A 115,343-nucleotide genomic window follows, 5' to 3' on the forward strand; every position below is an offset into this window, starting at 1 on the left:
TTTATTATTCTTGATCCCTTGTAACACCATTTTGGCTATTTGATATGCCCCATACGTATTAAAATGCGTATTGTCTTGCATAGGTTCGGGTTGATCCGGAAACGTATTAGCCGCATAATGGACTAACGCCTGTTTCGATCCTTCTACACCTAGCGTCTCATAAAATGTACGGGTCATCTTGTTCAGATCAATCAAAGGAACATGCAATTCCTCCGCAACCTTACGCGCCGCATCGGGATATTCTCCCAATGTGTACTGTAGCTGTCCGTCAGTATCAAAAGAACGTCGCGCGGTAGAGGTCAGAATCACGGGGATACCTCCAACAGCGCGGAATGCTTCTACAAAATGGTACAGACGTTCCGTGTATCCATTATATGCGCCTGCTTTTTCTCCTTTTTCCTTTTGGTCGTTATGCCCGAATTCAATGAAGAGGTAATCGCCCGGCTTTGCTACGGATAGAATTTTCTCCAATCGCTTTGACGATAAAAATGAACTGAGTGCTAAACCTGACTCCGCATGGTTGGCAACGGCAATTTTAGCATCGAAAAATCGCGGAATCATCTGCCCCCATGATGCCCAAGGCTCATGCTCTTGATTCACGACTGTCGAATTTCCCGCCAGAAATATGGTCGGTATGTCATTAACTTGCTCTAGGCGTATGTAGGTTATATTATTAGTATGTTGAAATTCCAAGGTAAGTTTGTCGTCCCAATCTAATTTTTCCAGTTCCCGAGGTTTTTTCAGACTGACGTATTCCCCTTCGCGGATCATTGCATCTTTTCGGTTAACGATAAAACTCTTTTCTAAAGTCTTATTCTTCTTGATTTTCACCTGCTCCAAATGTAAGCGTCTGGATTCTGAACGAACAGTGCTTTTATATACGCTATCATTTAATCCTTGATATCCGATTGTTACCTTGTAATTGCCCTCGGGCACGCTGACAGAAAAATAGAACGGTTGTTCGCTGAATAGGGAATAGCTATCTTCTCGGATATTAACATGTTGTTCTGTACCATATTCGAAACCATACTGTCCGTTTGCATCGTAAGGTTCCACTGTTTTTAACACAATAGAACGGCTGTTATGCGGTTTGCCAAATGAAAATTCCATGTGCATGCTTTGGGCAAAAAGTATCTGGCCAGTTAGCAACAATATTAACGTTATGTTATAAAATTTTATCATATCAAATGTTATTAAGCTATATTTGGTACAGCCTAAATTATATAATTTGTTATTTGGGCGGCAACCTGTAATAGTCTGATTATTCCCCCAAATAATAAGACGGAACCGGCGCTTGTGGGTAACCCTGTGAGCGCTGAAGTATATAGCTCCTATAAATAGGATCCTGCATCAACGAAACTTTACGGTCTTTTGCCGGGATATCGGTATGGTAAATGCGAAGTTCGCCGGGCAAGGCGGTCACCACCTCTTCACGCCAATCACCAAACAGATCGGCGATCATAATGATATCGCCGTAGATACCATTTGCAATTTTATCACCTTTCCAGTAGCCTATGGACTGACCTCTTCCGCCTGACATCGATTCTGCTCCCCAACGGTTATCATCTCCAAAAAACAATTGGCGGATATTCCCCGAGTCCCACCAAATCCAATTCCGACAGGGGGGCACATCGGCATTGGAAGCGAGTTTTTTTCCGTCGGCACTTAGCATATATTTATCGGTAGAACCTCCCTTTTTATCCTCTGAGGCGAAGCATTCCAATCCGGGACTGCTGGGGTCTATGTCAGCAACCATACCATCTCCTACATGAAGTGTTTTATGTCCAATACCCCAGATTCGCTCTCCGGTACTTGCATCGACGGTACTCACACCGTAACCATTATCTATCCAGGGTTCGATAGCCAGGAACACTTCCATTCCCTCCCTATTTGGATCGATATCCGTCATATAAGCTTTATCCGAATGCCCGAGCCCCGTCGACCAACGTAACGTTCCATTACTATTTAGCATACACGAACCGAGCAGAATCTCATCCTTCCCGTCACCATCCACATCACCACAGACCATATTATGTGCGCCTTGGCTCCGTACAACTGGATTTTCTTCGTCGCCGTCCCATCTCCAGAGTTTCTCCAATTTACCATTGTTCAATTGCCATGCGTCGACTACCATAAGTCTATATGTACCTCGAGCCGCCAGAATACAAGGTGTTTTTCCATCTAAATAAGCCATACCGATTTGATTTCGGTTTTGACGGTTTACATCACCGTATCGATTGTTTCGCTCCGGCCAGTCTACGCGGACTATCTCCTCACCGGTCATACCATCCAATACCGATAAATATTCACTTCCCTCGTATATTCGTCCAGCATCATTCTTTAAATAATTGTCGCCCGCGGTCTTTAACGCCACTTCCGCTTTTCCATCACCATCAAAATCATACGCCATAAAGGGCGAATACCATACACCAGGTTCGATACCTAGACCTAAATCTTTCGTCCATAAATAGGTTCCATCATGCAAATAGGCTTCTATCTTATATGTCGTGCCGTCATCTGGTGTACGAACGCCAGGATCGACATTGCTATTCGGATGACGGATAATGTAATCATACTTGCCGTCACCATTTAGATCGGCCACCGCTACCCGACCAGCTGTCACATTAGGATCTTTCAGTTTTATACGATGATAATTCGCCTCTTCTTCGATATTTCGCGCTAACGCTATTTTTTCACTTTGTTTTTTTTCTTTACCGTTGATCGTTTCCACCCAATAATGTGCATTCGCGTCTTTGTTCGATGTATCTACAAAATCCGTTGTTGCTGTTATAGGCTTTTTATTCAGCTTCGTTTCTTTTTTATTCACCGAACGATATACATTAAATGCTGCCGTTTCATCATCGGTTTTCAACAAGCGCCAACTGATATGAATAGCACCGCTTTCTTTGATACGTGCCAGTGCTAATCCTCGATCTAGGTTTTCTTCCACTCTTGTTTGCGCAAAGCCTTCCACGTCCGGTTTCGGTTCGTGATTGGGTTTTAAAATCTCATACATATAGTTACGCTCCCTTGTGTCCTGTGAGAAAGCGGGAAGGGCCAACAGAAAAATCAGTGTGATGCTCCAAAGAATTTTTATATAGTTCATGACGGGCTTATTATTATAATTGAATCTATTTTATCGATTTACACCTGGTATTCACGAAGTTAATATTTTAGCGTTCGGATCGCAACCTGCACTATCCTGTGGAGAATTATAAAAAACAAGCAGACAAGGACAGCACAGGTTGCCCATCCAACCGAAAAAGCATAGTATTGTTATTCTATTTTATAAACCTTCTGCTATGAGACAAATAAAACATATCCTGCATATTCCGGCAAAACCGTTATCGTTCTTACTAAGTTTATTGGGACTTTGTATTCTCCACCTTTCGGTTGTGGGTACACCAACAAGCAGTGCCGTTTACAACGTTATGGACTACGGCGCTAACGCAGACGGTATACATTTGGATCATGTAGCGATAAATGGTGCTATTGATGCCGCCGCCGCAGCCGGAGGAGGAACGGTGGTTCTTCCGGCCGGCACGTACCTTTGTTTTTCTATACGTTTAAAAAGTTATATCACCCTGTATTTGAGTCCTGGAGCAACGATCGTAGCCGCCCACATGGATGAACATCCGGGACAATATGACGCTCCTGAGCCAAACCCTTGGGGTGATTTAAAATACCAAGACTTTGGACATAGCCATTTTCACAATAGCCTTATCTGGGGCGAAGACCTCGAAAATGTATCCATTATCGGCACCGGATTGATTTATGGTAAAGGTTTACAAAAGTGGGGCGATCCACGACCCGGCTTAGGCAATAAATCCATCGCGCTGAAACAATGCAAAAATGTTGTTCTAAGGGATTTCTCAATTCTTCAAGGTGGTCATTTCGGAATACTCGCAACCGGCGTAGACAATCTCACCATTAACAATTTAAAAGTAGATACTAATCGGGATGCCATTAATATCGATGGCTGTCGCCACGTCCGTGTTTCCGATTGCTTGCTCAACTCTCCTAACGATGATGCACTGGTACTTAAATCATCCTATGCTCTGGGGCGGCCTACTCCCACGGAGCATGTTACCATCCAAAACTGCTCCGTATTTGGGTATGATGAGGGTACATTCCTGGATGGTACTTTTCAAAAAACGCAAAAACAAGCTCCAGATAAAGGTGTCGTGACAGGACGTATAAAATTCGGAACCGAATCCAATGGTGCCTTCCGACATATCACGATTACCAACTGTACATTTGAACACTGCCGCGGATTGGCCCTCGAAACGGTAGATGGTGCAATACTGGAAAATATCACGGTATCCAATATTGTGATGAACGATATACTAAATGCCCCATTTTTCTTTCGTTTGGGCAGCCGTATGCGTGGTCCCGATGATACAACAATCGGAACCTTTAAACACATTTTGGTGGATAATGTCGTCATCAAAGCCAGCAACTCCATTTACGGCTCTATGCTGATGGGCATACCCGGACATGATGTTGAAGACATTCAATTTTCCAATATCTGGATACAGATCAAAGGTGGTGCCCCGATGGAGCAAGGAAAGATCGTTGTTCCCGAACTGGAAGACTCCTATCCAGATCCACAGGAATTCGGAGAATACCGGCGTATGGATTTTTTATCCGACATGCCAAGAATGTATATATGGACAATATTCGTCTTGAATTTGAAAATCCAGATTGGCGACCGGCATTCATCCTGGAAGATGTGAAAGGCGCGTTCTTTACTAACATGACAGTCCAAACGATGCCAGGAATACCTAAGTTCGTTCTGAAGGATGTGGAAGACTTTCATTTAAAAGAAAGTCATTCCAAGCGGCAGATACAGCTCAAAAAAGTGAAATCAAAATCCTTGTAAGTCCTGAATAAAAAACTACGGTGTGAGCCCTTCAAAAATATCTTCTGATACGGCAAACATGGTTCCGTGCCTTATGCCCTGTGGGAATGACACGGAATCCGAAACATCATCCCAATTTTTCATGTCCAGGGAACGCACTGCTCCATATTTACGGCTGGTATACATATCAAAGTATACGTAAACATAGTCGCCCACAACCAACGGTGCCGGTCCCTCTGCCCAATAGTCACCTGTGATCGGATCCGAAACAGTTGTGGGGAAATTAAACGGTCGGTCATTGGATGTTACGCGGATATTTTTCTCGGCAGGCGCTGAGTTCTCATTTTTTACAAAGAGGTAATAGGTATCGTCTTTTTGGAGTATTGCACCGTCTATCACGCTAAATCCCGGATCAAAAAATAGTTTGGTTTCGCTAAACGTCTTAAAATCTTTGGTCGTAACGTAATATTGACGGTGATTTAACCCCTTTTCACTTTCTGAAGTCGGCAGCTCGGGGAAAGCACCGGGAATAGTTGATGCCCAGAAAATATAAAATACTTTGTCTTTAACATTATAAAACACTTCCGGTGCCCAGGTATTTCTCGTCCCTTTAAATGTTTCCATTACTGGAATATTGCGTTGTTCGGACCAATTCTTAAGATCCTTAGAAGATGCATAACCAATGCCCTGATCCCACCAGCCGGTAGTCCAGACCATGTGAAACGTTCCTTCATCATCTTGGACAATACTCGGATCGCGCATTAATTTATCTTTTCCAATCTGTGGTTTCAAGACAACAGAATCATTAAATAACGCTTCCCACTGTAGTCCATCGCGGCTATAGGCTAGATGCAATCCATCGCCATTACCTTTAAAATATGACATCAGATACACGTCCCTGTTGTCTTCTACCTCGCTTTCCTTACCGGTATTTTGCGAGCAAGAACAAAAGCACCATACCATAATCCATATTAAGCCGAAAATTTTTTTCATGGTTATTATTTTTTTATTTTTTCAACTGTATGTATACGGGCTTATCGCGATCACAATCGATTACCCCGTTATTAAACTCCAGTTCAGCAACCTGGATAGAACTGCGTCGAACATTGTACGCTTCGTTTGCAGCACCAGCTCCACCGTCGTTTTCTACTGTTCTACCTGGGTGTGTAAAGTAAAAGATATACGCTTTGTCACCTTGCACAACGACATCCGCATGTAATCCCTTCGTTCCGTCATCCGGTCCTTTACCTGGTTCCCGCAAAATATTCTCTGGTTGGCGTTGCCATTCTTTCAAATTGGTGGAAGAATACACGCCTAGCCCATCCCAATGATCGATGATCATAAAGTAGCGATCATGCCAATAAAATACTTTCGGCCCTTCGCCCGCTTGACCATCGAAGGCTTTACCTAAATCCTCCCATTGGTATAAGTCTTTGCTCCGGGCAGAGTAGATAGATTTTCCATCCCGCTCATTATTGTAATACATATACCACCAATCATCATTCCCTTTGAATACACCGGCATCTATCACACGATCTGACGCCAGTGTCAAAACAGACTCCTGTTGCCAATCAATCAAATTATCACTCGTGAAGTGGACAATATCCCGCGGATGATTCCAATCAGAAAACGTACCGGGCACAACTGTCAAATACATATGATAACTTCCGTTGTCTTCAATCACATCGGGCGCCCAATAGGTATAATCTTCTCCTCCATAGCCGATATTCGCGTCGGCACGGTATCGCCAGGTCGCTCCCCCATCTGTGGATTCTGCAATTCCAATAGGTGTGCCGTGTACCCAATCAACTTCGTTGGCCACTTCTATGTTGGCTCGCCGATTGGTGTAAAACATAAACCACCGATTTTCTTCTTTATTCCATATGACAACCGGATCGGCAGCTCCATCATAAATAGTATCCCGATATAAGGGTTTGTCTGCCTGTTTAGCCGTATCTATTTTTCTATTATTGGTCATGCAGCCTGACAAGGTTAGGGATGCAAGCAGAAGAACTGCCCATTTTCTTATTGTGCTCAACTTACCAGATTTTTTTGTTTAACTATTTCTCCCAAGCTAACGTACACTTACCTAATCCATAAAATGTCTTTTCATTTTTCTTATACATGGCGGTGTAAACTACGGTAAACGTACCGTCTTCTTCCTCCACCGCGCCGAGTGGCGTACGGGTAGCATGATCACCGGGTTCTGCCCATAGGTTATCATCGGACTGAATCTTCAACCGTACCTCAGGTTGCCAATGGATGCCGTCCTGAGAAAGGCTATACGCGATTTCATGATCTCCCATAGAATCAAAGATTGCCAAATAGCCACCATTTTTCAGCTCCGTCACTTGTAGATTCTCGTTAAACTCCGGCGAGATCGGAACTGGATTATGCCCTTCGGGCATTCTTTCCCATGGTCCGCTTAACTTTTCAGCCGTTGCCATTCCCACCGGCCAATCACCACGTGGTGTATGCGTATGCCCATCGTAAAAGGCGTACCATTTATCTCCTACTTTATATGGATTAAAGGCTGCAACAGCCTGTTCACCCTCCCACGCTTGCGAGTTTTCGTCCGGTTGCATGATGACTCCCATCTCTGCATACGGACCGGCAATGCCGTCTTTCCCGGGAATGACCGATTTTGCTCGCCAAATCCGGCCAGCATAATCATTCCCTTCTATTTCTCCCTTTTCCTTATCTCCGGCACGATACGCAACATAAAAAATATTCCAGGCATTCTCTTCTTCGTTAAATTCAACGCCGGTCACCCAGACCTCAGATTTCGGATTAAAAGGAGATCGTCCCGGAATACTTTCCACCATAGTCGATTCGCGTTTCCAATTTTCGGCATCTACGCTCGTCCAATAGGCAATTCGCATATCTCTATGTGGACGATCAAACATCTCGTTAACGAACATGTGGTACACGCCGTCTATCTTAACCATTTGACCGGTTTCAAATCCGGATTTATTCTTACTTGCTATTACGTCAGCATGAAGATGATCTACAATAGGTCCTTGATGAATTTCCTTGACATATAATTGATGGGGGCTTTGCGCAAACTCTTTTTTATCTGTCCTAAAAGATAAAGCCGGTAATCCTTCGTTATTGAAAAAATTTGGGCGTGCGGCTTCGTTCCAAGCGAAACGTACATGCTGAGGTTTGTCTAGCTTTTCCGAAGATACGATAACTTTGTTCCCTTCTACAATGGCGGTAGCTGGTAGATATCCCCCATCATCTCCGGCTATTTCGAACCATGTCAAAGTCTCTCCGTCCTGTTTTAATCCACTACCAAGATGAGAAAATTCCAAGACAATCTTATTCTTATGAATCTTCTTTCGCTTCAACTGGGGTCCCGAATATACCAGATTCTTCTGACCATAGTCTTTCGCCAATGCCCAAAGTGCCAAACGTCTTCCCACCTCCCATTTGTAGGAAGGATGGATATCCGATAACTCATCGACCAAGTCTGTGACTACGGCCATACCACTGTAGGGAATATCCATACAACGGGTCTGGATTTCCCAAAACCAGGGAAGGATCTCGGGCGTATGCTGCATCTTGTCTTTTCGTTTGCTGTAATAATAAGGCGCTAACTGTACATAATAAAAAGGCATTTTAGCATCCTGCCATACTTCCCGCCAAGCTTCAATCAACAGTTTTTGTTTATCGTAATAACGGGCATCGTGAAACATCACATTGCTCTCGCCCTGATACCAGATAAAACCCCGCATCGGAAAAGGTGCCAATGGGCGGATCATCCCTTCGTACATCTCACCTACAGGCGAGTTATCGATTTTTGTTTCACCATCGCTTCCAGCTTCTTCCGAGAACAGGGGGGATTTACGGTATGCATACTCCGGTGTCCAAGGTTCAATACGGCTGCCTCCCCAGGAAGAGCTGATTAGCCCGATCGGTACATTCACTTTTTCCAGTAACTCTTTTCCAAAGAAATAGCCGGGAGCCGAAAAAGGAGCTAATGACGTAGCATCACAGATCTCCCAACCCTTTGTTCCCACATCTGCTGTTTGACCTTTCTTTCGTTCGACGAGAAATAGCCGGATATGGGGATTGGCGGGTTTCTTCAACTCTTCCGCAGCCAGATCGATTCCTCGACCGGGTTGCCGATAGTTGTCACGAAGTTTCATGTTATAATCCATATTGGATTGACCGGAACATAACCAAATCTCTCCTACCAGCACATTTTCCAGACGGATCATATTCTCCCCTTCTACGAGAATATCAAAAGCATCAAAACTTGCTTTTTGTGCGGGAAATTTTATTTTCCATTTGCCGGCATCATCTGCAACAGTTTGCTTTTCATTCCCTTTTAAACGCACCATCACCGCCTCTCCAGCTGTTGCTTGTCCCCATATCAAGATTGGTTTATCTTGCTGCAACACCATGTTTGAGCTAAAGATAGCCGGTAACTCTACCTCAGCAAAAACAAACGAGATGGAACAGGCCATCCAAATGAAAAACAAAATATATTTAGTCATGATATTTTATAAATTGCAAACGCTACTTCACCATCTTATACACCTCCGTTCCTGCCAGCAATATACAACCTAATCCGTAATCTTCAAAGTCCGGTACTTTGTCGACGGTTACCGGTTGCCCATCCTTAGGTTCTTTCCCCGTGGATTGGACGTATCCCAAAAAACCATTTGGCTGGATAGATTCACGGCTTATGGCCGTCCAGCCTTTTTCTACCACAGGTAAATATGTTGCTTTGTCCAAAATACCATTGTTCATACCCCAGGCTATGCCGTATACAAAAAGAGCCGTTCCCGATGTCTCTTTTCCTCCAAAATGATTCGGATCGTGCAAACTCACATTCCAAAAACCGTCTTCCCGTTGCAAAGGGACCAATGCCTCCGCCAGCTTTTTAAAATCATCTAAGTATTCCGTATAATGTGTATCTGTCTCTGGTAATTCCTGCAGAACCAACGCCAATGCAGCTAATACCCATCCGTTACCTCTGGACCAATAACAGTCCTCGCCATTGGGTTCGGTATAAGGGGGTATAAAATCCTTATCGCGCCACCATAATTGATCTTCCGGATTATATAACCCCTTACCGCCTTCTACATATTTTATATGATGGTACATTTTGTACATGTAATCGAAATACTTGGGGTCGTCGAGGGTCACGCCCAGCTTCACAAAAATCGGCATCGCCATCTGTATGGCGTCGATCCAGGTCCAATCATTATGGCGACCGCTATTGATTACCGAATCGATGTTCTTTTTGATCGCTTCGATGCGCACAGGTTGTGGATCAATGCGATAGAGATCAATATACGTCATCCCACAGTTTTGGTTATCAGCATGACGGGTGTACACTTCACCACGTACCGGTTTCCAATCATGTTTCTCTGCCCAGTCTACTGCATAATCGTAATATCTTTTTTCCGGATCGATCTTATAGAACGCCATCAAGCCTTCATAATACACCCCTCGCGTCCATATATTTCCACGGCGCTCTTTATTGGTGATGATCGTTTTACCTGGATCTGGCCATTTTTTCATAAAATAGTCATTGGCCAAACGTAGTTGCTGTACCACTTCTTTCTTCGTCGTGAAGTCTTGCGCTATGGAAGCAATACTTCCACAGCCCAATAACACAAATAACAATATCTTTTTCATATACTCGTTTTAAGGCATCTTTTTAAAACCTTCTTTTTTAATCTTCCAAGATCCGTCCTTTGGAAAACCCGGTAACTCACCTTCCGAAGCGTCCCAACCTTCCAGCATCATCGCCACAGCCGTAAGCGTCCCTCCGTTGCCCGGCAGATAGATACGCAACCTCCCGTCTTGATAGTTGTGTCCGTTCTTGAGATAGGTATTTGTTTGGATATCCATAAAGAGCGCATCCAACGCTTTCTCGGGTAAATTCAAGCGAGCTGCGTTCATTGCTGTCATCGGAAAATCCCAACCCCAAGTTTTTTCCCACGACCATTTAGCCCATACCGTATCCAACGTATTCTTCATAATGCTTTTATCCAATTTCGGAGACTCAGGAACCATTCCCAACGCACCAAGCACGGCAGGATGGTCTGTCATCCATTTGGGAAATGTATAGGAATCCGTCGCTGTTTCGGTTGCCAGATAAACGTCGCCTTGCACCGGCAATGCTGCGAGTTTGTTTATCACTTCGTCCCAAGCTTCTACACGTGGTTCGCCCAAACGTTCTTTCCATTCCTGCGCAACACGCAGTGCCCAATCCCAATAGGCTACTTCGTAAGTTGGATTGATTGTTTTCGCTGCTGGAAAAACTTCTTGTGCCGGGATAACCCCTAAACCAAGATTATAACGATCCTTCTCTTTATCGTAATGTGCATAATCCACCATAAATTCGGCTGTTGCAAACACGAGATCCTTATATTTTTCCAACACCTTTTTATCCTGTTTATCACGATAGGCCAGTTCTGTCATATAGATGATATGCGGTTGCTGCCAAATAAGGAATGCTGCCACCGAAGAAGGGCTTTCGTTCCCGTCGTTGTCAGACATCTTAATCCACCGCACTCCTTTATAGCCTTGACGTTCCGCTAGTGCTTTTGCTTTTTCGAATGTGTGGAAATAATAATTCAATGTTTTTTCCATAATTTCGGGGCGTCCCCAAAGTGCGAAATGAACGCCATGCCACCAGTGCATCTCCGTATGCGGTTTACCATACCAACTATTAAATGTCAAGCCCGTTTCCTGGGGAGGGTTGTCACCACCGCACTGTACTTTTGTAAGATACTGGGACAGGACCAAACGGCGTTCCAATTCATTTGCCCTCGGATCGGTACTACCGTCAAAATCTACAGCCGCACCACTTTCCCAGAAAGCTTGCCAGCTATCTTCGCTTTCCTGTGCTGTCTTCTCGTAATCGGATTCACTAGCTCCAAAGCCATTTTCTTCCGCGAAAGCAAAGGAAAATTCAAATGTTTCGAGGTCCGATGCCGGTTGATAGGCAAAATAATGTTTACCTGCCTCGGCGATTGTCCCCTTGGAATAGTTCAACCCTGTAAAATAAGTTGTTCCCGAAAGCGTATGTTCTAAAACGGCAGCATGCTCCCCCTCAGAAACAATACGGCTCTGATGCTTATCCTCTTCTCCATAATAAGCTGCTTCATCCAAAAACTGGCCTGACGGATACGGATAACGCACAAATACCTGTAGACGTTCGGCAGCAATCAATGGCGATGAAACTTTTACAGCAATTCTATCGGTAGATTGTCCTGCAGCGGTCCAAACTTCTACCGGTTCGTCCTCTATCATAAATTTGCTATGGATAAGACCGGTCCATAAGTCGAGCGTCTGTTCAGCCTGCTGAATATCGTCCACTGTAGCTTGCGCGCCGTTTTTTAACGTAAACGCCAATCCTACATTTCCGAGCTGCAGGCGATGCGGGTTCACCCGGTAATATTCTGTCGCTTCGGTATTTCTTCCCCCTTCTTTATGTTGGACGCTATACTTTGCATCCCGCCCTTCATTATTGAAATCATACGATTTCAAGGTTTCTTCAAATTTGTAGTCTCCATCATTTGGAAAGGTATTCCATCCCCATTCGGATTGTGTACCCAGCGATACCCCTTTCTTATAGTATTCCGGGAAGGACTGCATACCAGTGACATCAACCGTGTAGGCAAATACGCCATTTCCCACGGTCAATGAGGCAAGTGTATCCGCCGATTGGTTTACGATATTATGGCGCTGTACAACCGCTTTCCGGTCAATTTTATCACTTTCCTGCGTTTGGCAAGAGGCGAAGATTAGAAGTAATGCACCAAATCCCGTTATCAAATTTCTTCTCATATAATTATTTGTTTTATTTTTTCGAAATATGCTCACTTTGTGAATAAAGTAAGTGCGATAATCCCGACAACTACGTCATTGGTTTCGCTCACTAATTGTAACGATCTAAGTGTTTTGGAACTATCCAGAGGCAAATCCAATATCGTTGCGGCACCTCCATCCACAGCGCGGTTCGTATAACCTTTTATTTCTGTATATTTAGGCAATTCTCCACCTTTATACAGTTCTCCTGTTTTTAACTGAACACGGTAGGGGATCTCCTCGTCTGGAATTTCAAAGGCATAGTTATCATCCAGATAATCCTGCTCAATCGGCCACCAGTTGGTAGGATTCTTCAAGTTTAATATATCTTCCTCTCCATCTGTGTATGTCACTTTCACACGCGCGTTTACCATTTCAGATTGCATGGGGTTTGTTGATCCCGCCATTAACAAATAGGCTTTTTCCGCCTTGCCTTGCAAAGGTACCTCAACAGTCGTTGGGTAATTATCCCATTGGCTGGTAAATAATACATTTCTCTCATTGCCTTTAATCAGAAATGGAATACCTAAATAAGTCACGGATTGCTCTTTTCGAGCCGCCATCAAGCCACTGTCGTCGATGACTGCTTCAATAAGCGGATAGCACCAATTACCAATTCCTTGCCAAGGCAACTGCAATGTGGGTACATCAGTTCGAGGAGATAGATAACGTTGCTCAAAAATATCGTGGACACGCGCATTATAAAAAGTCGACAAATCTTGCTGTTGATATGTCCCTTGATTTTTTACATCCCAAACGATATAACGTGCGGTCCATTGATCTTGGCCTGTACGAATTCGAAGTTTATTCGTACCCATGGACAACCTGGTAGTTGGCAAGGTTATTTCCACCGATTCCGATGAAGAAAGCTTAATCTCCTTGTTAATCCCCATTCCGTCAATAGATACTGTCTTATTTTCTACTGTTCGGTTTTTTAGTATAAGATAGTGCTGCTTATCCCGCTGTTCAAAATCAGCGTGAATGGGTTGAATTAAATCCATGTTGATGGCCTGCCACCAGGTCATTTCTTCTTGACGGAGTTTCACGAAAAACGTACCTTTTTGTGTATGCTGAATAAAGGAAAATCGTTCATTATGCTGGTCACCAAGGATTTTTTGCGGATCATATACGTCCGTCATCTCCACACCCGCTGGAAGAGGAAGTTCGAGTTCTTCGGTATAGGGATGTTCCACAGGCTCTACCGACATGAATTCAAGTTGTTTTCCGCCGATAATCTCGACTTCAAATTCCTTTGCTGCCGGCGCATCAAATACTAAGATAGGTCTATTGATCGACGAAGGTTTTATAGACCACGATACGACATTGCCGTTTACTTTAACCGATTTTATCTGTGCATACGATACCGGAACTTCCATTTTCAGCTGGACGGCCTGTTCATATTGCGTACGGATATGGAAAGATAGGTTTCCTTGTTCCCGTTTATACGCATAACGCCATTCCGGCAATTCGATCTCGGCAAAGTCCCAGGCTTGTGGAAATCCCGGTTTTATCAGGATCTCTTCATCCATCAGTTTGGGGAAGAAACCAAAAAGTCCTTCCGTTAATGTACGGGAAGCCACACCAATCGGATCGGCAAAGTCTCTATACAGTTCTCCCCGGAACGCATCGTAATGGGATAACTGTTGGAAATTCCCGGGGCTGATTCCGTGATACATACTTTCTATTACGTTACTCTTCCACAAATGAAAAGCGTCATCTGGACGTCCGGATTGCCAATAGGCCAAGGCTCCCTGCAGATTTTCAGCTAGCGCCACATTATTTACCGACCACGTGTAAGGTTGCCAGGTCGTCGTTGCCAACGTATATAGCCCTTCGTGTTCCTTTCCTTCTACTTCAATGGGAATATGCGGTAAGTAATTATCAATATATCGGGTATTTTGATAGCTATCAAAATCATCTAATAAGTAAGCATCCGCAACATGGTAAATCGTCCATAAACCTGGTTTATCGTGCACCAGTTTGTTTCCCAAAGCATCTTGATACTCCGCAAAATATCCCTTATTTTCCAACCATAACCGTTCACGCATGGTCGCATCTATTTGCTTCGCTTCCTCTTCATAGATCGATGGATCCTTCCCCAGTAGCCTCGCCAGTTTTGCCGCTGCTATATTTGCCCGGTAATTATACGCCGAGGTATGGGCGACTCCTCCTCCCGAATATTGCAGACCATCGCTTGCCCAAATCGCACAGTAGGCATCATATAACCCATTTCTTTTAAAATTCCGGCGTTCCCAAGCCAAATGTCGTTCGATCGTAGGCCACATCTTCCGAAGATAAGTCGTATCCCCAGTATAATCGAAATGCGTAAACAACTGGTCGAAAAACACGAGGTTCATATCATAATGATGCGCCACGGTGTTATTATTCGGATGTCGGGATATATATCCGCTGGAAAACATCGCTGTGCCCATCTCTTCGATATGCCGGGCTAAATGTAAGGCCGTATCCATCACTACTTTTGCAGACTCCGGTTCCAGTACCTGCGAATTGGCGTAACTCGAAAAATGTTCTTTTGCCCGGTCATGCCAGCCCAAGGCATCGGCCGTATACGCCCCACGCCAAGCATTTAAGCGCATACGCCAGGCCACTGCGCCATGTAGAAAAGTCGGACTTTCCCAAACGCCATCGGCGGCAACTGCCAAGGCAGCTCCAAACGTGTTGATAAAGCGATCGGGTGTCTTTAACTTAACCCGCCCGGTCAATTGCAACCGTGCTTGTTCGGCGCGGTTATATCGGTCCTGAAGCATATCATCGCGATATACCTTTTTTTCCAACGGCCCTTTCGCTACCTGAATATATATCGGCGCTTTTTGTAACGTATAAGTCGCGTACACAATCGGACTTTCTGCTGCTCCTTTTCGACCAAGTTGTGCCAGATCATCCAATACCGTTGCATCGGAAAGCTGAAGTTGCGCCGTACTTGAAAATGTACCGTAAACAAATTCTTCGTTCTTTTTCCCGTCCGGATATATTAGCTCAAAGCTATTCTTCTCCAACTTATAACGATTGTCTTTCGCATATTCGGGCAATAGATAAAAACCCGATTCGGGGTCTGCACCGATGTCTCCACCACGACTGAATTTTCGTCCGCTTGCTCCTCCATATAAAGCATGCAACTTTACTTCGCGAGGTACGCCATGAGCTTCCAGCTTAACGATAAGCCCTTCTTCATCTGCCTGCGCCAGCACCACAATATCAAGATAACCGCTTCCAATCAACGGATCCTGCACCCGATACACCATCGATCCCGGTCGATATCGTGTTTCGATGTGCTCCGCTTCAATCATTTTTTTATATACCCCTCCCTTTTCCAAAACAAACTGCAGGTTGCCCGCCATACCGGGCATATACAAGGCAAATTCCGGCAAATCTCCGGCTTCTACACGCGAAGGCTTATGATTTCCATAAAGCGCACGATTAAATCGATACTTCCCGTTAACAAGCAGGAAATCACCCTGATCTTCAGTATAATGTAGACTACGCGGATTCTTTTGCCAATGCCTCGACTGTGCCAGGCCATCTAACCCTGTACTCCATACCAGCATCAGGGAAAGACATAAACTTGTCATGGTATACTTTATATCCTTTCTCATTCGCTTCATACTAATTGACGGTATGTAATTTCAGAATATCTGACGTGGCATCTTTTCTGATCTGAATCTGTTCTTCGGAATAATCACCATGAATGGCGATATCGGACGAGCGACGGCCAGACACATCAAATATAGCCGATGTAGCGTCCGTTTTTAATCCTTCGATATGGACATTTCGTACATTGCGCAATGTAAGTACTGGTCCTTCTTCGGGATAAATTGCCACATCTTTGAGGTTGATTTTCTCCGATTCCAGAAGTTCGCCCCCTACTTTAGAATGGACAACGAAGTTCTCTACATTGATATTTTCAATCATGTGCTCCGGCAGACCGTAAAAATACAACGCTCTTCTTGCGCTGGCGCAGACCACATTATTGATATAGATATTTTTAAATGTTGGCGTGGTTTCATCCACGGCCGGAATTTCTTCCACTATTGTAGCTTCATCTCCATCTTCTAACGTCTCAACAACCGACTTACCTCCATAGTATAGGTTGAAATGCAGCGGTTCGGTAGCGATGTCAAACATGTTAATATCGCGAATGAAGATATTCTCGACTACACCACCGCGTCCCCTGCGGCTTTTGAACCGCAGCCCGACGTCCGTACCCAAAAACTGACAATTGGATACCAAGATGTTCTTAACTCCGCCGGACATCTCGCTACCGATAACGAAACCACCGTGACCTTTAAACACCGTACAATTGTCGATAATGACATTTTCTGTCGCGCGGTTGCGCTTCCGACCGTCTTCGTCCTTACCGGATTTAATACATATCCCATCGTCGCCCACATCAAATGTGCTGTTGACGATAATTGCATTTTTACAGGACTCGAGATCTAATCCATCACCGTTCTGTGCATAGGATGGGTTTCTCACCTGCACCCCGTCCAAGATCACATTTTCGCACATCAGCGGATGAATATTCCATGCTGGTGAATTTTGGAAAATCACACCTTGTAAGAAAACGTTTCTACATTCGATAAAACTAACCATCACCGGACGTAGGAAATCTCTTACGGACATCCACTCCTCTTCCGTTTTTAGGTGACGCGGCACGTTCATATCGCTTATGGTATCGCCATGCAGGTACTGTGCAGAAGGCATCCAGTAGTTATCTCGTTTGAACGCCCCTCCAGCAGAAGTCGCCCGTTTCCAGAAGCTTTCCGAAACTTTTTCTTTTTTCAACGGACGCCAATAATGTCCGTTGCCGTCAATAGCACCATTACCGGTAATCGCTACGTTTTCCAGATTTCTTCCCGAAATGGGCGATTGACATCTACGCGTATCCAGACCTTCAAAAGAAGTTTCCACAATAGGATATAAATCTTTGTCGGGAGAAAACAAGATAATCGCCCGATCCTCCAAATGCAGATTAATGTTACTTTTAAAAACGATCGGACCGGTGAACCACACACCTGCCGGCACGCGCAATCGCCCGCCTCCTTTTTCTGACAGTGACTCCATGGCGTCGGCAAATGCTTCTGTGTTCAACGTCGTGCCGTCTCCCACGCCTCCGAAATCGGTGATCAGCACCTCATGGTTCGGAAATATGGGTTGTGAAAGGACGGGCATGTCAAACGGTAAGTCCTCATATAAATAACCGTAACCTGATGATTTCGTTTCTCGATTTGCGCAGGATAAACACCCCAAACAAACCAAAAACACCAGGAAACTATCTAATCGGCATATTATTTTTCTCATGATTGTATTCTTATTCATCTATTATCAATAAGCAATTTTTACCGGTCTAATCGAAGCCGAATTAGCACGGCTGTTCGCGCCGTTCAGTGTAACGCCTCCTCCATTTATGCTCATGTACCAGGCATTGGCGTTGACCGCGCCCGACACCGTACTGCTCCAGTAATACCCCGTAGAATTTGCATTGCTCAAGTTCCCATTGCTACGGCTTCGCCATCCTCCTACTGTATACCAGATCTCCACGTCGTTGTATGGCATACGATACCCCAGATTGGTCGCGTCCCACTCGGCATCGGCAAATATACTGGAAGCCTTGTCGTTCCCGGATATAGCCTTTAACCAGACATCCGCTGGTGCAATCATATAGCCTTCCGGCGATGGATCATAGATAGACTTACGTAATGTAGAAAATGCTGGGAAAGTAAACCCTTCGGGATTTCCCCATAAACCATCATCGGCATAATACAACCAATCGTGCGCATAGCGGAACGGCAACGAACCTGTACTGCTGCTGGTCTGCGAAGAGCGTATAAATCTTGTCGGGTTTTGGATGGCGTATTCAATTGTACCCGTTGTTCCTCCTCCAGCAACGACGGGCAGGCTCACCGTACCATGACGATTGTACATGGTCGCATTGCTATTTTGACCAACCGTGCCGGTACTGACAAACGGATCTTTACGCCCCCATTGATACAACATACCGATCGAACGCCAATCGCCCGCGATGGCCGATACAGCACCTAGATTGCGATCCAAAACGGTGTAGGTGTTTCCTTTGCCATTTGTGCCGAGCGGTATGTCGTTCGTCTCTGTCACCCAGAGATGAAAAGACCACAATATCTTCGCATCTGCTGCATCGGGATCTTCCTTATCATAAATAGCAATCACGGCATTTCCCGGCTGTCCGTTAAGTTGTGCTGTAAAAGACTTGCCATCTGCCGTGAGGGCGACGTCACGGACAAAATCGGGCGATACATCGTTCCATAACATCTTTGCCGAACGTGGTAATTTACCTTCATCCTCATTCGGATGATTTTCGTAAGTATATAGTAAACTGGTCGTGTAATAAGGCGTACAATCTACGGTAACGGATGTCGTGCCAGGCGCCACGATGACGCTGTTCGCTTTACCATAGTAATCTGTTTTCGCCAGCCAGTCTATATCCTCCAGTTCTACTGCCAATACCTTACCACTTTCTATGCCTTTTCCAGTCAGGTCGATCGTACAGGTTCCCATGCCTTTTAGCGTCGTGAATTTAACGTTCAGAACGTCACTAAACACAACTTGAGGTAGTGCGATGAACAGATTCTGACCTTCGGAAATATCTATTTCTCCGTCTAGAGTGACCTTCTTTGAAGCCTGTTCTTCGACAAATTCCAGTTGGCCATTCTCTCCATTGACCTGAACAATACCTGCCAGGACGTCTGTTTCGGAGGTTATGGATACCGAGGTAATAGCACTGAATTGATCATTAGCAGGTATCGTCAATTTTAACCCACCACAGATTGGATTCATCGTCATGCTATCCAATCCCTCGTTATCCGTTAAGCTATAAAGTGGATAGGCGGCCGGATCAATACCGCCGTTAACATATTTTTGCGTCTCCGGCAAGGTAAATTTCAGCTTGTTGTCTTCTGAGAATTCTGCATCCGAAGGGTAATAAATGAGGTATTGTGGTTTGACAGGTACGTCATACAGACTGACCAGACTGTTATAAAGTACCGGATATGCGGCGCCATTAATACCAATCTTGTCGTTGGCTTTAATAGCATAACGCAGCTCACTTGATTCGTTAATCGACAAAACAAAGGAATTAGGTTGCTCCACAATGATTTGCTGGATCCCGGTATCTTTTGAACAGTTGGCAAATAGGACAGTGATGACCAATATTTGCAGACTTTTTATCATAGATTTCATTGGAATATTTATTTAATGGCACCAATAGAAAATGCGTAGTTTTCAATATTCATATAGCCGTTACTGGCGAGCTTGGCGGCATCCGTCGGATCGTTTTTATCCAAGCCATATTTCTCTTCAAAATCATCCGGCATTCCGTCCCCGTCACTGTCCATCAGCTTCTCGCCTGTCTTGATTTCGCCTACACCTCCCAACGGAAATTGTCGGGTGTCTCGCTCGTTTTGAATGATCGTACCTTTCTTCCCCAGCGACGTCAGTTCTTCGATCAAGTAACTGTCTACTTGATCACGCGCCGGCAAGCTGGCTCCTCCATTCTCTACAATCCAAGCGTAGGCCTCCTCGGCATTGGTCTGTGTTGCAATGGCAGGGAATACATCCGGTCTGGACGAAAGAAATATTGGATTACCGGAGCAATATTCTTCCCAATTGGTTGCGGGTTTGATTTCCACGCCGTTGAGCGTTCCATCCTTATCATGGTCATAGAAGTTCCCGGTAAAGAACGCGCTAAAATTTTCATTCCCACCTGTAAATGGCCGGGCGGGATTTACGGGCACCAATTGCAATTCAATCGTGCCATCTTCCAATCTGACGTCCTGCCAATTCACGACAGGTCCTTTGACAAAATAATTATCTTCGATAGTGGTCAACGAAAGTCCTTCCGAACCTCCTCCCATATCATAGGCCGTGCCATTGCCCCAGTTGTATACCACATTATTAACAAACTGGTTTAAGCCTTTTACTTTCGGATTACGCGTTTTATTATCAATATACAGATTTCGGAACAATGTTATCCCGTTTTCCTCTGTCGTTTGCATAAGCCCTCCGCAGGAGTGGTTTTGCAGCCCCTGTCCAATAAAGGAGTTCTGTATGGTGATATTTCGTGCCGTATTGCTGTTGATGGAAAAGTTCTCGTCGCGTCCCCAAGTTGCTGATATATGATCAAAAATCATATTTTCGCCGGATGCTATCCCCATAGCATCCTTACCATCAGGCCCATTTTTGCCCATACGTACCCGAATATAGCGGCAGATGACGTTGGTAGCTCCCGATGCAGATATGCGATCACCATAGAGGACAACACCGTCGCCTGGTGCAGTTTGTCCAAGTATGGTGAGGTCAGAACTGAGCACCAAGGCGCTTTTCAAGTTTATAACACCCGCTACATCAAACACGATAATTCTACCGGATTGACTGACGGCGTCCCGCAATGATCCCTCACCGCTATCCTCGAGTGTGGTGACACGATACACATCGCCGCCACGGCCTCCAGTTGCATAACGTCCAAAACCTTCAGCTCCCGGAAACGCAACCACCTCTCCATAGTCCGGAAAGGGTCCCTCACTTGGTTTTGTATAGATACGTTCTTCTATCAGTTCTGCTTTGCTACAGCCCGAAGTCCCTAGTCCTGCAAGCAGCACCAAGGTTAACGTTTGTCTAAAAAAAGGATTATTCTTCATATCGAATAACTGTTTATAAGTGAATAGTCGTGTTTTTCAACACGGTCAAAAATAAGTCGTATGGCCCTGTTACACGTTTAAAAATTGGTACAATACATCTAAAAACTGATCAAATAGTGTTTATTACGCTATTTGCGGACAGGTTATGGCAGTTTATAGGATACGATCTCGAAGACAAAAGTGGTCGATGTTTCAGCCGGTCCACCTTGCGTCGCACCGAACAGATAACGCGGTGTCCCCAAGTCTTTGTCGAGCAGGAGCATAGGCCGTTCTAGACGTCCAAATCGTTTGAGATGCGCCGGCGGATCACTCTCCTGCACATAGCTTTTCATATCGAGATAGGAAATCTGTGGCTCAGACCAACGAATGCCATCCGTAGAAGACAATAATAACCCATACTCGTGGTTATAGAACCCCATATCTCGGGCAATCATATAATAGACTCCTCTTTCCTTCCATACAAAGGCATCTTCCAGTTGTGCATTATTCGGACGATCTGAAAAGTCGATAACAGGGTTATCCGAAACTTTTACATACGGCCCTTGTGGATGATCGGCCTTCGCCAAGCCATATTTCCGATTTCCACGAACCGCGCCTGAGGCACGCTGGTATTCAGCGGTATTCCATGATTTATAAAACAACCAATATTTGCCGTCATGGCCTTCTACGAAAGCAGGGTTTGTCGTACAATGGTCGTCCCATACACCTTCTGCTCCTGGCATTAACGCGGGGTTATCCGGCCTTTCCCAAGGTCCATCCAGACTTTTTGCAGTAGCGATACCGATGCGCTTGGTATCGGTTTTTCCATTCGAATTACCCATATAAAACAGGTAATAAGTATCTCCCACTTTCTGAATGAGCGGGTTATGACAGGTTGTGCTGTCCCAATATCCTTCCCTCGGACGCAGCACAACGCCATGATCCGTAAAGGGAGCATCGGGACGATCGGCCACCGCATAGGCAATTTCCGAACCTCGAATCCAGCCACTCATTCCTTTTTCTTTCTTCCAACGGGAATAAAAAAGATGTACTTTCCCGTCGTCATCCCAAATGGGGGAAGAACACCAAATGTAGTAGTCTTCTAAAATAAGCGATCGGCCTATAGGTTTTAGGGTAAAAGCGGGCGCATTTTCTGCCCCATTAAACGCTAAAAGAGATGGCGTAACCAGGACACCTGATAATAAAAAAAAGCCTGACTTCATAAAATCCCTCCTTGAATACCCTCCTATTTCTCCTGTCATTTTCGTCATGGTTTATAGTTTTGTTAGCGCATCATGCGCTGTCCTGTGCGAAGCTAATTATCGATTTAATTCCAATAATCCCATGATAAACGGACCGGTTGCCTTGGCATCATTCTCCCGGATGCGTTCGTTTACATAATAATCATAACTGCCATCGCGATAAGGGTGCCCACCTAAGCCTGCAACGGCATTACATTGTATGAGCGTGAGGGTGCCATCGGATTCGTTCCTCAAGAGTTTTTTTTGAATGCCTGTTAATGTCTTTTCGGCTACTGCTTTATAGGAATCGGCGATATACCCTTTATTGGCCGCCTTGGCGAAGCTGTACATGAACATAGCGTTTACAGAAGCCTCCTGATAATTTTTCTCTTCACCAATTTTATCCAGCACTTGCCACCATAAGCCTTCGTCATCCTGATACTTAGGCAATGTCTCCGCTAGTCCATTGATGATCGCCACAATTTCGTCTCTCTTCGGATAATCTGTCGGAATAAAATCGAGCACATCAACCAGCGCCATAAACCACCAGCCTATGCTACGCCCCCAAAAATTAGGCGATTGTCCGGTTATTTCGTTAGCCCATTGTTGCTTTTTACTTTCGTCCCAAGCATGGAAATAAAGTCCCGTCTTCTTATCATAAGTATGTTTAGCAGCTATCAAAATATGATTGATCACATCATCGTAATAGCTGCTGTCTTGTGTGAACTGTCCATATGCCGCAATAAACGGATCTGCCATATACACACCATCCAACCAAATTTGGTGCGGATAAATTAATTTATGCCAATACGCTCCTTCCAATGTAGGGGGATGCACTTTTAACTGTGCCATCAAATTTTCGATAGCCTGTTTATATTTTTCTTTTCCAGTCTTTTCATACAATGTAAACAGGATTTTACCCGGATTGATATAATCGAGATTATACGTATCCCGTTTGTACAGATGGATACTTCCGTATTCGTTGATGATCGTATCCGCCCAAGCTTCGACATAGTCGAAATATTTATGATCGCCGGTCTTCTCCCACATCTTCAGCATCGCTAAACAGCCGAGTCCTTGTCCATATCCGAAATACAGACGTTTACCGTGGTCAATCTGCCAAGCTTCTGGAAATCGTTTCATTTCAGATTCAGCAAATTGAACATATAGTTTTTGTGTTGGTGTCTGGGCTTTGGTATAGAAGCTCACAAAGCTTAAGAGGAGCACAAAAACCGGAATTGTTATTTTTTTCTTTACCATACGAATATGTTATTTAAACTCTTCATGCTAATATAGCGGATGTTGTTGACCCCGAAGTCCCGGATTGTTATCTATGGTGGATGTACTTAAAGGGAACAGTTCGACTTTGTTTTTCTCCAAACCACGGTAAATATTTCTTACCCACACCTCATTTGCCGTAAACTTATTGTTGAAGAAAGCTGCAGTGCTTCCATACATATCCAAAACAGTATATCCCTGTCTTTCCAGTTCTGTTCTTTCAGCTGGAGTAGGTTCATCCGTAAAGGGTATAAAATCTAAAGCAACGGTTGGATCGTTAAATGTCTTCGCATCTGTGATCTTATACGCTCTATAACGGGCAGCATCCGTATACTTTCCGGTATGGTTTGCTAAATCCAGGATTTCCTGTTTTGTTTCGGTTAGTTTCTCGTACAATATCCCCCAACGGATAAGATCCGTTTTTCGCCAACCCTCAAAACCAAGTTCCAATTTACGTTCCTGGATAATGGCGTTTCTAAAATCGGCATACGTTCCTGGTGTTTCTCCGATCTTTGAACGGTCGTTTTTGAATGCGCGCAACCGCACTTTTTCATACATTTCTTTTGCCACAGCCGTAGGCCCGTTATTCAATTCGTTTTCCGCCTCCGCATACATCAATAGTATATCTGCATACCGCAGGTGGATCCAGTTAATATCCCGCTGCGCTGCCGAAACACCTGCATCTGCCTTCCAATTTACGCGAAACTTACCGATGGTATGGTTAGCATAGGTATTCATTTGGTGCGTGCTGTCCCCTGCCAGTGCATAATTAGCAATCGTGACGTCCCGTCGGCTATCGCCCTCTTCAAACTCAAAATAATAGACAGGCAATGCGGCCATTGCAGGTTGTGATTTACCATAAAAAGAAGCGGTATGTGCAAATATCCCATTCGTATATCCCAGACGTACTTCATTACGATCAGCCCCTTTCTGTCCATATTCAAACATAGATTCTACGTTATATTTTCCGTTGACTAAATCCCTAAAAATCGTTTCATAATCTATCAAATCGTTTTCACCACGTTCTACCACGGCTTTACAGGCATCGCGAGCTATCGTATATAGTTCTGCAATACGCTGTTTATCTGCTCGCTGTGCCAATTCTACACTTCCTGGAGCATAACTGTCCAAATTCCAGCGTAGCGAGTATCCGGCAGCATATAATGCGGTACGTGCCAACAGGCCATAAGCCGTATTTTTGGATATCCGTTCGACGGGCATCCCTGATTCGCTTTTCCAGGGCAAAAGTTCGATCGCCTGCTGTAGATCACGTATACATCCATCGAATATGGTATCCCGGCTCACACGTGAAGAGGAGAAATCCGGCATTTCCACCACCGGAATGGTTGGATAAGGTACATCGCCAAAATAACGAACCACATGGAGCATATTCGCTGCCCGAATCGCATAGGCTTCTCCCAGCAGCATGTTTCGTTTTTCCTCCTGAGCTTCATCAATATTCGTGATTAAGGGGATATTTCTAATCAGTACATTCGCTTGTTCGACACCAGCGTACATAGCGGTATAAGTAGAGGTAGGACTTGTCGCTGGATTATATACATAGTTAGATACTTGATTCTTTGAATTGGTTTCTCCCTCGGTGGAAAAGCATTCATCGGTTCCCATTCCAAACTGATAGAACAGTTCAGCATTAAACGTGCTTGTATAAGCGCCTAGTACAGCCATCTCCACTTTTCCAACATCTTCGAATATCGTGGAACTATCGAAATCCTTTTCTGATGGCAGCTCTAAAAAGTCTTTACAGGATGTTGTACCTAATAGAAGTCCTGCAATAACGATATATATATTTCTCTTCATGATACTATGCTTTAAAACGTTAAATTAATTCCGGCTACAAAACTTTTTATGCGCGGATAGGCAGAATTATCCACGCCACGTGTTAGAATGGCGTCTGTAGCCGAAACCTCTGGGTCATATCCCGAATACTTCGTAAAGGTGTGCACATTATTTAGGGTAACATAGAATCTCAACCGTTGAATGAATGCTTTTTTAGAAACCTCTCCCGGTAGCGTATAACCTAATGTGATATTGTTTATACGCAAAAAGGACGCATCTTCCAAATAATAATCCAAAGGATCCGAAATGGCAATATTGTTACCGGAATTTAAACTCCACACCTGATTTGCATCGTGTTGATTAGGATTTAATGCCGCCAGTCGATCTAAGTCTGTCGTTTCCAAGCCCGTGATTGGGTCTATTAACGTGAAACGGTCAGCCATGTTTCCCAAAGAATTTTGATTCGGCAGATAAGGTCCCATAAACCGTTGCGTATTCATATTGAACACTTTGTTGCCATAGGCAAAATTTAGGAAGACACTCAGGTCAAAACCCTTATATATAAATTCGTTATTGACCCCCCCGAAAAACTTGGGTTCCGGATTGCCCAGTTCTGTACGATCGTCGGGCGACCAAACGGGGTTGCCGTTTTCATCTGTTTGACCGGTGACAGGCAGATATTTGACGTCACCTGGTTTTATGGACGAACGATTTTTTCCTTTTAACGAGGCGACTCCATCTTTTAATGTGTACGTGCCATCGCCGTTTTGAACGAAATCGTCGGTTGTATACACACCGTCGTATTTGTACCCGTAGAATGTACTCACCGGTCCGCCGACTTGCGTATAGAAATTAACCCGGGAATCATAACTTGTTATCATGTACTCATTGCCGGCGCTGCCAAAAAGACGTCCTACCCTCGAACGATTGAACGTTATATTAAAGGCAGACTTCCACTGAAAGTTATCGTTACGTATATTCAAACTATTCAACGACAATTCTACCCCACGATTTCGCAAAGTAGCAATATTCTGATACTGTTTACTGTATCCGGTAGAAGTTGGAATATCAGCTTCTAACAGCAGATTCTTCGACTCATTGTTATAGAAATCGGCCGTTAGGTTGATGCGGTTATTTAAAAAGGCAAGGTCCAATGCCAAATTTGCGGTTTGTGTTTTTTCCCAGACTAAATCCGGATTACCCAATACGTTACTTGGTCTCACCCCAATTACAGTCGTATTGTTAACCGCTACCACCGTCGATCCATACAATGTTGCATAGCGGGTACTTCCTATTTTATCATTCCCTGTTGTACCATATCCGAAACGCAATTTCAACTGGTCAAAAATCCCGTTATCTTCCATAAAACTTTCATTATGGATATTCCAGGCAGCGGACGCGGAAGGGAATGCGCCCCATTTATTACCCTGTCTAAAGGTCGATACCCCATCTGCCCGGACAGTTGCTGTCAATAAATAGCGGTCGTCGTAATTGTATATTCCGCGGAAGAAACCTGAAACGATTCCATAACGATTAGCTTTTGATTCTCCACGTTCTGTTCTACCCGCTAAGCTGACATCTTTCAAACCAAAATTACTGGGAGGAAATTCAAAATATTCGTGCTTGAGACCTTGGCTTTCTTCGTAGCGTACTTCATGACCAACCATCAGATTAAGGTGATGCTTGTCCATATCTTTCATCCACGACAGGGTATTCGTCCATTGCCATTCAAACCCCTCTGCATTGTCTATAGAGCCATAAGGCCCACGATTGTTACGGGCATTCATTGTTCTCCCGTCGTCCCAAAAATCATTACGTGTTTGGCCCCATTGGTAGGAACCTTGCGTACGGAACGTGAAATTATCTAAGAATCTAGCTGTCAATCCCACATTTACATTTGCCAGCCGTGAGGCCCGTTCTTGATTCCGTGCATCGTTCATGATAATCGGATTGAAAATATCATACTGGGAATCAATCGCTTGCAAATCCTCACCAATATCGGTATATAACATTTCTTCGTCTGTATAACGGACACCTCCGGTAACAGGTTGCAGGGCAGACATCTTTAACATGCCTCCCAAAGAGCCCCCTCCTTGCCTATTGGCATCCTGGAATAACGAATTAAAATCTACATTTACCCCCTCAAACAATTGGTGATCTACTTTCGCGCGAATGCTGTTTCTGCGAAACCCGGATTTCGCCAATATACCATCCTGATTGGTATTATTATAGGAGAGCATCAGTTTTGTTTTCTCATTTCCTCCAGAAATATTGACATTATGATTTTGAAGTATTCCATTCCCTCCAAAGACCTCTTCCTGCCAGTCAATACCCGCTCGCGAACCATAATCGTTATGAATCCGACTATAAGCACCCGATGCAAAGTCTGGTGCGTCCACATCTCCTCCATACATATTTGCGAAATTAGCCTGCCTACCTGCCAATGTCTGATATTCGTACTGGTATTTCACATATTCTTCTATCCCGAGTAAATCCAACTTTTGGCTCAACCGCTCGACACTCATATAGGCGTTATAATCTACGGAAGTACGACCGGATTTTGCTGATTTCGTGGTAATCAATACGACCCCATTTGCTCCACGAGCGCCATAGATTGCTGTTGCCGAAGCGTCTTTTAGGATATCAATGTTTTCAATATCATTGGCATCAATTTTCATTAAGGCATCTTCCATCACAAATCCGTCCACTACATACAACGGTGCAGTTGAGCCCGTAATGGACGTTCCACCACGTACCGTGATGTTGACATCCGCTCCGGGCGCGCCACTCTGCGTGACGACATTTACACCGGCGACTTTACCTGTCAGTGCCTGCGCGGCCGTCGTAACCGGAACTTGGCGGATGTCATCTCCTTTGACAGAACCGACAGCTCCGGTTAGATCTCTTTTTCGCGCTGTTCCATAACCGATAACCACGACTTCGTCGAGATCATTATTTGCCGTCGTTAACAGGACGGTAACCGGATTTCGATTAGTTACCGTCATCTCTTCGGGTATATATCCCACATAACTTACCTCCAACACATCACCGACTGTTAGCGAGAGTGAAAACGTACCATCTTCACCTGTTAACGTACTTACACTTTTTCCTTTAACCTGCACACTAGCTCCGTTTATCGGCTTGTTATTGGCGTCGGTGACTCTACCCGACAGGGAAAATTCCTGTGCCCAACCGGTAGACACCATCCCACAAAAAAATAGTAAAACAAACAACCTTTTAAGATCGCCGTTTCGAATTACGTTCCATTTTGACATTGTTACTGGCATATAATTATAATTAGCACTTAAACTTAACATCCGCATATGCCGCCTTAAAAATGCAGTTCTCTGACGTTTATATATTGGCGGTGATTAGCTACAAATTCTCGCTAAAACAATTGCAGATGTTATTTAACAATGTCAAAAGTAGAATAGAGTTATGTTTTTGACTTTTAAAAATTGACAGAATCCATTTAAAAATTGACACTTCCCGGAAAAATAGTAGGATGGCTTAGTGCAGAATATCTACTTTGACCAGTCCGACACGTCCAGTATGCACTTTAATTCCTAACTGTAAAGCTTAGATGCATTTTGCCATTTATAGAATGCGAAATGGCAATAAAATGAAAGCAGAAAACTTTTCATGTTACTGAAACACAGTCTTATTGATAAATTCCCGAGCCAACGCTTTTTTCTGATCCACGGTCAAGCCGTTGATTTCGATCGTGGCGGAAACAAAGTCCTGATTAGGTTGGGAAATGACATATATATATATACGATTTCGTTCTTTGCTAAAGAAAAAAGCCCCATGTACCGACGGATTTTTCATAATCTCCTTCGTATAATTATCTTCGTTATCATCTGCAATTAACGTAACATAATAAGCATCTAGAATTTCTTCAATAGTTGATTGCTGTCCCCCATTATTCAGACATCGTACGTTTACTAAACCCCATATCGTCGTACTAGCGCCAGAAGGTTGATAAGATATTTTATAATAAGCTGATTTTTCGCTAATGCGCGTTTGGGCATAAGAAGGAAGATTTTTCGAATCCCGATAACTGCTAAGTGCAGATACTGTATTCAACAGATTATTACTTTGGATGTAGTTGTTGCTGATAAAGTCCGCTGTATTTTGCTGTGCCAGCAAAAAAGTTGATGATAAACTCAACAATAGTGATAGGATTAAACTCGTTCTCATTGTAATATAATTTAACATGGTTTTTCTGATTTGACTTTTTTATCGTTATCTAGTTTAAGCACTTTGCTATTATTGGTTTCTCCTAATTGATGCTTGGTGATATGGATTTGATCTCCAAAAAGCTGTAATAATGCAGACTCGCCTGCTTGTTGTTTTTCAGATGTGGGTTCGCCGAAAAAAATGTATTAAAGTTAAAAGAATAGAGGGTGTCTCCTATATTTGTTCCAAGCAAATGTAGGAGACACCCTCTTTCACTGTTCCGCTAAACAAGGGTTCCTAATCGACACCCCTCACCTTGTTATACAGTGTTCTAATTTGGATAGTAGGTGGCAAAAAAACCTAGAAAATTACGTGTATTCGAAGATGTAATAACCTCAACAGCAAGACATAAATCCTCCGGATCACCTTGATCGAGGATTACGCTTCCAGATAATGGATCTCCATTGTACTCATCCCAAAACCAAGTTATTACTATTGGTCCGTGTATAGAGCCCTCACTATACCCATAATAATTGAGTTCTGTTATAGGATCACCAGGTAAGGGGGAAAGCTGTATATCATAATACAAAATATTATCGCCATTGCTGCTTACTAGCTCATATTCGATCTTTAACACACCATCCGCACTTTCGTAAGTTAACTTTGTATCATCAACAAACGTTACTCCAGGCTTTGACGCGAGGAAATCCCAACTGATGCTCTGCCCGAAGGCTGAGGTACAAATCCATAAAAACAGGACACTAAAAAGAAGCTTTTTCATACATTTTTGTTTTAAAGGGTTTTATAATAAAAAATAACAATTTATTCTAACTCATACTTTACAAACCAGTTTTTTTCATTCATCAGATCCCCCTTGACCTGTTCTTTTTGTCCGTCCGGATATTTCGCAGAGACGACATCCGCTAAGATCGATGGATCGTTCCATCGCTTGGCAATACGCATCAGTGCAAAATAAGCTTTTGCTTCACCGGCACTTTCCATCAAGGTTTCTTCAGCCACTAATTTGTCCAATGCCTTCATGTAAGCTTGTTTCTTTTCGTCGGTATCTAAATCGCCTTTCGATAAACCTTGCGGATAAACCGGCGCCAGACTGACCCTTCTGCGGATTCCCAGGTTAATTGCGAAATGCGAATTGATGATAGGATCGTCAAAAGGTTTTTCGAGATTCCCCGCATTGCGTGACAAATAAAGCTCCACGCCGTCATTGAGCAGTGCCTCTGCTGGTCCAAACCGCCCTAAATTATTCAACGCTTCGATCAAAAAGAAATGAACATCGGAATCTCGATAAATAGCAATATGAACATTGTTTTTATGGATCTCGGAAGCACTCTCTCGATCTCTGGAAAATTTACGGATGACCCATTGGCCATTTTGGAAATAATACGTATAATCTACACCCCGATACCGATCTCCGCGGGCATGACCATCGTATCGTAGCTGGGATTCGTATCGTTGCATAGCTACCTCTGTTGGTTTTAAATAATAAACCGACGGTTCCTCATTGGAGAAAAAGCGAATGAGACGATTGGTCTGATTTCTTTCAAAATCATAAGGTACGATATTAATCAATACACGTGTCCGTGTAATAGGATCTCTTGTAAATGCCTGTATCCACTCGCCATTCCAATCCTCATTGCTAATTTTATATCTTTTACCACCCCCGTCTGAAATAAACGGTATGCCGATAGACACGACTTTCTCGTATTCTTTATTCCAGAGGTACAATTCCATACGGAGAGGGGTCGGCGACGGGCATATCATATTCCACACCAAATCTTGTTGGTTGGCGGGTATACCAGGATACAATATATTTCCCCAATTGGTTTCGTATAGACCGTTTACACCATCCACGCCGCTTTCCATCAAGGCGATAAGCTTTGGGATCAACTCATCGAAACCGATTACTGGAATTTCACCGATTTTGTCCAGATTCAGATCGGGATCGTCGAAGTAGGCTACCTGTCCATACAACTTGCCCAATGTCAGATACGTCCACACTTTAAAACGTATAGCGCCCGAGATCAACGCTTGATAATGTGCCTCTTCTACGGCTGTGGGGCGTTCTTTCCTATACGAGATAATCTTATTCAGGTAGGCGTTTGCATTGACAATCAAATCGTAGTAAGGTCTTGGATTGGCGAAGCTATTACCCGGTTTTTCTTTGAAATTATATAAATCCCAAAGATCTTGCGGTGCATTCACTGTGGGTTCCAACAAATCCGTTCTTAAATCACTAAGGAACACGGTTTGATCGGCCAAAGCCTGCATCTTCGACGCTACCCCCATATAGCCGGAATACAGCTCGTTCGATTCCTTTACATAATCTTTATCTAGCAAGATATCGTTGGTATCCACTTCAAAATAGCGGGAACATCCACTCAAGGCAAGTGCAATAGTGGCTATCCCACAAACTAAAAAACTCCTTCTCATGCTCATATTCTTCATTACAGCTTAATGTTTACACCTAGTTTAAATGTACGTGGTAAGGGAATTTTACCATAATCTGCCCCCATATAGCTGATGGTGTTGCTATATGCCGTTACCGGATCCAAACCAAGATAGTCCGTCCAAGTAAATAGGTTTTCACCTACTATGTACCATTCTGAATTAGACAGCACATTTAGACGATGTTGCCCAAATTTATAGGATAAGGTGATATTTTCTAGTCGAAGGAAAGACGCATCTTCAATCCAGCGGTTTGAAAAACGCGCGTTCTCCATAGGATCACCGTACGTAGCCTGGGGGATATTGGTCAGCTGACCATCAGTTTGCCAGCGACGGAGTACAGCCTCCGACTGGTTGGCATAGCTATCCATGCTCTCCATGCTTCGGCGCAAGCCGTTATACATCTGATTTCCCTTACTAAAACTTAATAGTCCTTGTAAATGGATATTTTTGTAGCGGATACTAAGCGAGGTCCCACCAAAAAGATTTGGTAAACTGTTGCCGAGCAACACTTGATCTTCATTATCGATCACGCCGTCTTGATTGATATCGTCAAAATGCGCATCACCAGCAATAAAAGATCGGTTTTTATAGTCTTGCAGTCCTAACGAAGTAGCCTGTGCATCACTGGAGATGACCCCTAAGAAGTGCGCTCCATAAAAAGAAAAAGGAGATTCGCCGATACGGTTAATGCGCGTAACTCCATTTTCCTGCTGATACAGCATATCTGCTCCACCGACCAGATTTTTAACCTTACTATTTAAAGTAGACAGATTTCCTCTCCAAGTTAACGACCAATCCCGGTTATCAATGACTGCCACGTTCATCTCGACTTCTAATCCTTGATTATGTATTGCACCACCATTCATATAGATCCGATCGATTCCACCGATAGGTGATACCGGAAACGCATTCAATAGATTACTTGCCCGGTTAAAATAGTATCCCACGTTGACGTTCAAGCGTTGATTAATACCCGAGAATATCAAGTTTGCCTGCCAGTTTTCATTATCCTCCCAGCGAATGCCTTCGTTAGGTATATTCCCTACAATAATGCCTGCCAGCTGTCGGTACAGCTGGCTTCCGTAGTAGGCTTGTCCGATTTTCGATAAAAAACGGCTGTTTCCGGTTTTTGCATACCCAATTTTAAACACGAGGTTGTCTACGCTGTTGATATCTTTCAAAAGTGCTGTATTGGACAGTAGAAACGATAAGTCAGCCGCCGGGAAAAATCCGAAGCGGTTGGCATTCGCTCCCGATACCGAGGAACCATCTATACTCAAGTTGACATCCAATTTGGCTAAACTACGCCAGTTGTACTGCGTATAACCGTAAATGTTCATCCAATTCCACTGCTCATTATAACCCCAGAACAGGCGACCATCATTGTTCACATAATTGAGTGTGCGGTAGAAATCCGAACTGGTATTTCTTCCGCTTCCGGCATCATACTCCTGCGTAGTCAGCAACCCTTGTACACCTCCTCCAAAAAATGCGTCATCACGATCCCATTGTTTTTGATAAGTACCGTAGAGGTTCCACGAAATATTGGAAGCTTGTCCAGCACCCGCACGAGCGGTGTTCAATGCTATGCCTTCCTCAAGCGGTAGGATGGTACGACTGGACAACCCCGGAATAAAGCTGGATTGCCGGGTATAATTAGAAAAAAGCCCCAACATTGCATTTACGCGGAACCGATCTGAAGCTTGATACCCCAGGTTTGCCTGGACAAAAACATCATAAATATCGGATTTGAAATCAGCTGTTTGCAAGAGCGCTACTGGATTAGACACGCCAAACTGCCCTACGCCATCCAGTTCTGGAAGGATATTGTTCTCTACATCCTTTCGGTAGGGACTCAAAATCGGCGCACGGAACAAAGCAGCGAGCAGTGGATTGGTAGCATGCAAGATCCCTTGTTCCTGCATACGCGAGGTGCTATAGGTCAGGGCAGTGATGGCTTTCAAATCGAACTTACCTCCCAGGTTAATACTGGAATTCAATCGCGTGCTATATCGCGTAGATGTCGTCTGATCGAGTGTTCCCTGTTGGCTTAATACGCCCAGCGATAAGTCATATTTTGCCACCGCATCACCGCCTTTGATACGCAGGTGGTTGTCCGTTACAAAAGCATTTCTATAAATGACATCCTGCCAGTCCGTAGCATTATTGTATTGAAAATTGTAGTAATAGTTCGGATCGTCACGCAGAAAAGGGAAACGGGTCAATAAATCGCCCATGTCTTCATATTGGGTCATGCCCACCTCTCCCAACAAGCGTTTGTATTCACTCGTTCCTAGCATGGGTATCTTACTGTAGTTGTGCGCAATACCATAGTTGCCTCGAAATTCAACGACCGTCTCCAGATCGTCGGAAGAAGAGGTTTCTAAAAGGAGTACACCATTTGAACCCAACGAACCATATCGGGCTGTCTCCGCCCCTTTTAACAACCGGATGTGTTTAATATCGTTCAGGGCAAACGGAGCAAGCATCCCTCGGGAATAACCGCCTATAATAGGCGAATTTCCTAAGTCTGGCAGATACGGTACTCCGTCTACCACGATCAAAGGTGTATTCTCCGCATCAAAGGACCGTACGCCGCGGAAGTTCAACATTCCGCCTTCGGTAACCATACCACTTTTATTGAGTACGCGTAGGCCCGTCATTTCGCCCGTCAGCACCTGCTCGATATCTACAGCGCCATCACGGTAGTCGTTATTAGACAGGACACCGTTGTTGTTATCGGAAAACGTACCCTCTACAATATTAATATAGTTGGTTCGACCTTCTCCAATCAAGGTTATTTCAAAGGTGTTCCGTCCCAATATTTCCACATACGATTCATAATAGCCAGGACTCCATACCCGGATAGTGGTAGCACCATCCTCAACGTCGTTTAAGGTAAAAGATCCATCTTTCTTCGTACGCACGTTGGACGTCGTATTCAAGACAGTCACAACCGCATCCGATATGGGACTTTTATCATAGTTGCTCACTACTTTTCCTGTGATCGTCGTTTGTGCGAATGCCTGACCAACTCCACATACTAATACGGTAAGCAATAGCGAGCGCCACATCCCCCTCTTCTTTATATTCGTCATATATTCAGCTAATATTCGGTTCATTAATAATTATTTTCTGTTGGCACCAGTGTCCAGTGGTACGGAATTATACTTTCCACCTTCCCTTTACCCAATCCGGCGAACTCTACTTTTATTTTAAATGAGCGTACTTCGTCACCCTCGATCATCACGGGTGCGACCAAACCGCCCCACCCATTATATCTTGTTCCCGGTACTACATTCGTATTACGATCGTAATTCCATGGTGTTGCCGGCTCTACGTTCAGCTTCTGGGCCACAGGCTTATTATCCACATAGATATTTACAAAAGGGTGATTACTTGCATGAAAGCCCATGTAGAGATTATACTCTCCCGGGGGTACCTCCACCACTTTATATCCGGTCGAACCATCGGGATGCCGCTCCAACATTATTGGTGTAAACTCAATCGAGATCGGCTGTCCTTCAATGAGACCACCCTCGATACGTAACGTTCGATACGTCAACTCCACCCCTATTGTAGGGAACGTAACAGTTGTCTCGTCATGTGGCCGGATGCCGGTGACGTTATTTAAGGTAAATAAAGCCTCCTTCTCTGCATCCGGAACGAACTCCCAATAATGGAACAGTTGTTTGATCATGTCTATATGGATATTATTCGGAATTTTTAAGTGCGTAACCTCATATATACGTCCGTTGCTCATCCGCTTGAAATCACTGTCTACCAATTGTACGCTCGGCTTCCAAAGCCTTCCAAAAGCAGATGTAATATCTCCTTCGGTTACATCTTCTACTAATCTGTTGTAAAAGATTGCCTCTTTAATCCAGGTATATGCCTTTAGAGAATCTGTTTCTAAAAATTCTTTTCCGAATTGATCATACAAAACGCCCAGATTTTCAAAACAATCTTCAATTACCGCATTGCTAGGCAAAAACATGGTCACATTAGCAAATTCCGAACGGATATTGGCTTTTTCAAATACCGGATTGGTGATGACATATACCGAGTCATATACCGTATTGCCTGTCGGATCTACGCCAATCGGAATACTGTTTTCGAGATCAAAGATCGTATCGTTCATCGCTAGGATCGTATCTCGAATAATCGAATAATCATGGCCAAGACCTTCCAGATACTCGTATATACTCCAATCGGGAGACAACAACTGGTCTATTTCATGCACCACGCCATTTTTACAGAGTTGGTTTCCTTTGACCACTGTTGCATCACCCACGCGAACCATCGTTCCCTCTTTGTCTATCGTGAGATACTTCCCATTAAACGTCATCACACGTAGTCCGCTCTTCAGCTTCGTGTTATCATAGGTTAAGCTATTGATATGGTAACGCAAGATAAACTTGCTATCCTCTCCTAAGCTATTCAAAGCGGCCATTTTTTCGTTAGAAACCGCCCAAATCGTCAGGTTTTGATCTCTACTCAATTCCTCTGCCAAGCCATATTCTTCCAGTTTGGCAACAAAACTCGAATACTGGGGCTGCGATTTCAAATAATCCAAAAGGTTGAGTGAGGATACGGTAGCCTCTTCTTCTCCATAATGGGAATTCCAGCTCTTCTGGCAACTTGTCAATATCGTCAATAAACATACGGCCGTATAAATAATCTGTTTCATAACTATGAGGTTTTAATTACTCTACTGGGTCAAATTGCAGACGATCCATTGTGATTAAATGGCCATCTAATGATAGTATACGCAAGGTATGATCTGTTGTTTCCGTAAAGTCTACGGTTCCCAAAACCTGTGTTAGATTACGCTCTTCTCGAGAATTGGAAATTACTAACCGGGGATACAGCATCTCATTGTCAAGTACAAAAGCACAGATGCCCGTATTCGAGGAATGCTTCGGACTCGGCCATATAAATGATATTTTATATTTTCCTTTTACAATGGTGGGGCCTTTAAACTCGACCCATCCCGATTCACCCAATTCAGCACGGAGGTGATCGTGGTTTAACAGGTTGTACCAATTTCCTTCTGTTGGTCTGTTATTCCTATATGTCAATACGTTTTGTTTGTATTCAGGACGTGCCGACCAAATGATATTCGTGAGTTCGCTGGCTGTAAACGTTTTGTTGTACTGCGAACCTAAGTTGGTATTTCGATATTGGCTCACATTAGCTTCTATATCAGGATAATCTGTAAATTCCCAGATCACCTCAACCTGTTCTGGCGAAAATAATGGCATCCAATCATTTACTTCGTGGACAACACCATTTTTACAAGCGATATTCATTTCCAAAAAAGAAATCGATTCCTGCGTTTCTTCATTTTTATTGAGCACCAGCCCCGCACCGCTTTCCGAAACCTTGACCAGCTCATTTATCGCCATTGTCTGCAGGTTCATTTTAAATACGTTTTCCGGGAATTGTCCTAGATCGGCATACGAACGTTGTTGTGCCAACAGATGATACCCCACATATTTATTTAGCAGATTATTTGGATCAGTATAATCTCCTCCTGCCGATACCTCCAATTTATCCAATATATCCTGTAGGCTTTGTATTCCCGCTTTGGAATAGGTTTCGTTGCTGACCGCAAAAACCGTATATTTAAAACGTTGCTGGATGGGGTTGCCCATGGGGTCCGTGGTTTCCGTATAAACGGTCTCTAGCTTCTCCCGATATCCAGTCAGGTCGACCAACTCCCGAAACAGGCTCCAGTCCTGCCGTTCTTCCAGTCGATCATAAATCGTTTCTACCAAAGGCACTAACACATCATCAATACTGTGAATGATACCATTGGTCGCTCTAATATCATAACTGTTGAATCTCGACACCCCATTCAGATAAACCGCTTCCAATCCCCCATCTCTAAATTCAACGAATAGGTTATCGTCCGTCGCATTGAGTTCATTGATAGCACCGCTTTGAAACTGGGCAAATTCAATTTCTGCATGCGGTATCAAATGGTATCGAACCAAGTACGCAGCCTGCTCTTCGGTCATATCATTTACCGAGCCGAGGTTTATCGTCTTAAGGTACCGTTCTACCCCTGCATTGATCGGCGCAAAATGGGTATATATCGCATCTAGATTCAATGTATTATATAAGTTAGCTTTTTCGAGCACTTGTACCCAAAGACTGTATTCATCTGCATTATTTTTCAGGTAAAGCCCGATTGGTGTTTCATCATACGCCGTATAGGTGTTATCTTCAAAACCATCCTTGCAGGAGCTCATCCAAGTAAGCACCCACCCTAGAAAGATCAGGATACTCCAGCGTCCTATTTGTTTTTTTGCTTTCATCTTTCTCTTAATTTAAATGTTCATAATAAGGATTTTGTACCAAGAGACTATTGTAGCGTAATTCGTCTATATGGATCGGCAGATAGTGCGCATTCTCATTCATCAGCTGTGCACGGATTACCGGCGCAGACGCTCCCGAGCTGCCTGCCAATACCTGTGTGATCAAGTATTCTTTATATTTATAGCCATCTCGCTGCGCCATACGTAGGAGGTCAAACCAGCTTTTCCCTTCTGCCAGAAATTCTTTTGCTTTTTCTTTCAACAAGGCATCAAGTAATTGCAACTCTGTCGTTCCGGCATCCAACGGCCTGGATATTGTTGCTCGGGAACGGATAGCTGTGATTAGTTCTATCGCCGCAGGATAGGAACTCTCGCCCTTCATAATCAAGGCCTCCGCTTTCATCAAATAGATATCCGCCATCCGGTATACAATCCAATTCTGGTCGCTGAATGAGCGCGCCACGCCCGTGTTTGCCTCTGCACCAAGGTATTTCCAGATTTTTAGGTCAGTAGCATAAGATGCACCTTGTGCTCGTATATCTTCGCTATCTTCTGCAAACAGCGACAGGGCATGATTAGAGATGATCCAGTTATACGAAGCACCGAACATATTCATCAGTTCATTGTTCTGCGCTTTCGAGTTATCAAACTGTATCTCAAAAATACCTTCGTTGGTATTGCCCGTGCTAAAAATGGTGAACCAGTTGTTGGTCGTATTCACCCGTCCTTGAATCAAGCCCACACGTCCCGATTCCATGATGGCATTGCACGATATGATCGCTTTATCGTATTCGCCCATCCATAGATAAACGTCTGCCAATGCCGCATGGATAGCCCATTTGGTAGCCCGGCCTTTTGTTTCCCATACGGTGGGCCATATTTCTTTACTGTTGGGCAAAGCGGCGGTCAGATCGTGCACGATCTGCAACAGGATCTGTTCCTTGGAAGATTTTGCTACTTCATAGGCCTCATGATCATTCATATAGGGCTCTAAAATCAAAGGAGCCTCTCCAAATGTGCGTACAATATAGAAATAGCTCAAGGCTCGTAGGAAATAGGCCTCTGCCAAATAAGATTGCATCACGGCGTGGTTAAAAGAAGGGTCTCTTTCCACCACATCCGGTGCATACTTTAAGACCATATTGGCATAATTGATAATCTGATAAAAATTGCTCCATTTCACCAGATTGTTGGATGGAAGTATCGAAAAGCCTTTCAACCGTATTAAGTCTACGTCTACCACCATGCCCGCGACGCTCAGCATGTTTCCACGTGCATCACCGAAGACCAGCATATCCTTTATCGATTTCTGAAGCCCTACATAAGCCGCGCCCAATACAGCCTCCGCTTCTTCTTTGTTTGCCCAGTAATCATCGGTAACCTGTTGGTTTTCCGGCTTTAACTCCAACCATTTTTGACAGGAGCTGCTCATAAACAGCATCCATATCACGATGAGGCTATATCCTATTTTCATCATTCTTTATATTAAAAATTTACATTGACCCCCAAAGCAAACCGACGCGGCCGCGGGGTGTTGGCGTTGTCCTGACTTAACATATAAACATCGCTTGAAAGAGACACCTCCGGATCTTGTCCCGAATACTTCGTCCAGGTATAAACATCCTGCAAGGTTGCAAACACATCGAAGCGTGTTACACCAAAGCGTTCGATCAGCGGTTTCGGAAGCGAATAACGCAGTGATATCATTTTTAAGCGGAGAAAAGAAGCATCCTCGACAAAGCGATCCGATCCCAGATAGTTATATCCTAATCCATACAGGGCTCTGGGAATTGTACTGGCATCGCCTTCATTCCGCCACCTACCCAGTACCGCCGTACTCTGATTACCTGTTCCCCGCATATTTTCCGTAGTCATCCGGACACTGTTCACCACCTTCTGTCCAAATCGGCCATGAAAGAAGGTACTCAAGCGAAAGCCCTTATAACGCACATCCACACCTCCACCCGCTGTAAAGAGCGGCATCGCATTTCCCAAGTAAACGATGTCATATTGATTGATGACACCGTTACCATCAATATCCTGGTATTTAGCATCCCCTGCAAATACGCGCCGGTCGCCGTTGCGCGTAAAGACTGCCTCTCCTTCCAGATCCCGAATAATCTCGCCGTTGATGTCGCGGGCGTAAGTTTCTTCTATATTCTGGTATACGCCTAGATACCGATAGCCATAAAACGAACCCAACGGGTTACCTTCTACAATTTTATGCGCATATTTTTCGTTATCGAAATCGTAACGCTCAAACTCCATATTGTCCGGCAGCTCCAATACCGTATTTCTATTTCTGGATATATTCAGATGGCTGAATGTCACATCGAAATCTTTACTGCGAACCGCATCCACATTCAAAATTAGCTCCCATCCTTTGTTTTCCATTTTACCGGAATTGTAGAAACTCATTTGTGCGAAACCGGTAGAGGACGGCAATTTCACATCTTTCTGTAACAGATCAGTGGTTACGCGGTTATAAATTTCCCCTGTAATAGTTAATCTGTTCTTGAAGAAAGCCAGGTCAACGCCGAAGTCTGTTTGCGTAACGGTTTCCCATTTGAGGTTATCGAGTTGCATCGATTTCGGTGCAATGGCAGGCATATCCACGTACCCTGGTGTAATCGGTTCAAATATACCGAGGTACGTATAGTTTCCCCGTGGGGAGTTTCCTGTTTTACCCCAGCTATACCGCAGTTTAATCATGTCTGCAATCCCCAACTTCTTGATGAATTCTTCGTCGCCAAGATGGTATGCTACACCCAAGGCAGGAAAACCCTTCCAACGATGTTGAGCGGAGACGGCGGTACTTGCTTCCCAACGGTAAGTTCCGTTTATCAGATATTTATTTTTGAAGCCATAATGGACACTGGAAATCACACCGATATCTCTACCCATAGAACTACCGGACCCCATTTTTGCTATGGCTCCGCCCGATGTCGGATCGCTCAACGAAGAAGATGCATTTCCGGACGTTTCGCTGGCATAACTGAAATTTCTGGATTCCGTAGTTTGTAATAAAGCAGTCCCGATCAAGCTATGCTGTTCCAGAAAAGTTTTGTTGTAAATAAATTTATTTTCGGTTGAAATGTGCAGATTGTCTGCCAATGCATCGGTACTTCTATTGAAGAAAGGGTCTGTCCAGATCACGCCCGTCACTGATTGTGGCAGATATTTCCTGTTCTTGGTTGAACGCGTATCAAACCCCACTGTACCGGTGTATTGCAACTCCGGAAGTATCTGATATTGTGCTCTAAAAATAACCCGTGCCTGCTCTCCCGTAGTTCTATTGACCGATTCATTGACCATGGCTACCGGATTATACATACTTTCTTTTTCGTCTCCGATAAAAGCTCCCTGGAAGTTGAGACGAGGAGAGAAATACTCATCCGTATAATTCCCATATTCATCGATATAGTATGGACTCATATTCGGCATCTTGCTCATGGCCATCGCCCGAGGGGTTTTGATTTTACCCGTCCAGAAATTGTCCCGGTCACTCAGCGAGTACGACATATCCGCATTGATATTAAATTTGTTCGAGAACTTGTAATTCACACTCAATAGGGTATTGTAACGGTTCAGTTGCGTGCCTTTTGTCGTCCCGACATCGTTTAGATAGCCTAAAGATAAGCGATAGGTGGCTTTATCCCCACCGCCACTAATTGACAACGAATTATCTACAAAATGTCCGGGCTGCGTCACCTCGTTTAACCAATTCGTATTTTGGTTATATTCTTTAAAATAAACCCAGGATGGATCGTAATTGATTTCTTGTGTATTGTATAATAACGTCAAGTAAGGAAACGCATTCTGATAGCCCAGATCATTCACTGTATTCCAGACGGCATCCTGTATCATCGCTACATATTGTCCGCCGTCCAACATCGGGATGGTCTCCGCCTCGCGCTTGAAGTCCAATTTACTTGAAAAAGCAAATTGTGTTTTCCCTTGTCGTCCTTTTTTAGTTGTAAAAAGCAATACACCATTGGCTCCTTTGGACCCCCATATCGCGGTCGCTGCGGCATCTTTCAACACCTCGATCGATTCGATGTCCATTGGCGAAATGTTGATCAGCGCTCCAAAGTCTTCATCATTGGCCGTCGAAAAGTTAAAATCATCCGCAATCTCTGTAGGGTAAGGCACACCGTCGACAACGATCAGCGGTTCTGAGCTTCCGTTGAGGGATGACGTACCGCGGATACGGATAGAACTCCGAGCGCCGGGATCGGCACTGGAAATAATATCGACATTGGCCAGTCGCCCCTGTAAACCGCTCTCGATTGATGCAAAAGGCATGGTTTCCAAAGCTTTCATATCGATACTTTCTGTTGCAGAAACTTGATTTCGATAGGAAATGCCCATGGCATTTCGCTTCTGTTCTCCCGCTCCTGTTATCACCACTTCTTCAATCGATTTATCATCCACTTGCAACGTGACATTGATTTCCGCCTGGTCCCGATAGGGTATCCGTTGTGAAATATAGCCAATACAGGCAACGACAATAGTCAAATCATTTTCTGTCGGTACTTCCACGCTAAATTGTCCTTGAGCATCCGTGGAAGCTCCTCTCAAATTTCTGTTATCTTTGTTTTCGACAAAGATCGAAGCACCTTGCAGCGGTTCGTTTCCCTGACCTTTGATATTCCCTGTCAATACTTTAGATGATTGACCGACGACCAGAGAAATAACACTAAAACATGTTATTAAGGTTAATATATATTGCCTCATTTATCTTTTTTTAAATGCTAAACCTATAAATCTTCTAATCCGTTATCGTTTTAATAGCTTGTTTATCCGATAGACGGCTCCATCGCTAAACACCTGCGGAAAGTCACTTATAATCGGAAGGACTGTACCATCCTTATCCATCAACTCGAGGCTTGTTCCACGATCTGCTAAACTGATCTGTCGGTACTCGCCTACGCCTGTTCGCAAGGCCGTATCCCACGTACCCTGAACGCCAAAGCCCGGAAAAGGATAATCGCTCAGTGAATTATCGGGTACCGATACAAAATAGGCTTTTAGATATGCTGCCAGTTCATTTTTTTCTGTCGGGATTGTTCCATTACTCAAGCCTTGGAGTACCGTCTCATTATCCGGTGCGAACAGTAAAAAACGGTTTCCAAACAGGAAAGACAGGGAATTACCTGCTTCCATTAATCCAGCACGGGCCAATAGTTTGGAAAATTCCGCATAGGGATATAAAACATTGATCGGAGACTCAGCGCCGATCAATGTCGATTTAATAGTTCGGATCTCGCCTCCCATGGCTATCTCGGTATCCAGGCTAATACCATTGTACCAATCACCAGCAAGGTTGGACACGGCGATATCTTTCTGACTATTGTACGTAGATGTGGAATATACTTTCCCATCAGCCACATAGATGTAGCTGTAAGGATTACGTGTGCGATATACTTTTTTCTCCTGTAGAGAGCTAATTCGATCATACACAATGTGGTCAGAAATAAAATTTTCCATTTGGTTTTCAGACAACGGTACCAGCACACCTTCCGAGTTTTCAACCAGAATCTGCTCATCACCAAATACTCTTGGATTCCCTTCTGTCCAGAACAACTGGCTATCACCGATATAGGTGTCTTGAAGAACCTCATCACTCGGGATAAACAGGGTAAAGTCGATCTCTTTGCTTACCAGTGTTTGGTAGAGACCGGATTTGAACAGCATGTACATGAACATCCGGTATTTTGGATTGCGGAAGGCTGCTCCGGTGACGCTGTTGAACATATCCGGCACCAATACTTTATCCAGACCGTAGAAAGCACCGTTGGAAGCGATGGCTTTTTGCTGTACATCTGTATTAGGATCAAACACGATAGGTGTTCCAAACGTTGCTTTGATATCCGGATTTTTGCCGATCTCGGACGGAAAGACCACATTTCCGGTGTAGACGTGGTTATACATCAACAGCAATAGGGGCAGCATGTCCACTTGGTCTAACGACTGATAATGCGCTGCCATATAGGTATCGAAAAAACCTTTCAGTGCCTGATTATTGGGCGCAAACACATTAAAACCACGGTAGGCCAAGCCCGCTAAATCAAAATAAGCTACGGCGTCTGGCAGTCCATACGTTGTCCATTCGGATGCGATAGGCGGCAAACTGCCGTGTGATACACTAAACAGTGAGTCTCCGGCCATCCCGTAGTCCAGGCTGGTTTCCTCATCATAGGTATACGTTAGATAACGATCGTATATCTTCAAAAAATCTTGATAGTCAGGATATTCTTCTAATGTTGCATGCAAGGTTTTCAGCGGTTTCAATACTTCATCAACAATGTATATATACCCATTGTCTGTGGGAATTGCATATTCTGTTACGCCAGCATTTCCCACGTTAAAACCATTGCTTCCTTTCCAGGTACCACTACCGAAGAAATACTCGTAATTGCCGGCGGCATCGATTCCTTTCGTCTGAAAATGTGTCTGGGAGAGAACAGGCAGAAAGCGGTCTTTGTTGAAGACTTTGCGTTGCCTCCCTCCAATAGGATCCATTTCGAGGCTGATGGAGTCGGAACTGCGGGTACGATGCTTGTAATATAATCCCGCTCTATTCGTCTCTCTTGCCTCACTGCCATTAGGCTGGTAATTTTCCAGCATATCTTTGCTATAAGCGTAATAAATCAGGTGATATCCCACCAGTTTTTTTAACTCTTTCAGTGGCACCTGCCCTACGGAAGACCAATTGTTTTCGGTCAAATATTTTTGGAAAGCCTCATCGGAAGGAGCGAAAATCGTGGCGATGGTCTTCCCATCGAGAATTTCTTTAAATCCTGCGCGCTCCACAGCCTGCAGAAACAGCGTAAACTGCCCCCTATCCTCCAAAACTTCCCAACTATTGCCTTTCAGCCAATCCGGACGCTCATAATGCGAGACCAGTTCTTTCTTAGAACAGGCCATAAAACAAGCTGTAAACACACTGAATGTGTATAGTAACAGTTTTCTCATGGATTAATTGGTTTATTTAAATCGTTAGTTGTTTATAAAATGCTATTATATATGCTACTTTTTTTCTGAAAGATGATGCAGATACACTTCGATATTCAGGTATCCTTGGTATTTCGGATCTTTACTGTGCTGCAGGGCATCGGAAGGGTCGTTTTTATTCAACCCCAACTGGTCTTCCGACGTATCCGGTATCCCGTCGTTGTCGGTATCCATCGCAACCGAAGCCGTGGTGATATTACCGAGCCCGCCATTTGGAAGCGGCAGATCAGATTCATCAAAAACATATAGCCCCGATTTGCCGGCACTCTTTAACTCCTGAATTAAAAAGTTATCTACTGGATCTCTTTTCGGGAGAATAGCTCCTGCCCTTTCCAGTAGATACTGATAGGCTTCCCGGGCATTCATTGCTGGTGACACAGAAGGATAATTGGCATAGTCAGCTTCCGTTTTAAAATTTTCCGGTTGTAAGCCGGGATACCACTGATCGTTCCCTTCTATCGGATCGCCGTCGAGTCTACCATTTTTATTGTTATCATAATAATTACCCGCTTGATACAGATTAAAGTTCTCGTTTCCTCTCGAAAACGGTGTTAATTTCGTTTCTGGCGTAGCTGGCCCACCAATAAAATAATTATGTAAAATAAGGACATCGGATGTCATGGCAGATCCTCCACCCAAAATATAGGCATCGGCAGACACCTTATGTTCATCCTGTGTTTTATTGGCATTGCCGAAATTATACACCACGTTGTTCACGAACTCGTTGATTCCTTTAACCTTCGGGTTACGCGTTTTATTACTGATGTAAAGCGATTTCAGGATAGATACCTTGCCGCCCGTTTGTATGAGTCCACCTGCCGAATGATTATAATGGTGTAAACCTTGTGCAATAATACTGTTCTGGATAGTGATACTATCGGGTTCCATCCCTCTCTTGTCCCAGTTAATGGAGAAAACCTCATCCAAGCCCCAGCTAAGTGATACATGATCCAATATGATATTCTTACCATTGGAAATACCGGAGGCATCATCGTTCTTGCCTGCGCCGGCATTGGCGCCTAAACGGATACGTAGAAAACGGGCAATAGTTTCGTTTGATCCGGAGAAAGAAACTTTACGTCCGTATAGTACAACGCCGTCTCCCGGAGCAGTATGCCCCGCAATTGTCGTATACGGTGCGATTGTTATATTACTTTTTAAATGGATTACGCCGGCAACACGAAAAATCACAAAACGGCCGGGCTGGCTCACCGCGTCGCGAAAGGAACCTGGCCCCTCGTCTGCAAGTGTCGTTACCAAATACATTTCTGGCTTTATATATCCTCTTGCCCCCTGTGCAAAGCGCCCAAAACCTTCGGCTTCGGGAAAGGATAACAATTGCTGTGCCTGTATGGTAACGCTACAGGCAATCAAAGCACCAGCGAATAATCCTTTAATTAGGTTCCAGTCTCTCTTCATCTTAGTTAGTCTAAAAAAGTTACTTCAATCAACCACCTCTTTATACAAAAAACTGCGTGTTCTTGTCGTTTATATGTTGGCGTTTATTTTGCTATCCCCGCCTTGGCTAAAAGCAGTGTTTGCGTTACTTCAATTATAAGGTCAAATATAGGCGGTAGCTTGTTTTTTCATTTTCAAAAATTGACACAATTCATTTAAAAATTGACGAAAACGCTAATTAAAGGGGATTTTTATTTAAGATTTACTTTTCAAATAATCAGAAGGAGAAACTTTATATTTTTCCTTAAAACAAGTACTGAAATATCCGGAACTGTTGAACCCTATTTTGTACGCAACTTCCGTAACAGTAAGCTCGCCCGTATCCAGTAGCTGTTTCGCTCGTTTTAGTCGAATGTCCTTGATAAATTCTACAGGCGACATACTGGTTAGACTCTTCAGCTTTTTGTAGAAAGTGGTCCGACCCATAGCCATAGCGTTGACTGCAGCGTCAATACTAAACCCGGTATCCGACATCCCGTTCTCTATAATCTGGATGACTTCCCGCAAAAATGCCTCATCTTTTGAGGTGATGATGATTTCCTCGGGTTCGAGTTTAAGTACTGTAGGCTTTTCCAACATACCCTCAACAAATCTCTGTCGGTTTTTCAAAAGATTACGCAGCAGGTACTTCACATAATCCATATGGAAGGGTTTTGTGATATAAAAATCCGCACCGTAGGAAAGTCCTGTGATCTGATCTTCAATGGCAGATTTTGCCGTCAACAATATTATTGGAATATGGCTGGTCTTTACATCATCTTTTAGCTGTTTCAGCATCTCAATACCATCTGTTCCCGGCATCATGACATCCGAAATAATCACATCTGGTATCAATTCTGTTGCTTTTTGATATCCTTCCTGACCATCGCCTGCTTCGTATACATTGTAAATGGAACTAAATTCATCCACAATAAAGCGTCGTAGTTCGGGATTGTCTTCTACAAGAAGTAGAGTGGGCTGATCTTCTTTATAGCGATCTTCTACCAGCGGCTCCTCTCCATACAGGTCCATATCTGTATATGGTATCTCCTCGCTGGCGACTGTATTTTCTTCTTGCGGGTCGATCGGATTAAAATGGTCGTTACCTGCCAAAATGCGCACTGTGAACGTCATCCCTGCTTCCTCATTTCTCTTGGCATATATCGTTCCGCCATGTAGATGTATAATATCTTTGGACAGCGCTAAACCAATTCCCGTTCCTTTAAAAGTGCTATCCTGCATATTGCCTCCCTCATAATAGGGTTCAAAAATAACATCGAGTTGATCCTCACTGACACCATCTCCCTCATCCATCACGTGCACTTGTACATATTCCCCATCTTTTTCGATGCGGATGACAATACGGCTCTCTTTAGGTGAAAACTTGACGGCGTTGGAGATTAAATTAAAAAACACGATATCCATTTTCTCTTCGTCACACCACACATAACTTTCTGTTTGAGCTATCAACTCCAACGAAATCCGTTTATCTTCGACGATATCAGCAAAATTATCTAACAGTTGCCGCATCAAGCCCACCAACTCTACACGGCTTATTTTGAGTTTTGTTTTCTGCGCCTGTATTTTTCGGAAGTCCAGCAACTGGTTCACGAACCTAACCATACGGTCGGTATTCTTATTCGCAACGTGCAAGTACTTCATTCCTTTTTGGGAGAGTGTTTCCGTCTGTCTGATCTTGAGCAGAGGATTCACGATGAGTGTTAATGGCGTGCGAAGCTCATGGGAGATATTGGTAAAAAACTGCAGTTTCAATTCCGTCATTTTCTTCTCAATCGCTATTTTATGTTTCAGGCGAATCATAGTAAAAACAATCCTGCGGATCACCTCCAAAGCACAGATGGTCAGGACAACGTAGCAGAGTATAGCCCACCCGCTCAGCCACCACGGCTTTTTAACCACAATGGTAATACTTTTTTCGGGTACATTTTCAAAATGTCCGTTACTGACTGTTTTCACGCGAAAAGTATATTGTCCTGGTGGGATTTTGGTATAGGTAGCTTTTTTCTGGTTCTTTACAAAATGCCAATCTTTGTCATAACCTTCCAATATATAGGCATAAGAAATATCGTCCGGTGTTCGGTAATCCAGCACGGCATATTCGATCGTAATTACATCCTGATCATGATTCAACACGATTTCATCCGCATAATTAATAGAAGTTTTCAAAGGCGATTGGGGATCTTTAATATCGATTTCCTTATTGTATAGTTGGATGCCGGTAAAGACCATATTCCCCGGAAATTTCTCGCTCACAATTTTATCGGGATAAAAAGATATATAGCCGTCGACACCACCAAAAAAAATCTCTCCTTGATCGGAACGGAGACACGCGGCTTCCGAAAACCCGATTCTTGGTAGCCCGTTATAGGTATTGTAGTTTCTGAAATCCTCCGTTTCCATATCCATGACTGCAATACCATTTTCTGTTGCCATCCAAAGGTTTCGGTCGTTATCTTCTACGATGCTTAAAATGATATCATTGGGTAGTCCCTGTTCTTTGGTGAACGCCTTGAATTGGAGTCGTTCGTTAAACCGATCAGGTTTATTAAGCACCTTATTCAGTCCTCCTCCAAACGTAGCCACCCAAACTGCATCATCTTTTGAACTGAAAAGATACATGATGTCGTTATTTCCCAAGCTACTTTTATCTCCGGATATTTTGACCGTGGCAATAAATTGTATGTTATCTGGATTTTCGTCGGGGTCAAACCGTAAAAGCCCATCGGTTGTGCCTAACCATATTTTTTTGTCTGGTCCGAGTATGGCATGCCGTATGACATTAAAAGTCCGCTTAGGGTAATTCTTAAATGAATTATCCACATTTTTAAAGTGAACTTTTCCATTTTCTTCCACCAACAGGTTGGGGCCTTTCTGGAATGTACTGATCCATAAACGTCCTTTATGATCTTCCGTAATATTGTAAATCTGATTACTGCTCAAGCTGTTGACATCCATCGGATCATGCTCATAGCGGAGAATCTTATATTTTGTCCGCTCTCGATTTTCTGGTTCCAGCTTAATCAATCCATACCCTTTTGTTCCAATCCAGATATTTTTATTTCGATCTTCAGTAATACAGTAAATACTTCCGGCAATTTGGTCGTTCTGCAAAACTTGAACATCACCGTTTTTATGAAAATATACACCTCCGCTCTTATTGGTGATCCAGATCTTTCCATCAGTGTCCTGCAGTAACGCCCGTATTTCATTATCAAATCTTCCGGGCGCGGTGTTTACGAGTCGCCGATGTCGGAAATTATCCGAAAAAAAGGTGACTTTATTGACTCCTCCATTTCTTGTACACAGCCACAGAACTCCTTTTTTATCCGTATACGAGGCTACTAGATTATTGGAAAACAGCCGATTTTTATCATCGGGGTCATTATAAAAATAAGCTATTGTATTGTTGCTTTTTTCGTAATAGCCAAAACCGCCTCCTTTAAGACAAACCCATACCATATCGTTCACATCTTCAAAAACCTTGAAGCTTCTATCGTTGATAAACCCTTCTTTGGCCATAAAAGGTAAGTTATGCTCTTTTTTATGTACAAACGAATGGAATGAGTTAGTTGATGGACGATACAAAACAGCTCCGTCCTTTTCCGGTTCTAACCAGATATTCCCGGCTCTATCTTCATAAATTGATAAGTAGCTGACGTTGCCGTTGTTTAGCTGCCGAAGTCCCGCGTGGTGGTGGTCATAAACTACTAAACCTTGATTTTGGAACGCCAAGTATACCTTTCCGGTGCTGGACACCAGCATATCAAGTATATTACCCCGCTGGATCTGCTTTTGGGAGAAGGATTTGGAACTGGCCTCATATTGTACTAATACTCCATTGGCTGTGGCAAAGAACAGCCTCCCGTCTGCATCGGTAGCCATTTTAATAAAGTCCAGACGTTCTCCATAGGGTTTACCTGCTAACTTGGGAGCTATACGATAGGTTCCAGCTTCTTTAACAAAGCACAACAAACCGCTTTTTGTACCGATCCAGATCTGCTGTTGTGCATCTTCCACAATAAAATTAGCCTTATTTTTCAAATAGGGCGTGACCGCTCCATAATTGACAATCTCCAACTCGCCATTTCCTTTGTCTGACACACATATTACACCGTTGTCTTCTGTTGTAAGCCAGACATCTCCGTTGGAAACGGGTATGATATCCGCCATAAAGAGATGTTCCAGGTTTTCCCCTTTATCCGATTTGACAACAGGCAAAAACTCTTCTTTACGTTTATCAAACCGATATACTTTTTTATCATACGTCTTAACCCACAGAAAACCACTTCGGTCTTCAACGATCTCTCTTATCTTATTGTTTTTAAGTGCGGAGCGATCACCCGGACGTGATTTATAGACAATAAAATTGTTTCCATCATAACGGTTTAGCCCATCCCAGGTACCAAACCAAATAAATCCCTCTGCATCTTCGATAATACATGCTACACCATCATGAGACAAGCCGTTTTCTGTAGAATACGTCTTAAACCGAGGTTCCCGTATAATTCCCCACGTCGGTAGCATATTGATAAACAATATCAACAGTACCACACCTAAAACTTTATTATTTATCGTATTCATACCCAACTAGCCTCGTTCTTCGCGCGATGGATAACGACTAAAATTTCCCTCTAATGTCATCTCATTCGGTTTACAACCTCTAAATATAGACATTCTCCATCATGATGCATCATGGGGTGTCCTGTTCGTTGTTATAATATAAAAAAACAGGCTGTCCCTAGGGAACAGCCTGCTAACAATAAACCATATAAACTTCTAATACGTTTGTCCATCCACCCCAAAAATCGCCGCATCGGTTTTTGGATCTGTCTTGTAATACTGGATAGCGCTATCGTTCATTTTCGGATAAGATTTTTTGATCAAGGTAATCATTTCTGCTCCTGCTAACAATGCCGGACCATACCCGTGAGCGGCATACGCGTTTACCGGGCGATGGTAGTAATATGCCGGATCGAAAGCCATACCCGTGCCTACACAAGTACCCTCGACCTGTCCATTCTCATTGATTTTAGTTGATACAGCACTCCATCCCAACTGTGCTACAGGCCCATAAGATATCACGTCTAACCAACCTTTGTTAATGCCTCGCGCGATACAATAGACATAGATAGCTGTCGCCGATGTCTCTAAATAAGAATCGCTGCGATCCAACAGCTGATGCCAGAACCCCGTACCCGATTGATACGACGTGATGCCTTTAACATGTGCTTTATAAATGTCGAGAATGTCTGCTCTCTCTGGATGATTCTCCGGCAAGACGTCAAGTACTTCGGTGAGCGTAAGCAAAGCCCATCCATTGGCGCGCGCCCAATGGAAAGCCGGATGGCTATCTGCGCTTTCGATCCAACCATGCATATATAAACCATTTTCGGGTACAAACATACGTTGTGTAAATTGTTTTACTTGACGTACAGCTTCGTCGAAATAACGTTGCTCACCGGTATAGCTTCCCATTTGTGCAAGTGCAGGGATGCCCATGTACATGTCATCCAGCCACAGACTATTCGCTTGCGGACGCATACGCGCGAACGTGCCATCGGCCAGGCGGTGTTCCTTATTTTCGATAAAGTCCATGTAATTATTGATCAACTCCTTGTAATCTACACCCGATGCCGTATGGCTAAATTTAACCATAGCCGCGCACATCGCGCCCGCATCATCAAGCGAACCGGGTAGAATTACTTGTTTCATCTGTCTATCCACCACATTATGTTCTTTATGCAAACGTAGAAAATGCGGCGCGGCTTCCGACAGAAAATCAAAGCGCTTCGCTACATATTCCCGATATTTGGAATCTGCCGTAGCCTCCGCTGCTTCCAACATCCCCGTATACGTCACACCCCATTCGTAGCTCGCCAAACGAAAATCGCCTTTTTCCAATTGGGCATGTTCATTTAGCTGGGTATAATCGGTAATTTCTTTGCCCGATACCGTGTCTAGCACGCGGGTAGGTGTTTCTTTATCCAGATAAACGAATATCCGGTCGAGATGTTGTTTTATTTCCTCTGCTGTCCATTCCTTATATGGTGTTGTGTATTCAGGAGCCAACAAATGCAACGGTGTGTTGGAATCCGTTACTTTGGTCTCTTGGTTGTTCGTTTCTTGACATGACATCATTCCCAGCACGGAAATGATGCCTATTGATAAATAGGTTTTTCTCATATTTTCATTAAATCATTTTATCGTTCTTTTCAAAGGAATTAAGATTACGTCACCAGAAAGGCCAGAGGGTTTTGGTTTCCAATTTCGGGCGGAAAATAGACCATCTTCACCTCTATTTTCAGCGCGTCTAGCAGCAAAATTGATATTATAAAATTTTCGCCAAGTCACTCCTTGTTTATCCATATAGGCGATACGGTTGGCCATCAGATTAGATACGGCAATTTTTAAGCTGTTCCCCCGCAGCGCATCTACCGGTAATTCCAGTTCATATGGCGCATTCAACAGCGTACCGATATATTCGTTATTCAAATAGATGGCAGCACTCTCGTTAACATTGTCTAAATGCAACAACCAGGTATCGGTACTATCCGGTAAGGCCGGAATTGTCGTTGTGTATTCCGCAGTTCCTGAAAAATACGCATAATCTCCACCATAAATAGTCCAGGATTGAAGCTTGTCTGTCGAGAGGCTCTCAGGCAAGATAGGCCCTCCTTTTACAAAATCAATCTTCCAGTCCGATAGGACAATAGCATTGTCCAGCTTTTCGTAGAAAGGATACAACTCTCCGGTGTAAACATCTTTAAATGTTTCTATAACAATCGACTCTTCGGGACGCATGCTTACATATATGGCTGTTTTGCTTTCATCCGATTTGGTAAGTGCATATCCTTCCGCACCTGTCATCGGATTATATAATGCGGCCGAGGCATAATCAGCCTGTAGGGTAATCCATCCCTTAAACAATGTATCGGAGGTATTTTTGATAAAATAATAGTAGTTACCATCATCTTTAGCACGACGAATCGATTGTAGGCCATCTATATAGAACGACTCCGGCTGAACTCCAGCATGTGTAATAAGCTCGGGGATTTCTTTTGCAACAACAATTAATCCTTTTCCATAGTTGGCAATACGCCGGTTGCCGTCCTGTTTAAACAATAATTCGTTTTTCAGATTTTCTATCTTCTGCGTTCCCCCGGTCTTGCCGCTCATACCGGGAGCTGCTTCCGGCAGATCTTTTACAAATAATAAAGTTGCTCCCTCATTTGCCAAGCTAATTAGTTTTTCAAAGGTTTCAGCCGGCATAAGCGATGCCTCCGGAATTAAAATGGTTTTGTAACTATTCCCATGTGTAAGGAGTTGATTATTCTGATAGGTGACATCTTGTAATTGTTTATCTGAAATAGCATCCCAGGAATATCCATTATCCGACAAATAATCTCCACAAACTTTGAGACTGAGATCGTCAAATAAGGTATTGGAATGAAAGTGCTTCAGCATATTATTCCCTCGTTCTGACCAGTGGTCGGCGATATTAAAATAAACCAGTATATCATTGGCTGGACGCCCTGCCTGCAGGAAACTTTGGGAACGGGCGACGTATTGGTTTAACGTTTTAAAATCACCCCACAAACTATTGGTAGGCGCGAAATGTACCGCCGCATAAAAAAGCCATCCTGGCCACATAGCTTCTTGTGGAGAATAAGCCGTACCATGATAAAAGATATGATTTACGCCAGAAAGAAACATGTTATCTACCGCATTCTTTACATCCCCCCAATTAGACTCAAAATGTTCATTAAGCCAAGTAGCCGATTCTGAAGAAATCAGTTTTTTACCGGTAACATGTGCAGCTGAGGCGGCACTTTTAAGGTTAACGATTTCGCGTCCCTCGATTTCGGGTACGTCACTGGCTGCGTATAAGTCCAACACATTTGCCGGTGAGCCGTGCGCTTGATTACGGATGCCTTTACCCTGTGCACCCGCCCATTTCTGCCATGGTTTGGTATAATTTTCCAAAAGTAAATCGCTGATCGTCATCCGGTAATCATAAATGACCCTGCTGTTCGTCTCTGGCGTATCCAAGCCTAACAATGCGGGAATATAATTCCGCAAATCGTAACCGTTTATCTGCTGGAATACCGTAAAGAAATCCGGCGTCCAATTGGCCTCGCCATGGGCATCGTCTACCTCATAGGAGTCGTTAAAATAATATCTTAAATAGCTGATATCATGATTTTTGAACGCCGTATCAAACTTATCTAAATATCCGTCTAGCGCTATTCTCGAGAAATGGTCGATCACATTTCCTTCTCCACCCGGACCGGCACGCTCAACTTGTTTACCATGAAGTCCCTCAAACAATGCACAAATCACCCACTCTCCTGCCGGAACCGCCCAGGTTAGCTTGCCATCTTCTAACTGATCAGTCAGGTCGATCGTTTCCGTAAAGCCTTTTTGATCAGACTTATGTGCCGAAACCATAATCAGCGGTAATGATTTTTCAAAACGCACTTGGTCAAAAGCATACTCTTGTAAATCGCCATTGGTCGCCAAAGGTGCTTTAACATCTTTAATATCCAGCTTCTTTCCGTCTTGCATACGCAGGATGGGTTTCTGAACATAATGAATAGATTCCGAAAATGTCTGTCCGCCTTTCACCTGAAAAACTCTCGAAGTCACGTATTTACATGCTGTTTCTTCATTCACCCACGGTCCACCGAACGGCCATCCTGATGCGTTAGCAAGATCTACACCTAATCCAAAACGTTGGGATTCTTTCAACGTATACACCAATTTCGCTATCCAATCAGAAGAAAGAAAATCGATAACACGTCCTTCTTCTCCTTTTACGCCATAAATAGGTGTTATTTCCACGCCTCCCAATCCAGCTTCTTGATAAGATTCCAGTGATGCTGTTAGTCCTTTTTCTGTCACGGCGCTACCGTGCCACCACCAACGCGTCCATGGTTTCATTTCCTGCGTAATTTCCGGCCAGTTAATTCTTCCGGTTTCCTTTTCTTGCTGGTTATTTTGTTCGCAGCTCGAGAATACAGTTATCAGGCAAAGAGAAAGAAAAATAAAGTGTTTCATACTACAGGCGTTGAGTTATTCATGAACCGACCTTCAATTCATTAGCAGCAGAAATTTCCACCACTACTTTCGCGGCTAATTGTTTCGCCAGATCCACGATGTAGTTTTCAAAATAATCACGGTCACGGAAACCCTCGTCGCTCAATTCCCAACCGGCGACGGCATAATAGCTAACCAAAACATTGTCGGTGATGCTTAATTTGGCCATATAGCTATCCACCAATGAACCTGTTTTCGGAGCTTCCGTGTATCCCTTGTAACGGTCATACGGCAGGATAAGACCCAATCCCAGCCACCACTCCTGATTGTAGGACTGTCGATCGTGTGTATACAAGACCACCCATTGGTTATCGATGATAATTTCTTTGGGTGGCTGACTCGAAAAAATATTGACCAACCCCACAAGTAAGGTATCCCGCTCTTGCACTCCTTTGGCACGAACCGTATTCTGATAGCCATACATTCCTGCCCAGATAACAGGTTGCTCCGTTAAGCTATAATAACGGTCTCCTGCTTCCCAATTCCGGTACTGAAAATCCATTGAAGACCGCAAAGGTCCTTCCTGTACGATCCTGAAAATCGTCGTGTCCACGTTGTTAACTGCATCCAATGCGGTTACCCCGATACGGTACATGGTATCTCCATTGGCCAATGCGATTCCACCAATTCCCACAGAGTTGCCTACTGGCATGATATCCCTTCCCCAGTCCAACATCACATGGTAATTGTCTTCCACAGCACCTTGCGCATTGATCCCAACATCGGAGGGGCTCATATAAGAAACCTTTTTTCCAAAAACGTCCTTCGAATTACGACCGTCCAAGTAATGCCGAAACCCCACTTTGTCGTTTTCCCAAGAAGGCCCGTCCGTCTGGTAAGGTTGATAACCTATGCTAAGTGGCAATTGATCAGCGTAAAGTGTGTCTCCCAATCTTGGCTGTACCGGATCGGCCAATCCGTCTCGCTTACCAAACCGAACTGCCGTTTTCTGTTCATACGCTATGTTATTATCGGTATGTTGCACCGTCAAGACCACTTCGCCCAACGCGGGGATATCGATCAGGAAAAACAATTCATCCCACGCACCGTCTCCAGTAGTATCATCTACTTGGGAGGGTATGGTATCGCCCTTTGCATCAAGCAAGAGTGGGACAAATTTCTTATCGTTCGTCAAGTCCGACCGTTTGACGACAATGGCCTTCTGCCGTAAATCGACAGAATCGGTATTCTTCAGCGTAATTGTCTTTATTTCTTCGCGTTGGCTACATGATGATAATGCAAAAAAGGCTATACATCCCAAAAAGAATAAATATTTCATCATCTTATCGATTAGTCAAGTCTTTTACTATATGTTCGTTCCAACCAACTTTTGGGTACCGGAATAATACAAATGTTCATCGTACGTTCATCTTCCGAGATCATAGCTGACTGAATTTGGATACGCGTGCCATCTGGACTGAATGTGGGGTGTGGGTGGTCTGCTGCAGTAGTTTTATGCCCCGAAGACAACAGCACCATCTCGTGGGTATGACGGTCAATCAGATAGATGTCTCGTGCGAAGTCATCTCCAGCTAACCAGCGGCCATCACCGGAACCGGCTACATGCCAAAACCCACTGCCACGATGGGTCTGTCCTTCAATACGCATTTCCCGTGTCCGCAGGTTTACGACAGCAAAGCCTGTAGGCTTCTCCCGTGTACCAGAAGGCCCCCAAGCTGTCTCTTGCCCCGGGTTAGCACCACCGACGTTTGTACCCGGAGCTGTTTGGGCGTCCACCACACCAGGAATAGGGCGATGCCCCATGATCGCAAAACCCACCTCATCCGCTGTCAGAAATGCTTCATGGGTGACCCATTCGTATTCGGACTCGGGATAGAGCGGCCGCAGTCCAGTACCATCCGCTATAATTGTCCATGTACGCTGGGGCGACTTGCCTCCGGTTTCCCAGCAAAAAACAATTTCACCCTTTTTCCAAGGATTTGTCTGTATATGCCCGACCTGAAAAGGAACAGAGGTCACATGGGCAACTTCACCGGTCTTGATATTCATTTTTGCTATACCTGATGGACCGGCTCCCATATTGCGGGGACCAAACGCTTCTTCAATTTTTGTACCTTCGGGCAGGTGTTTGGCCGCTTCGTCCTTACCAACACGGAAAAACACCCATTCTTCGCTATCGCCGTCCAAAGCCATATCGCCACCGGCACCGATTTCAGGAGGTGTGATTCCGCAAACCCTTTGGTAAACTGATGCTGACTGTAAATTTCCCGTCTCGCTGTCAGCAAACAGCTTTGCCAGATCCACTTCGACAACTTCCATTGATCCGTCTGCACTCCTTCCTATAGGTTTGCGCATGAAATAGAGGTGCATGGAATTTCTGGCGATATTCAACATCCCGGTATACCCCCCCTCAGTAACTTGTACCATTTCTCCACTTTCTTCATGAACGGCAATTGCTTCGCCAGGCACACGGCTCGAGCGAAAAATCAACCACTGCCCATCCGACGTCCATTGGTTGTGGGTCTGGTATATTTTTGAATTCTCTGCCGCTGTACTGGTTAAAAATACCAGATCAACACCGGTAACCGGATCCCTAACAACCTTTCGCTCGGAAGGAAAACGTTCACCAATCTGTGCGGTAGCCGACCAAGAGCATAACATGATCATACCAAACACCATCAATCTCAAATAAATCGTATACATAAGCTTATAACTGTCTTTTTTCCTTACAAAATGTACAAGCAAAGTGAAGATTTGCCAATTGCAATTTAGCGAATACCTTTCATAACACTATCATGCCGCATCCTGTTTGAGGATGTAAAGAATACAAGCAGAGCTGCTTAAATTGATTTAAGCAGCTCTTTATAAATTACATAAATAATAGAAAGATCAATAACCTCGATTTTGTTCATAGAGTCCCGGAGCGTTACTCATTTCTGATTGAGGAACAGGATATAGCACATATTCAATTTTGAAGTCTTCCATCTGGCCGCCGGAATCCTCGGCTGCGATCCAAGACTTTATTGTGGCTTCCACGGTACCCGAACGAATAAGATCAAACCAGCGCGAGCCCTCTCCGATAAACTCCCGACGACGTTCTTCCAAAAGTTGTCCTTTCGTTACACCGGTTAATGTAGAGGACAGTCCTGCACGCTCACGAACAGCATTAACAACAGCATCCACATCGGTAACGGTAGATCCCGGAGCACCATTTAGCACACATTCTGCTTTTAGCATTAACAGGTCTGTGTAACGATACACGATATAATTGATCGGCCAGTCCATCCTACTAGTTGTAGGTACTTTTGTAATATCAACAAATTTCTTGATGAAAGGCCTGTTCTCTTCCACATTCGTGTTGTATACATAACCTTCCTGTATACTAAACGATCGACGCACATCATCTTCTTCATATTTGTCCAACAGGTTTTTCGACACAGGTCTTATGGTTAGGCCTCCTTGTGTACCGAATCCCAAAGATTGAAACCAAGTATCCGGTACCAATACCCATGGGAAGGTCGCCCCTACTACTGGACTGGCTCCGCTGGAGTATTCTATGTTAAAGATCACTTCTTTATTACGCTCATTATTGTAATCAAAGATCTCTGTGTAGGTAGGCAAAAATTGAAACTCATTGCTGGCGATAATCTCATCAAATTGTTTAACAGCTTCTCCCCATTCATTGGTATTCAATCCGGCACCATCTACACCAAGATCAGGTCCAGAACGTGTCATGTATACTAATCCAAGCAACATTTTGGCTGCGTATTTGTTTACACGGCCTTTATCCTGGTCAGCATAAGCACTCGGTGCAGGCAAATAGTCAACAGCCAAATTGAGGTCGCTTAGTATTAAACTATAAATTTCACTGACAGCACTGCGAGGGATAGTCTTCGCCTCATTAGCAGACACCACACGGTCGATCAAGGGTACTCTGCCGAAATAACGGATCAGATCAAAATAATAAAATGCCCGAAGGAAACGTACCTCTCCTTCCATACGTCGGCGTAAATCGGTATCGATAATAACAGCTTCGCCTTTCGTCGTCAGTTGTTCGAGATAGTTGTTTGCCCTAAAAATCCCCATAAAATCGGTTTGCCAAGCTTCTATTACATAAGGATTACTCAAGATGTTCCTGTGAAAGCTGTTGATGCCTTCCCAATCACGTACTCCACCATCAGAAACAGCGAATAGGTTGTCGGATCGAGTCTCCGCAAGGTTCATCAGACGATCGGGGTATTCCCGCGCCGCACTATAAATTGCATTCAGTCCTTGCGTAAAGTCACCTATCGTCTGAAAATAGGTTTCGGATGAGGCTGCGGATATTGGCTGTTGATCCAAATCCATATCACAGGAGGATAATAAGCTTAAGCTAATTGCTAAATATAATATCTTCTTCATCATTTTAAAATGTCAAGTTAATACCAAATGTGACAGTTTTCGGTAGTGCCAATCCACCGTAGTCTCCTGCATCAGAGAAAACACTACTACCACTTAGATTCGTGTTTGCCGATTCGGGGTTAAGCCCACCGTCGTATTTATCCTTTCCCCAAAAGTTTTCCAACGTTAGGTACACACGACCAGAGTTTAACCAGGACTGTCCTGCCAAACGTAGATCTCTAAAATTGTACCCGAACGTCACGTTACGCAAACGCCAATAATCGGAAGAATACAGCCAATCGGTATTCTTAATACGTCCGAAGGTGGAAGAGGCCTTTCCAACCCTACCTTCCCCTGGATCTTCTGCCGAACGCCATCTGTCTCGATAAAAGCCTAAGGCATTATCGCTCGCACCTTGTCCTGTACGCCCAAGCGCCCGACCTAAGAGTGAATAAAGATGTCCTCCATTTTGTCCTTGAAACATAAAGCTCAAATCAAAGTTTTTGTAACGGAAATCATTCGTAATTCCCCATACATAGTCTGGATTCGGGTGTCCTACGATGACCCGATCATTGGCATCGATCACCTTATCTCCGTTAGCATCCACATAGCGTGGATCTCCAGCTACTTGATTTCCATATACCGCAGCTCCATTATCGATGTCCTGCTGCGTCAGAATCCCATCTTGTTGCACCACATAAATGCTGTACATGGGCTCACCCACACGTAGAATACTGTGTTCAATATCAAAGGAAGAGGGGATCAGGATTTCTTGCTGATTGCCCACCAATTGGGTCACTTTATTGGTATTATGGCTCAAATTAAACGATGTTGACCAGGAGAAATTGTCTCGTTGTAGGTTACGTGAAGTGATTTCCAAATCCCAACCGCGACTTCGTACTTCGCCCGCATTATCCAATAACGAGCCGAAACCTGTCGACCACATTGTCGGTACATTCAGCAAAAGGTTACTACTCGTTCTTTGATACCAGTCAAACGATCCGGATAAACGAGAGCGGAATAAAGCAAAGTCCAGACCCAAATCAAATGTCCGGGATTTTTCCCAGGTAAGATCAGGATTAATAATATTGCCAGGTGCCCAACCCGGTGCAGTCGCACCAGCCCAAGAATAGTTTGCACTATTCAATACAGCGATACCACTATAATCACCAATATTGTTATTTCCAGACTCACCATAACTACCACGGATTTTTAGATCCTGTATAAATTCTGCAGACTTCATAAAGCTTTCGTCAGAAATCCGCCATCCCGCAGATAAGGACGGAAACCAACCCCATTTGGTATTCGTTCCAAAACGAGACGAGCCGTCGCGGCGGACACTGGCAGAAACCAAATATTTACCGTCGAAAGCATATTGTACCCGGCCAAAATAAGATAACAATAGATTTTTAGTAGCGGTAGATGTTGCTGTAGTACCTACCGCTGCATTTAATGTCTTGATGTTACTATTCGTATAGCCTCCTTGGGATGTAATGGTCGATCCGTCAAAACGATCGTAATTGTAGGCATGCCCTAACAAAGCTGTCAAGTTATGTTTGTCCAACTCCAAATTATATGTCAAGGTATTTTCATTGACAAACGTTTGCTTTCGATATTTATTACTGGATCCATAAGTCGAGAAATTTGGTCTATTGGTCCGTTCTGGCAATGTTCCTCCAACCGTATAAGGACGGAAACTAAAGGCTGTCCTATCGGTATGGTCTAAATTCACTGTTGTTTTAAAAACGAGATTATTTAGAATATTATACTGACCGTACAGGGTCGCTAACATGCGTGCTGTTTTATTCTCTCCGAGATAATTCTCCAATTTAGCAATCGGATCATTGGTTGATGTGCTCCATGGATATTTATCGTTTTCGAATACGTTGACCGTTCCCACTGGATTAGTCTGTATGGGAGTCATGGAATAAATTTGGTGAATGATATTATCTTTTCCTTCTACACCAGGATCATTCGCTTCAGAGTAAGTCGGCGCTAAGTTCATTCCCAAAGTGAGTTTTTTCGTAGGCTTCACATCCACATTGGCACGCAGTGCATAGTTTTTATAATCTACCCCTCGCACAATGCCCTTCTGATCCATATAATTTCCGGAAATGTAATAGTTGACATACTCCGTGCCACCCGAAGCTCCTAATTGATAATTCTGCACTAAACCCGTACGGTAAGCTTCATCCTGCCAATTGATCGTATAAATGCCCGGGCGACCGTCTTGCAACCAACGTTCATCATACATATAAGCAGTGTTATAGGCGCCGGGATTGAGTCCTAAAATCGCCCGTCGTTCGTCCATCGTCTGCGTTGCCGTTCTTCCGGCACCAGAGACAACCCAATCACTATTGATCATTTCCACCGCTCTATCAATCCATTCTTCCCCATTTAGCATATCTAACTTTCGGTAAGGCGATGATGCTCCCAGATACGTATTAAAGGAAATCTGCGGCTGTCCGGTTTTTCCACGCTTGGTCGTAATAAGCACGACACCATTGGCTGCTCTGGAACCGTAAATTGCAGCCGAGGCAGCATCTTTTAACACTTCAATCGATTCAATATCATTTGGGTTGATATTATCTAAAGGACTACCTTGTGCATAATTACCTGATCCATTTTGCGCGGCCATACCCAACGGAAAACCATCAATAACATAAAGTGGTTCCGTTCCAGCCGTGATAGAACCCGATCCGCGCACCTGTACACTCAGCCCTTTCCCTGGAATACCCGTTGTTTGCTTTACCCGAACGCCTGATACCTGTCCTATCAGTGCCTGATCAACACGCACGAGTGGCCGTTCTTCCAAGCCTTCCGCATTAAATTTGGAAACGGGAGCAATGACATCCGAACGACGTTGCGTACCGTAACCAATAACAACAACTTCGTCCAGTACTTCGTCCTTTGCCCGCATGGTCAGTGTAAGCGGTTGCAGGCTTTTCACTACAACATGCTGGCTTTCATATTCCACCGAAGATAACTGCAGCGTTTCACCGACATTGACCGAAACACTAAACTCTCCGTCGGCTCCGGATGATGCCGAACGGCTATCGTCTCCTACAACCCGCACAGATACCCCTGCTAGCGGTTTCTGTGAAGCATCTACTATCTTTCCCTTTAACATTTCTTGTGCAGACGCCGAATACGCGCCGCCGAGAAAGAGAGCAAACAAACAATAAAAAAAGATTTTTTCTCTCATAGATTTACCAATTCGTTATTACCATAGATTTATATTTCATAGCGCTGTACTAAGTTAAATAGCCCATGTAACAAAACTGTTATGCACTTTCATGCTCGTGCATTAAAAAAGGCCATTTATTTAAAAAATGGCCTTTCTATTTTAATATGTACACGGAGAAATCAATAGCTGATTAACTTCACAGGCCCTTTTAGACCGCTGTCCATCAGCTTCCATTGGCTTGCATCAAAATCTTTGTAATCAATATTTACGAAATTGATTTCATGATAATTGCGCCAGGAAACTTTTCGTTTATCGAGATCCCGAACACGATTGGCCATTAAATTAGCAACTTCTATCCGTATCTCATTTTTTCCGTTTTGTAACAAATCACCAATTTCCAGCGTAAACGGATGCGCCCATACGATACCGGCATCTTTTCCATTAACCCACACACGTGCACTTTCGCCGACTGCACCTAATTGCAACTGATAAGCTTTATCCGCTTGTTTCGTGATAGAGAAAGAGGTTTCATAAGCTGCCTCACCGGAAAACTTATTCGCTACCTCATCGCCCCAATCGGTCCAATAGCCCAAGTTATTCAATGTTCGTGCTTTTGGCAGCTGCGGGCCGCCATTTAAGAAACTTACTCTCCACGGATGAACGAATCCCTTTTCCTCCTGCGACTGATCAATATAGTGATACGTTACGTCTGTCTTATCCGTATCGGATACATACACTATCCAGGCATAACCTGAAGGGATCTGTACACGAACGGCATCCTTCTCTGTGGGAAGCTTAAATGTCTTTCCCGTCTGTGGATCCAATAAGGTGTAGTTTTTCCCGGTGCTATTCAGCTGAACGTATTGATCTACCATTTTATCGGTATGGTTGACCATATAATAATACGTTCCATTTTCCGTTACGCGTCTGTTAAATTTAAGTCCTGTACGTGCCAAACGTTCCGCATACAGTTGTTCTGTTTCTAAGGCCGAGTAAATATCATTGGTCAGATATACTTTTCCTTTGCCATACTTCGTATATTGGTTTTCTTCATCGTCTTTAAACGGAAGAGTTTCCAATAGTTCCTTCATTTTTTTGCGACGCGATTCCAGGTTTGCCAAACCGTCTACATCTTTCGGCAGTGTTTCAAAAATGAGCGTTGCGCCATTACGCGCTAACGTCAACAGGTTTTCTAGGGTTTTCTCCGAAAAATACTGTGTCGATGGAATATAGATAACCTTATAAGGGCGTGCTTCCTGTGCCGTTACCACAAGATTGTCTTTTACTTCCGATTTAGCGAGAATCGCATCGGTCACAAAATCAAAACTATACCCTAACCGCTGTAAATACATACTTTGTTTATAGAACTCGGTTGGGTGCAACCAATCATCAACGTGATGCACACTTAATGTTTTAAATGGCGCTTTTGTATCGTGCCAAACATCATATATCGGCCAATAAACCAACAGCTCATTATCCGCCTGTGTTGTCTGTAAAATAGATTGTACACGGGTAATATAGCTATTTAATCCCGGCAGGTGAGACCAAAACGAATTATTGGTCGTAAAATTAACAGATGCATAAAATAACCAGCCTGGATACGGCACATCTTCGGGAGAATAGGTTGTTCCATGATAAAAAACGTGATTCACACCGGCCAAAAACAATTGCTCAACCTCTGGTTTTGCTTGTGCGAGCGATGTTTTAAAATGTTCGGTAAGCCAAGTAAACGTTTCGGAGGAGGTATATTGCTTACCCGTCGTGTGCGTTGCCGAAGATGCGAATTTAAACATCATCGGATCAGGGTCAACATTCCGAACATCGGTGCTGTCCCGTCTCAGATCAGGAATAGCAAAAAAACTTGATCCAAAAGTCTCACATTCGGCAATATCCGTACTGGCATATAGGTCTATCAGATTTCCGGGCGATCCATGTGCCTGATTCTTTGATAGCGCACCATGTTGATTGGAAAACGAGGTAAAAGGAATCAAAAAGTTATCCCGGAGAATAGCATTCACCACTTCCCGGTAATCTGATTTCACACGCTTTTCCCGTTCTTTATCGTTTCCCTTTCCAGCAAAGTCTAATAAATATGCCTGCAATTTATAACCCTTTCTTTTTTCAAATTCTTCCAAAAAGCTATCTGTCCAGTTGGCACCATATACTTCGTAGCTGTCGTTAAAAAAAGCGCGGATCTGTAGGTCTTTTCCTTGAAATGCTTTCTGAAAATGATGGAAGTACCGTTGCACTGGTTCTTTACCCAAATGGTCAAGCGTAAAGCCTTCACCTCCCGGCGCGGCACGCTTTACTTTTTGACGTGTTCTTCCTGAAAAAAGAGCGATGACCTGAACATCTTCTGGAGCTGTCCAGCTTCCCGACTGATTACGCATCTGGTTATCCAGATCAATCTCCTCTCCATTGGATTTAAATGCGCGAAGAGCCTGCAATTTGCTGAAACTTTGTTTGGTGTCACTTACCCCCAGCGGAAACGTTAAAGCTTGCCCTCTCTTTAGGTCGATCTCATCTAAAAACAATTTGGTGGCTGCATGTTGTTCGTCTATTTGGGGTCCACCAAATGGCCAACCCGTTCCTAAATTAATGTCTACACCCATCTGGTGGGCGTCTGCCTGATCTGCTGTAAATGCCAGCATATCCATCCATTTTTCTGACAGAAAGGGGATATATCGATCTTCATATCCTTTAGCACCGTAAATAGGCGTCACCTCTACTCCTCCAAATCCAGCCTCATACAGCAGTTTTATCTCTCTGGACAGGTTGGGTTTGTCCACCGCAGAACCAAGCCACCACCAACGCGTCCAAGGTTTCATTTCTTTGGTTACGCTAGGCCACAAATCTTGCGCCCATCCGGTAGAAGTCGCCATTCCATAACATATCAATATCGCTAAAAATCTTCTCTTCATCATCGTTTAATCTAAATGGAAAACTCTCGTTAACGGTGTAGAGACAGGTGAAAAGTCGGCGTTAGTTTCCATAATATCTGCCATATATTTCCACCAACGTTGTACGATATCCGCCTTACCCAGTTCTTGGGATGATTTTCCCGACAAGCATTGTACTGCAAAAAGTGTATTGGTTTCTTCGTCCAAAAAAATTGTATAATCTGCTATGCCATTTTCTTTCAATAGTTCAACCAATTCCGGCCAAATAGCCGCATGTCTCTTTTCATATTCATCTTTCATTCCCGGTTTTAATCGCATTTTAAACGCTACTTTATGCATAGTTTATAATTTTTTGTGAATATCTATTTCAATAATACTAAGCCTACCTTTTACACCGATATCATCCCGTGCTACGCCGTCATCCAATTTCTTTCCTCCAATTTCGGCGTGCTGATTCTCTGCTGCAATAACAGAACTTCCCTTCAACTGGATTTTTATCCGCCGCCCTTGTGTGCGTGGGATTTCCAACGTATAATAACCCAACGTGGTTTTTGTATTTCCATCAAACACGAGCTTATCGTCAACAAAAACCTGTAACGGATAACTCCTCGACCTAAAATTGTTCAATTTTAAATCAATCTCATCAATGTCGGATTTTTTGTCTAAGGTATATTCTATCCAGGCATTTTGTAATGTGCCGTCATTTACCCAGTCTGTCAGTTCATTATCGTCATAGGAGGCTATAGCCATTTCCTGATTTGCGCCAGCCTGTACTTTCTGTATAGGTAATGTTATCCGTCGTTGCTTTAACGGTTCATCTTGCAAACCATTTCCCCGATCGATGTTGGAAGGCAGCCCTATTCCGGCATTTTTCACAAAAAGACCGTTTTTTTCGGAAATGGGAGAAACTTCCCAGGAGAGACTATCGGGTAAAAGGCCGTTGGCCTGTGCCCTTATTTTCATTTCACCTGATTCTCCGTATTTAGTACGTAACAATATTCTATTTATACCGCCTTCAACAGGCAACGACTCGGAAAGGATATAATTGTTAGGACCTTGTGCGATACCTCCTCGCCAGTCCATCGGACCATCCCATGTAAAATCAATCATATTGGTTGCTGTCGGACAACGTTTTCCTTCTTTGTCCAACACTTCTACATCCACTAAAACCATATCATTGCCGTCGGCATATAGTCCATTGGCTCCATGCGTATAGTTGAGCTTTACTCTATACGGTTCGCCTGCCGTTTGTATTACTTTTTCGTTCAACACGTTACCGTTTTCATCATACGAACGTGCTTTTAATTCTCCTGCTACAAAAGCTACTTGTGGAAAAGTGAACAAGAACTGATAGGAACGATTGCCAAAACCTTGACTCTGGCCATTCACAAACAGTTCTACTTTTTCACCTGCACTGACAACATGTATATCTTTTTTGGTATGCGCTGGGTAATTCCAATGTCCGATGATATGAAGACCTTTAGCGTCTGGATCGACCCAGCCATCCCACATCACCTGATGTGCATAATACCCATCTTTAGGAATCCGCATAGCGTCTACCTCACCACTCCGGCGGTAGTTCTCCTTCCCTCTGTAATGCGTATTGGAGTCAGAGAAGATAATATTCACACCACCCGAACTTACCCGTTTTCCTGTTCCCGGACGTACTTTCCAGTATTCCCACCAGCGGCGGATGGTTTCCATGGCATGCTGATCTTGATTCCTGTTGTAATCACTGGCATCGTTGTTTTTATACAGCGGGCCTTCCCCCTCTTTATGGAAAGGATAGGTATATTCGTCCCAATATTTACGTAATCCTTCATCGCGCATATATTCGGTGGCAATCATCGGATGCCTTGCGCTCTTATTGATGTAAAGCATTTCGCCTCCATATTCTGCAAGCTTACTATCCAGCATTTCACGGGATCCGATGGCACGTCCACCATGCGGATCATATTGGTCACGGATCGCTATCATTTCCGCCATGTGCTCTTCAGAGATGGATTCGTTCCCACTTTCCCAAAAAATAACGCTCGGACTGTTTCGGTAGTAGATGATCGCATCTCGCATCAATTCTGTCCGCTGCTCCCATCGGCGGCCTTCTACATCTCTTTCCGCATCTCCGGCAGGTAGCATCTGCATCAGTCCGACACGGTCGCAAGATTCCACATCTTGGCGCCAGGGAGCAACATGCATCCAACGCACCAGATTCGCGTTACTTTCCACCATCAACTTATTGCTGTAGTCGCTCAACCACGGCGCTACAGAAAGACCTACTGTCGGCCACTCATTGCTTGTCCGTTGAGCGTAGCCTTTCATCATCAATACACGATCGTTTATAAACACCATACCGTCCCGGAAAGCCGTTTTACGGAATCCTGTACGCGTATCCACCGCATCAATTGTTTCTCCATCAACCACTAATTTGGTGGTTACGGTATATAAGTAGCCGTATCCCCAATTCCAGAAATGGACATTGTCCAATGTAGATTGCGCCCGAATAGTTCCTGTTGCTCCGGCTGCCAGTGAAAAAGAATTTTCAAACGTCTGTACGACCGTACCAGCCGTATCGCGTACCTCCACCACAAATTGTCCTTTAGAAGCTGTAGATGTTTCATTTTTTACTTCAGATTCTACATGGAGATCCAGCCGTTTTTTTGAAATATCTATGTTCTGTGCATAAACATATACACCCGTCGTTCCTAAATTGGAATATAATGGCAAGGTTTGGTACGTTCCACCGGTAAAATGAATCCACACATTTTTGGGGATACCGCCATAATTCGCATTAAAATTCTTATCGTTCCATTGGAAAATGCTATTGGTTGCTTTTTCCCTATATCGCCAATCGTTATCGGTTCGAACAGCAAGGACATTTTCGCCTTTTTTTACCACATGTTGAGAGATATCTAAACCGGATGCCATGACGCCGTTTTCGTGGCGGCCTATCCATGTACCGTTAAGGTAAAATTCTGCTCCAAAACGCACACCTTCAAATTCTAAAAACACCTTTTCTTGCGGCACATCATCCGGCAATACGAACGTTTTACGATACCAAACCACGCCGGTGCTATGTTCATGTATCGGTTTTGCAAAAGCTTCATCTTCATTCCAGGCATAAGGTAACGTAACAGCTCTCCATTCCTTATCATCGAATGTAGGCTGTTGCGCCTCTTGTAAATCGCCCATATGAATTTTCCATCCCGCGTTAAAACTGTACGTCTGTCGGGATTGTGCAAAAGCCGCGAAACTAAAGACTATTAGGCAAAACGTACTCCAAAATCTCATTCTTTCCATCTAGATTTATCCTCGTTTATATGATCTACTATTTGTCCAATAGTCGATACACTTCGGTACCCGCCAATAAAAAACATCCGAGTCCGTAGTCTTCAAAATCAGGTACACTCGCGTAACTTACAGGTTGCCCATCCTTAGGTTCTTTTCCCGTCCCTTGGAGATAACCTAAGAAACCTGATGGGTGTACAGCTTCATTTACCATGACTTTCCATGCTTTCTCCATAGCAGGACGGTAGACAGCAGCGTCCAGAATACCTTGATTAATACCCCAGGCCATCCCGTATACAAAAAGAGCGGTTCCACTGGTCTCGCGGCCACCGAAATTAGTAGGATCGTGCATACTGACATTCCAGAAGCCATCTTCTCGTTGCGTAGCCAGAACACCTTCCATAAGATCTTTGAAATCTTGTAGATATTCCGCACGATGCTGTTGGTTTTCAGGAAGAAGATCCAGGACACGTACCAAAGCAGCTACTACCCACCCGTTTCCACGCGACCAATAACAATCTTCCCCATTGGGTTCCTTATAAGGCGGAACAAAATCTTTATCGCGCCACCATAGTTTATCTTCTCTATTATATAAACCGCCTCCTTCAACATCTCGTGAATGTACGTACATCTTATACATGTAATCAAAGTATTCCTCGTCATCATACATGACGCCTAGTTTCGCATAGATAGGCATCGCCATTTGAATAGCATCTATCCAGGTCCAGTCATCCACTTTTCCCGACGCGATGACGAAATCGATATTCTTTTTAATATCCGCTATGCGTTCCGGCTGCGGATCTATTTCGTAAAGATCCAAGTAGGTTTGGCCGCAGTTTTGATCATCGCCATTTCGGGTTTCGGTACCGTTACGCAATCCCCATGCATGATTATTTCCCCAGTCTACCGCATAGTCGTAATATCTCTTATCTTGATCAATTTTATACAGTGCCATTAATCCTTCGTAATACACTCCCCTCGTCCAAATATTACTTGGACGCCAACGGGTGGTATAAATAGGTTTCTTTGTATCTGGCCATTTCTCCATAAAATAATTGTTGGTTCGCCGCAAGATTTCCAATACCTCATGCTTGTCCTCTTTTTTGGAAACCAATTGCTTTTTGGATGCACAGGCACTAAAGAGAATGGCCATTAACACCAGCAAACTATACATTGTTCTTTTTCCGCTACCCATATTTTTGTGATTTTCTTCGATGAGCTCGCAAGCTCGGTTATCTTTTTTGACTTATTATTGATACCGCACATTTCCCCGCTTCTTGTCCAGTTCTTGATAGGGTATTACGCCGACACGTTTTGCCCACGCGTCATAAACTTGCGATAGCTCCTTTACAACTTCTGGATATTTTTCTTTGACATCGATATTTTCTGTTCGATCGGTCTCGAGATTATAGAGATACCATACATTCTCGGGATATTCCGCCACTAACTTCCATTCCCCTTTCCGAACGGCTTTATTCCCTTCGTGTTCAAAGCAAATTGCTCGATTTTCTTTTACTAGCTCATTGTCCCAGATCGCCTGCAAAGCTTTTCCTTCCATAGGCTGGATCGCATGTTCCGCTAATTCATTCGGATAAGCAGCATCCGCCCATTCCACTACAGAGGGCATAATATCAATCAGGTGCGCAGGTTGGTCAATCTGCAAACCTTTTGGAATATAGTTAGGACCATAGGCAATAAAACCCGTGGCATTCCCCCCTTCAAATTCCCAATGTTTAAACTTCCGAAAGGGTGTGTTACTCACAACAGCGCCTTCCTTCCCGTAGGCCGTAAACGATTTCGGATGACTTGCCGGAAAGAAATTAGCAGCCCGGATTTCTTCCGTGAATCCTTGATTGGTTATTGTCTCGTTGCTTGCACCGTTATCAGATAGAAATAGGAAAATGGTATTCTCTAATTGACCATTTTTACGCAAATGCTCTACTAGCCTACCGACATTTTGATCGATGGCATCTACCATTGCCGCATACACCGACATACGTTCATCCCAACGCACTTTTTCTTCCCATGAAAGTGATTGCCAATCTCCGATGGTGGTATCTAAAGGCGACAATGTAGCCGAAGGCGGGAACAAACCCAATGCCTGCTGCTTTTCAAATCTTCGCTGCCGAACAGCTTCCCAACCATCCATATATTTACCTTGATAACGGGCGATATCTTCTGGTTTGGCATGTAGAGGCCAATGCGGGGCTTGATAAGCTATATATAAAAAGAATGGGTCTGATTTTTTCTCCCGCAGGTGCTGATCTACAAAAGAAATGGCATAATCAGTATATGCGTCTGTGCTATAGTAGTCCTGAGGTGGCATTATTTCCTCATTACCCAAGGCAATAGTTAATTTTTGGTTGGGACGATAAGGTCTATTCTCAAAATAGCTATTCGCTCCGTCAATGAGACCATAAAATTGATCGAAACCACGCTGTAGCGGCCAGTGTTCCTGCGCCTGCCCTACATGCCATTTCCCGGTCATATAAGTACCATATCCGGCGCTTCCCAAAACTTCTGCAAGTGTCACTGTCTCACGGTTCAAGTATCCTTGATACGCCGGATAGGGACGTGTATTCATCATATCTCCTATTCCCGCTTGATGTGGATATACGCCGGTAAGCAACGAAGCTCGAGACGGGCAACAGCGTGAAGCGTTGTAAAAATTTGTCATTTTAACGCCCCCCTGCGCCATACTATCCAAATACGGCGTGTGTATTTCCGATCCAAAACAACCTAAATCCGAATAACCCATATCGTCTGCCAGAATTAAGACGATATTCGGACGATCGGCACGTTGTGCAAATGCGACTTGTAGAAGAACTAAAAAATAAAGAAGATGGATACTTAAAGTTTTCATTATTCGCTGTTATCCTAAGTTATTTTTTCAAATACTTTTTCAATCCTATATCGGAATTTCCTGAAAGATAACCTGCAACTAACGAAGCATTTAACTCCGCCCCCGCTTTCAAGGTATGGGTATGATCCTTTGCACCAAAAAATGAACTTCCTACTTCTTCTTTTCCTCTTTTTTCATATTCGGCAACAATCAAGTCTTCTAACGGGACAAAAAAAGCATCCGCCTGTTCTGCTGCTTCCTTTGCCCATATGGCATAATCTGATCGGATTACTTTATCTCCCTCCCAACGATTACGCGGAATCGGCGAGCAAATAATGGCGGTTGCCTCCTTATCATGAATATTTTTTACAAATAAGCGTAAATAGTATCCATAGCTATAAACCATTTCTTTTTGGTGCAATAGCGGATTTTTCACTTCTCGATACTCGTTACCATTTCCTTTGATAGTACCACGCGCCCGCAGCGTGTCCACAATGGGGCTGGCATCATTATGCCCAAATTGCATAATAACGTAATCACCCGGCTGGATACTATCCAATACCTGCTGCCACAGTTTCGGATTGTTATAAAATGTCCGGCTACTTGTGCCACCCAGTGCTCTGTTCTGCACATCGATTTGTTGCGGATTGAAATAGTCTGCTATAAAGCTTCCCCATCCCCACTGACCATTGGAACCATCTCCACGCCCCGTCTTCACGGTCGAATCTCCAATAAGAAAAAGAGTAGGTCTGTCTTTTTTTCCGACAAAAGAGCATAAACTCCATACCAATAAGACAACGGATAACCCTATAACTATTTTGTTGCTGTGCGTCATTTTATATATTTTACTAATGGATGTTGTATATTTTTCAATCCTTCTATAACCGAAGCTGCATTTTCCATAGCTCCATGATAGTTCGTGTGGGTATGATCTCCCGGAAAATACTTTGCCTTCACCTGTTCCGACCCCATTTTATCATATTTTTTTGCGGTAATTTCATTCAAATCGATGAAAGGTATTTGCTCTTCTTCCGCAATCTGTCGAGCCCATAAACCAAAGTCCTGATTGGCGCGTTTCACGTGTCCCTGTTCATCCCATTGGTTCCGGGGGATCATAGAAAGCAATACCGGATAGGCACCCATCTGTTTAGCTTCCTGTACAAAACGCCGTAAATTTTCACCGTAGGTGTGTACTATTTCCATCTCTCCATTTCCCCAATCCAATGCAATAGAATCTTGTCCGATGCCCCGTAAAACGCCTCGATAGCCTTGCCGTGTCGTGTCGGGTTTACTTCCCTCGTTGTGCCCAAACTGAATCAGCAAGTAATCTCCAGGTTTCATCTTTTCTTTTACTCGATCCCAGCGCCCTTCTTTACGAAAGGTACGTGTACTCCGACCTGCCATAGCATGGTTGGCCACGGCCACTTGTGTTGTATCCAAAAACGCTCCTAATAGCGAGCCCCATCCCCAATACTCTTGATTGCTATTTCTAACGGTGGAATCTCCAATCAAGTAAATGGTCGGTCGATCCTGTATCCCGAAAGAGAAGAGACATATACCCAATAATACGATGGTTAATTGTTTTATCATCTGCATATCGCACTTATTTCTTTGTTTTTAACGCTCGACCTGGTTTTACAATACGTATATCTGACGCCTTAACTGGCAAAGTCATCCCGGTCCCAAGATAAAAACCGGTGTGAGGCGGTTGATTATAAGCCACATTTTGCCAGGCGACACTTAAACGGTATACAGGATCATGCATCAACGTATACAGACGGTGTTCTGTCGGGATAGTTGTCGTATATATCCGTAGCGATTGATTATCATCCGACCGGATGATAAGCTCTTCTCGCCAATCGCCCAAGATGTCGGCACTCAAATTCGGTGTACTTTTTGTTCCGTTAATCGATGAAGCGCCTTCTGCCCTAAAAATAACACCTTCTTTATATTTTTCAATATAATTACTGTTCAATAGCTCCCGACTCAAATCACCATCCCACCAGATAAGAAAATTGGCGGAACGCGGTGGTGGTCCCACAGGGTTCCCTTCCATATCATACATTACCTTTGAACCTAACCACCACATATAGGCACCTCGATGGTTGGGATCAATATTGGCCGCTACTCCTCTCCCTACATCCTGATCAATCGCACCTTTAAAGAGTACCTCTCCTGTTCGGGCGTCACGAAGTGCCGCTCCTACACCTTTCCGGCCACCTTTTAATTCATGTATACCAAATGCCTCTAATCCCGGTCGATCTGGATCTAAATCGGTTACATGCAACGCATCACCATGGCCCAAGCCGGTTGTATATAGTCCGGTACCATCGTCGTCAATACACATCGCACCAAATATGATTTCATCTTTTCCATCTTCATCAACATCGGCGACCGCAAGACTATGATAACCTTGTCCGGCATAAGGATGTTTACCTGTCTTGGTATCAAAAACCCAACGGCTTACTAGTTTTCCATCTTTAAAATCCCAAGCCGCCAGTGCCGTCCGTTCATAGTAGCCTCGTGTCATAACAAGACTGGGATTCGTTCCATCCAGATAAGCAATAGCTGCCAAATAACGCTCCGATCGATTCGCGCGCATATCTCCCCAAGCGCGCAGGTCACCCCTTTCAGGCAAGTAATCCACCGTACTGACCGCCTCTCCGGTACGTCCATCAAAAACCGTAAGGTATTCGGGGCCTTTTAAAATGCGGCCGTAGGTGGATGAGTTACTGTCCGTATCCCGCCAATCCGCATCGGCATTCCCAATTACCTTTCCAAGACCATCTTTTGTGCCATCTGCTGTTTTGCAAACAAATTCCGCATATCCATCGCCATCTAAATCATACACCATAAACTGGGTATAATGCGCTCCTTCCCGGATATTTTTTCCGAGATTAATTTCCCAAAGAAACGTACCATCTAATTTATACGCCTGAAAAATCGGATCAGTAGTAATACCGTTATGGGAATTGTCATGTCCCTTTCCTGTTTGATGTATGATAATTTCATAGGTACCATCGCCATCTAGATCGCCTACCGACGCATCGCCCGGAGTATAACCTGTCGGGGTCCGTAATGGAATCTCAAGATACTGTCTTACGGGTGTATTTTTGTCAAGTTTTAGCTCAGCCTCGTTCTTTTCCTGCTGATTTTGAAGGCTGACCAAGGTATAGGTGACATCGTTCGCTAAATCAACTTGTTTGTCTTCGAAGTTTGTTCCTTTCGTCAAGGGTTGATCAGTCAAACGTATCTTTTTCCCTTTTCCGTATTGCCGATAAAGGTGAAAAGGAAGGTTGTACTCGTCTGTTGCGAGCAATCGCCAACTGATGAAGGTACTGTTATCCGATGTCTTGACGGCTACTAATCCCCGATCTAAATGTTCCATCAGACGTTGCGCGGACAGGGGTATAGTCATCAATACAACAACACCGACCAATACGGTTTTCATTACCGCTTCCCATATAGATGGAATTTTCGTTTTGTTTAGCGTTTTCTTCATATCAGGTCTGTTTACAACTATTTCTGCGCAACTTTTTTACCGTTCACCACAACATTTTTAAGCGTAAAGTTCTCGATATAATCTTGATTGATATTCGGCCTTTTCGCCTTGATAGTCATATTTTCAAACGTAAAATTGGACAGTTTGTACTGATTGGAATTACTTACGTCAAATAATACATTGCAATCTAATTCGATATTTCGGAGAATGATGTTTCGTGCGTAAGACAATTTAATATCCTTTTCGCCTTTTAAATCAAAAAACTGTGTCCAAGGACGAATAAACAACATGATATCTGCGGTCCCTTTGACATTCTCGATCAAGATATTCTCATATTCCTGTGGTGTATCCGGACGCATTTTTAACTGCAGCATCCGTTTCGCACCATCGAGTGTATTGTTTCGGTAGATTACATTGTAACTGTGGATTGACTCACTACCACAGGTTAAGGTACTATGACAGAAGCCAAACGTGCAATCTTCGATAATAATATTATAATTCTTGCCATTATTGGGATCTTTATCTGCCTGCGGCCCCTTGCCCCCTTTTAAGGCTATGGCATCGTCATTAACCGACATATAACAATTTTTTATCAGCACATTATGGCAGGCATCCAAATCGACCGCATCCGAACTAGGCGCTTTAACGGGTTTTTCAGGTGCTGTAATATGCAAATCGATTAATTTTAGATTTTCACAACGGTAATAGTGCGATGTCCAGAAAGGAGAGTTCTTTAAACGTATACCCGAGATTTGTACATCCTTGCTGTTGGAAACATACAATACACGGGGACGCATTTCGTCCATATTGGTGCAGTTTGGATTGAATCCCCTGCGAAGCCAAAAAGCTTTCCAATACCGAAGTCCATTTCCGTCCAACGTCCCTTTCCCCGACACGGTAAAACCATCGACTTTATCTGCATTTACCAACGCCGCAAAATATTTCACCGTCTGTCCTTCCATGCGCGTCATCAATAGTTCAAAATGGCTGATATCATCACTCCCTTTCAGCACCGCACCTTCTTCTAGATGAAGATGGGTTTTAGGTTTAAAGAACAAAGAACCGCTTAAAAATATACCTTTTGGTATAACGATTACTCCTCCTCCGGCTTCATACGCCTTGTCTATGACCGCTTGAATTTTTTCCGTTTGAAGCACCGTACTATCTTGCCCAATACCAAAATCCGTAATACGGTATAATTTTCCTAATGATGCTATACGCGTCGGCTCTACTTTTTTAAACCAGCCAGAGACGGGTGTTCCATCCGGAAAACGATCCTGCCCATTTACTACATTCAGCGAAGTAAGGCTTACAAATAACATGGTGATTATAAAGATTGTACTTTTCATATTCTTTTTTTTCGGTCAGCTCGCTAGCTCTATTACTGTTAACTTTATTAATTTACAATCCCTAAACTATTAACAAATAGCAGCACAGGCAACCTGTAGTGTCCTGTACATCCAAAGAAAATCGGTTAATAATATGGTGTTATTAATAGTAAAAAGCTTATATGTCGCTTTTATAGATATATGTAAAAACTTTGTTATGGCATTTAGCAATGAAACTCGACATCATAGTTCTATAAAAAAGTTGGCCAACAATCATCGTTGACCAACCCAAGCTAACTTAACTAAACTAAAAACTAAAAGAGTATCTTCAATGCCTAAAACCGCCCTAATCGGTCAAGATATTCTCTTTAGGCATTACAAATTGTGTGTTTTCTTTTTCGCCTCGAGGTGTTCCAAAATAGAAATATAGTGTACGGGATACCGATTTATCCAATACTGTCATTTCACCTGCCGGACCGTTAACCTCCGGTCTGTTATTAATCCCCATGGCTAACTTGGTTCCAATTGCCGGAATTGCATCCAAAAAGGAAATATCGCCTTCGGGTAGCTTGGGGTAATGCTGCGGGCCAAAAATTCCATAAAAATCGAACAAACGTAAATACATATCGTCCTGCTCCGTGACCACTAGGAATTTGCCTTGTGTTGTATTAAATTGCACCCAGCTTACATCCGAGAAATATCCTTTAAATTCCGGAAATTCCCAAGGGCCGATTCCAGCCCTGGAATCATTGTACATATTTTCCCAAGTATTTAAGGTCACCCCCTGTAGTCGGTTTTTCCATACGCGATAAGGCCCATTACCCAACCACTTCGCCGTAATGATATAGTTTTCCGGAAAATTAAAACTTACCCCGGCATAAGGTCGTTTTCCATTCATCTGGTAACTGTAATCCAATTTTAGCCAGCCATCGGGTTGCATCGTCCAACGTATGTGATCCAATTGGCCGTCAAAATCAAATTCCACCACTTTGTTTTTTCCTACGGACGCCGTTGTTACACCTTTCAATGTATATTCACCATCAATCAATATCGGACCGTTTCCAAAAGCCATTTTCATGCTATAGTCGTTTGCCAGATCTACCAACAAACCAGTTTCTTTTGCAATAAATGCAGTAATACCGTTTGCTTTTAATATATAATGCGCACTATCTTCCGTAAGCTCCACTGCTGTCTCGGTCTTTATAGGCAAAATAGCCTTGGCTATAGCAGCATTATCCCGAATACGCCACGACCAAGTATATATTTCCTGCCCATGCGGATCAGTAGCTGTCAGTAGCAACGCGTCATACGATTTCCAGTTATTAGCAAGGCGCAGTTGCAGTACTCCTTTTTCGGTAGGTTTTATCATCGGAACCTCTACATCGTGTATGGTTTCCTCCATTATCCCTATCGCATCGGCATAGGGCTGTTGGTATTTGACTAACTTATACTGAAATGTACATGCAGAAAGGTCCGTATGATGATAGCGGTTTTCCACTGCGATGTTTCCATCAAAATCTTGTGGAAGTTTCTTCATCTTGATATGAACCGGAGAAAAAATCTCTTTGATGGCAAAGAAACTTCCTTCCTTTTGGCGGTAAGGTCCTAAAATACCATCTGGTGCATTTACCCGGTTTACATCAATCGCCCCGTTAAAATCCGTGCGGACAATACCTTCGTCGGCAAAATTCCAGATAAAACCACCTCCTCCAAGCTTCGCTTCCCAATGTAATTCCCAGATGTCTGCTAATCCAGCCGCAGCGCCACCATCGTCCTGTGCATGCAGAAATTCTGTCGTCATATAAATATTCGGACCTTCCAGTATTTTTTTTGTGGAATAATAATCTTCATAATGATTTCCATCGATTCCGTTAATAGCATTTCCCGGCCGATGGTGGGCATGAATGACCGTACGTGCGGATAAATCATACTTTGCGTATTCATTGACCAATTCTTTATTATGACCGCCTTCGTTACCATTGCTCCATAGTACGATAGATGGATGGTTCACATCTCGTATGATCATCTCTTTGACGAGTTTCTTTCCCACAGGTGTTCCATAAGCTTTTTGCCATCCGGCCAGTTCGTCTAATACATAAAGTCCCAAAGAATCACAGTATTCTAAAAATGCTTTGTCGGGCGGATAGTGTGAACAGCGTACAGCGTTCATATTCATCTCCTTGATCAACTTCACGTCGTTCAAATCCAATTGTCGGTTTACAGAACGACCGGTTTCCGGCCACCACACATGGCGGTTTACGCCTTTCATTTTCACTTTCACACCGTTCACATATATTCCATCGCCTTGACGGACTTCGACTGTGCGAAACCCAAAACGTTCCGTAGTTTGATAACTTTCTTCGCGGCCATTTTCTAACGTGAATACAGCATGGTATAAGTGCGGTGTTTCTGCTGTCCATAAATTAGGCTGATTGACGTCCAACGTCACCAATTTCACCGAATCGGAAGGGGCTACCTTCATACTTTTTGTTCCGATTATCTGCCCTTCTTTATCTTTTAGGTCTACACGTAAAGTCGAATTTTCTTGAATATTCTCTAAATAAATATTGCTCTTAAACGAACCATTCGCCTTGGCATCAATGGCCGTCCAGGTAATATGTGCTTTGGGTGTTGCTTCCAAATACACCGGTCTATATATCCCGCCAAAAATCCAATAGTCAGCTAACCGCTCCGCATTGTTCACGGTATTGTCTTCCGACATTTTTGACACGGTTACGCCTAATGTATTTTTTCCTCCAAAATGAATCTTATCGGTGATATCGTATTTAAACCTATAAAAAGACCCTTGATGAATATCTCCTGCCGATTTTCCGTTAATCTCCACCTCGGTATCCGTCATGGACCCTTCAAAAACAAGGACGATCTTTTGATCTTTCCAATGTGCTGGTACGTCAAACGCATGGCGATAAATTCCTTTTTCTTCATGGAAACGAAAATTCTTGCCATAGGTCACATAGTCCCGACCATAGTTATAGGAACCAAAGCCCTGTTGTTCCCAATGGCTAGGCACAGCAATTTTCGACCACTCCCCTGCTTTTCTTCCGCCTGTTACCCAAAAATCCCAATCCACGGTATGCTCGTTATCCGTACCGGATAGATACCGTACCTCTTTTACACGCTGCGCATAACTCGATAAAGTGCTACACAACAACAGCAATGATATGATATATGTGTTTGTTTTTAGTGAAAACATAGGTTTAATTCATCCTCTTTAAAAGCAAGGCTAAGCTACTAAACAAATTAAAATTTTGCATCCTGCGGCGTCCTGTCACAGGACTAAACGTAAATAATCTTATTTACACAGACGCACGTAAGACGGTATAAAAGGGCACCTCTAAGCGGCTTTTCAAGCCATCTAAAATACTGGTCGCCGCGTACTCCCCCATTAAACGAAAATCCGTGGAAATAGTCGTGATACCATTCAATATAAATTTTTTGAGAGGTGTCTCATTATAGGAAATAACACCAATATCCTGACCGATTTCCAACCCTTTCGCATTCACCTTATCCAATAGATGAAATAAATCGTCTTCGGCCAGATTAATATAACATGTTTCTTTTTCTATCTGTTCTTCTTGCAGATTGCCGACCAAAAGATGGTCAAAAGCATATTCCTGACAAAACTTATAGAAGCCTTTAATAATGGCTTTCGGATAATCGCTATGATCAGGGAACACTAATTTAAGCAGGCTATACTTCGAGAGCGGCTCCCGAATAGATTCCAAGGCTTCGTAGATATCTTTCTCGTGATTTTCACAAACAATTGGAAACTCCCCGTCAACGCCTTCTACATCCCTTCCCAATAACAACAACTTATCAGTTGGAATAACAGACAGCACCTCTGCTGCTTTTTCCCTTCCTTCTTTAAAATAGGGGAACACCACATAGTAATCATACGTCTGGGACAGGTTTTGCAGTAGTGTACGCAGATGTGTAATATCGCTATTATATACAAAAAGATCTATAGCCGCTTCATTGCCCAATTTACTCGCAAGCGCATCGTAAACAATTTTTTTGTGGGAACTTAATTTATTTAAGAATACGGCTATCCGCAAACGGAAAGTTTGCTCTTTCGCAACGAAATAACCCTTACCGGGGGAAGATTTAATAATCTCTTCCATACGTAATTTTCGGTATCCTTTTTCCACGGTATCTCGTGCTATTTGCAGCTGATAACTTAAATCATTAATGGACGGTAGCGCATCCCCGATTTCAATGACCTTATGCTTGATAGCCTCTACAATAGCATCGGCTACCTGTATATATTTAGGCGTTGCCGAAAAATCATTGATTTTTATCATCTTAATCAATGCAGCATTTATGGTACCGCGTGCACGTGAAGAAATATATAACGTTTCCATGTTACTATAATTTAAGGTTGGTTAACAAATCCTATTATTTTATTTCCATGATATTAAGCTTGTTGTTTATATTGGACCATTTTTTACCGATACATTTTACATCTGTATAATTGCTGTTAGCTTAAAGCAACCTGGTATGGTGGTCAGCGTATTACAAAGCTATCTCAGACCGCGAACCGGAGGCAGTAAAAATTGCTCAAATTCCCTGTAAAAATGTCTCAAACAACATAAATATCTATCTGTTACAGCCAATATTGTTTTTATCAAGACAGGACGGGATGGAGTTATTAAGCTTTTTTTGTACTTTAGACCCTTATGGTAAGGGCAATGCTAACCGAAAGTCTAACGATTATCAAAACAATTGCACTTCTGCTCTTGATGAGTATGGGATTATATAGCCATGCTCAATTTTTGCAACTTAAATTCGACCATATCACCTCCGAAAACGGATTACCGCAAAGTACTATACATGGCATTGCAAAAGACAAACATGGGTTTATGTGGTTTGGAACCTGGTCAGGACTTTGTCGATATGATGGCTATAATATACGTGTTTATCGATATGATGCCCATAATCCAAGGAGCTTGATCAACAACCGCATACATAATATTTTAACGGACAGCAAAGGTGACTTATGGATATCTACGTTCGATGAACAATACCTTTGCCGTTACCATTATGAAACAGACGACTTTGAACGTCTTCCAGTAGACGATTGCCCGCCGGAGCTGATGGACAAAATAAGCCGACGCAACCATCGCCTCCAAGTTAGCTTTAGCTATCAACAAACGCGGTGGCATCTGGATAATCTTTCTACCACATTGGTGGAAACACATCTCCCCTCCGGAAAGCAGAAAACATACACAGTGGACGCGGGGAATCCCTGGTCTATCAATGACGCGTATGTCAGCGATATTTTTTTAGACGATCAACAGGTTATCTGGTTAGGAACCTATAGCAATGGCATCAATCGCAGTTATCTCGATGCTAGCCCGTTCCATTATCTTTATCATGATCCAGACCATACCAATTCCCTTATCGAAAACATTGTTCGCTCCATAACAGAGGATAAAGATGGAAACCTTTGGGTTGGTACGCGTAGTAAAGGTGTAACCCTTGTTAAAAAAAACGGGCAATATCAACATTTTCAACATGACCCGCTAAAGGTACATTCCATTCAGAACAACTATATCAAGAAAGTATTTTGTGATGCAGAAGGTTATATTTGGATTGGAAGCCAAAATGGGTTAGATCGTTACGATCCGCAACGTGGGCTCATCGAACGAATCGGAGATCCGTCTGCATTAAATACAGGGGTGTATGGTATGGCGGAAGATGCGGACGGGGATATTTGGTTAGCCACATGGAATGGTATTTCCAAGTTCAACCGTCGTAATCAAAAAATGGAGACCTTTGATCTTAGTAGTGTTCTTACCCAACAACATGTCTGGACTATCTTTATTGATGGTAAGGGGCAAATATGGGCGGGAACGGAAGGAGCAGGTATCTTCATTTTTAGGGAAAGCCATGACAATCAACTCAAGCTTCTCCGTACGTTGCACCATGGAAATCAAACGGCAACCGCTTTGAGTGATAACCGTATCTACAGTATATTTGAGGATAGTGAAAATCGTATCTGGATTGGAACAGGCAATGGATTGGATTGCTATACCCCCCAAAGCGATAGTGTGCAACAACTTTCCCAACTTGGAGACCTTTGGCCAAAAGGAACCATTGCCGGCATCACGGAAGATAATAATGGTTTTATTTGGGCCAGTCATAAGCAAGGCATCTCGCGCATCGATAAAAATACATTGGACATCCGTACATTTTCGAAACAAGACGGTCTACAAAGTAACGAATTCGCAGACGGTGCAGTTTATCGAAGCCTTCAGGAAAATAGGCTTTATTTTGGAGGTAACAAGGGTATAAACCATTTCTGTCCAGACAGTATACGCACCAATAAAACGCCTCCCAAAGTTGTTCTTACCGAACTTCGCATTCTCAACCAACCGGTAGAAGTAAACCAACAGGTTAATGGTAGGATCGTATTGGAAAGACCACTTTATCTCAGTCCATCTATAGCGCTTACCTACGAGGATAAAAGCATCAGCATTGAATTCGCGGCTTTACATTTTGTTAACCCAGCCGGTAATCAATACGCCTATATGTTAAAGGGTTTTGACAAAGATTGGATATACGTCGATGCCAATAAAAGAGTGGCCAGCTATTCTAATCTGGCTCCGGGTGACTATATATTCAAAGTAAAGGCATCTAATAGCGACGGCGTATGGGCTACGGTTCCGACGGAACTATCCATTTCTGTAGCTCCCGCCTTTTGGGCCAGTACAGGAGCCTATATTTTATATACCCTTATTTTTTTACTCCTCTTATATGCTTTTTATTATTATATCACCCGATATGCCAAACTGAAATCAAAACTCAATTATGAAGCAATCTTGCACGAAAAAGAAAGGGAACTTCACGAAAGCAAAGTACAGTTTTTTACCAATATTTCTCATGAGATAAAAACCCCACTTACGCTAATCCTTTCGCCCATACAACAATTGAAAACTTGGGGAGGACAGGATTTACAGGTACAGGAACAGCTCCAAACCATGGAAACGAACGGACAGCATCTCCTGAAAACGGTAAATCAATTATTAGATATCCGTCGTTTCGAAACCGGAAATGAGGAACTACATATCGAAAAAACAGAACTTCTCGCACTCGTCCAAAAAGTTGTTGATTCATTTTCGCAACAGGCGCGCCAAAAGAAAGTGCGTCTAAAAGTAACATCATCACAACCAGAAATATATGCGACACTAGACGCGGATAAAATAGAGAAGGTATTATACAATCTCTTATCTAACGCCCTTAAATTTACAGACGGCGGCGATATGATCAAAGTGCGTATCCTGCAAAATGATGAACATTTACGTATAGACGTTATAGACAATGGAAAAGGCATTTCTCCAGAGGATTTAGAACGTATTTTTAAACCTTTCCTCCAAGGTCGATCCACCGTTCCCGGCGGTACAGGACTCGGACTAAGCTACAGTAAGACGCTCGTCGAAATGCATGGTGGTAAGCTGACTGCAGAAAGCCGTGCCAATACGAAACGAAATAAGTTGACCATATTCCGTATATTGTTACCTATCGAGCATAATCGTATAACTGGAACAATACCAGGAGGGGAGACGTCTACACTTAATGCCTCCGCCTCTACAGTATCGGATTTCCCTTCGAAAGGCGGCGTAGATCAACTCCCGTTGCTTCCGCGCAAATGCACCTTACTTTTAGTCGAAGATAATGACCAAATGCGGAGTTATCTAGCACAATTCTTTCGTAGCGATTACGACATTCTGGAAGCTCCAAATGGTGAGCAGGGGCTAAAAATTGCGAAAACACACGTACCTGACTTGATCATCAGTGATGTCATGATGCCCAAGATCGATGGTATATCGTTTACACGCCAGGTAAAATCCGACACCTTGCTCCGGCATATTCCGGTTATTCTACTTACTGCCCGAACCTGGGTTGAATATGAGGTAGAAGGACTGGAAACGGGAGCAGACGATTATATGGTCAAGCCTTTTCACTTACCTGTCTTGGCCCTAAAAGTGCGAAACCAGCTTCTGACGCGTTTTCACATACAAGAAAAATTTAAGCAACAGGTTGCTATCGAACCGACAAAAATAGATCCTCAATCGCCGGATGAAGTACTCCTTCAAAAAGTACTTATCTATATAGAGACACATGTTCAGGATTCCGACTTGAAAATTGAGAATATTTGCCAAGCGATTGGACTCAGTAGAGCACAGCTTTATCGTAAAATGAAAGCACTGACAGGCTATAGCATGAACGATTTGATTAAAGAGATCCGCTTGAAACGTGCACAACAACTGCTGCAGGATCATAAATTTCAAATCAATGAAATTGCGTATATGGTCGGTTTCAATGATCCCGAATATTTTAGAAAGAGCTTTAAAGCAAAAATCGGATGCTCTCCTAGTGCTTATGCCAAACAACATAGACCTTCTGTTGATTCTCCGCAGGACAGCACATAACGCGTTTATACAAATAATCTTATAAATTGCCGGTTCAACTCGTTATATCATGATGATGAAACCACCTATGTATATTATTATTTTATCCTTATCTGTCTTACTGTTTACCTTTTCACCGGTTATTGCTCAAGAGCAGATAGCACCCGATTGGCATACTAAGGTGGGCGCCCAATCAAAGCCATCAGCCACAAAGGAATTCTTCGTTAATGATTATGGAGGTAAAAACGATGGAAGTACGTTAAATACTGCAGCCATCCAATCGGCTATTGATAGCTGTGCAAAAAACGGAGGAGGCATTGTGCGTTTCCAACCAGGTTCTTATTTAACAGGCTCTATATTCGTAAAAAGTAAAGTACATTTATATATAGACAGTAATGTTACTTTATTAGGAAGTCAAATTATTGATGATTATAAAGTGATTGATACACGCGTAGCAGGTATTGAGATGGAATGGCCCGCAGCATTAATTAATATACTGGATCAAGAGAATGCTGCTATTAGTGGAAAAGGACTTATTCATGCGCAAGGAAAACCATTTTGGGAACAATATTGGCGTATGAGAACAGACGAATACGAACCAAAAGGCTTGCGTTGGATCGTAGATTATGATGCTCGTCGCCCACGTACTATTCTCGTGTCCAATGCGAAGAACATAACGTTAACAGATCTGGAAATACAACAAGCGGGTTTTTGGACCGTACAGATTTTATATTCCTCTTATGTCACCGTTGATGGCTTGACTATCAACAATAACGTGGACGGACACGGACCAAGTACGGATGGTATCGATATAGATTCTTCTTCCTGGATTTTAGTTCAAAATACGGATATTGATTGCAACGACGATAATTTTTGTATCAAAGCTGGGCGGGATGCGGACGGCTTAAGGGTCAACAGACCCGCAGAATATATTGTTATTCGAAATTGTTTTGCCCGCCGAGGGGGAGGGTTGCTCACTTTGGGCAGTGAAACATCTGGTAGCATCCGCCATGTCTATGCTTCCAATATACAAGGTTCCGGCACAAAAAACTGCCTGAATATCAAGTCAGCAATAACCCGCGGCGGTACGGTAGAACATATCGTGCTAGAAAATGTCAAGATGGATAGCGTAGGGGTTGCTTTACAGGTGAACATGAACTGGAATCCGAGTTACAGCTACTCCAAACTACCGGAAGGATACAATTACGACGACATTCCTGAGCATTGGAAAAAGTTATTAGCGTCTGTTGAACCTGCCGAACGAGGTATTCCGATCTTTCGGGATATCACGATGCGTAATGTATATATCAAGGGAGCTAACAGAGCAATCAACGTAGAGGGGCTCCCCTCTTCTTGGGTGGAACGAATCACACTGCAGAACGTATCTATAGAAGCAAAAGAAGCGGGAAAAATTCGCTACAGTAAAAATTGGAGTGTGCAAGATTTTAAACTCCAGACCGAAGATAGTTCGATCATTAAAAAACAACATACAAGAAACATACCCCTATAAAAAAGCGCATAGGCCTTACGCCTATACGCCCTTATAAACACTGTATGATTCAAAAAAATTCTTAGTTATGCTCTATAATACCGTAACTCGATAATATCGCTTGGCACAGGTTGCGTGTTCCAATGTTCGTGAATCACCAATGCAGCACCGATAGCTGTTGCCTGTGCCATTGAAGCTGCGTATATTTCGATATTTCCAAATGTTCTGGCAAGCAAATTCATAAAAATACTGTTCTTACTAAATCCACCATCCACAAAAATCCGTTTGATTCTCTTTTTTGCCAGAATAAGACGGGTAGACGCCACTTGCGCTGCCACCAAGTAGATCATAAATGCATGATAAGCTTCCACATAATCGGCAAAGCTACTCAGATCTATTTGTCCGAAAGCATCTAGATTAGTCGGGATATCCTTACCCACACTCAATCTGTCGATAATCTTCCAATCAATCTCAATTTGCTTAAATCGGCCAGTCGTTACTTGAAAATGCTCCGCAATACGTTTTGTCTGCACCTCGTGCTCATATCCTGCAAACAAGCGAGACGCTTTAACCGGTGTACCGGCATAGGTCATATAAAACAGACAGTCTTTTTCCAATTGCTCTTTCGTCAACCCTTCATCATTAAACGGGTTTAATGAAATACACCACGTACCTGTAGAAATCAAAATAAAAGGTTCATGGAAATTCAGCAAATACGGAATCAAGGCCGAGGAGCTATCGTGCAATCCCACCCCTACTTTGTAAGTACTTCCCGGAAACGCTGCTGAAAACACCTCGTCTCCTTTTACAATGGGCGCCAATTTATTTTCTATACCCGTATCCTGGACCCATTGATGATACCCATTCTTTGCAAAATCCCAAAGCGCAGTATGGCACCCGATGCTCGTCATATCCGAATACACCTGTCCTGAAACCAAAAAGCTGAGATATTGCGGAAGATGTATGGCATATTTCAGATTTTCGTATATATCTGGTTTTTCTTGTTGTAAACGATAGAGCTGCAATCCCGAGTTCAAGCTTCCCAACGCCGGCGAAGCCGTAGTAAGAGAAAACTCTTCTACACCTCCATACGTATTATGCAGACGCTCCTCCAGTGCTTTTGGATAGGTCTTAAGATAGTTATATAAGGGGGTCAGTGGTCGTCCACTTTCATCTAGATACACCAAACTGGCACCGTAGGAAGTGAAGTTTATGGCTTTGATATCAAACTCGCCCAAACGGAAAACCTCGTGAAGGGAATCAAACACCGAAAGGCGCAAACTCTCCAAATTTTCACATGGATCTCCATCTTCGTCCACTGTTTCTAAAAATCTGGCTGAACGCTCAAAGACAATGTCATAATGCTCGTCAAACAAAAATAACTTTTTGTTCGTCTTCCCTACATCGAAAATAGCGACAACTGGCGTACGCATTTTGAAAATTTAAAATTGTTTAAAACTGATCCGCCTATTGACGGATCAGCAAAAAAATCAGTAAGTTATTGTTTGTAACCTGATTACAATCCCGTTGCTACGGTGTTGCTGCCGCGCTCTTCAATCAATTTCTTTCGAATATCCAATTCGTTGAACAAAGCTACAGGATTCAATGCTGCTCCCTGACGCAAACGTGCTTCGGCTACCAATGGACGCACATCTGTTCGGAAGGTATCTTGTAGAATTTCTTGTGCTCGAACAATATCATTTTGCTGTTGCGCCTCTTTTAATGCCTTGCGATCTACCAACAGCGCTTGTGCATACGCAATTTTAATGGCTTCCACAGATTGAAGTAAATCTACCAATGGATCTTTTAAGTTATGTGATGCGTCGATCATCCAACCCAAACCGGTAGCGTGATCGATGCCACGGACATCCATCCCCTCTACCAGTTCATTGAAAATCAAGAATAACTGGTAGGGTTTGATGCTGCCCGCCGTTAGGTCATCATCGGCATATTTACTATCGTTAAAATGGAAACCGCCTAGTTTGCCCTCCATCAACAACAAAGAAACAATTTGCTCAATGTTTGCATTGGGCAGGTGATGTCCTAAATCCACTAACGTATAAGCTCTGTCGCCTAATTTACTGGCCAGTAATAGCGATTGCCCCCAGTCCGCGATAGTTGTCGAATAAAAATGCGGTTCAAAAGCCTTGTATTCAACAAACATTTTCCAGTCGTCCGGCAAATGTTTATAAATCTCTTTCAAACTTTCCAACGTATTTTGGAAAGCTTCCCGAAAATTAAGCTGTCCTGGAAAGGAGGAACCATCTGCTAACCAAACAGTCAATGCTTTTGACCCTAGGGCTATACCGTGTTTGATCACCTCGATATTGTGATCGACAGCTTGCTTACGTACCTTTGGATCCACATGATGCAACGAGCCAAATTTATAACTGTGTTCTTGACCCGGCTGATCCTGAAAGGTGTTGGAATTGACGGCGTCAAAACCTAATCCGTAAGAAGCCGCAAGTGCCTTGATCTGCTCTGCATCTTGTGGAATATCCCAGGGAATATGGAGGGAAATAGCACCACTGGAACGGTTCAACGCGTGTAACAATCCAACGTCCTCGATCTTTTGCTCCAACGTACCCGGTTCGCCTTTGCCCGAAAAACGGCCAAAGCGCGTTCCGCCTGTTCCTAGCGCCCAACTGGGTATAGCAATCTGGAATTGTTGCAATTTATCCAATATCTCTTCGGCATTGGCGATGTTTTCACCGGTATAGGAGAAAGCACGTTGATGCTTCTCCACGAATTGCCGATTATGTTGTTCTATCGTTTGATTATCTAGCTTCATCTTTTAAAATTAAGTAAAAAAACTAACGTACGAATGCCATTGCTACACCGCCATCAACATTGAGCACGTTACCTGTCGATTTATTCAAGTTACCACCGACAAAAGCAAAGCACGCATTGGCAATATCATCGGGTAAGATAATTTCGTTTAATAAAGTACGTTTTGCATAGTATGCTGGTAATTCCTCAACCGTAATACCGTAAGCTTTGGCACGACCTTCCGCCCATCCACCGGCCCAGATATTGCTATCCGAGATAACCGCGTCCGGATTCACCACATTCACGCGAATCTTCGCTGCTCCCAGTTCTGCTGCATTTAAACGGCTAAGATGAAGCTGTGCAGCTTTTGCACTACCATACCCAGCGTTGTTCGGTCCGCTTACCAAGGCATTCTTACTAACGATATTCACAATATCCCCACCAACATTTTGGGCTTTTAATACTCTTGTAGCGCCTTGTGTCACTAAAAATTGACCTTTCACTAATACATCGTATAGCAAATTCCAGTCTTTCTGTGTATGATCTTCGATGGATTTAGAAATAGACAAGCCGGCATTATTTACAACGATGTCCACGCCACCAAAAGCTAAAGCGGCTTCTTTTAATGCCGCCTCTATTTGTTCTTGATTAGTGACATCCAACACAGCTGTAGCTACTGCATCCTTCCCAAAAAGATCAATAAATTCTTGCTTAGCTCCTTCAAGTCGTTCTGCATTCAAATCGTTCAATAGGACGACAGCACCTTCATTCGCGAATTTTTTCGCAATCGCTTTACCAATGCCGCCTGCGCTCCCGGTAACCAATGCAATTTTACCCGATAATGCTTTTGGTTTTGGCATACGCTGAAGCTTCGCCTCTTCTAATAACCAATACTCGATATTAAAGGCTTCTTGTCTAGGCAAGGACGTATATTCACTGACAGCCTCCGAGCCCTTCATCACGTTGATCGCGTTGATGTAGAATTCAGCTGCTACCCGTGCGGTTTGCTTATCTTTCGCAAAAGCGAACATCCCCACGCCTGGATACAGAATAATAACCGGATTTCTATCGCGAATAGCTGGGCTATTAGTATGTTTACAGGTTTCGTAATATTCGGTGTACATCGCTCTGTAATCTTCAAACAGCGGTTCTAACTGTGCCTTTATTGCTTCCACGTCACTTAAGTCTGCATCTTTATGCAAGTTAAGGATGAGCGGTTGGATTTTTGTCCGCAAGAAGTGGTCTGGACAACTGGTACCTAATGGAGCTAAACGCTCTAAATCGTTGGAGTTAATATATTCCAACACTTTCTCATCATCGGTAAAATGTCCGATCATATGGCGCTCGCTGGAACAGAACCCTCTTAAAACAGGCGCTAGTTGTGCCGCTTGCTCTCTACGCGCATCTGCCGATAAGCTTTCTATTTTTTGACCGCCGAATACAGGTCTATTTTTACCGTAGTTCTGCGCTAAGTATTCCGCACAGGTTTCTATAACGTCCAGCGAATTCACATAACTCTCATAAGCCGTATCGCCCCAAGTAAACAGCCCGTGCGAGCCCAGCATAATACCGCGAATACCCGGGTTTTCTTCCAGACAAGCTCGCAATTGCAAGCCTAGATCAAAGCCTGGTTTCTGCCATTCTACCCAGCCAATCGTACCATTGAAAAGTTCTTGCGTAATCTTTTTTCCATCTTTTGCTGCCGCAATCGCAATCGCTGCATCGGGATGCAAGTGATCGATATGTTTGAACGGAAGAAAACCGTGCAAAGGAGTATCAATAGATGGTGCTTTCGAGTTTAGATCAAAGATACAATGGTTGAACAGCTCCACCATTTCATCTTCATGTTCGATACCGCGGTACACGTTTTCCAGATTACGCAAACGCTCCACATATAATGCTGCCAATCCGGATTTTTTTAGTGTACCAATATCTCCACCGGAGCCTTTAATCCACATTACTTCCACCTCTTCACCCGTCAACGGGTCTTTATCAATTGTTTTACACGATGTATTTCCACCGCCATAATTTGTAATTCGCAAATCTGACCCCAATAAGTTGGAGCGATACAACAATAAAGCAACTTCATCACCTTCTAATGATTTTGCTTTTTGTTCATCCCATAGATAGTTTACATGTTTGTATTCTTTCACGGCTATATAAATTTTGATGTTATTTTTATTATTCTAATGTTTTTGCTAATCCGACAATACAAATGGAGAGGATAATCGTCACGATCCCTGCTATAATAGAGGTGTAGGTTGATTTATTTACACCTTTCCATTCTTTTAAGATGACGCCCCAAGCATTGGCTATCAAGATGATAAATGCCATGTGCAATATCCAGGAACTTGCCCCATTTCCAAGACGACTTTCCCCCATACCATAGAAGAAAAATTGCAGATACCAGGTTGTTCCGGCTAATGCGCACAATAAAAGATTCTTTCGCAGTGGGGCGGTTTTATTCGTATAATCTGAAAATGTTTTATTTTTCGTCAATAGGTAGAGACACCAGATAACATTGGTCGTAAAACCTCCCCATAGGATAACGACATAGCTCACGTTATTTTGGTAAAGAAATTCTCCCTGATTAGGGTTTGCTGCCTTCCAAATCTGATTGGCAACATCTGCCATCGGTTTCCCAGCTTCGATACCAAAGTTAAAACAAGCACTCAATACACCCGAGACGATAGCTACGACAATACCTACCCCAAAATTATAATCTGATTTTGCCTCAGCGGAAAGGGTAGCTAAGCTTCTTTCTTTTAGGAAACCAGCTCGACCACAGAGATATATCCCAACGATACAGACCACAAGACCCACCATCACGCAAATCCCCGCATTTGTTGTAAAGAAATAATCAATACCATGCTTTCCCGGTGATTGATTGAAAAAATAATAAATAGCAGGCATCAACGAACCAAATACCATACTCAAACCCAACATGACACTGCTCCCCAACGAAACACCGAGATAGCGGACACCGAGTCCATAAGTTAAGCCACCAATTCCCCAAAGCAGCCCAAACAGGTAAGTATAGCCAAGTGTTGAGGTTCCTGCTTCACGGATAATATCTCCAAAATTCGGGATGGTCAACCAAGCCGCTAATGGAGGTACGATAATCCAGGAAAACAGTCCGCCCAGAATCCACATGGATTCCCATGACCAGCCTTTTACTTTTTTATAGGGGACATAGAAACTCCCCGACGCAAATCCACCAATAAAGTGAAATAAAACACCTGCTAATGCATTCATAAATTATGTATTATAAATAGTATAGATCATCTGTAACAATTTTCTAAGGTAAAGGGAATATTATAGAAAACTGTTATGTTCTGTCATGTACGGATGATTTACGCACGATATCTCATTTCTCCGTCAACATGTTGACAACATCTTTTGCTCGCTCCTTTGGGAACACCTGTAAATCGATAAGCTTGCCCTTACGTAATTTACCTTCTACCGTTGTTTGTTGAGGCGCGTGGAGTTTGAAATCCACATCCCATTCTGCTGGCCATGCCGGAAAAAGATAAAGTTTATCGTCGACGGCTTGCAACAACATTTCTTGCAGACCAATCATACCCGATCCTCCCCAGTTATGATCCGGTACCCAATCGAAACCCGGCCCCCAAAAGGTGGGAAATCGCCGATCCGCATTTTTTAATTTAAGCGTCGTAAACTTCTTAGCCTCCTCCGTCAGCCCTAAGCGTGCGGCAAAGATGTTATCTTGTTTCCAACCCACATGGCTTCTGAATTTTAAAACGTCGGGATCATGATGAAAGGTATTCAGTGCTATGTCTATATCCGGTTTTCCAACGCCATATATTCCCCAGGGATACACCCCGTATAGCTGCGGGGCTTCCGTATTGTTAATGCGCGACCACAATGCTGCAGGCGCCAGCATCTTTTTTCCATCTAATTCCCGAGTAGGTAACGGGGGAATTTTTTTCTGAAATTCTTCTAAATAGGTGCGCAGGCTATCATTTACTTCAGTTGATGACAACGATAACATCCGGCGTGTCACTTCCTGTAACGCCACCACGGTAGTGGAAGCGTTGTATGCCATTTTATACGTTTCGGCAGAAGAACCGGGATAAAACACCAAATGACCATTTTGGTCTAACATCTTACTCCCTAATTGCTTAGCTCGATATTGATAATGCTCGTCAAAGAAACGCAAACAACTTTCAATGAAAGGGATATAGGGACGCACGTCTGCATCGTGATAATTTGCCGTTTCCAACATCATCATACAAAACTCCAATACCGTATCCCATTGATATTCCAACCAAGCGTTGTATTCCAGCCCTTTATCGTAATCCTTTGGTCGCTTCCAATTATATTCTGCTGGATTGGGTAATCCAAAGTTTTCTATCTGCTCGGTAAAACTGGCGCCATGATGTCCCCAATATACCTTAGACCGCCATTCCGCATTGCGCTGTATACGTTGATAGAACTTAAATTGCGCAGGCATCATATCGAAGTCGCCATTTTTTAACATCGGCCAATACACCAGACGCTGATTCTGTGCCGTATGTGTTCCTCCTCCCCAATTGCGGAAATCGGGCGTAAAGTTCATCGTGCTGTCAATCGAAGATGGGTCGTACGTGAAAAGCCCGCCATTAAATTTAGTCGGATATTCACCATAGGCATTCGCTGCCAGCATAAAGCGGAACAGTTGGTAATTACGTCCGATCTGCCAGCTTTCATTATCCTCATTAGGCTTCGTAGGCTGTATGCGAATATAGCTTCTTTCCCAGAAAGCGCGCCACCAGTCCAAGTTTCTATTCTTGATTTTTGCCCGAGATTCCTGTGTATTGTATAGATCTTGTACTTGCTGCCGCCATTTCTCTGGCGAAACTGGTCCTGCAACATGCAACAACACCTGCAAATCGTGTTTAATCGCCGGTTTCTTACTTTTCAGCACCCAGGCCTTGTAATCGGTGTCCATGTATTTGCCGAAGCGTTCTTCTGTAAAATGAAAATCCTTACCTTGCAACACACCTCCCGACACTAAATCCAACAACGGATTGTACAGGGAATCCTTAACCGCTTCCATACCTTGTTGCCGCACAACAATGTCAAACACGGTAGTATCGGTATTTTGATGAAAAAAGACAACTTTATTATCGCTGGTGTAAAAACTATCACGCTTTGTTACCACCTCATGTGGTGGCGCCCATTTCCAGGAGTTTGCGTTATTTTCCCGCTTCTTAGGATAAAGCTCCTTATAGCGCCAGTTTTCATAAGATGCTTCTACCGCAATCTTTTTATTTGCTTGCACGTCTACATAGACATTTGGACGCTCTACGTCTACCCATAAGGACACGTCCGTTTTTACACCGTTACCTTCTCCCGAAATAACTACCTGTCCCTTGTCAACCTGCAGTTGTTGTTTGAACACTTTACCTTCAAATGGGTTCGGAAAAAGTTTTAGCCGTACCCGACCGAGCTTCAATAGGGTATTGTTTTCATCGAACGCACCCGATTTGCCTAAATAAAAAAGAATATCTCCGTTTTCTACCCATACATTCAGACCGATATCGCCTCCACCCAACGGCATGGACTCCCCAGAGTGTTTGCTCGGTTTATCCCAGGTGATATAATAGTCCTCCCAATTAAATTCCTGTGCAAGGAGCTTATTGCTAAGCTGCACATAGCCGATCAATAATACGATAGCAGTATAGGTTAATCTATTCATCCTTATTTCATTTTTCGTATCTGTTCGCTCTATTTATTACACATCACGAATTGTACTATCCCTAATTAACAGCTCATGTCGCCTTGGAAACTTTGACAATTGCAGAAATCCCCTCCTTGCACTAATTCTTCTGTCAAAGATTCCCAGCGACGAGATTTTTTGTTTCTTTTTTACGAAAAAAAAGAAATAATCACCAATCATCGGTTCGGAATGAACTTACGGGCAGTCCGTTAACACCAAACAAATCTCCCATTACAAAATCCTTAAAGGCATAGCGCACCGCAACAGGTTTGGCAACATGTGGTGAAGAAACTACAACAGTCTTACCCTTCACGATGGCATTTGCCGGTCGGAAGACCTTGTCTTCACCGGCAATTTCAAATGTCTTTATTTCTTTTCCAAACGATGTCAGTCCCAACGGCGCATCATTAAATTGAACCACAACAGTGCTGCCTTGTATCTCTATACGTTCATAAGCCGGGCTTCTGTGATTCAATCCATTAATACCGTAAGTATCACCTAAAGCTAATAATGCCAAGCGGTCGGCTCCTTCTTTCTTTTTCGCCGGGTGTATACAGTTAAGTTCCCCCAAATCCATGGTGACTGCCATCCCCGAATGCTGTATATTAGCTAGAGATTTCCGTTGTGCATCCCTTATAAAAGCCGAATTATATTTTCCGCCAACATAGTACGGTGGTAAGGATGCGTAGTCAAAGGGGGCGATTTGCGTATAGTAAAAAGGCAAGGTATCATCCTCCCACAATTCCCGATACTTCGCGACCATCCTCGGAAACAATACCTCATATTGATCGGGGCTTTCGTAGTTCGATTCGCCCTGATACCAGATGATGCCTTTTATACCATATCCTGCTATGGGGTTGATCATACCGTTATACAACATCGTCGGTTGTCTATTCTTATCTTTCAGTTCTTCTTCTTGTTGCGGAATGTTCACACCTTCTATATCTTTCAACCAAGCAGCGTCCATCCACGCTTCGATATTGGAGCCACCATAGCTACTATGTATCAGCCCTACGGGTACTTTCAATATTTTCCGTAGTCGTTGCCCAAAGAAATACGCTGTTGCACTGAAATTAGCGACATTTTCTGGACCGGCTTTCTTCCATTGCGATGGCTTGCTGTCGTCTGCCGGCTTCAGCAAAGGATTTCGCGGCACTGTGTATAGGCGCAACTGTTCGTCCTGCGATTTGAGAATAGCCTCCGTACTCCCGAGGATGGGCTGCGCGGGATAGCCCTTCAAAGGCATTTCCATATTGGATTGTCCCGAACACAACCATACCTCTCCTATGAATATATCCTGTAACGTTATGGTATTGCCTTCAGAAACCTGCATGTTATACGGCCCTCCTGCTTCCGGCGTCTGAATAAATACACGCCAAATACCATTTTCATTTGCTTTGGTCTTATATGCTTTTTGATTCCACGAAGTTCTTACAGATACGGTCGCACCTTTCCCTGCCCAACCCCAAATCGGAACGCTTTTTTGCTGCTGCAAGACCATACCATCGGTAAAGATAGCTGAAAGACGCACCTCGGCATGTAACCCGAGGGAAACGGACAATAGGAAAAGGATGATTAATACTCTCATTTTCTGTTATTTATTCTACATCATTAGACGCATGCAATGCGTCTCCACTATTTCTTACGCGGTAACCAAACCGCCATATCGCCAAACGTCCGGTTTCCCCAAGCAAAATAAGGAACAAGACGCACCGAAACGGCTTGTTGTTCGTCTGCGGAGACTTTTCGATATAGCGAACCCCATTTCTCCGTGTTATCGGTATAGGCGTTCCCTTGTAGGAAAACGATCGATTGACCGAGTACAGATTCTTGCATCGGTTCAAAGCTATCCAATGCATTTACTTTCAAATCAAAGATATCTACATTTTCCGGGACATCTGCTTTTTCCAGACAATAGACCACCGGACCGCGCATCACCGCCACCTGGTTCCGTGTTTCTTCTACCAACGGATTAGCCTCCATAAACGTCACCTTCATCGGTAAGCGTAATGTGATACGGTCGCCTTTCTTTAATCCATCCGACAACACGGCATAACCGTTTTCGGTCTGAAACGCTATCTTCTCATTGTTTTTGGTGATTTCTGCTCCTTCTGCCCATCCCGGTATGCGGAGCTTCAATGCATAGTTTGCCGGCAATTCCTCCATCACAAAAGAAGCATCGCCTTCCCAGGGATAATTTGACTCTTGTGTAATCTTAATCTTTTGCCCTTTATATTCTGTATCCAGTACATTTCCGCCAAACAGGTTTACCCATACGGCATCCTCGGAAACACTGTAGGCGTAACTACTAACCTCTGCAATGGTACGAACCACATTGGGTGGACAACAATTAGACAGTGAAATGTATGGAACACGCTTTTTGGACCAACGTTGTTGGAAGGGCAAATTAGACGAATAGCTTAGCGGATTGGTATATAAAAATTTGTCTCCATCCAAGCTAATGCCAGATAATACACTGTTATAAAGTGCCAATTCAAGCACGTCAATATATTTCGCATCACCTGTCAATGTCGCCATACGCCAGTTCCAAAGCATATTGCCGATATTCGCACACGTTTCGTTATGTGCCGTTAGATTCGGCAATTGATAATCGCGTCCGAAAGCCTGGTGTATCTTTTGTACATCTACCGGATTATAAGATGTTCCGTCTGGTGACGTACCATCATAGAGCGAACCCAAACCTCCTGTGATATACATTTTGTGTTTTACCACATCATCCCATATTGAAAGAAGCCGGTTGCTCAACGTCGTATCTTGTATCTCTGTACACAAATCCGTTACGCCGGCATAGAGGTAACTCGCTCTCACCGCATGCCCCATGGCTTTGTTCTGCTGACGGAACGGAACCCGGTCTTGGTTGTCGTCCGTACCGTCTTCGATCTCTCCTTTAATATCGATCAAGTGTTTAGCCAACTCCAGGTATTTCGGATCCTTGGTCGTCCGGTAAAGTTCGATCGTTCCCATATAATGGGACGGGCAAATGGCATTCCTCGCTAGCGTAGGGTTCGATTTTTCATAAAACCCATGCAGATAATCCGCCGCTTTAATCGCAATATCCAACAAATCCTTTTTTCCGGTAACCCGGTAATGGATACAGCCTGCGGTCATTAAGTGTCCAATGTTATACGCTTCAAAACTTAAACGATCCTGAAACTCGATATCCTCACCCGAATTACGTTGATCGATTGTTGCTTTCGTATAGATGTAACCATCGGCGCGTTGTGATTTCGCAATTACCGGTATCACTTCTTCGATCATTTGCAAAAGTTTCTTGTCTTTCGTTTGCGCATACAACGCACACACCGCTTCCAACGTCTTGTAAAAATCACCATCGTGGAAGGATGGGCCTTTATGTTCCCCTTCTTTTAGACCGGCAGCAATCTCGAAATTGCGGTAAGCATGGCTGATATCCGCACTTGTATATACATCCCAGAGATGGGGCACCATACGCTCATAACAAGTCGTTGTACGTTCTGCCCAAAAACCTTTTGTCCAGGATACATCGCCCATATTAATGGCCTTTTGTACCGCAAAAGGACTCTCCCCCGTATTCGTAATCGCCTTCTCCTGCGCCTTTACCTGCCCCGTTAGCAGAGCAGATACAGCGAGTAAAAGTAGACTGTTCTTAGTTCTTCTCATCTCTTTAATTTTTTTGATACCATATCAATTTGACATCACCTTGTAACCCAGATTCCTGGAGACCTTTCAAGAATTTCGGTGTTGCTATGGTTTTGATTATTTTCTCCTTCGGTTCTTTATGTGTCTCATACCAGAACCGGTTACCCCAAGTGTTGTAGACCTTTATTTCCAGCTGGTTTTTCCCCTGTTTTAGATAATCCGTTACATCAATCTCCAACGGATCTGTCCATATTACCCCCACTTCTTTTCCGTTCAGCACAATTTCCGCAAGGCTCTCTACACGTTCTAGTTTTAACTTAACGCGCTGCTCGCCGACCCGTTGAGGTTGATCAAAAGTGAGCGCGTATGTTCCTACGCCGGAATGATACTTTACTTCATCCACGTCCGAAACCGTCCAAAAGTCGGGCTTCTGCTCGATCATTGGCTCATGTTTCACGTCCGTCAACTGTAGCGTCCAATTACCTTTCAATGTCTCTGTCTTTGTCTCTTTCCAATCTGGTATATCGATCTGGTTTTCGCTGAACAGCACAAAAAACGATTGAGAAGGTGCAAACGATAGGGTCAATTCCGTACGGTTATTTTTTTGAACCGATGCAACAGGCAATAGTTTATCTTGCAATACATCATATAAATAAGTATACGGTGCCGTTGTACGGAACGAGAAGTGCGCGTCCTGCGGTACACTGTCTTGATTGGCGACAAAATAACTGCTTCCACCATCGAAACTTCGGTGATTCCAAGAAATCGCGTGGTTGTTTTTGTTATTGATTAGCACATCTTCTTCGATTCCCAAAGCGGCAAAACTCTCCGCATGATATGTTCCTATATATACCCTACCTTTCCCTAGCGATTTATGTTGTAATCCATCGACCGTTTGCATATGGCCAAAAAGATGATCGACTAGTGCTTGGAAAGCCAGGGAGTCCTGCTCAGAGCCGATACCATATAAGCGCGTCGGTTTCTCGTTAAACAAAACGGTTGCTCCCTGTTCTACTAAATCAGCCAACTTTTTCAATGCTGCCAATGAAAAATGCGTGGGCGTCGGATTCATCAGATGCTGTCCAGGAACAACCAACAAGCGGTATGCAATATGGTCAGCAAATACGACAGCGCCGTTTTCCACTTTTGCATGATGGAGCAATGCATCCGGGTTAAAGGAATCATACGCGTATCCCCGCAACGGATCCACCCAATCCGCCGGATTATACATATTCGCACTGGTCGTTACACCGGCTATTTTCTGTGGTGGCCAGCCTTCATTACGCATCAATGAGTCTGTCCGTTCGACACGGGACTGTCCTATAATACCCGGCAATGTTTTTGTTAAACGATCTGGCAATATCGACCGCCTCGGCATTTCCTCACCGATAAATACTGCGATATCACGTACCGGTTTTCCGGTTTGTAGCAACTGTTGTGCACGTATGGCGTAATCAACCCACGCTTTTCCCGGTTTCCACCAGGTTTGGTCGCGCTGAAAATAAAGCCCTATACCATCCAATGTCATCCCGGGTTTACGATCCATCCACGGATTATGAACATAAACATGATACACCAGGCTATTGATCCCTAATGCAAAATTTCTATCCTGGAGAGATTTCAAAAGGCGTGGATGTTCGTCCCATTCCATACGGATTTGTGTAAATGCTTCCGCCATGATGTTATTCTTTCCATAGATGTGTCCACCCGAAATAGCATCTAAGATATCGTTGGGCTTATCATGCGAGGGGCTTCTAAACCAAAATTCACCCATCGGCCTGTCGGTAAAACCGAAGTGTGCAAAGCCGTCGCTCATCATCACGGGAGCCGTCATTTCTGCGGTAAATTCTACACCATACTCATCCGATTTGTTACGGAGCGTCTGAAAACCTTTTTCCTGCAATAATTCCGCGATCGTCTCCCGAAAATCATGCAGGAAAGCTTCTGATTCCTCTACACTGTTGACGATATACCCCGCTAAAACCGGTAGATAGGGTGCTATTTCATATCCTCTCCGTGCCTTAAATTCCGAAGGCATCTGTTGTGTCCAGTTTTGGCTACCCGATTCCCAGGAATCTATATGATAGACCGTAAGCACATCTTTTGCCAATTCCCGTCCCACCATTTCATAAGCTTTTCCAAACCATTGCTCGAATTGGAAAGCAACCGTTTCGGCATTCAGCTTGTCACACTCCAATCCTTTTCCAGCACCCGCCGTTTCGTTTTGATGCCCTGTCGTGGTATGCCCAATCCGCAGGATTTTCCAGTTGCCTTTCGGCAACTCGGTCGTGAGCTTCCCTCCGCGGACAGCCGTTGGATGTAGTGTAATCGCTTTTTTGCTATCGATAACATACGCGGAGTTTACATCTTCTTCGTCGGTAGGCAGCGAAACCCGCCAGATTTCCCCTGTTTTACCTTCATATTGATGAACACGGGGCTCTTCAAATAAAGTAATGCCTAAAAGATTAATAGAAGGTTTCCATTTCGCGGCATCCAGGTCTTCCGCTCCGGGTTCAAAATTGGCCGGGTCGAACACAAACCGAAAATATTTTGCTTCGGTATACGGAATGGTATGCGTAACACCGTTGTCCCAATCCAGCCAACCCGTTCGTGGGGATTTTAGCTGCGTCAATTCGTCAAAGTTGACACCGTCATTACTCACCAATATCTTTAATCTGTTCGCGCCGTAATTATTTGCCCTGCGGTCCACTTTCAATGCATTGCAAGGGAAGGGTTGCTCAAATGCATATTGGATCCATCCGGGTTGGGATGTCGCAAAACGCTTATTATTATCCTTTTTTGCCAAATGCTGTAGATCTTCATCGTAGCTGCTGGTAACCTTAGGGGATTCCGCATCACTACGCCTATATTTTTTGGCGACCGGGATAGCAAAAAGCTGGATATCCTCATAATAGTCGTGTAGCTTTTCCGGCTGTGGCAGCCGAATGTTGACCTTACCTCGGCGATTAACGGTTATTGTCGTATCCGCATAAACCACTTTTTGCATCGATTTTTCCGGTGTGATCCAAGGGCCTCCAGCAGTAGCAAATCCATCATTCGGGAACATGGCGATCTGTATACCATATTTCTTAGCCTCCGCTACCAGATGCCGAAACATTTCCCACCATTCCGGTGTTAATGTTTCCGCTGCAGGCTCAAACAACGGTGGATCTGTCTTTGCTTTGATAGGCGTAAAATAGGCTCCGGCGATATTATTTTCCGCCATCGCTTGCAAATCGGCGGTAATCCCTTCTTTTGAATAACTGGCATGCATAAAGTACCATACTACCCAAGGTTTCGCTTTTTCATAGGAATCTGCGGCAAGCGGAACAATATTGGCCGGAATGCCTTTTATTTGAGCATGCCCTATAAACCAACTACATAATATGCCTATACTGATATAAAACCTTAACCTCATGTTGTCTCTACTGTATATATTGTTTCACATCGGCTTTTGCATCCATCGGGATCAGATGAAATGAATAGCTATAATTTTTTGCCGGCACCTGGTATTTTTCCAATGGTGCCGAAACGTCTGTCCAGCTGTCGTTCCCACCTACACCCATCTGCTTCAAATCCACGTTCAACGTTATTTTACCTTCCTTCTTGAGCTTAAACCAATGCTTATTTTCTTCTATTGCTTTTTGCGAATAGGGCCATGCACTCATATACAACGGTTGATCGCCCATCACCAAAAGACCTCCTTGTTTCTTATGATGCAGTTGAAACCACCGTACATCCATCCGATTACCGTTTTCCTGTGGAACTAAATACGGTTCCATAAATTCATTGATATCCGTCGCATATACGCCCAGGTCAAATCCATAAGCCCGATCGGGATAATTTTCCATAAAGCCCAATCCATAATATTGAATCTGTTCAAACGTGGGATTGATACCTAGCTGTAAGCCTACTTTAGGCATATTTGGCAAACCGTCTTTTACCTCCAGCTGATAGTTGACAGATACAATACCGTGTTGCCTGACGACATAATTGACGGTCACTTTAGCCGAGTCGCCCGGCAATGCATAATGCGACTGTATATGTACAGCATCCGTCTCTTCCCGCATGCTCATTCCCGTCAATTTAGCCTCGTTGTACCAGTACTTCAGTTTTCGATCCGGTTTCCACCCCCGACGGTCGTTCTCTGTTGCCGGTCGCACGAAATTCGGCAATACGGCTCCGTTGATGATTTCTTGTCCGTTGTACACCAATCGCTGTAACCCACCGGAAGATTTGACAAAAATGGCTTCAAATGTTGCTCCGGTAACGCGGTATTCGGTATTATTTTCTGCTACTTTCAAGGGCTTTCCAGTAGATTTCAACGGTTTCATTACGCTTCCCAATTCCTGCCATCGTATCTGTGAGGAAGAAACTACAAAACCTTCAGACGCCCAAAGTTCGTCCGCCTTTAAACGAAACTGTATGTCGAGTTGATATTCCTTTTCTTTCTTCGGTTTTACCGGGATATACGAAAGCAAATCCATGTCTATAGAGTCGCCCGCAGCCAAATCCATATCCGGCAATTTCACTTCTTTCACCACTTCCCCATTCTCCCGGATCAGCATGGCAGGCTGGTAGCGATTCAGATTGTGTTCCACTGCCCGGTTCTTTATTTTAACCCTTGCTGCTTTCGAATTCAGTAGGACAATCTCCGCCGGCTGATAAATCCTTTTATTATCATACATGGCCGCTTTCGGACGGTTCCAGGCATCCACAATACCATTTAAGCTGAACGCGCCGTTATGAATTTTCTCGCCAAAGTCTCCTCCGTATGCCAAGACCTTGCCGTATACGGAATCCTGACGTACCAATGCCTGATCTTTATAATCCCAGATAAAACCACCGATTAAACGGGGATGGGAGCGAAAAATATCCCAGAAATCTTTCATATTTCCAGTAGAATTACCCATCGAGTGGGAATATTCCACAAAAAGAATCGGGCGGTTATCGCCGTTATCCTGTTCCAACAGCAATTCTGGTGTGAAAATACCGGGATAAAACCGCGACACGATATCGACATAATATTGATCCTGTATATTCTGTAACCGATAAGCATGTGCATTTGACTTCGGATACCGTGGATCGGAAGGATCGATATAGCCCGGCAATTGATGGCTTCCCATTGCGGGTTCATAGTGTAACGGACGCGTGATATCAAAATCATGCACCCATGCCGCCATTGCCGCGGTAGTAGGGCCACGACCCGATTCGTTACCCAGCGACCAAATAACAACCGAGGGATGGTTCTTATCTCGCTCGACCAGCCGTGTAATGCGCTCCATATGCGCTACCAACCAAGCCGGGTCGTTCATCAACTTGCCGCCTAAACCATGTGTTTCGAGGTTCGCCTCATCCATCACCATGATGCCATAACGATCACAAAGTTCATAAACATACGGGTCGTTCGGATAATGCGATGTGCGTATGGCATTGAAATTAAACTGCTTAATCTGCCGGATATCGGCCTCCATATCTTCCCGTGTTAACGCTTTCCCGCGTTCGGGATGATGATCATGCCTGTTGACACCATAGAGCTTCGTCAGTTTACCATTAACCAAAAAGGCACCGGTTTCTTTTGAAATTTCAATACTTCGGAAACCCACGTTACAGCTCTTCGCTTCCAACAATTGACCTCGCTTATCATACAAGGTAATAACCAATCGGTATACGTTAGGGTCTTCTGCTGACCATTTCTTGGGATTGCTAATGTTTGTTTCCAACAAGCCAAACTTCACATTGTCCAGCCGGGGATAGATCTCGTCAAAAATTTCTCCCGCATCTCGTTGTAGCTCTTGAGGCAAGAGCGGGTTATTGGCCTCATCATATAACTGGGCTTTCACCGTAAAGCCGTTAATGCTATCACCGGAAAAATTATCAATCTTTGGCCTTAACGAGAATTTGGCATCGCGATACGCGGAATCTAAGGTAGCTTGCCAGTGAAAGTCGGCAATCCGGACTTTGGGTTCCGCCATTAAGTACACATCACGATGTATGCCGCTCATGCGCCAATGGTCTTGATCTTCCAGGTAGGAAGCGTCACTCCAACGAATGACCTGTACCGAGATACGATTTTTCCCAGCTTTTAAATAGGGCGTAGCGTTAAATTCCGATGGTAGATGTGAATCTTCTGCATAACCCACATATCGATCGTTGATCCAAAGGTGATAAGCAGAGGAAACCGCACCAAAATGTAACGTGACATTCATGCCATCCCAATCTGCCGGCAAATCAAACGTCCGTTGGTAGGAACCGACAGCATTATAATCCGTTGGTATACGTGGCGGGTCGATGGGCAGAAACGGATATACGGCAGAACGGTAGATGGGGATATCGTATCCCTTCATCTCCCAGTTGGACGGTACCGAAATCTTATCCCAGCCGCTTACTTCCGTCAAATGAAAATCCTTCGGTGCGTCAGCTGGCTTGATAGCAAATTTAAAATTCCATTCACCATTCAAGAACAACAAACGTTTATTTGTTTCACGGTTGTTTTCAAGCGCTTCCGCTATTGAAGCATAAGAATATGCTGTAGCACGTGCTGGCTCCCTGTTAATGGCCGTTATCGTAGGATCTTCCCAAGCAGACGCTATTTTCCCGTCCGGAACCGGCGGAATCACGGCAGGTTTGCCATCTACGGTTTGCCCTTGCGCTGATAAAGACGATAACCCGAACAATAGACCAAAGATAACCGTTGATTTTTTCACGCCCGTATATTTCTTATCCCACATATTCCACTTCATAATCAATCCCTTTTTCCAATTCCAGTGTATACGTATTTTCAGATACCTTCTTTACTTTCCCGTGGTTTGTCCGTGGCAACGATGTGCTGTTAATTTTCAATGTTCCCTTTCCAATCGGTGATTTCACTTTGATTTTGGTTTTGGAAACATGAAGTTCAATTTCGCCTGCCGGTGTCGGTACTTTTCCTTCCATCCATTCCTGCGAAGCCAGGTAAGGTGCGATCGTATACGTTTCGTATCCCGCGGACGTCGGCTCTACGCCTAAATAATATTTACCCAACAGGTAGATCGGACTTGCACCCCAAGAGTGACAAAGACTCTTGCCAAACTCCCGGCCATACATCGTATAGTGTTCTGCTCCTTGCTTTTCGGGGTTATATTCTTCCCAAAAGGTGGTAGCTCCCAGTTTCAGCATACCGCCCCAGTAGCTTTTAATCTCGTCCATCACGTAATCTTTCTCGCCCAATGCACAAAGCGCTTCCAGTTCGTAGTAACGCATATAGGGGGTCATGATCTTTTTGATGTTATCGTTCAACAACACGTTCTTTTTAACACCTTGCTGTTGTTCGGCGGACAGGTAATCAAAAAAAATGGCAAACATGTTGGTGTAGCGCGTCACTTCATCCGTTTGCTTTCCATCAATGCGGCTATGGACAAACGCCGTTTTTTGGTCATTCCAGTAAAAATCGAAGAATTTCTGCTTCAACGCATCGGCTTCTTTCCCGTAAAAACTTTTGTCTTCCGGTATCTGCAACAAATCCGCGCATAACGCCATCGTCTCCAGACTACGGCATAGCAGCAGTTGCTCAAAACTGACCTTTCCTTTTTTACTCAGCCCTTCGGCCCAGTCGATAAATACCCAGTCTCCGGACAAACCTTCCATCAAACCATCCTTATTTCTTCTGCCCAAGCAAAATTCCATCAGTGTCTGCATTCTCGGATATACGGATGCGATAAACTCCTTGTCACCCGTATAGCGGTAATAGTCGTATATGCTCAAAAACCAATAGAACGTATAGTCCATAATGGTGTTGATATGCGTGATGGTGGGTTCTTTACCACGTAGTGCTAAAATGGTGCGTTTCACGGTCTCGGAATCAAAACCCAGATAATAGTTCATGGCATACGACTGATAAGCATCGCCACTCCATATCCAACGGTCACGTTTGATACCATCAATATAAAACTCGCGGGACGTCAGTTCCATCGTATATTTTGCAACATCCCATATCTTATTCAGCTCTTCATCGGAACTGCGAAACATGCCCCTATCTTCGACAGGCAAATATTCATATTGCATCGAAACTTCGTCAAACTGTACGTTTCCCTGGGGTTCTATATAGACATATTGAAATGCTTTGGAAAGCTCCAGGGTACTGTCTCTTGCGGTAGATTGTGCAATTTCCAATATATCCAGTGTTTCACAAGTCGTTGTTGCCAACGCTTCTTCTTTCGATTCGCCATAATAAATCGACAGCTTTCCTTGCCCCTGTAATTCGTGCAGTGTTAAAAAACCAAATGTATTCTTCCCAAAATCGATCAGAAAACCTTTGTCATGCGCAACTTTACCCACCGCTTGTTCCGGTCGCGTAGGCAGCTTAAATTGGGAAGGTTTTTCGTTTGGATCATCCATATTCCAATAACCTGCTTTGACATAGGTCGTACCGGATGCATCCGAAGCCTTTCCGGTCTCGTCGATCCACTCTTTATCCTCATACGTCACCAACCAATCTTTATCGGTATGCACGTATTTACCGGTCACAAATAGTGCCGGTACATGCGCTTGGTTATATACTTTGATATTGATCTGCTGTTTTCCCTTTTCCAGTTTTACGTTGGAAGGCATACCAGGCAACATCTTGCCATTCACTTTAACATTATATTTTCCTTCGGCGTGAATCGTGATTTCATCCGCTTCCGGCAAATCGAATTGCTTGTTGAATTCGACAAGTACGTAGTGGCTGTCCATCTTCCAAAAAGGAGGAAAGAACGTACCTCGCTCCGTTCTGCGGTTTTGCATATCGTTACTGAGCCACACCTCAAAATCCCCCGGATACCAAATCCAGGTACTCGTGTGTTGCGCAAATGAGGTGGCTGCTGCAACTAAACAGCCTACAACTAAAATTAATTTCTTCATCCTATTCTTTATAATGGTTGAAACGTATTCATGCTAATATCGTATAAGGTATTACGCCTTGTCACAACGTTGACTAGATACAATACCATTATCTTTTGGCACATTTAGCACCAATTACAAACATACCGTAAAAGTAAGCCGAGACCTTATAATATTTTCTCCAGCTATTATATTATGTTGCCACACCTCTTACAGATAGGCGGGTTTATATCCTTTTTGTGCAAACCAAAGAATAACCACATAGCATACAAAGGGCACGATATACCCCATCTGCGTATTGTCATGCGCGATGTCTATAATACCGCCCGTCATATAAGGGAAGATCGCTCCCCCAACGATAGCCATGATCAACCAGGAAGAAGCTTGCTTTGTCTCTTCGCCCAAGCCACTAATGCCTAACGAAAAAATGGTCGGAAACATAATCGACATAAAAAAGCCCAAGCCGCCTAATGCATACAATACCACCATACCGGAACCCAGTACGGCTATGGCGGCCAATAATGCGCAAACCAAGGCATATAATGCCAGTAAACGATTTGCTGTTGTATAACGTAACAGGAATGTTCCTACAAATCTTCCCGCCATAAAAAGCAATCCATATATGCCCAAATAGTAGCCCGCTGTTTTTTCATCTACACCGGCTCCCTGCTGTGCCATACGGATAAAAAAACTCGTCACGCAAACTTGCGCACCGACATAGAAAAACTGTGCGATAACAGCGAAGGCCAGATGTTTATGACGCAGCACGGCAAAAAAACTACGTTTTTTTGCCGTTTCCTCCACATGGCCACTTTCTTTTATCTCCGGCAGCTTCACAAACATAAATACGACGGCCACGAGCAGCAAGATCAAACCCAGCACTAAATAGGGTGTTTTAACGGATGATGCTTCTTCCATCAGATACGCCGTCCGTTCGACCTCTGCCATGGCATTCAGCTCCGCTTCGGAATAACTTTTACCGGATAAAATAAACATTGTTCCTATAATCGGTGCTACCATCGCCGCCAAACCGTTGAATGACGCCGCGAGATTAAGACGATGTGTAGCCGCTTCCGGCTTACCCAAAATAGCGGCATACGGATTCGCTGCTGTTTCCAATACCGCCAAACCGCATCCAATAATAAACAAAGCCAGTAAAAACAATTCATACATGCGGTAATCTGCCGCAGGGATGAACAGGAACGCCCCTATCGCAAAAGCGATCAATCCCATAATAATGGATAACTTATAACCCCATCTGCGGAGGAGATAACCTGCGGGGAGTGCCATGATAAAATAAGCGAGAAAAATAGAAGTGTCTACTAAAGCCGATTGACTATTGTCCAACTGACAGGCTTTTTTCAAATGCGGAATCAAAACGCCATTTAAATTGTGCGCCATCCCCCATAAAAAAAACAAACTGACAATTAGAATAAAAGGAAATAGATAACTTTTAGACTCTCCATTGGTTAATGTCATATTTTCTTTTGTGCCGAGTTCCATGAGATGTAATAAGTTAGGTTGTAGTCTCTTTTCGCTTCGCAAGCAAAATATGGTCTGCTACTAAAACAACTTCTCCACGTTGGTTTATCATTTCTACATGTTCCACGACCGTCCCAAATGCTGGGTTTTTCGCTTCTGATTTCCCAGAAATCGTTACCTCTGCGTGTATCGTATCACCAATAAAAACAGGTTTCACAAAGCGTAAACGGTCATATCCCTTCGAAAATGCCTCCGGATTGATTACGGAAGCCGTGAGTCCTATGCCTATTGCAAATATCATGGTGCCGTGTGCAATCCGTTGTCCAAAAGGTTGTGTTTTACACCATTCGGCATCCATATGATGCGGAAAAAAATCTCCCGTATGCCCGGCATGTACAACAAAATCAGTCTCTGTAATGGTGCGACCTAATGTCGTCCGTTTATCTTCTAATATATAATCTTCAAAAAAAATAGATTCAAAATGCATGATGTTTGTTTTTTGTAATTATCTAAAGGTCTATGTTTTTTTATCCTTGTTCTCTGTAATCGATGGCTTGCCCTCCGGCTTCGTTGCTCTTATAGGCTGCTTCCACAACCGCCATCGTATCGATAACGTCTTCTACGGCAGCTGGCAGCACCGCTATTTCTCCTAATTTATAGCGCATCAGGCTACCCATGCTCCCGATAAACGCATCGGGAAACCAGGTGCCTTCAATGGGGAATTTCACCCATTCGGGCGTACTGCCATCTTCCGGTTTAATACAGTATTCAAATACGTCGGGAACACCATGCGGATAGTCCATTAGTAGCCCCATCGTCGCTTTTATCGCACCTTTGGTGCCTTCCCATTTGATATAGCTTTCCTGGTGCCCCGGACCAAAATCGTGGTCATGGTTGGTATTAACGACCGCGTGCAACGTATCGCCATAATCAAATAAGAGCGTCGTTCTACTCGATGATAAATCTTTTGCTGGATGTTTCAATGTTTTGGCATATACCGATTGTGGGTTCCCTAAAAACGAGCGGATTAAATCAATATAATGCACACTATGATAAAGAATCTCCAAGCGGGGATGTACCATCACATGGGGAAACAGCTGCCAAGGTGTATGTACGTTTACACGTACTTCCATATCATAGAGATCACCAATATGACCCTGTTCGATTAGCCAACGAGCCGCGTTCACAAAAGGTGCTTGCCGGAGCTGGCAATTGATCGCTGCCACTAAACCTTTCCGTTGGCAAACTTCCAAAATGGCCTCACTTTCGGGATAGTAATCACCCATTGGTTTTTGAATCAACACGGCGGCACCATCGGGCAGCGCTTCCAACGTCTCGATGAATTTGTTGGGCATGATCGTAATATCATATACCGCATTTTCGGGCGCTTGTGCTACCGCATCAGCAACGGAATCGTAAACGTATGGAATAGCGAACTCCTGAGCCAATGCCTCGGCTTTAGCTTTTGTACGGTTCACAATCCCATGTATGTTGAATCCTGCTTTACGGTATGCCGGTAAGTGGGCATCTTTCACAATCCCTCCTGCCCCAATAATGATGATGGGCAAAGACGTTTGTGGCAAAATCGTTTTATAATCAATAGATATCATATCCATGTGTTTATTTTTTCCTGGGCTTCTGTTAGCAAGATCGCACTGCTTTTTTCACTTTGAACCGCGGCCGTGACCGTATCATCTATGATATGTGCAATCTCCGTCCAGTTGGCCAATCTCGGCAATGTACGTGCCGTTTGATGCAGTTGAGCAAGTTTGTTATAAAAAGGAATAGATTGATTGATTTCGGCATCGTGCCATGTCGAGTAACGGCATCCCACTCCACCTGCTAAGGTCAACAACTTATCGTTCGTCTTGCTCACGGCAAATCGAATAAAATCGTACGCTAATGCTTTATGACGGCTGCCCTGCGCAATAGCATATAGCCAGTAGACGTTCAGCGAGGGCGACATGCCCTTTATAACCGCCGGAATGGGTGTAACATCTACTTTTCCTTTGACAGCCGATGCGCTATCAATCTGTGCCCATGAAGCAAAACCAAACCAGTTGACCATCATCGCCACTTCTCCACGGGCAAAAGCCTGACCTGCCTGCACGGATTCGTAAGCAACCGATTTTGGGTGCAGGCCGGATGGATTTCGAAATAAAGATCTGTAGAAATCCAACGCTTCCACGGCTATAGGCTGATCTAAGTTAACAGCTTTATCGCCATAGGAAAGTTCACCACCCCGGGACCATAGCTGTATACAAAAATCAAATACGGCATTATGCCCATCGGGATATCCGGCAAATATAGTACCGTATAAATTTTCCTCCGGTCGGGTAAAGAATTCGGCAACAGCCAAAAAATCGTCCCAGGTTTTCGGAAGTTCCAGAGCTTTTCCATAGCGCGCGCGAAAACGGACTTGCTCATCCTCCTTTTCAAATAAATCTTTCCGTACGACCAAGCATTCAGGCCCATCATGAAAAGGAAGTCCATATATACGCCCGTCAAAATTTTGCAAGCTGGTTAAGCTATCCGACCAGGCGTTACCGTAATCTTCCGGCGGGTGTGCTTGCAGGAAGTCGTTTAATGCAAGCAAACCCTGTGTTTCGTAAGCACGGGTTATCCAATCCGTATTGATATGTACGATATCCCAGTCGCCGTTATAAAGCCCATCTTTTTCGAAGAACGCATCTGTTAACTGCTCCAGATCCAACGGTACAAATTCCATCTCTACATCCGAAGGATGCAGGGATTTATAGGCTGCCCAACACTTTTCCAACGCGCTTTCAAAAGGATCAAATTTCCGGACGGCAAAACGTAATTTATCCATATAACTCCTCCCATATTTTGTCCGTATGCTCTCCTAATTTCGGTGAGCCTTTTTTGGATATTAGTAATTCGCCGTCTATGCGGATCGGACAACGGGTTGTTTCATACGTGAATCCATCTCCCATAGTTACTTTCTGTACCATATCCAATACTTTAAAACCGTCATGTGCCGTCAATCGGTTCCAGTCCAGCACATCCGCACACCATATATCAGCGGCTTCCAAAATGCCAAGCCAATGGGACGTCGGTTGGTTTGCCAAGTGCTGTATCAAAATCGTTTTGATGGCGTCCCGTTCTTTAAACGCCTGTTCACCGTCCGCATAATCTTCCAATGCCGGACAGTCCAACAGTTTCCCTAAGAATGGAATTGAACCCATCGCCAAAGCTAAAAAGCCGTCTTTCGTGCGATACACGCCATACGGTGCCGCCAAATAAGCATGGGCATTACTCACTTCACTCCGTTGCGGCAATAATTGACCATCCCGAAAATAGGTCGTAACCGTTTCAAACTGTATATCGACGGCGGAGTCAAGCATACTGACATGGACGTGTGCACCCATTTTCTGTATAGCACGGCGATATAAACAAGCTAGTATACCGCTACATAGGTTCGCTCCGGCAAACATATCCACAATGGATAGTCCCATAGGAACAGGTCCGTTCTTCGCATCGCCACTCAGCCAGGTCATACCCGTGAGGGATTGCAACAACAGATCCTGTCCGGGTCTGCCCGCCCAAACGCCCTCTTTACCATAACCCGAAATCTCTCCGTAAATCACCGTAGGGTTGATTTCCCGCACACGTGTATAATCAAATCCCAAACGCTCCATCACACCCGGACGGAAATTATGCATGACCACATCGGCTTTCGCCAGCAAATCGCGGATTACACGGCAATCGGTTTCGTTCTTCATGTCGAGTACAATGCTTTCCTTATTGCGGTTAATCGCATGAAAAACCGTGGATGTACCATTTAAAACGGTTTCCGATGTATATAACTGCCGGCATATATCACCTGTTCCGGGCTTCTCTATCTTGATAACCCGGGCACCAAGATCTGCCAAGCGAAGGCTTGCCAATGGTCCCGATAGGAATTGACTAAAATCTACTACTGTAAAACCTGCTAACGGCAACATATTAACTTCTTAAATAATCCTTCTCAATTGTTTTATTATCCTGCCCTACTTTCGGCGCCGGTTTATCCGCGTATAAATACTGTCCGTCAATACCATACACGCTACGGGTGGTCTGTAGCGCTGTTCCATCTTGCAAGCTAACTTCCTGCAACATCGCCGTTTGCGCAAAACCGTCTTCATGAAAAAAAGTCTTGTAGTCCTGCACCCGTCCACACCAAATTCCTTCGCTTTCCAGTAGCTTCACCCATTCATCGGTACGCTTCTGACACAACGCTTCTCCAAAATCCCCCAGTATCTGGTCTCTTTGCGAAAACCAAGCAGATGCATCTTGGTATCGTTCATCGGATAGCCCTATCATGCTGGCTATTTTTTGTACATCGCCCATCGCCAACGCCAAATATCCATCCGCTGTCTTATACAATCCATAAGGCGCGCTTAAATACGCATGCCCTCCACCGCGAACACCTGATCGTTGGGGTAGTTTCCTTCCGTCATTAAAATGAGTGGTCAACACCTCAAACTGCATATCCAAAGCTGATTCCAACAAACTCACCTCTACCAGAACACTTTCTCCTGTTTGCGAACGTTTTAACAACGCCGCCAGTATTCCCTGGGTGACGTGGGTAGCACAATACATATCCACGACTGCCAGACCAAAAGGCACCGGACCATCTTTATCACTTCCCGATAGCCAGGAAAGTCCAGAAAGCGATTGTACCAATAAATCCTGTCCCGGCTTTTTGGCCCAAGGCCCTTCGTTTCCGTAGCCCGTTACCGTTGCGTAAATAATCTTCGGATTGAGTACTTTCACACTTTCGTAATCCAGTCCGATTTTTTCCATCACACCGGGTCGGAAATTATGCGTAATGACATCTGCTTTTTTTATCAACGCTTTGATATCCGCCAAATCCTGTTCATTTTTTAAATCGGCCGCATATGATTCCTTATTTCGGTTTATCGTATGAAACACCAAGCTACTCTCGTCAACAAAAATATTTTTAATGGCAATCTGTCGTCCGCCCTCGCCCTTACCCGGGCGTTCAACTTTAACGACACGGGCGCCCAGGTCCGCTAAACGTAATCCTGCGGTGGGTCCTGCCATGAATTGGGAGAACTCCAATACTAGTAATCCAGCTAAAGGTTTGTTATCCATGAGCTCCTTCCCATGCTAATGATTCCCGATACATACCGTTCAATTCGTTCAACACCACCCTTTCATTTCCACCATTTTTTAAATAATCAACTACGACATCTCCGGCGTGATCTTGAAAATGGAGGTGTCCATCATATCTCGGACGTAGATATGCCCGTTCCAAAGCAGGTAACGTATTTGTAAAGTAATTCGCGGTCAATACATTGACCTGCGCACTTTTCCAGGCA

63 protein-coding genes (2 of these 63 cut by a window edge) are annotated in these 115,343 nt (G+C 43.8%); 3 read left to right on the plus strand and 60 right to left on the minus strand.

Annotated features, from left to right (window positions below; translation table 11 throughout):
• Together H8B21_RS02635 and H8B21_RS02640 are read right to left on the minus strand one after the other, a co-directional pair.
• On the minus strand, positions 1 to 1,182 hold the 5' portion of the coding sequence (locus H8B21_RS02635) for a rhamnogalacturonan acetylesterase (RefSeq protein ID WP_190312229.1). Its footprint begins 123 nt before the window's first position; only the first 1,182 of its 1,305 coding nucleotides appear in the window; its start codon is at positions 1,180 to 1,182; its stop codon lies beyond the left edge, outside the window.
• A gap of 79 nt (positions 1,183 to 1,261) precedes the next feature.
• Positions 1,262 to 3,106, minus strand: coding sequence for a rhamnogalacturonan lyase family protein (locus H8B21_RS02640; RefSeq protein ID WP_190312230.1), 1,845 nt, complete (start codon positions 3,104 to 3,106; stop codon positions 1,262 to 1,264).
• 196 nt (positions 3,107 to 3,302) lie between these two features.
• On the opposite strand from H8B21_RS02640, the gene H8B21_RS02645 reads away from it, so the two are divergent.
• Complete coding sequence (locus H8B21_RS02645) at positions 3,303 to 4,736, plus strand: rhamnogalacturonidase (RefSeq protein WP_223814786.1); 1,434 nt, start codon at positions 3,303 to 3,305, stop codon at positions 4,734 to 4,736.
• Between the two features lie 161 nt (positions 4,737 to 4,897).
• On the opposite strand, the gene H8B21_RS02650 is transcribed toward H8B21_RS02645, so the two are convergent.
• The 41 genes from H8B21_RS02650 to H8B21_RS02850 all read right to left on the minus strand — a co-directional run bounded on the left by H8B21_RS02650 (position 4,898) and on the right by H8B21_RS02850 (position 81,988).
• Positions 4,898 to 5,854 carry a glycoside hydrolase family 43 protein gene (locus H8B21_RS02650; protein WP_190312231.1) on the minus strand — a complete coding sequence of 319 codons (957 nt, stop codon included), beginning with the start codon at positions 5,852 to 5,854 and terminating at the stop codon, positions 4,898 to 4,900.
• Positions 5,855 to 5,867: 13 nt separating this feature from the next.
• Positions 5,868 to 6,899, minus strand: coding sequence for a glycoside hydrolase family protein (locus H8B21_RS02655; RefSeq protein WP_223814787.1), 1,032 nt, complete (start codon positions 6,897 to 6,899; stop codon positions 5,868 to 5,870).
• Positions 6,900 to 6,921: 22 nt separating this feature from the next.
• On the minus strand, positions 6,922 to 9,363 hold the full coding sequence (locus tag H8B21_RS02660) for a sialate O-acetylesterase (protein ID WP_190312232.1): 2,442 nt from the start codon (positions 9,361 to 9,363) through the stop codon (positions 6,922 to 6,924).
• 22 nt (positions 9,364 to 9,385) lie between these two features.
• Positions 9,386 to 10,513, minus strand: coding sequence for a glycoside hydrolase family 88/105 protein (locus H8B21_RS02665; RefSeq protein ID WP_190312233.1), 1,128 nt, complete (start codon positions 10,511 to 10,513; stop codon positions 9,386 to 9,388).
• Positions 10,514 to 10,522: 9 nt separating this feature from the next.
• Positions 10,523 to 12,673 (minus strand): hypothetical protein, encoded by a 2,151-nt coding sequence (locus tag H8B21_RS02670; protein WP_190312234.1) that lies wholly within the window; start codon positions 12,671 to 12,673, stop codon positions 10,523 to 10,525.
• Between the two features lie 32 nt (positions 12,674 to 12,705).
• On the minus strand, positions 12,706 to 16,308 hold the full coding sequence (locus H8B21_RS02675; protein ID WP_223814788.1) for a DUF4450 domain-containing protein: 3,603 nt from the start codon (positions 16,306 to 16,308) through the stop codon (positions 12,706 to 12,708).
• Positions 16,309 to 16,318: 10 nt separating this feature from the next.
• A complete protein-coding gene (locus tag H8B21_RS02680) occupies positions 16,319 to 18,013 on the minus strand; it encodes a glycoside hydrolase family 28 protein (RefSeq protein WP_190312235.1) in 1,695 nt (564 codons plus the stop codon).
• Positions 18,014 to 18,037: 24 nt separating this feature from the next.
• The gene (locus tag H8B21_RS02685) at positions 18,038 to 19,927 is read right to left on the minus strand and encodes a DUF1566 domain-containing protein (protein WP_223814789.1); all 1,890 of its coding nucleotides are present in this window, start codon (positions 19,925 to 19,927) and stop codon (positions 18,038 to 18,040) included.
• Between the two features lie 8 nt (positions 19,928 to 19,935).
• Entirely contained in the window at positions 19,936 to 21,384 is a 1,449-nt protein-coding gene (locus H8B21_RS02690) for a pectate lyase family protein (RefSeq protein WP_190312237.1), read from the minus strand.
• Positions 21,385 to 21,527: 143 nt separating this feature from the next.
• Positions 21,528 to 22,634 (minus strand): glycoside hydrolase family protein, encoded by a 1,107-nt coding sequence (locus H8B21_RS02695; RefSeq protein ID WP_223814790.1) that lies wholly within the window; start codon positions 22,632 to 22,634, stop codon positions 21,528 to 21,530.
• Positions 22,635 to 22,682: 48 nt separating this feature from the next.
• The gene (locus tag H8B21_RS02700) at positions 22,683 to 23,864 is read right to left on the minus strand and encodes a glycoside hydrolase family 88/105 protein (RefSeq protein ID WP_190312238.1); all 1,182 of its coding nucleotides are present in this window, start codon (positions 23,862 to 23,864) and stop codon (positions 22,683 to 22,685) included.
• Positions 23,865 to 23,891: 27 nt separating this feature from the next.
• Complete coding sequence (locus H8B21_RS02705) at positions 23,892 to 25,700, minus strand: RagB/SusD family nutrient uptake outer membrane protein (RefSeq protein WP_190312239.1); 1,809 nt, start codon at positions 25,698 to 25,700, stop codon at positions 23,892 to 23,894.
• A gap of 11 nt (positions 25,701 to 25,711) precedes the next feature.
• Positions 25,712 to 28,954, minus strand: coding sequence for a SusC/RagA family TonB-linked outer membrane protein (locus H8B21_RS02710; protein ID WP_190312240.1), 3,243 nt, complete (start codon positions 28,952 to 28,954; stop codon positions 25,712 to 25,714).
• Between the two features lie 370 nt (positions 28,955 to 29,324).
• Positions 29,325 to 29,879 (minus strand): hypothetical protein, encoded by a 555-nt coding sequence (locus H8B21_RS02715; RefSeq protein ID WP_190312241.1) that lies wholly within the window; start codon positions 29,877 to 29,879, stop codon positions 29,325 to 29,327.
• A 310-nt stretch (positions 29,880 to 30,189) separates the two neighbouring features.
• Positions 30,190 to 30,639, minus strand: coding sequence for a hypothetical protein (locus H8B21_RS02720; protein WP_190312242.1), 450 nt, complete (start codon positions 30,637 to 30,639; stop codon positions 30,190 to 30,192).
• 41 nt (positions 30,640 to 30,680) lie between these two features.
• Positions 30,681 to 32,315, minus strand: coding sequence for a RagB/SusD family protein (locus H8B21_RS02725; protein ID WP_223814791.1), 1,635 nt, complete (start codon positions 32,313 to 32,315; stop codon positions 30,681 to 30,683).
• A gap of 8 nt (positions 32,316 to 32,323) precedes the next feature.
• The gene (locus H8B21_RS02730) at positions 32,324 to 35,449 is read right to left on the minus strand and encodes a SusC/RagA family TonB-linked outer membrane protein (protein ID WP_190312244.1); all 3,126 of its coding nucleotides are present in this window, start codon (positions 35,447 to 35,449) and stop codon (positions 32,324 to 32,326) included.
• Positions 35,449 to 37,017, minus strand: coding sequence for a fasciclin domain-containing protein (locus H8B21_RS02735; RefSeq protein ID WP_190312245.1), 1,569 nt, complete (start codon positions 37,015 to 37,017; stop codon positions 35,449 to 35,451). The genes H8B21_RS02730 and H8B21_RS02735 overlap by 1 nt, the downstream gene beginning before the upstream one ends.
• Positions 37,018 to 37,033: 16 nt before the next feature.
• Positions 37,034 to 38,650 (minus strand): fasciclin domain-containing protein, encoded by a 1,617-nt coding sequence (locus H8B21_RS02740; RefSeq protein WP_190312246.1) that lies wholly within the window; start codon positions 38,648 to 38,650, stop codon positions 37,034 to 37,036.
• A 7-nt stretch (positions 38,651 to 38,657) separates the two neighbouring features.
• Positions 38,658 to 40,127, minus strand: a complete 1,470-nt coding sequence (locus tag H8B21_RS02745) for a RagB/SusD family nutrient uptake outer membrane protein (protein ID WP_223814792.1) — start codon at positions 40,125 to 40,127, stop codon at positions 38,658 to 38,660.
• 8 nt (positions 40,128 to 40,135) lie between these two features.
• The gene (locus H8B21_RS02750) at positions 40,136 to 43,387 is read right to left on the minus strand and encodes a SusC/RagA family TonB-linked outer membrane protein (RefSeq protein WP_190312247.1); all 3,252 of its coding nucleotides are present in this window, start codon (positions 43,385 to 43,387) and stop codon (positions 40,136 to 40,138) included.
• A 42-nt stretch (positions 43,388 to 43,429) separates the two neighbouring features.
• Positions 43,430 to 45,628: a fasciclin domain-containing protein gene (locus H8B21_RS02755; protein ID WP_190312248.1), complete on the minus strand. Its 2,199-nt coding sequence runs from the start codon at positions 45,626 to 45,628 to the stop codon at positions 43,430 to 43,432.
• Between the two features lie 54 nt (positions 45,629 to 45,682).
• The gene (locus H8B21_RS02760; RefSeq protein WP_190312249.1) at positions 45,683 to 47,086 is read right to left on the minus strand and encodes a pectate lyase family protein; all 1,404 of its coding nucleotides are present in this window, start codon (positions 47,084 to 47,086) and stop codon (positions 45,683 to 45,685) included.
• Between the two features lie 234 nt (positions 47,087 to 47,320).
• Positions 47,321 to 51,706: a hybrid sensor histidine kinase/response regulator transcription factor gene (locus tag H8B21_RS02765; protein WP_190312250.1), complete on the minus strand. Its 4,386-nt coding sequence runs from the start codon at positions 51,704 to 51,706 to the stop codon at positions 47,321 to 47,323.
• A gap of 195 nt (positions 51,707 to 51,901) precedes the next feature.
• Positions 51,902 to 53,308, minus strand: a complete 1,407-nt coding sequence (locus H8B21_RS02770) for a glycoside hydrolase family 88/105 protein (RefSeq protein WP_190312251.1) — start codon at positions 53,306 to 53,308, stop codon at positions 51,902 to 51,904.
• A gap of 12 nt (positions 53,309 to 53,320) precedes the next feature.
• On the minus strand, positions 53,321 to 56,182 hold the full coding sequence (locus tag H8B21_RS02775; protein ID WP_190312252.1) for a glycosyl hydrolase: 2,862 nt from the start codon (positions 56,180 to 56,182) through the stop codon (positions 53,321 to 53,323).
• 19 nt (positions 56,183 to 56,201) lie between these two features.
• A complete protein-coding gene (locus H8B21_RS02780; protein ID WP_223814793.1) occupies positions 56,202 to 57,503 on the minus strand; it encodes a DUF4861 domain-containing protein in 1,302 nt (433 codons plus the stop codon).
• 8 nt (positions 57,504 to 57,511) lie between these two features.
• Complete coding sequence (locus tag H8B21_RS02785; RefSeq protein ID WP_223814794.1) at positions 57,512 to 58,885, minus strand: hypothetical protein; 1,374 nt, start codon at positions 58,883 to 58,885, stop codon at positions 57,512 to 57,514.
• 186 nt (positions 58,886 to 59,071) lie between these two features.
• Complete coding sequence (locus H8B21_RS02790) at positions 59,072 to 60,586, minus strand: RagB/SusD family nutrient uptake outer membrane protein (protein WP_223814795.1); 1,515 nt, start codon at positions 60,584 to 60,586, stop codon at positions 59,072 to 59,074.
• 1 nt (position 60,587) lies between these two features.
• The gene (locus H8B21_RS02795) at positions 60,588 to 63,767 is read right to left on the minus strand and encodes a SusC/RagA family TonB-linked outer membrane protein (RefSeq protein WP_190312253.1); all 3,180 of its coding nucleotides are present in this window, start codon (positions 63,765 to 63,767) and stop codon (positions 60,588 to 60,590) included.
• Between the two features lie 161 nt (positions 63,768 to 63,928).
• Positions 63,929 to 66,673: a glycosyl hydrolase gene (locus H8B21_RS02800; RefSeq protein ID WP_190312254.1), complete on the minus strand. Its 2,745-nt coding sequence runs from the start codon at positions 66,671 to 66,673 to the stop codon at positions 63,929 to 63,931.
• 3 nt (positions 66,674 to 66,676) lie between these two features.
• On the minus strand, positions 66,677 to 66,988 hold the full coding sequence (rhaM, locus tag H8B21_RS02805) for an L-rhamnose mutarotase (protein WP_190312255.1): 312 nt from the start codon (positions 66,986 to 66,988) through the stop codon (positions 66,677 to 66,679).
• 3 nt (positions 66,989 to 66,991) lie between these two features.
• Entirely contained in the window at positions 66,992 to 69,946 is a 2,955-nt protein-coding gene (locus H8B21_RS02810) for a glycoside hydrolase family 2 protein (RefSeq protein ID WP_190312256.1), read from the minus strand.
• Between the two features lie 28 nt (positions 69,947 to 69,974).
• Positions 69,975 to 71,129 carry a glycoside hydrolase family 88/105 protein gene (locus H8B21_RS02815; protein WP_223814796.1) on the minus strand — a complete coding sequence of 385 codons (1,155 nt, stop codon included), beginning with the start codon at positions 71,127 to 71,129 and terminating at the stop codon, positions 69,975 to 69,977.
• A 54-nt stretch (positions 71,130 to 71,183) separates the two neighbouring features.
• Positions 71,184 to 72,797 carry an arylsulfatase gene (locus tag H8B21_RS02820; RefSeq protein WP_190312257.1) on the minus strand — a complete coding sequence of 538 codons (1,614 nt, stop codon included), beginning with the start codon at positions 72,795 to 72,797 and terminating at the stop codon, positions 71,184 to 71,186.
• Positions 72,798 to 72,816: 19 nt separating this feature from the next.
• The gene (locus tag H8B21_RS02825; RefSeq protein WP_190312258.1) at positions 72,817 to 73,611 is read right to left on the minus strand and encodes a rhamnogalacturonan acetylesterase; all 795 of its coding nucleotides are present in this window, start codon (positions 73,609 to 73,611) and stop codon (positions 72,817 to 72,819) included.
• The gene (locus H8B21_RS02830; protein WP_223814797.1) at positions 73,608 to 74,372 is read right to left on the minus strand and encodes a rhamnogalacturonan acetylesterase; all 765 of its coding nucleotides are present in this window, start codon (positions 74,370 to 74,372) and stop codon (positions 73,608 to 73,610) included. The genes H8B21_RS02825 and H8B21_RS02830 overlap by 4 nt, the downstream gene beginning before the upstream one ends.
• Before the next feature lie 7 nt (positions 74,373 to 74,379).
• Positions 74,380 to 76,278 carry a rhamnogalacturonan lyase gene (locus H8B21_RS02835; protein ID WP_317170361.1) on the minus strand — a complete coding sequence of 633 codons (1,899 nt, stop codon included), beginning with the start codon at positions 76,276 to 76,278 and terminating at the stop codon, positions 74,380 to 74,382.
• A gap of 17 nt (positions 76,279 to 76,295) precedes the next feature.
• Positions 76,296 to 77,627, minus strand: a complete 1,332-nt coding sequence (locus H8B21_RS02840; RefSeq protein WP_190312259.1) for a rhamnogalacturonidase — start codon at positions 77,625 to 77,627, stop codon at positions 76,296 to 76,298.
• 325 nt (positions 77,628 to 77,952) lie between these two features.
• Positions 77,953 to 80,820 (minus strand): glycoside hydrolase family 2 protein, encoded by a 2,868-nt coding sequence (locus H8B21_RS02845; protein ID WP_190312260.1) that lies wholly within the window; start codon positions 80,818 to 80,820, stop codon positions 77,953 to 77,955.
• A 103-nt stretch (positions 80,821 to 80,923) separates the two neighbouring features.
• The gene (locus H8B21_RS02850) at positions 80,924 to 81,988 is read right to left on the minus strand and encodes a GntR family transcriptional regulator (protein WP_223814798.1); all 1,065 of its coding nucleotides are present in this window, start codon (positions 81,986 to 81,988) and stop codon (positions 80,924 to 80,926) included.
• A 327-nt stretch (positions 81,989 to 82,315) separates the two neighbouring features.
• Here H8B21_RS02850 and H8B21_RS02855 point away from each other — a divergent pair, with 327 nt between their 5' ends.
• The gene (locus H8B21_RS02855; RefSeq protein WP_190312261.1) at positions 82,316 to 86,059 is read left to right on the plus strand and encodes a hybrid sensor histidine kinase/response regulator transcription factor; all 3,744 of its coding nucleotides are present in this window, start codon (positions 82,316 to 82,318) and stop codon (positions 86,057 to 86,059) included.
• Positions 86,060 to 86,108: 49 nt separating this feature from the next.
• The gene (locus H8B21_RS02860) at positions 86,109 to 87,548 is read left to right on the plus strand and encodes a glycoside hydrolase family 28 protein (protein ID WP_223814799.1); all 1,440 of its coding nucleotides are present in this window, start codon (positions 86,109 to 86,111) and stop codon (positions 87,546 to 87,548) included.
• A 65-nt stretch (positions 87,549 to 87,613) separates the two neighbouring features.
• On the opposite strand, the gene H8B21_RS02865 is transcribed toward H8B21_RS02860, so the two are convergent.
• From H8B21_RS02865 to H8B21_RS02945, 17 genes are all read right to left on the minus strand, one after another.
• Positions 87,614 to 88,960 (minus strand): FGGY-family carbohydrate kinase, encoded by a 1,347-nt coding sequence (locus H8B21_RS02865; protein ID WP_190312262.1) that lies wholly within the window; start codon positions 88,958 to 88,960, stop codon positions 87,614 to 87,616.
• Positions 88,961 to 89,043: 83 nt separating this feature from the next.
• Positions 89,044 to 90,318: a TIM barrel protein gene (locus tag H8B21_RS02870; protein WP_190312263.1), complete on the minus strand. Its 1,275-nt coding sequence runs from the start codon at positions 90,316 to 90,318 to the stop codon at positions 89,044 to 89,046.
• A gap of 22 nt (positions 90,319 to 90,340) precedes the next feature.
• Positions 90,341 to 92,449, minus strand: a complete 2,109-nt coding sequence (locus tag H8B21_RS02875; RefSeq protein WP_190312264.1) for a bifunctional aldolase/short-chain dehydrogenase — start codon at positions 92,447 to 92,449, stop codon at positions 90,341 to 90,343.
• Positions 92,450 to 92,477: 28 nt separating this feature from the next.
• Positions 92,478 to 93,551: an L-rhamnose/proton symporter RhaT gene (gene rhaT, locus H8B21_RS02880; RefSeq protein ID WP_190312265.1), complete on the minus strand. Its 1,074-nt coding sequence runs from the start codon at positions 93,549 to 93,551 to the stop codon at positions 92,478 to 92,480.
• A 112-nt stretch (positions 93,552 to 93,663) separates the two neighbouring features.
• Entirely contained in the window at positions 93,664 to 95,997 is a 2,334-nt protein-coding gene (locus H8B21_RS02885; protein ID WP_190312266.1) for a DUF5703 domain-containing protein, read from the minus strand.
• A 190-nt stretch (positions 95,998 to 96,187) separates the two neighbouring features.
• Positions 96,188 to 97,606: a sialate O-acetylesterase gene (locus tag H8B21_RS02890; protein WP_190312267.1), complete on the minus strand. Its 1,419-nt coding sequence runs from the start codon at positions 97,604 to 97,606 to the stop codon at positions 96,188 to 96,190.
• 47 nt (positions 97,607 to 97,653) lie between these two features.
• A complete protein-coding gene (locus H8B21_RS02895) occupies positions 97,654 to 99,678 on the minus strand; it encodes an aceric acid hydrolase (protein ID WP_190312268.1) in 2,025 nt (674 codons plus the stop codon).
• Positions 99,679 to 99,682: 4 nt separating this feature from the next.
• Positions 99,683 to 103,075 carry a glycosyl hydrolase gene (locus H8B21_RS02900; protein ID WP_190312269.1) on the minus strand — a complete coding sequence of 1,131 codons (3,393 nt, stop codon included), beginning with the start codon at positions 103,073 to 103,075 and terminating at the stop codon, positions 99,683 to 99,685.
• A 7-nt stretch (positions 103,076 to 103,082) separates the two neighbouring features.
• A complete protein-coding gene (locus tag H8B21_RS02905) occupies positions 103,083 to 106,400 on the minus strand; it encodes a glycoside hydrolase family 2 TIM barrel-domain containing protein (protein WP_223814800.1) in 3,318 nt (1,105 codons plus the stop codon).
• Positions 106,378 to 108,537: an alpha-L-rhamnosidase-related protein gene (locus H8B21_RS02910; RefSeq protein WP_190312270.1), complete on the minus strand. Its 2,160-nt coding sequence runs from the start codon at positions 108,535 to 108,537 to the stop codon at positions 106,378 to 106,380. The genes H8B21_RS02905 and H8B21_RS02910 overlap by 23 nt, the downstream gene beginning before the upstream one ends.
• 189 nt (positions 108,538 to 108,726) lie before the next feature.
• A complete protein-coding gene (fucP, locus tag H8B21_RS02915; RefSeq protein WP_223814801.1) occupies positions 108,727 to 109,995 on the minus strand; it encodes an L-fucose:H+ symporter permease in 1,269 nt (422 codons plus the stop codon).
• 37 nt (positions 109,996 to 110,032) lie between these two features.
• Positions 110,033 to 110,485 carry a MaoC/PaaZ C-terminal domain-containing protein gene (locus tag H8B21_RS02920; protein WP_190312272.1) on the minus strand — a complete coding sequence of 151 codons (453 nt, stop codon included), beginning with the start codon at positions 110,483 to 110,485 and terminating at the stop codon, positions 110,033 to 110,035.
• 40 nt (positions 110,486 to 110,525) lie between these two features.
• Entirely contained in the window at positions 110,526 to 111,614 is a 1,089-nt protein-coding gene (locus H8B21_RS02925) for a Gfo/Idh/MocA family protein (RefSeq protein WP_223814802.1), read from the minus strand.
• Positions 111,605 to 112,828, minus strand: coding sequence for an extracellular solute-binding protein (locus H8B21_RS02930; protein ID WP_190312273.1), 1,224 nt, complete (start codon positions 112,826 to 112,828; stop codon positions 111,605 to 111,607). The genes H8B21_RS02925 and H8B21_RS02930 overlap by 10 nt, the downstream gene beginning before the upstream one ends.
• Complete coding sequence (locus tag H8B21_RS02935; protein WP_190312274.1) at positions 112,821 to 113,963, minus strand: CaiB/BaiF CoA transferase family protein; 1,143 nt, start codon at positions 113,961 to 113,963, stop codon at positions 112,821 to 112,823. Before H8B21_RS02935 ends, H8B21_RS02930 begins: the two co-directional genes overlap by 8 nt.
• 1 nt (position 113,964) lies before the next feature.
• The gene (locus tag H8B21_RS02940) at positions 113,965 to 115,116 is read right to left on the minus strand and encodes a CaiB/BaiF CoA transferase family protein (protein WP_190312275.1); all 1,152 of its coding nucleotides are present in this window, start codon (positions 115,114 to 115,116) and stop codon (positions 113,965 to 113,967) included.
• Positions 115,109 to 115,343: the 3' end of an ABC transporter substrate-binding protein gene (locus tag H8B21_RS02945; RefSeq protein WP_190312276.1), read on the minus strand. Its footprint extends 938 nt past the window's final position; only the last 235 of its 1,173 coding nucleotides appear in the window; its start codon lies off the right edge, out of view; the stop codon is at positions 115,109 to 115,111. Before H8B21_RS02945 ends, H8B21_RS02940 begins: the two co-directional genes overlap by 8 nt.

The organism is Sphingobacterium chuzhouense, from assembly GCF_014692525.1.
Lineage (GTDB): Bacteria > Bacteroidota > Bacteroidia > Sphingobacteriales > Sphingobacteriaceae > Sphingobacterium > Sphingobacterium chuzhouense.

What these genes read in the sequence shown, in the direction of transcription:
- H8B21_RS02640 (WP_190312230.1), bottom strand. Translation starts at nt 3,106, where the DNA reads ATGAACTATATAAAAATTCTTTGGAGCATCACACTGATTTTTCTGTTG.
- H8B21_RS02645 (WP_223814786.1), top strand. Translation starts at nt 3,303, where the DNA reads ATGAGACAAATAAAACATATCCTGCATATTCCGGCAAAACCGTTATCG.
- H8B21_RS02650 (WP_190312231.1), bottom strand. Translation starts at nt 5,854, where the DNA reads ATGAAAAAAATTTTCGGCTTAATATGGATTATGGTATGGTGCTTTTGT.
- H8B21_RS02660 (WP_190312232.1), bottom strand. Translation starts at nt 9,363, where the DNA reads ATGACTAAATATATTTTGTTTTTCATTTGGATGGCCTGTTCCATCTCG.
- H8B21_RS02665 (WP_190312233.1), bottom strand. Translation starts at nt 10,513, where the DNA reads ATGAAAAAGATATTGTTATTTGTGTTATTGGGCTGTGGAAGTATTGCT.
- H8B21_RS02670 (WP_190312234.1), bottom strand. Translation starts at nt 12,673, where the DNA reads ATGAGAAGAAATTTGATAACGGGATTTGGTGCATTACTTCTAATCTTC.
- H8B21_RS02675 (WP_223814788.1), bottom strand. Translation starts at nt 16,308, where the DNA reads ATGAGAAAGGATATAAAGTATACCATGACAAGTTTATGTCTTTCCCTG.
- H8B21_RS02680 (WP_190312235.1), bottom strand. Translation starts at nt 18,013, where the DNA reads ATGAGAAAAATAATATGCCGATTAGATAGTTTCCTGGTGTTTTTGGTT.
- H8B21_RS02685 (WP_223814789.1), bottom strand. Translation starts at nt 19,927, where the DNA reads ATGAAATCTATGATAAAAAGTCTGCAAATATTGGTCATCACTGTCCTA.
- H8B21_RS02690 (WP_190312237.1), bottom strand. Translation starts at nt 21,384, where the DNA reads ATGAAGAATAATCCTTTTTTTAGACAAACGTTAACCTTGGTGCTGCTT.
- H8B21_RS02695 (WP_223814790.1), bottom strand. Translation starts at nt 22,634, where the DNA reads ATGACGAAAATGACAGGAGAAATAGGAGGGTATTCAAGGAGGGATTTT.
- H8B21_RS02700 (WP_190312238.1), bottom strand. Translation starts at nt 23,864, where the DNA reads ATGGTAAAGAAAAAAATAACAATTCCGGTTTTTGTGCTCCTCTTAAGC.
- H8B21_RS02705 (WP_190312239.1), bottom strand. Translation starts at nt 25,700, where the DNA reads ATGAAGAGAAATATATATATCGTTATTGCAGGACTTCTATTAGGTACA.
- H8B21_RS02710 (WP_190312240.1), bottom strand. Translation starts at nt 28,954, where the DNA reads ATGTCAAAATGGAACGTAATTCGAAACGGCGATCTTAAAAGGTTGTTT.
- H8B21_RS02715 (WP_190312241.1), bottom strand. Translation starts at nt 29,879, where the DNA reads ATGAGAACGAGTTTAATCCTATCACTATTGTTGAGTTTATCATCAACT.
- H8B21_RS02720 (WP_190312242.1), bottom strand. Translation starts at nt 30,639, where the DNA reads ATGAAAAAGCTTCTTTTTAGTGTCCTGTTTTTATGGATTTGTACCTCA.
- H8B21_RS02725 (WP_223814791.1), bottom strand. Translation starts at nt 32,315, where the DNA reads ATGAGCATGAGAAGGAGTTTTTTAGTTTGTGGGATAGCCACTATTGCA.
- H8B21_RS02730 (WP_190312244.1), bottom strand. Translation starts at nt 35,449, where the DNA reads ATGAACCGAATATTAGCTGAATATATGACGAATATAAAGAAGAGGGGG.
- H8B21_RS02735 (WP_190312245.1), bottom strand. Translation starts at nt 37,017, where the DNA reads ATGAAACAGATTATTTATACGGCCGTATGTTTATTGACGATATTGACA.
- H8B21_RS02740 (WP_190312246.1), bottom strand. Translation starts at nt 38,650, where the DNA reads ATGAAAGCAAAAAAACAAATAGGACGCTGGAGTATCCTGATCTTTCTA.
- H8B21_RS02745 (WP_223814792.1), bottom strand. Translation starts at nt 40,127, where the DNA reads ATGATGAAAATAGGATATAGCCTCATCGTGATATGGATGCTGTTTATG.
- H8B21_RS02750 (WP_190312247.1), bottom strand. Translation starts at nt 43,387, where the DNA reads ATGAGGCAATATATATTAACCTTAATAACATGTTTTAGTGTTATTTCT.
- H8B21_RS02755 (WP_190312248.1), bottom strand. Translation starts at nt 45,628, where the DNA reads ATGAGAAAACTGTTACTATACACATTCAGTGTGTTTACAGCTTGTTTT.
- H8B21_RS02760 (WP_190312249.1), bottom strand. Translation starts at nt 47,086, where the DNA reads ATGAAGAGAGACTGGAACCTAATTAAAGGATTATTCGCTGGTGCTTTG.
- H8B21_RS02765 (WP_190312250.1), bottom strand. Translation starts at nt 51,706, where the DNA reads ATGAATACGATAAATAATAAAGTTTTAGGTGTGGTACTGTTGATATTG.
- H8B21_RS02770 (WP_190312251.1), bottom strand. Translation starts at nt 53,308, where the DNA reads ATGAGAAAAACCTATTTATCAATAGGCATCATTTCCGTGCTGGGAATG.
- H8B21_RS02775 (WP_190312252.1), bottom strand. Translation starts at nt 56,182, where the DNA reads ATGAAACACTTTATTTTTCTTTCTCTTTGCCTGATAACTGTATTCTCG.
- H8B21_RS02780 (WP_223814793.1), bottom strand. Translation starts at nt 57,503, where the DNA reads ATGATGAAATATTTATTCTTTTTGGGATGTATAGCCTTTTTTGCATTA.
- H8B21_RS02785 (WP_223814794.1), bottom strand. Translation starts at nt 58,885, where the DNA reads ATGTATACGATTTATTTGAGATTGATGGTGTTTGGTATGATCATGTTA.
- H8B21_RS02790 (WP_223814795.1), bottom strand. Translation starts at nt 60,586, where the DNA reads ATGATGAAGAAGATATTATATTTAGCAATTAGCTTAAGCTTATTATCC.
- H8B21_RS02795 (WP_190312253.1), bottom strand. Translation starts at nt 63,767, where the DNA reads ATGAGAGAAAAAATCTTTTTTTATTGTTTGTTTGCTCTCTTTCTCGGC.
- H8B21_RS02800 (WP_190312254.1), bottom strand. Translation starts at nt 66,673, where the DNA reads ATGATGAAGAGAAGATTTTTAGCGATATTGATATGTTATGGAATGGCG.
- rhaM (WP_190312255.1), bottom strand. Translation starts at nt 66,988, where the DNA reads ATGCATAAAGTAGCGTTTAAAATGCGATTAAAACCGGGAATGAAAGAT.
- H8B21_RS02810 (WP_190312256.1), bottom strand. Translation starts at nt 69,946, where the DNA reads ATGGAAAGAATGAGATTTTGGAGTACGTTTTGCCTAATAGTCTTTAGT.
- H8B21_RS02815 (WP_223814796.1), bottom strand. Translation starts at nt 71,129, where the DNA reads ATGGGTAGCGGAAAAAGAACAATGTATAGTTTGCTGGTGTTAATGGCC.
- H8B21_RS02820 (WP_190312257.1), bottom strand. Translation starts at nt 72,797, where the DNA reads ATGAAAACTTTAAGTATCCATCTTCTTTATTTTTTAGTTCTTCTACAA.
- H8B21_RS02825 (WP_190312258.1), bottom strand. Translation starts at nt 73,611, where the DNA reads ATGACGCACAGCAACAAAATAGTTATAGGGTTATCCGTTGTCTTATTG.
- H8B21_RS02830 (WP_223814797.1), bottom strand. Translation starts at nt 74,372, where the DNA reads ATGCAGATGATAAAACAATTAACCATCGTATTATTGGGTATATGTCTC.
- H8B21_RS02835 (WP_317170361.1), bottom strand. Translation starts at nt 76,278, where the DNA reads ATGAAGAAAACGCTAAACAAAACGAAAATTCCATCTATATGGGAAGCG.
- H8B21_RS02840 (WP_190312259.1), bottom strand. Translation starts at nt 77,627, where the DNA reads ATGAAAAGTACAATCTTTATAATCACCATGTTATTTGTAAGCCTTACT.
- H8B21_RS02845 (WP_190312260.1), bottom strand. Translation starts at nt 80,820, where the DNA reads ATGTTTTCACTAAAAACAAACACATATATCATATCATTGCTGTTGTTG.
- H8B21_RS02850 (WP_223814798.1), bottom strand. Translation starts at nt 81,988, where the DNA reads ATGGAAACGTTATATATTTCTTCACGTGCACGCGGTACCATAAATGCT.
- H8B21_RS02855 (WP_190312261.1), top strand. Translation starts at nt 82,316, where the DNA reads ATGCTAACCGAAAGTCTAACGATTATCAAAACAATTGCACTTCTGCTC.
- H8B21_RS02860 (WP_223814799.1), top strand. Translation starts at nt 86,109, where the DNA reads ATGATGATGAAACCACCTATGTATATTATTATTTTATCCTTATCTGTC.
- H8B21_RS02865 (WP_190312262.1), bottom strand. Translation starts at nt 88,960, where the DNA reads ATGCGTACGCCAGTTGTCGCTATTTTCGATGTAGGGAAGACGAACAAA.
- H8B21_RS02870 (WP_190312263.1), bottom strand. Translation starts at nt 90,318, where the DNA reads ATGAAGCTAGATAATCAAACGATAGAACAACATAATCGGCAATTCGTG.
- rhaT (WP_190312265.1), bottom strand. Translation starts at nt 93,551, where the DNA reads ATGAATGCATTAGCAGGTGTTTTATTTCACTTTATTGGTGGATTTGCG.
- H8B21_RS02885 (WP_190312266.1), bottom strand. Translation starts at nt 95,997, where the DNA reads ATGAATAGATTAACCTATACTGCTATCGTATTATTGATCGGCTATGTG.
- H8B21_RS02890 (WP_190312267.1), bottom strand. Translation starts at nt 97,606, where the DNA reads ATGAGAGTATTAATCATCCTTTTCCTATTGTCCGTTTCCCTCGGGTTA.
- H8B21_RS02895 (WP_190312268.1), bottom strand. Translation starts at nt 99,678, where the DNA reads ATGAGAAGAACTAAGAACAGTCTACTTTTACTCGCTGTATCTGCTCTG.
- H8B21_RS02900 (WP_190312269.1), bottom strand. Translation starts at nt 103,075, where the DNA reads ATGAGGTTAAGGTTTTATATCAGTATAGGCATATTATGTAGTTGGTTT.
- H8B21_RS02905 (WP_223814800.1), bottom strand. Translation starts at nt 106,400, where the DNA reads ATGAAGTGGAATATGTGGGATAAGAAATATACGGGCGTGAAAAAATCA.
- H8B21_RS02910 (WP_190312270.1), bottom strand. Translation starts at nt 108,537, where the DNA reads ATGAAGAAATTAATTTTAGTTGTAGGCTGTTTAGTTGCAGCAGCCACC.
- fucP (WP_223814801.1), bottom strand. Translation starts at nt 109,995, where the DNA reads ATGACATTAACCAATGGAGAGTCTAAAAGTTATCTATTTCCTTTTATT.
- H8B21_RS02920 (WP_190312272.1), bottom strand. Translation starts at nt 110,485, where the DNA reads ATGCATTTTGAATCTATTTTTTTTGAAGATTATATATTAGAAGATAAA.
- H8B21_RS02925 (WP_223814802.1), bottom strand. Translation starts at nt 111,614, where the DNA reads ATGGATATGATATCTATTGATTATAAAACGATTTTGCCACAAACGTCT.
- H8B21_RS02930 (WP_190312273.1), bottom strand. Translation starts at nt 112,828, where the DNA reads ATGGATAAATTACGTTTTGCCGTCCGGAAATTTGATCCTTTTGAAAGC.
- H8B21_RS02935 (WP_190312274.1), bottom strand. Translation starts at nt 113,963, where the DNA reads ATGTTGCCGTTAGCAGGTTTTACAGTAGTAGATTTTAGTCAATTCCTA.
- H8B21_RS02940 (WP_190312275.1), bottom strand. Translation starts at nt 115,116, where the DNA reads ATGGATAACAAACCTTTAGCTGGATTACTAGTATTGGAGTTCTCCCAA.